The organism is Streptosporangium canum (assembly GCF_900113865.1).
GTDB lineage: Bacteria > Actinomycetota > Actinomycetes > Streptosporangiales > Streptosporangiaceae > Streptosporangium > Streptosporangium canum.
Genome location: NZ_FOQY01000010.1, coordinates 23,555 through 138,897, shown reverse-complemented (window position 1 = coordinate 138,897; position 115,343 = coordinate 23,555). Strand labels below are relative to the sequence as shown.

Annotated in this window: 98 protein-coding genes and 2 tRNA genes (1 of these 100 cut by a window edge); 52 read left to right on the top strand and 48 right to left on the bottom strand. The window is 71.3% G+C overall.

What is annotated here, in order from left to right; genetic code table 11:
• The 3 genes from BM085_RS17165 to BM085_RS46815 all read right to left on the bottom strand — a co-directional run.
• Positions 1–21 carry the start of an Lrp/AsnC family transcriptional regulator gene (locus BM085_RS17165; protein ID WP_093887970.1) on the bottom strand. Its footprint begins 453 nt before the window's first position, so the window shows 21 of its 474 coding nt (coding positions 1–21); its start codon is at positions 19–21; its stop codon lies off the left edge, out of view.
• 355 nt (positions 22–376) lie between these two features.
• Positions 377–1,084, bottom strand: coding sequence for a DUF5941 domain-containing protein (locus BM085_RS46820; RefSeq protein WP_093887969.1), 708 nt, complete (start codon positions 1,082–1,084; stop codon positions 377–379).
• The gene (locus tag BM085_RS46815; protein WP_093887968.1) at positions 1,081–2,658 is read right to left on the bottom strand and encodes a CDP-alcohol phosphatidyltransferase family protein; all 1,578 of its coding nucleotides are present in this window, start codon (positions 2,656–2,658) and stop codon (positions 1,081–1,083) included. Before BM085_RS46815 ends, BM085_RS46820 begins: the two co-directional genes overlap by 4 nt.
• Positions 2,659–2,820: 162 nt before the next feature.
• Here BM085_RS46815 and recO point away from each other — a divergent pair, with 162 nt between their 5' ends.
• Together recO and BM085_RS17145 are read left to right on the top strand one after the other, a co-directional pair.
• Positions 2,821–3,558, top strand: a complete 738-nt coding sequence (recO, locus tag BM085_RS17150) for a DNA repair protein RecO (RefSeq protein ID WP_093887967.1) — start codon at positions 2,821–2,823, stop codon at positions 3,556–3,558.
• Entirely contained in the window at positions 3,555–4,334 is a 780-nt protein-coding gene (locus BM085_RS17145; protein ID WP_093887966.1) for an isoprenyl transferase, read from the top strand. Before recO ends, BM085_RS17145 begins: the two co-directional genes overlap by 4 nt.
• A gap of 49 nt (positions 4,335–4,383) precedes the next feature.
• On the opposite strand, the gene BM085_RS17140 is transcribed toward BM085_RS17145, so the two are convergent.
• Complete coding sequence (locus BM085_RS17140) at positions 4,384–4,932, bottom strand: CGNR zinc finger domain-containing protein (RefSeq protein WP_093887965.1); 549 nt, start codon at positions 4,930–4,932, stop codon at positions 4,384–4,386.
• A 98-nt stretch (positions 4,933–5,030) separates the two neighbouring features.
• On the opposite strand from BM085_RS17140, the gene BM085_RS17135 reads away from it, so the two are divergent.
• The gene (locus tag BM085_RS17135) at positions 5,031–6,047 is read left to right on the top strand and encodes a DMT family transporter (protein ID WP_093887964.1); all 1,017 of its coding nucleotides are present in this window, start codon (positions 5,031–5,033) and stop codon (positions 6,045–6,047) included.
• Here the strand turns inward: BM085_RS17135 and BM085_RS17130 are convergent.
• The 5 genes from BM085_RS17130 to BM085_RS17110 all read right to left on the bottom strand — a co-directional run bounded on the left by BM085_RS17130 (position 5,966) and on the right by BM085_RS17110 (position 9,391).
• Complete coding sequence (locus BM085_RS17130) at positions 5,966–6,376, bottom strand: Fur family transcriptional regulator (RefSeq protein ID WP_031163892.1); 411 nt, start codon at positions 6,374–6,376, stop codon at positions 5,966–5,968. The genes BM085_RS17135 and BM085_RS17130 overlap by 82 nt on opposite strands.
• Complete coding sequence (locus tag BM085_RS17125) at positions 6,373–7,206, bottom strand: metal ABC transporter permease (RefSeq protein ID WP_093887963.1); 834 nt, start codon at positions 7,204–7,206, stop codon at positions 6,373–6,375. The genes BM085_RS17130 and BM085_RS17125 overlap by 4 nt, the downstream gene beginning before the upstream one ends.
• Complete coding sequence (locus BM085_RS17120; RefSeq protein ID WP_386434921.1) at positions 7,203–7,982, bottom strand: metal ABC transporter ATP-binding protein; 780 nt, start codon at positions 7,980–7,982, stop codon at positions 7,203–7,205. Before BM085_RS17120 ends, BM085_RS17125 begins: the two co-directional genes overlap by 4 nt.
• A 9-nt stretch (positions 7,983–7,991) precedes the next feature.
• Entirely contained in the window at positions 7,992–8,924 is a 933-nt protein-coding gene (locus BM085_RS17115) for a metal ABC transporter substrate-binding protein (RefSeq protein WP_245789367.1), read from the bottom strand.
• A gap of 74 nt (positions 8,925–8,998) precedes the next feature.
• Entirely contained in the window at positions 8,999–9,391 is a 393-nt protein-coding gene (locus tag BM085_RS17110) for a DUF6703 family protein (protein ID WP_031163885.1), read from the bottom strand.
• 64 nt (positions 9,392–9,455) lie between these two features.
• Here BM085_RS17110 and BM085_RS17105 point away from each other — a divergent pair, with 64 nt between their 5' ends.
• The 4 genes from BM085_RS17105 (at position 9,456) to BM085_RS17090 (ending at position 15,621) form a co-directional block, all read left to right on the top strand.
• Positions 9,456–9,734, top strand: coding sequence for an antibiotic biosynthesis monooxygenase family protein (locus BM085_RS17105; RefSeq protein WP_031163883.1), 279 nt, complete (start codon positions 9,456–9,458; stop codon positions 9,732–9,734).
• A 150-nt stretch (positions 9,735–9,884) separates the two neighbouring features.
• Positions 9,885–11,270: a glycine--tRNA ligase gene (locus BM085_RS17100; RefSeq protein WP_093887960.1), complete on the top strand. Its 1,386-nt coding sequence runs from the start codon at positions 9,885–9,887 to the stop codon at positions 11,268–11,270.
• Between the two features lie 354 nt (positions 11,271–11,624).
• Positions 11,625–14,267 carry a pyruvate, phosphate dikinase gene (ppdK, locus tag BM085_RS17095; protein ID WP_093887959.1) on the top strand — a complete coding sequence of 881 codons (2,643 nt, stop codon included), beginning with the start codon at positions 11,625–11,627 and terminating at the stop codon, positions 14,265–14,267.
• A 121-nt stretch (positions 14,268–14,388) separates the two neighbouring features.
• Positions 14,389–15,621 carry a deoxyguanosinetriphosphate triphosphohydrolase gene (locus BM085_RS17090; protein WP_093887958.1) on the top strand — a complete coding sequence of 411 codons (1,233 nt, stop codon included), beginning with the start codon at positions 14,389–14,391 and terminating at the stop codon, positions 15,619–15,621.
• Positions 15,622–15,669: 48 nt separating this feature from the next.
• Here BM085_RS17090 and BM085_RS17085 read toward each other — a convergent pair whose 3' ends face one another.
• Positions 15,670–16,530 carry a M23 family metallopeptidase gene (locus BM085_RS17085; protein WP_245789366.1) on the bottom strand — a complete coding sequence of 287 codons (861 nt, stop codon included), beginning with the start codon at positions 16,528–16,530 and terminating at the stop codon, positions 15,670–15,672.
• A 151-nt stretch (positions 16,531–16,681) separates the two neighbouring features.
• Between BM085_RS17085 and dnaG the strand changes: the two genes are divergently transcribed.
• The 6 genes from dnaG (at position 16,682) to BM085_RS17055 (ending at position 24,254) form a co-directional block, all read left to right on the top strand.
• On the top strand, positions 16,682–18,541 hold the full coding sequence (gene dnaG, locus BM085_RS17080) for a DNA primase (protein ID WP_093887957.1): 1,860 nt from the start codon (positions 16,682–16,684) through the stop codon (positions 18,539–18,541).
• Between the two features lie 185 nt (positions 18,542–18,726).
• The gene (rpoD, locus tag BM085_RS17075) at positions 18,727–19,830 is read left to right on the top strand and encodes an RNA polymerase sigma factor RpoD (RefSeq protein ID WP_386434902.1); all 1,104 of its coding nucleotides are present in this window, start codon (positions 18,727–18,729) and stop codon (positions 19,828–19,830) included.
• A gap of 177 nt (positions 19,831–20,007) precedes the next feature.
• Positions 20,008–21,198: an iron uptake system protein EfeO gene (efeO, locus tag BM085_RS17070; protein ID WP_093887956.1), complete on the top strand. Its 1,191-nt coding sequence runs from the start codon at positions 20,008–20,010 to the stop codon at positions 21,196–21,198.
• Between the two features lie 20 nt (positions 21,199–21,218).
• On the top strand, positions 21,219–22,427 hold the full coding sequence (gene efeB, locus BM085_RS17065; RefSeq protein ID WP_093887955.1) for an iron uptake transporter deferrochelatase/peroxidase subunit: 1,209 nt from the start codon (positions 21,219–21,221) through the stop codon (positions 22,425–22,427).
• A 70-nt stretch (positions 22,428–22,497) separates the two neighbouring features.
• Complete coding sequence (locus BM085_RS17060) at positions 22,498–23,796, top strand: MGH1-like glycoside hydrolase domain-containing protein (protein ID WP_093887954.1); 1,299 nt, start codon at positions 22,498–22,500, stop codon at positions 23,794–23,796.
• Positions 23,793–24,254: a hypothetical protein gene (locus tag BM085_RS17055; protein ID WP_093887953.1), complete on the top strand. Its 462-nt coding sequence runs from the start codon at positions 23,793–23,795 to the stop codon at positions 24,252–24,254. The genes BM085_RS17060 and BM085_RS17055 overlap by 4 nt, the downstream gene beginning before the upstream one ends.
• 144 nt (positions 24,255–24,398) lie before the next feature.
• Here BM085_RS17055 and BM085_RS17050 read toward each other — a convergent pair whose 3' ends face one another.
• Positions 24,399–24,713, bottom strand: a complete 315-nt coding sequence (locus tag BM085_RS17050; protein WP_093888079.1) for a YtxH domain-containing protein — start codon at positions 24,711–24,713, stop codon at positions 24,399–24,401.
• A gap of 168 nt (positions 24,714–24,881) precedes the next feature.
• Here BM085_RS17050 and BM085_RS17045 point away from each other — a divergent pair.
• The 5 genes from BM085_RS17045 to BM085_RS17025 all read left to right on the top strand — a co-directional run bounded on the left by BM085_RS17045 (position 24,882) and on the right by BM085_RS17025 (position 29,552).
• Positions 24,882–24,957, top strand: a tRNA-Asn gene (locus tag BM085_RS17045).
• 356 nt (positions 24,958–25,313) lie between these two features.
• Positions 25,314–26,429, top strand: a complete 1,116-nt coding sequence (locus BM085_RS17040) for a nitric oxide synthase oxygenase (RefSeq protein ID WP_093887952.1) — start codon at positions 25,314–25,316, stop codon at positions 26,427–26,429.
• A 58-nt stretch (positions 26,430–26,487) separates the two neighbouring features.
• Entirely contained in the window at positions 26,488–27,387 is a 900-nt protein-coding gene (locus tag BM085_RS17035; RefSeq protein WP_093887951.1) for a Gfo/Idh/MocA family protein, read from the top strand.
• 76 nt (positions 27,388–27,463) lie between these two features.
• Positions 27,464–28,480, top strand: coding sequence for an NAD-dependent epimerase/dehydratase family protein (locus BM085_RS17030; RefSeq protein ID WP_093887950.1), 1,017 nt, complete (start codon positions 27,464–27,466; stop codon positions 28,478–28,480).
• Between the two features lie 49 nt (positions 28,481–28,529).
• Positions 28,530–29,552: a dihydrodipicolinate synthase family protein gene (locus BM085_RS17025; protein WP_245789365.1), complete on the top strand. Its 1,023-nt coding sequence runs from the start codon at positions 28,530–28,532 to the stop codon at positions 29,550–29,552.
• Here BM085_RS17025 and BM085_RS17020 read toward each other — a convergent pair.
• Positions 29,549–30,754 carry a response regulator gene (locus BM085_RS17020; protein ID WP_245789364.1) on the bottom strand — a complete coding sequence of 402 codons (1,206 nt, stop codon included), beginning with the start codon at positions 30,752–30,754 and terminating at the stop codon, positions 29,549–29,551. The genes BM085_RS17025 and BM085_RS17020 overlap by 4 nt on opposite strands.
• A 92-nt stretch (positions 30,755–30,846) precedes the next feature.
• On the opposite strand from BM085_RS17020, the gene BM085_RS17015 reads away from it, so the two are divergent.
• From BM085_RS17015 to BM085_RS16995, 5 genes are all read left to right on the top strand, one after another.
• Positions 30,847–31,965 (top strand): DegT/DnrJ/EryC1/StrS family aminotransferase, encoded by a 1,119-nt coding sequence (locus BM085_RS17015; protein ID WP_093887948.1) that lies wholly within the window; start codon positions 30,847–30,849, stop codon positions 31,963–31,965.
• A 124-nt stretch (positions 31,966–32,089) separates the two neighbouring features.
• Positions 32,090–33,337 (top strand): extracellular solute-binding protein, encoded by a 1,248-nt coding sequence (locus tag BM085_RS17010; RefSeq protein ID WP_093887947.1) that lies wholly within the window; start codon positions 32,090–32,092, stop codon positions 33,335–33,337.
• Positions 33,338–33,427: 90 nt separating this feature from the next.
• Positions 33,428–34,270 carry a carbohydrate ABC transporter permease gene (locus BM085_RS17005; protein ID WP_245789363.1) on the top strand — a complete coding sequence of 281 codons (843 nt, stop codon included), beginning with the start codon at positions 33,428–33,430 and terminating at the stop codon, positions 34,268–34,270.
• Positions 34,267–35,136 (top strand): carbohydrate ABC transporter permease, encoded by an 870-nt coding sequence (locus BM085_RS17000; protein WP_093887945.1) that lies wholly within the window; start codon positions 34,267–34,269, stop codon positions 35,134–35,136. Before BM085_RS17005 ends, BM085_RS17000 begins: the two co-directional genes overlap by 4 nt.
• A gap of 9 nt (positions 35,137–35,145) precedes the next feature.
• Positions 35,146–36,183: a dihydrodipicolinate synthase family protein gene (locus BM085_RS16995; protein ID WP_093887944.1), complete on the top strand. Its 1,038-nt coding sequence runs from the start codon at positions 35,146–35,148 to the stop codon at positions 36,181–36,183.
• 89 nt (positions 36,184–36,272) lie between these two features.
• Here the strand turns inward: BM085_RS16995 and tgmC are convergent, their stop codons facing one another.
• Both tgmC and BM085_RS16985 read right to left on the bottom strand, forming a co-directional pair.
• On the bottom strand, positions 36,273–37,403 hold the full coding sequence (gene tgmC, locus BM085_RS16990) for an ATP-grasp peptide maturase system methyltransferase (RefSeq protein WP_245789362.1): 1,131 nt from the start codon (positions 37,401–37,403) through the stop codon (positions 36,273–36,275).
• A complete protein-coding gene (locus BM085_RS16985) occupies positions 37,400–38,116 on the bottom strand; it encodes an MvdC/MvdD family ATP grasp protein (RefSeq protein ID WP_093887942.1) in 717 nt (238 codons plus the stop codon). The genes tgmC and BM085_RS16985 overlap by 4 nt, the downstream gene beginning before the upstream one ends.
• 20 nt (positions 38,117–38,136) lie before the next feature.
• On the opposite strand from BM085_RS16985, the gene BM085_RS16980 reads away from it, so the two are divergent.
• Positions 38,137–39,015, top strand: coding sequence for an NsdA family TPR-like regulatory protein (locus BM085_RS16980; RefSeq protein WP_093887941.1), 879 nt, complete (start codon positions 38,137–38,139; stop codon positions 39,013–39,015).
• A gap of 91 nt (positions 39,016–39,106) precedes the next feature.
• Here BM085_RS16980 and BM085_RS16975 read toward each other — a convergent pair whose 3' ends face one another.
• Together BM085_RS16975 and BM085_RS16970 are read right to left on the bottom strand one after the other, a co-directional pair.
• Positions 39,107–39,868: an amidohydrolase family protein gene (locus BM085_RS16975; protein ID WP_093887940.1), complete on the bottom strand. Its 762-nt coding sequence runs from the start codon at positions 39,866–39,868 to the stop codon at positions 39,107–39,109.
• Positions 39,865–40,620: an amidohydrolase family protein gene (locus BM085_RS16970; protein ID WP_245789361.1), complete on the bottom strand. Its 756-nt coding sequence runs from the start codon at positions 40,618–40,620 to the stop codon at positions 39,865–39,867. The genes BM085_RS16975 and BM085_RS16970 overlap by 4 nt, the downstream gene beginning before the upstream one ends.
• Before the next feature lie 279 nt (positions 40,621–40,899).
• On the opposite strand from BM085_RS16970, the gene BM085_RS16965 reads away from it, so the two are divergent.
• On the top strand, positions 40,900–42,927 hold the full coding sequence (locus BM085_RS16965; protein WP_093887938.1) for an NHL repeat-containing protein: 2,028 nt from the start codon (positions 40,900–40,902) through the stop codon (positions 42,925–42,927).
• Positions 42,928–43,070: 143 nt separating this feature from the next.
• Here BM085_RS16965 and BM085_RS16960 read toward each other — a convergent pair whose 3' ends face one another.
• Entirely contained in the window at positions 43,071–45,026 is a 1,956-nt protein-coding gene (locus tag BM085_RS16960) for a ligand-binding sensor domain-containing protein (protein ID WP_093887937.1), read from the bottom strand.
• Positions 45,027–45,178: 152 nt separating this feature from the next.
• On the opposite strand from BM085_RS16960, the gene BM085_RS16955 reads away from it, so the two are divergent.
• The 4 genes from BM085_RS16955 to BM085_RS16940 all read left to right on the top strand — a co-directional run bounded on the left by BM085_RS16955 (position 45,179) and on the right by BM085_RS16940 (position 50,211).
• The gene (locus tag BM085_RS16955; RefSeq protein ID WP_143120968.1) at positions 45,179–45,874 is read left to right on the top strand and encodes an amidohydrolase family protein; all 696 of its coding nucleotides are present in this window, start codon (positions 45,179–45,181) and stop codon (positions 45,872–45,874) included.
• Positions 45,871–46,593 carry an amidohydrolase family protein gene (locus tag BM085_RS16950; protein WP_093887935.1) on the top strand — a complete coding sequence of 241 codons (723 nt, stop codon included), beginning with the start codon at positions 45,871–45,873 and terminating at the stop codon, positions 46,591–46,593. Before BM085_RS16955 ends, BM085_RS16950 begins: the two co-directional genes overlap by 4 nt.
• 65 nt (positions 46,594–46,658) lie before the next feature.
• Positions 46,659–47,900 (top strand): DegT/DnrJ/EryC1/StrS family aminotransferase, encoded by a 1,242-nt coding sequence (locus BM085_RS16945; protein WP_093887934.1) that lies wholly within the window; start codon positions 46,659–46,661, stop codon positions 47,898–47,900.
• Positions 47,901–48,153: 253 nt separating this feature from the next.
• Positions 48,154–50,211 (top strand): PQQ-binding-like beta-propeller repeat protein, encoded by a 2,058-nt coding sequence (locus BM085_RS16940; RefSeq protein WP_143120967.1) that lies wholly within the window; start codon positions 48,154–48,156, stop codon positions 50,209–50,211.
• Here BM085_RS16940 and BM085_RS16935 read toward each other — a convergent pair.
• Entirely contained in the window at positions 50,190–52,175 is a 1,986-nt protein-coding gene (locus BM085_RS16935; RefSeq protein WP_093887933.1) for a ligand-binding sensor domain-containing protein, read from the bottom strand. The two genes, BM085_RS16940 and BM085_RS16935, sit on opposite strands and share 22 nt — an antisense overlap.
• 125 nt (positions 52,176–52,300) lie before the next feature.
• Between BM085_RS16935 and BM085_RS16930 the strand changes: the two genes are divergently transcribed.
• Positions 52,301–53,074, top strand: a complete 774-nt coding sequence (locus BM085_RS16930; protein ID WP_093887932.1) for an enoyl-CoA hydratase-related protein — start codon at positions 52,301–52,303, stop codon at positions 53,072–53,074.
• Positions 53,075–53,214: 140 nt separating this feature from the next.
• On the opposite strand, the gene BM085_RS16925 is transcribed toward BM085_RS16930, so the two are convergent.
• Positions 53,215–53,715: a ribonuclease FAU-1 family protein gene (locus BM085_RS16925; RefSeq protein WP_093887931.1), complete on the bottom strand. Its 501-nt coding sequence runs from the start codon at positions 53,713–53,715 to the stop codon at positions 53,215–53,217.
• Between the two features lie 150 nt (positions 53,716–53,865).
• Between BM085_RS16925 and BM085_RS16920 the strand changes: the two genes are divergently transcribed.
• Positions 53,866–55,620, top strand: a complete 1,755-nt coding sequence (locus BM085_RS16920; RefSeq protein WP_093887930.1) for an FAD/NAD(P)-binding protein — start codon at positions 53,866–53,868, stop codon at positions 55,618–55,620.
• Between the two features lie 194 nt (positions 55,621–55,814).
• Here BM085_RS16920 and galK read toward each other — a convergent pair whose 3' ends face one another.
• Positions 55,815–56,933 carry a galactokinase gene (gene galK / locus BM085_RS16915; protein WP_093887929.1) on the bottom strand — a complete coding sequence of 373 codons (1,119 nt, stop codon included), beginning with the start codon at positions 56,931–56,933 and terminating at the stop codon, positions 55,815–55,817.
• 155 nt (positions 56,934–57,088) lie between these two features.
• Between galK and BM085_RS16910 the strand changes: the two genes are divergently transcribed.
• Positions 57,089–57,162 (top strand) — tRNA-Ile (locus BM085_RS16910).
• A 142-nt stretch (positions 57,163–57,304) separates the two neighbouring features.
• On the opposite strand, the gene BM085_RS16905 is transcribed toward BM085_RS16910, so the two are convergent.
• Positions 57,305–57,907, bottom strand: a complete 603-nt coding sequence (locus tag BM085_RS16905; RefSeq protein ID WP_143120966.1) for a DUF6461 domain-containing protein — start codon at positions 57,905–57,907, stop codon at positions 57,305–57,307.
• A gap of 435 nt (positions 57,908–58,342) precedes the next feature.
• Between BM085_RS16905 and BM085_RS16900 the strand changes: the two genes are divergently transcribed.
• A complete protein-coding gene (locus tag BM085_RS16900) occupies positions 58,343–59,215 on the top strand; it encodes a permease-like cell division protein FtsX (protein ID WP_093887927.1) in 873 nt (290 codons plus the stop codon).
• 99 nt (positions 59,216–59,314) lie between these two features.
• Here BM085_RS16900 and BM085_RS16895 read toward each other — a convergent pair whose 3' ends face one another.
• Entirely contained in the window at positions 59,315–59,899 is a 585-nt protein-coding gene (locus tag BM085_RS16895; protein ID WP_093887926.1) for a TetR/AcrR family transcriptional regulator, read from the bottom strand.
• Between the two features lie 181 nt (positions 59,900–60,080).
• On the opposite strand from BM085_RS16895, the gene BM085_RS16890 reads away from it, so the two are divergent.
• Positions 60,081–60,881 carry an SDR family NAD(P)-dependent oxidoreductase gene (locus BM085_RS16890; protein ID WP_093887925.1) on the top strand — a complete coding sequence of 267 codons (801 nt, stop codon included), beginning with the start codon at positions 60,081–60,083 and terminating at the stop codon, positions 60,879–60,881.
• 141 nt (positions 60,882–61,022) lie between these two features.
• Here the strand turns inward: BM085_RS16890 and BM085_RS16885 are convergent, their stop codons facing one another.
• Complete coding sequence (locus BM085_RS16885; RefSeq protein WP_218158735.1) at positions 61,023–63,899, bottom strand: DUF7824 domain-containing protein; 2,877 nt, start codon at positions 63,897–63,899, stop codon at positions 61,023–61,025.
• A 342-nt stretch (positions 63,900–64,241) separates the two neighbouring features.
• Between BM085_RS16885 and BM085_RS16880 the strand changes: the two genes are divergently transcribed.
• The 3 genes from BM085_RS16880 to BM085_RS16870 all read left to right on the top strand — a co-directional run bounded on the left by BM085_RS16880 (position 64,242) and on the right by BM085_RS16870 (position 65,594).
• Complete coding sequence (locus BM085_RS16880; RefSeq protein WP_012889118.1) at positions 64,242–64,613, top strand: type II toxin-antitoxin system RelE/ParE family toxin; 372 nt, start codon at positions 64,242–64,244, stop codon at positions 64,611–64,613.
• Positions 64,610–64,942: a helix-turn-helix domain-containing protein gene (locus BM085_RS16875; RefSeq protein ID WP_093887923.1), complete on the top strand. Its 333-nt coding sequence runs from the start codon at positions 64,610–64,612 to the stop codon at positions 64,940–64,942. The genes BM085_RS16880 and BM085_RS16875 overlap by 4 nt, the downstream gene beginning before the upstream one ends.
• Before the next feature lie 280 nt (positions 64,943–65,222).
• Positions 65,223–65,594, top strand: a complete 372-nt coding sequence (locus tag BM085_RS16870) for a hypothetical protein (protein WP_093888076.1) — start codon at positions 65,223–65,225, stop codon at positions 65,592–65,594.
• Positions 65,595–65,734: 140 nt separating this feature from the next.
• On the opposite strand, the gene BM085_RS16865 is transcribed toward BM085_RS16870, so the two are convergent.
• Both BM085_RS16865 and BM085_RS16860 read right to left on the bottom strand, forming a co-directional pair.
• Positions 65,735–66,523, bottom strand: a complete 789-nt coding sequence (locus BM085_RS16865) for a hypothetical protein (protein ID WP_093887922.1) — start codon at positions 66,521–66,523, stop codon at positions 65,735–65,737.
• Complete coding sequence (locus BM085_RS16860; RefSeq protein WP_425443265.1) at positions 66,520–67,092, bottom strand: riboflavin biosynthesis intermediates N-glycosidase; 573 nt, start codon at positions 67,090–67,092, stop codon at positions 66,520–66,522. The genes BM085_RS16865 and BM085_RS16860 overlap by 4 nt, the downstream gene beginning before the upstream one ends.
• 75 nt (positions 67,093–67,167) lie before the next feature.
• Here BM085_RS16860 and BM085_RS16855 point away from each other — a divergent pair, with 75 nt between their 5' ends.
• Positions 67,168–67,479, top strand: a complete 312-nt coding sequence (locus tag BM085_RS16855; protein WP_218158734.1) for a hypothetical protein — start codon at positions 67,168–67,170, stop codon at positions 67,477–67,479.
• Positions 67,480–67,850: 371 nt separating this feature from the next.
• Positions 67,851–69,224, top strand: coding sequence for a plasmid pRiA4b ORF-3 family protein (locus BM085_RS16850; protein WP_143120965.1), 1,374 nt, complete (start codon positions 67,851–67,853; stop codon positions 69,222–69,224).
• A gap of 103 nt (positions 69,225–69,327) precedes the next feature.
• Here the strand turns inward: BM085_RS16850 and BM085_RS43110 are convergent, their stop codons facing one another.
• Together BM085_RS43110 and BM085_RS16845 are read right to left on the bottom strand one after the other, a co-directional pair.
• Entirely contained in the window at positions 69,328–69,645 is a 318-nt protein-coding gene (locus BM085_RS43110; RefSeq protein ID WP_143120964.1) for a hypothetical protein, read from the bottom strand.
• 195 nt (positions 69,646–69,840) lie between these two features.
• Positions 69,841–70,341 (bottom strand): ATP-binding protein, encoded by a 501-nt coding sequence (locus BM085_RS16845; protein WP_093887919.1) that lies wholly within the window; start codon positions 70,339–70,341, stop codon positions 69,841–69,843.
• Positions 70,342–70,675: 334 nt separating this feature from the next.
• On the opposite strand from BM085_RS16845, the gene BM085_RS16840 reads away from it, so the two are divergent.
• Together BM085_RS16840 and BM085_RS16835 are read left to right on the top strand one after the other, a co-directional pair.
• Positions 70,676–71,533 (top strand): helix-turn-helix domain-containing protein, encoded by an 858-nt coding sequence (locus tag BM085_RS16840; protein WP_093887918.1) that lies wholly within the window; start codon positions 70,676–70,678, stop codon positions 71,531–71,533.
• The gene (locus BM085_RS16835) at positions 71,530–71,766 is read left to right on the top strand and encodes a DUF397 domain-containing protein (protein WP_093887917.1); all 237 of its coding nucleotides are present in this window, start codon (positions 71,530–71,532) and stop codon (positions 71,764–71,766) included. Before BM085_RS16840 ends, BM085_RS16835 begins: the two co-directional genes overlap by 4 nt.
• Before the next feature lie 378 nt (positions 71,767–72,144).
• Here the strand turns inward: BM085_RS16835 and BM085_RS16830 are convergent, their stop codons facing one another.
• Positions 72,145–73,110, bottom strand: a complete 966-nt coding sequence (locus tag BM085_RS16830) for an HNH endonuclease family protein (RefSeq protein WP_218158733.1) — start codon at positions 73,108–73,110, stop codon at positions 72,145–72,147.
• 194 nt (positions 73,111–73,304) lie between these two features.
• Between BM085_RS16830 and BM085_RS16825 the strand changes: the two genes are divergently transcribed.
• The 4 genes from BM085_RS16825 (at position 73,305) to BM085_RS16815 (ending at position 75,392) form a co-directional block, all read left to right on the top strand.
• Positions 73,305–73,607 (top strand): nucleoside triphosphate pyrophosphohydrolase, encoded by a 303-nt coding sequence (locus tag BM085_RS16825; RefSeq protein ID WP_093887915.1) that lies wholly within the window; start codon positions 73,305–73,307, stop codon positions 73,605–73,607.
• A 221-nt stretch (positions 73,608–73,828) separates the two neighbouring features.
• Complete coding sequence (locus BM085_RS45925) at positions 73,829–74,257, top strand: hypothetical protein (protein ID WP_245789360.1); 429 nt, start codon at positions 73,829–73,831, stop codon at positions 74,255–74,257.
• A complete protein-coding gene (locus BM085_RS45920) occupies positions 74,170–74,601 on the top strand; it encodes an SDR family NAD(P)-dependent oxidoreductase (RefSeq protein ID WP_245789359.1) in 432 nt (143 codons plus the stop codon). Before BM085_RS45925 ends, BM085_RS45920 begins: the two co-directional genes overlap by 88 nt.
• Before the next feature lie 332 nt (positions 74,602–74,933).
• A complete protein-coding gene (locus BM085_RS16815) occupies positions 74,934–75,392 on the top strand; it encodes a GNAT family N-acetyltransferase (protein ID WP_245789358.1) in 459 nt (152 codons plus the stop codon).
• A 47-nt stretch (positions 75,393–75,439) separates the two neighbouring features.
• Here the strand turns inward: BM085_RS16815 and BM085_RS16810 are convergent, their stop codons facing one another.
• Together BM085_RS16810 and BM085_RS16805 are read right to left on the bottom strand one after the other, a co-directional pair.
• A complete protein-coding gene (locus BM085_RS16810; RefSeq protein WP_093887914.1) occupies positions 75,440–75,961 on the bottom strand; it encodes a PIN domain-containing protein in 522 nt (173 codons plus the stop codon).
• Positions 75,954–76,838: a hypothetical protein gene (locus BM085_RS16805; RefSeq protein WP_143120963.1), complete on the bottom strand. Its 885-nt coding sequence runs from the start codon at positions 76,836–76,838 to the stop codon at positions 75,954–75,956. Before BM085_RS16805 ends, BM085_RS16810 begins: the two co-directional genes overlap by 8 nt.
• 284 nt (positions 76,839–77,122) lie before the next feature.
• On the opposite strand from BM085_RS16805, the gene BM085_RS16800 reads away from it, so the two are divergent.
• Positions 77,123–77,737 (top strand): restriction endonuclease, encoded by a 615-nt coding sequence (locus BM085_RS16800; RefSeq protein ID WP_177245139.1) that lies wholly within the window; start codon positions 77,123–77,125, stop codon positions 77,735–77,737.
• Between the two features lie 40 nt (positions 77,738–77,777).
• On the opposite strand, the gene BM085_RS16795 is transcribed toward BM085_RS16800, so the two are convergent.
• Positions 77,778–77,981, bottom strand: coding sequence for a hypothetical protein (locus BM085_RS16795; RefSeq protein WP_093887911.1), 204 nt, complete (start codon positions 77,979–77,981; stop codon positions 77,778–77,780).
• Between the two features lie 241 nt (positions 77,982–78,222).
• Here BM085_RS16795 and BM085_RS16790 point away from each other — a divergent pair, with 241 nt between their 5' ends.
• Positions 78,223–78,582 carry a hypothetical protein gene (locus BM085_RS16790; protein WP_218158732.1) on the top strand — a complete coding sequence of 120 codons (360 nt, stop codon included), beginning with the start codon at positions 78,223–78,225 and terminating at the stop codon, positions 78,580–78,582.
• Between the two features lie 249 nt (positions 78,583–78,831).
• Here the strand turns inward: BM085_RS16790 and BM085_RS16785 are convergent, their stop codons facing one another.
• Both BM085_RS16785 and BM085_RS16780 read right to left on the bottom strand, forming a co-directional pair.
• The gene (locus tag BM085_RS16785) at positions 78,832–80,154 is read right to left on the bottom strand and encodes a hypothetical protein (RefSeq protein ID WP_093887910.1); all 1,323 of its coding nucleotides are present in this window, start codon (positions 80,152–80,154) and stop codon (positions 78,832–78,834) included.
• 268 nt (positions 80,155–80,422) lie between these two features.
• Positions 80,423–82,468, bottom strand: coding sequence for a hypothetical protein (locus BM085_RS16780; protein ID WP_093887909.1), 2,046 nt, complete (start codon positions 82,466–82,468; stop codon positions 80,423–80,425).
• A gap of 169 nt (positions 82,469–82,637) precedes the next feature.
• Between BM085_RS16780 and BM085_RS16775 the strand changes: the two genes are divergently transcribed.
• From BM085_RS16775 to BM085_RS44465, 3 genes are all read left to right on the top strand, one after another.
• Positions 82,638–82,949, top strand: coding sequence for a calcium-binding protein (locus BM085_RS16775; protein WP_093887908.1), 312 nt, complete (start codon positions 82,638–82,640; stop codon positions 82,947–82,949).
• Positions 82,950–82,951: 2 nt separating this feature from the next.
• Positions 82,952–84,130 (top strand): hypothetical protein, encoded by a 1,179-nt coding sequence (locus tag BM085_RS16770; protein ID WP_093887907.1) that lies wholly within the window; start codon positions 82,952–82,954, stop codon positions 84,128–84,130.
• Positions 84,131–84,246: 116 nt separating this feature from the next.
• Positions 84,247–84,411 carry a hypothetical protein gene (locus BM085_RS44465; RefSeq protein WP_177245138.1) on the top strand — a complete coding sequence of 55 codons (165 nt, stop codon included), beginning with the start codon at positions 84,247–84,249 and terminating at the stop codon, positions 84,409–84,411.
• A gap of 71 nt (positions 84,412–84,482) precedes the next feature.
• Here the strand turns inward: BM085_RS44465 and BM085_RS16760 are convergent, their stop codons facing one another.
• Complete coding sequence (locus tag BM085_RS16760) at positions 84,483–85,547, bottom strand: serine hydrolase domain-containing protein (protein WP_177245137.1); 1,065 nt, start codon at positions 85,545–85,547, stop codon at positions 84,483–84,485.
• Positions 85,548–85,937: 390 nt separating this feature from the next.
• On the opposite strand from BM085_RS16760, the gene BM085_RS16755 reads away from it, so the two are divergent.
• Positions 85,938–86,393, top strand: a complete 456-nt coding sequence (locus BM085_RS16755; RefSeq protein ID WP_093887905.1) for a pyridoxamine 5'-phosphate oxidase family protein — start codon at positions 85,938–85,940, stop codon at positions 86,391–86,393.
• A gap of 37 nt (positions 86,394–86,430) precedes the next feature.
• Here the strand turns inward: BM085_RS16755 and BM085_RS16750 are convergent, their stop codons facing one another.
• The 7 genes from BM085_RS16750 to BM085_RS16720 form a co-directional block, all read right to left on the bottom strand.
• Complete coding sequence (locus tag BM085_RS16750; RefSeq protein WP_093887904.1) at positions 86,431–87,966, bottom strand: FGGY-family carbohydrate kinase; 1,536 nt, start codon at positions 87,964–87,966, stop codon at positions 86,431–86,433.
• The gene (locus BM085_RS16745) at positions 87,963–89,621 is read right to left on the bottom strand and encodes a glycerol-3-phosphate dehydrogenase/oxidase (protein WP_093887903.1); all 1,659 of its coding nucleotides are present in this window, start codon (positions 89,619–89,621) and stop codon (positions 87,963–87,965) included. Before BM085_RS16745 ends, BM085_RS16750 begins: the two co-directional genes overlap by 4 nt.
• Before the next feature lie 69 nt (positions 89,622–89,690).
• A complete protein-coding gene (lsrF, locus tag BM085_RS16740) occupies positions 89,691–90,578 on the bottom strand; it encodes a 3-hydroxy-5-phosphonooxypentane-2,4-dione thiolase (RefSeq protein WP_093887902.1) in 888 nt (295 codons plus the stop codon).
• Complete coding sequence (locus BM085_RS16735; protein ID WP_093887901.1) at positions 90,571–91,584, bottom strand: ABC transporter permease; 1,014 nt, start codon at positions 91,582–91,584, stop codon at positions 90,571–90,573. The genes lsrF and BM085_RS16735 overlap by 8 nt, the downstream gene beginning before the upstream one ends.
• A complete protein-coding gene (locus BM085_RS16730; RefSeq protein ID WP_093887900.1) occupies positions 91,581–92,549 on the bottom strand; it encodes an ABC transporter permease in 969 nt (322 codons plus the stop codon). Before BM085_RS16730 ends, BM085_RS16735 begins: the two co-directional genes overlap by 4 nt.
• On the bottom strand, positions 92,542–94,086 hold the full coding sequence (locus BM085_RS16725) for a sugar ABC transporter ATP-binding protein (protein WP_218158731.1): 1,545 nt from the start codon (positions 94,084–94,086) through the stop codon (positions 92,542–92,544). Before BM085_RS16725 ends, BM085_RS16730 begins: the two co-directional genes overlap by 8 nt.
• Positions 94,087–94,115: 29 nt before the next feature.
• Positions 94,116–95,213: an ABC transporter substrate-binding protein gene (locus tag BM085_RS16720; RefSeq protein WP_093887899.1), complete on the bottom strand. Its 1,098-nt coding sequence runs from the start codon at positions 95,211–95,213 to the stop codon at positions 94,116–94,118.
• A gap of 270 nt (positions 95,214–95,483) precedes the next feature.
• Here BM085_RS16720 and BM085_RS16715 point away from each other — a divergent pair, with 270 nt between their 5' ends.
• On the top strand, positions 95,484–96,221 hold the full coding sequence (locus BM085_RS16715) for a GntR family transcriptional regulator (protein WP_093888071.1): 738 nt from the start codon (positions 95,484–95,486) through the stop codon (positions 96,219–96,221).
• Between the two features lie 158 nt (positions 96,222–96,379).
• On the opposite strand, the gene BM085_RS16710 is transcribed toward BM085_RS16715, so the two are convergent.
• From BM085_RS16710 to BM085_RS44460, 7 genes are all read right to left on the bottom strand, one after another.
• Positions 96,380–97,354: a TauD/TfdA family dioxygenase gene (locus BM085_RS16710; RefSeq protein WP_093887898.1), complete on the bottom strand. Its 975-nt coding sequence runs from the start codon at positions 97,352–97,354 to the stop codon at positions 96,380–96,382.
• Positions 97,351–102,870: a non-ribosomal peptide synthetase/MFS transporter gene (locus tag BM085_RS16705; RefSeq protein ID WP_093887897.1), complete on the bottom strand. Its 5,520-nt coding sequence runs from the start codon at positions 102,868–102,870 to the stop codon at positions 97,351–97,353. The genes BM085_RS16710 and BM085_RS16705 overlap by 4 nt, the downstream gene beginning before the upstream one ends.
• Positions 102,867–106,001 carry a non-ribosomal peptide synthetase gene (locus tag BM085_RS16700; protein WP_093887896.1) on the bottom strand — a complete coding sequence of 1,045 codons (3,135 nt, stop codon included), beginning with the start codon at positions 105,999–106,001 and terminating at the stop codon, positions 102,867–102,869. The genes BM085_RS16705 and BM085_RS16700 overlap by 4 nt, the downstream gene beginning before the upstream one ends.
• Before the next feature lie 4 nt (positions 106,002–106,005).
• Positions 106,006–106,209: an MbtH family protein gene (locus tag BM085_RS16695; protein ID WP_231509936.1), complete on the bottom strand. Its 204-nt coding sequence runs from the start codon at positions 106,207–106,209 to the stop codon at positions 106,006–106,008.
• Positions 106,206–111,593, bottom strand: a complete 5,388-nt coding sequence (locus tag BM085_RS16690; protein WP_093887895.1) for a type I polyketide synthase — start codon at positions 111,591–111,593, stop codon at positions 106,206–106,208. The genes BM085_RS16695 and BM085_RS16690 overlap by 4 nt, the downstream gene beginning before the upstream one ends.
• Positions 111,583–115,119, bottom strand: coding sequence for a non-ribosomal peptide synthetase (locus tag BM085_RS16685; RefSeq protein ID WP_093887894.1), 3,537 nt, complete (start codon positions 115,117–115,119; stop codon positions 111,583–111,585). The genes BM085_RS16690 and BM085_RS16685 overlap by 11 nt, the downstream gene beginning before the upstream one ends.
• On the bottom strand, positions 115,116–115,343 hold a 228-nt coding region (locus BM085_RS44460), incomplete at its 5' end, for a hypothetical protein (protein ID WP_177245136.1). The genes BM085_RS44460 and BM085_RS16685, both read right to left, overlap by 4 nt.

Sequence of the window (115,343 nt, the reverse complement as noted above, 5' to 3'; positions counted from 1 at the left end):
ATCCAGCCGGTCCAGTTCCACGCTGTTTTGTAACACAACAGCGCGCGCCGTTCCGCCACGCGTCGGTCCGCGCCGCCGTGCGAGGAGCCGGGGATCGAGGGGAGCGGGCGCGCCGCAATCCCGGGAACGCGCGGGTCAGAGTGCGGTGAGGGGCTCGGGGAACGGGTGGGGCGGGGCCCCGTGAGGAAATCCGGGAACGGGTGGGCCCAGGCCCCGTGGAACGGGACGCGCCGGGCCTCCGGGAACGGGCGGGGCGGTGCGGGGCTCCGTGGAACGGGACACGCCGGGTCCCCGGGAACGGCGGAGGGCCGCGACGGACTGTCGCGGCCCTCCGTGTGTCTGCGCAGGTACGGCGCCCCGGGGTGGGGGCGGCCCCTCAGGCGGGCTCGGCCTCGCCCGTGGCCTGCTCCATGGCCTCCTCGGGAGAGGCCTCCAGGTCGTCGCCGGCCTGGGCCAGCGCCGACTCCTTGTCCAGGCGGACCCAGCTCGTCACGCTCTCGACGGCGAACAGCACGCCCAGGTAGAGCGTGAGCGCGGCCAGCACCCAGGTCAGCACGCCGAGCGCGGCGCCGGCGCCGAGCAGCAGGAGCCGGAGCTCCCAGCCCAGCCCCGCCTTGAACACCCAGTCGGGCGGCCAGATGCTCTGCCGGGTCCGGTACACCGTGTCGTAGGTGTGGTAGCCGACCACGTAGAGCAGCACGAACAGCAGCCACTTGGGCGCCTCGGCCGCCAGGCCGACCAGGATGATCGTGAGGAACTCGGCGGCCCGGATCAGCGGCGGGGCCAGCCAGTCGAGCTTGCCCAGGTGGTCGCGGGCCGCGGTCGGCAGCACCAGGAGCACCATGACCACGGCCGGGACCAGCAGGACCGGGCCGTCGTCCAGCATCCCGGTCACCGCCATCGCGATGATCGCGAGTAGCGCGACGAGCGTGGCCGGCACCGGGGGCAGCCCCGGTCCCATCTTGTCGCGTAGCGCCGTCACCAGCGGACCGTCGTCGCGGTAGGCGAGCAGACGCGCGGTCTGCACGCGCAGCCGTTCCTCGTAGGGGTCCGGAGCGGGGGTGGTCTGCGGCTGGGTGATCATGCGAGCGACCTCATCAGACGTCCGGTGAGCGAGTAGGCGGTGGCGATGCCGCCCCAGATGATCAGCGTGATGAAGGTGACCCGGGCGTCGAAGAAGGCGCTGACGATGGCGATGGCGGCGAAGCGCTCACCGATCGGGAAAACGATCATCTTGCGGGCCCAGTGCACGGCCCGGTTCCTGCCTGCCTTGCTCCACATCTTCAGCAGCCCGCGGATCCCGCCGCTGCGCGCGACCTTGCGCTGCTCCAGCGCCGCCCGGAGGTCGGTGTCGGCGCTGATCGCCAGCGACACCGAGGGCAGCGGCGACGGGGGCTTGCGCCGGTTGGCCGCGCCGAAGGAGAAGTCCAGCAGGTGCTTGATGGACTGCATGCCGAGCGCGGCCAGCGCCAGCGTCCACACGTCGCCCACGCCGGAGACGGCCGCGCCGACCGCCAGGCCGGCGAAGACCACGTATTCCTTGAACCGGTCGAAGGTGGCGTCCAGCCACGCGCCGAGCACGCCGAACTTGCGGGCGTAGCGCGCGACCTGCCCGTCCACGCAGTCGAAGACGAAGGCGAAGTAGATCAGGATGCCGCCGGCGACCATCCCGGGCCGCGCGCCGGTGGCGAAGCACGCCGCCGCCGCCACGCCCAGGGCGATGGAGATCAACGTGACCTGGTTGGGCGTGAGCCCGCGCCGGGCCGCCCAGCGGGCGATGAAGCGCGAGTAGGTGCTGACGAAGTAGGTGGTGAAGAAACCGTCGGCACCCTTGACCGCGTTGTTCAGCCGGGCCTTGTCCTCGTTGAACGTGGACATCTCGGCCACTGCCTCGTCGGCCTGCTCCCGGGTGTTCAGCCGGCGGAAGAACAGGTCGCGGCGGCCCCGGGTGCCGACCGAGACGCCCCGCCGTACCAGGCCGAGGACCAGGAGCTGGAGCAGGTCGTCCTCGGGGCCGAGCAGGTGGGCCATGTCGGCCAGCTCGCGGGCGGCCTCGGCCAGCGTGACCGCGTGCTTGTGGTGCAGGTGCAGCGGGCCGAGCAGGACGGAGTTGGGCCGGGTCACCGCGTGGTAGGCCGAGCCGACCGAGATCACCCGGGACTTGCTGGCGCGGACCCGGACCGGGAGACCCTCCAGCGTGCGGTCGCCGATCTCCGGTTGCGCCTCGTCGATCGGGACGTCGGGGACGATCGTGTCGCCGTTCTCGTCCTCCTCGCGCGGCTCCTTGGTGATCAGCGCGAGCGCTCCGCGCTTCGACTTGGTGATCTGGTAGATCAGCTCGTCGTGGATCAGCGAGTTGGCGGGCAGGATGAGCAGGTTCTCGGTGGCGTGCTCGACCGCGTCCGCGACGGCGCGCAGGTCGCCGGCCAGGTCGGAGGTCTCGACGAGCCGGCCGGGGAAACCCCGGTAGGCCGACGCGTCGCCGGAGCGGGCGATCGTCACCGGTGCGGGGTCGAGCGAGGCGAGCTGACCGTGCAGCTTGCCGATCACAGTGGGGCAGCCGGGGAGCGCGGGCAGAGTCAGCGCGGCGGACGGCGTCGACTGGCCGGAAGCGGCATCGGGGCCGGGCGATGAGCCCAGCAGGACCACGCGGGGCATGGCACCCTTTCGTGCGGGGGCGGGGTGAAACGTGGCGCGGGGAGTTCGCCAGAGGCCAAAGTTTAGTGAGTTTTGGATGAACAACATGCACCCGTGATCCATCTGTGCCACTTGATCATGGTTGAAGCCGTGCCACACGGGGCATCCCACTAGACTGACCAGGTGAGTCTGTACCGTGACGACGGCATCGTGCTGCGCACCCACAAGCTGGGCGAGGCCGATCGCATCGTCACAGTCCTGACCAGGCGCACCGGAAAGATCAGGGGGGTCGCCAAGGGGGTCAGGCGGACCATGTCGCGTTTCGGCGCCCGGCTGGAGCCGTTCACCCACGTGGATCTCCAGCTCCACACCGGCCGCACGCTCGATATGATCACCCAGGCCGAGACGATCCGCCCGTACGGCGAGGCGCTCGTCACCGACTATCCGCGCTACACCGCGGGCAGCGCGATGCTCGAGACCGCCGACCGGCTGACCCTGGGGGAGAAGGAGCCCGCGCTCCGCCAGTTCCTGCTGCTCGTCGGCGGCCTGCGCACGCTCGGCTCGGGGGAGCACGAGCCCCGGCTGGTCCTCGACGCCTACTTCCTGCGCTCGCTGGCCGTCGCCGGCTACGCCCCCGCCCTGGAGTCCTGCGCCCGTTGCAAGGCTCCCGCGGTGCGGGCGTTCGCCATCGTGGCGGGGGGCGTGGTGTGCGGGGGCTGCCGTCCGGCGGGCGCCGCCGTGCCCGCCGGGGAGACCCTCGCGCTGATGGTCGCGCTGCTGAAAGGCGACTGGCTCACCGCCGACGCCTCCGAGGGCCGGCACCGCGCCGAGTGCAGCGGGCTGGTCGCCGCATATCTCCAATGGCACCTGGAGCACGGCATACGCTCTCTCCGACACGTAGAAAGGGAGCCCGCCACGTGAACGTCCGTCCCCCAGCCCCTCACCCCACCGGGGTCACCCCGCCCCCCATCCCGCGCGCTCGCGTGCCCCGGCATGTGGCGATCGTGATGGACGGCAACGGCCGGTGGGCCAAACAGCGCGGCCTGCCGCGCACCGAGGGCCACAAGGCGGGCGAGGCGTCGCTCTTCGACGTCATCGAGGGCGCGATCGAGCTCGGCATCCCCTACCTGTCGGCCTACGCCTTCTCCACCGAGAACTGGAAGCGCTCCCCCGACGAGGTCCGCTTCCTGATGGGGTTCAACCGCGACGTCATCCGCCGCCGCCGGGACGATCTCCACGCCATGGGCGTGCGGGTCCGCTGGGCCGGCCGTCCCGGCCGGTTGTGGAAGAGCGTCATCCAGGAGCTGCAGGACGCGGAGAGGATGACCGAGCGCAACTCCACGCTGACCCTGCAGTTCTGCGTCAACTACGGCGGCCGTGCCGAGATCGTGGACGCGGCGCTGCGCCTGGCGCAGGACATCGCCGCCGGGCGGGTCAGGCCGGGCCGGGTGAAGGAGGAGACCTTCGCCCGCTACCTGGACGAGCCGGAGATCCCGGACGTCGACCTGTTCCTGCGCTCCTCGGGTGAGCAGCGCACCTCCAACTTCCTGATCTGGCAGACGGCCTACGCCGAGATGGTCTTCCTCAACCGCCTGTGGCCCGACTTCGACCGCCGGGACCTGTGGGAGGCCTGCGAGACCTACGCCAAGCGCGACAGGCGGTACGGCGGAGCCCTGCCGAACGCGGTTACCGAATAACGTCACGTTCCGTGTGAAGCCGACCCGCGGTGGTCGGCGGAGGGTGACCTCAGGCGCGGCGGCGGGCCCGGTAGGCCGCGACGTGCATGCGGTTCCCGCAAGTACGGCTGTCGCAGTAGACCCGGGAGCGGTTGCGCGACTCGTCCACGAAGACGTGGCCGCAGTCGGGCGCCGAGCAGGTGCGCAGGCGCTCCCACTCGCCCTCGACGAGCAGGTGGGCCAGCGCGACGCCCAGGTCGGCCGACAGGTGCTCGCCGAGGGAGGCGCCGGGGGCGAAGTAGTGGACGTGCAGGGCGTGGCCGTCGTGCTCGGTCAGGCGCGGGGTGATGCGGGTGCCGCTCAGCAGCGTGTTCAGCCGGATGACCGCGGTGGCCTGGTCGGGGGCGGTGAAGACCTTGTGGAAGGCCTCGCGCAGGGCGCGCACCTGGCCCAGGTCCGCCTCGCCGAGCTCGCCGACGCCGCTGACCTGCCGGTTCTCCACGAATTCAGTCAGTTGCTCCAGGTCGGTCAGCTTGTCTTCGCCGCCGGTGGAGGGCGAGGTGTTGACGAGATCGACCACAGTGGCGAGCGAGTACACCATGTCATGTCCAAATGGCATGTTGCCTCCTGTTGAATGCGGTTCTAACGTGGGGGGGCGCGTACGGCGGCTCGCCGTCTCGGAAGCGTATCTCTCCGGCGCGTGTTCGGGGGCCCGTCGTGACCGCACGCCGCCGCACCGTCCTGGCCGCCGTGACCGGAGCGGCGGTCATCGCGACGTCGGCCACGCTCGTCCGCCTGTCGGGTGAGCCCGCCACGGTCTCGGCGCTGTTCCGGTGCGCCTACGCGCTGCCGTTCCTGGCGGTTCTCGCCTGCTGGGAGGGCCGCCGGCTCGGTCCGATGGCGGTACGGCGGCGCGCGCTCGCCTGGCTCGCGGGCCTGATCTTCGGTCTGGACCTGCTGCTGTGGCACCACAGCATCGACTATGTCGGCGCGGGCCTGGCCACCGTGCTGGGCAACCTGCAGGTGTTCGTGGTCGCGTTCGCGGCCTGGGCCCTGCTGCGCGAGCGGCCCTCCACCCGGCTCCTGGTCGCCGCCCCCGTCGTGTTCGCGGGCGTGGTGCTGATCTCCGGCCTGTTCGACGCCGCGGCCTACGGCTCCGACCCCCGTCTCGGCGTGATCCTCGGCGTGGCCACCGCACCGGCCTACGCGGCCTTCATGCTGATCCTGCGCGGCTGCTCGGAGGAGGGCCGCCGGAGCGCCGGGCCGCTGGCCCACGCGGTCGCGTCCGCCACGGTGCTGATCGCTCTGGCCGGCCCCTGGCAGGGCGCCGCAGGCCTCACCCCGCACTGGCCCTCGCACGGCTGGCTGCTGCTGCTCGCGCTCGGGCCCCAGGTGCTCGGCTGGGTGCTGATCACCTACGCGCTGCCCCGCCAGCCCGCCGCCCTCACCGCGCTGCTCCTGCTCATCCAGCCCGCGGGGACGCTCGCGCTGTCCGCGCTGGTGCTGGGGGAGCGCCCGTCGGCGGTCCAGCTCGCCGGGTGCGCGGTGATCGCCCTCGGCGTCCTGTACGGCTCCCGCCCGGAGCGGCGCCCGCCGGCTCCTCCGCCCCGAGCCCTCGACGGCGGGGCGGGCCACGCCGGCCGCCCGCGCTCTCAGGCCCGGCTCGGCACCCCCGCGGGCTTGACGGCGGCCGAGGAGCAGGAGGCGCAGGTGCCGAAGACCTCGACCGTGTGAGTGATCTCGGTGAAGCCGTGCTCGGAGCCGACCGCCTCGGCCCAGCGCTCCACCGCGGGCCCGGCCACCTCCACGGTCCGCCCGCAGCGGCGGCAGACCAGGTGGTGGTGGTGATCGCCGCTGGCGCACGCGCGGTAGACCGACTCCCCGTCGTCGGTCCGGAGCGTGTCGACATGGCCGCTGTCGGCGAGTGCCTGGAGCGCCCGGTAGACCGTGGTCAGTCCGATCTTGGCGCCTTCCGCCCGCATCTCGGCGTAGACGTCCTGCGCGCTGCGGAAGCCCTCGCTCTGGCGGAGGATTTCATGGACGGCATCACGTCTGTTGCTCATGGGCTGGACTCCTGTGGTCGGCTTCGGCGTACGAATCTACCGAGCCCGAGGGCCAGGACGAACCCTGCGAGGGCCACGATCACAATGATGGCGCCCGGCGGGACCTCGATGTAGAACGAGGAGGTCAGCCCGCCCACCGTGGAGATCATCCCGAAAAGCATGGAGAGCGCCATCGTGCTCCGGAAACCCCGGGTGAGCTGCTGGCTGGTCGCGACCGGGACCACCATCAGCGCGCTGACCAGCAGCAGCCCCACCACGCGCATGGCGATGACCACGGTCAGCGCGGCGGTGACGGCGATCAGCAGGCTCAGGAAGCGGACCGGCAGGCCACTGGCCCTGGCGACCTCCTCGTCCTGGCAGAGCACGTAGAGCTCGCGTCCGAAGAAGGCCACCATGCCGAGCACGGCGGCCGCCAGCAGGCCGATCACCCACACGTCCTGGGTGCTGACGCTGCTGATCGAGCCGAACAGGTAGGACATCAGGGTGGCGTTGCTGCCGCCCGGGGCCAGCGAGATGAGCAGCACGCCTCCGGCGATGCCGCCGTAGAACAGCAGCGCGAGCGCCACGTCGCCGCTGGTCCTGCCGCGCGCGTGGACCAGCTCGATCGCCACGGCGCCGAGCACCGAGACGGCCACCGCGGTCAGCACGGGGGCGGTGCCGGTCAGGAAGCCGAGCGCCACGCCGGTCAGCGCGACGTGCCCGATGCCGTCGCCCAGCAGCGCCAGACGGCGCTGCACGATGAACGTGCCGATCGCCGGGGCGGCCAGACCGACCAGGAGGGCGGCGATCAGCGCCCGCTGCATGAAGTCGAACTGCAGAAGGTCGATCACGATGTGGGTCTCCAGTCGAGCGGGCTCGCGGGCTTCTCCTCGGCGTGCGGATGCACGTGGTCGTGGCCGGGCAGCGCGTGCGCGCCGACGGCATGGGGCGGCGGGCCGTCGTGGCAGACGAATCCGTCCCTGAGCACCACCGCGCGGGTGATGAGCGGCTCCAGGGGGCCGAGCTCGTGGGCCACCAGCAGGACCGTCTTGCCCTGGTCGACGAGCGTGGACAGGGTGTCGGCCAGGAGTTGCTGGCTCTGGGCGTCCACGCCCGCCGTGGGCTCGTCCATGACGAAGGTGTCGGGCTCCCCGGCGAGGGCGCGGGCGATCAGCACCCGCTGCTGCTGCCCGCCGGACAGGGCCTGGACCGGGTCCGCGGCGCGGCGGGCCATGCCGACGGTCTCCAGCGCCCTGTCGGTCGCCTCGCGGTCGGCCGGGCTGGTCGGGCGGAGCCGTCGCTGCCTGGCGATCCTGCCCGAGGCGACGACCTCGCGGATCGTCGTCGGCACGCCGCCGCCCACCGACAGCCGCTGGGGCACGTAGCCGATCCGCCACCACTCGCGGAAGCGGGCGGGCGGCGCGCCGTACAGGAGGGTCGAGCCGCCGGACAGCGGCGTCAGGCCGAGCAGGGCGCGGATGAGGGTGGATTTGCCCGACCCGTTTGCGCCGAGCACGGCCACGACCTCACCGGGTTTGACGGTCAGGTCGATGCCGCGGAGCACCGGACGGCGGTCCAGGCTGACCTGGCCGCCGCTCATGGTGAAAACTGCCTGGTTGGATGTCACGTGTTGCCTTTACGAGCAGCTGAGTGCCGCCTGAAGTGCGGTGAGGTTCTGGCGCATGGCGGACAGGTAGTCGCCGCTCGCCGGCTGGCTCTCGACCGGGTCCAGGACCGCGGTCTTGGCGCCGACCTCCTGAGCGAGGACCTCGGCGACCTTGGGGCTGACGAGGGTCTCGGTGAAAATCGTAGTCACTTTCTCCTGCTTGGACACTTTCGCCACTTCGGCCAGCCGGGCGGGGGAGGGTTCGGCGTCCGGGTCGAGGCCGCTGATCCCGATCTGGCGGAGCTTGTAGCGGTCGGCGAGGTAGCCGAACGCGCCGTGGCTGGTGACGATGGCGGTGGAGGCGCACTTGCTCAGCCCCCGCGCCAGCTCGCCGTCCAAGGCGCCGAGGTCGGCGGCGGTCTTGGCGGCGCGGTCCCGGTAGCCCTGCGCGTGCGCCGGGTCGGCGGCGGCGAGCTTCTCGCCGAGCAGGGTCGCGACGGTCGCGAAGCGGGACGGGTCGAGCCAGAGGTGCGGGTCGTAGGCGACCTCGTGGCCGTGCTCCTCCTCGCCCGCGTGCTCCTCCTCGCCGGCGGCCGCCGGGAGGGTCTTGACCGCCGCCGCCGCGTCGAATCCCCGGTCGGCGGCGTGCTGCTCGACCGCCTCGTCCACGGCGGGCTGCACGCCCTTGATGTAGGCGACCAGGCCGGTCTTCTCCAGCCCGGCCACCTGGATCGGCGTCAGCTCCAGGTCGTGCGGCTCGACGCCGGGCTTGGTCAGGCCCGTGACGGAGACGTCGGGGCCGCCCACCCGCTCGGCCAGCCACTGCAGCGGATACATGGCGGCGGTGACATCGGTCCTGCCTCCCTGCGCGCCGCCCGGCCGGGCGGAGTCGGCTGAGCCGGAACCGCAGGCGACGGTGGTGGCGAGAACGGTCGTGATAGCAAGCAGACCCGCGCCACGCATACGCATACGTCGGGAAAAGTCGGACACCATGTCCACTAGTATGCGTGCAAATGAAAACGGTTGTCAAAACCGTCTCAGAAGGCTCCGAACCGGTCGGCCGCCAGGAGCAGCAGGAAGGTGAGGAGGGCGACGCGCAGGATGCGGCCCCGGACGCCGAGCGAGGGCCACGACATGTAGGCGAGCCAGCCGACGAACCCGATCACCGGCAGCACCGCGAGGCCGCCCCAGAAGGACGGTACGGCGAAGCCGACCAGGAGCAGGACCACGAGCGCCACCGGGGCGATCCAGCGGGGAAGCTGGAACAGGAAGACGAGCGGGGCCGCGCTGCGTCTCTCCACCTCCTTGCGCAGACCGGTCGCCCCCGGGGTGAAGAACTGCTCACCGGGCGGGAGCGGACGCTGTCTGCGCTGCTGAGGACGCTGCCGGGCCAGAGGGTGTGCGGGGCGCTCGCTGCGTTTGTCGGCCACGGCCCGAGCCTAACGCCGGGACACCGGGAGCGGGGGGAACGGCGGGCTCTGACATGCTGTGCGGATGCTTGCTCTCATCCGTTACTCGGTGCCCTCCGGCCAGACCGAGGAGTTCCTGGCCCAGGCGCATGACATCGTCGACACCCTGGCCGGGCAGCCCGGCTACGTGCGCGGCCGCGTGACCCGGTCGGTGGACGAGCCGGAGCTGTGGGCGCTGGTCAGCGAGTGGGAGGGGGCGGGGTTCTACCGGCGCGCGCTGGGGGCCGCGCGGATGGCGATGTATCCGCTGATGACGCTGATGATCAATGAGCCGAGCGCCTTCGAGGACGTGGACCGCATCTGACCGGCTCTCCCCGGAGTGGACCGCTCCCGCGCGGCCTCCGCGGGGAGGGGCGGCGCGATGGTTCATGCGCGCGTCCCGCCCGTCCGGCTCCCCTAAGCTGGGAACTCAATCATTCCTCGCCGACCTCCAGCCGGATGGAGATTTTCCCTTATGGCACGCCGTACGGACATCATGGACACCATCGTCAGCCTCGCCAAGCGACGTGGCCTTGTCTATCCCTCCAGCGAGATCTACGGCGGCCTGCGCGCCTCGTGGGACTACGGTCCGCTGGGTGTGGAGCTCAAGAGCAACGTGAAGCGGCAGTGGTGGAAGAGCGTGGTGCAGGGCCGTGACGACGTGGTCGGCCTTGACTCCTCGGTGATCCTGGCCCGCGAGGTGTGGCAGGCCAGCGGCCACGTGGAGACCTTCACCGACCCGCTGACCGAGTGCCAGGCGTGCCACAAGCGCTACCGCGCCGACCACCTCGAAGAGGCCTACGAGGAGAAGCACGGCAAGCCGGCGGTCAACGGCCTGGCCGACATCACCTGCCCCAACTGCGGCAACAAGGGCTCCTTCACCGCGCCCAAGCAGTTCAGCGGCCTGCTGAAGACCTACCTCGGCGCGGTCGAGGACGAGTCCGGCCTGGCCTACCTGCGGCCGGAGACCGCCCAGGGCATCTTCATCAACTACCTCAACGTGCAGCAGTCCGCGCGTAAGAAGATCCCGTTCGGCATCGGCCAGATCGGCAAGTCGTTCCGCAACGAGATCACCCCGGGCAACTTCATCTTCCGCACCCGTGAGTTCGAGCAGATGGAGATGGAGTTCTTCGTCAAGCCGGGCACCGACGAGGAGTGGCACCAGTACTGGATCGACGAGCGCTTCCGCTGGTACACCGACCTGGGCATCAGCCAGGACAACCTCCGCATCTACGAGCACCCGCAGGAGAAGCTGTCCCACTACTCCAAGCGGACCGTCGACATCGAGTACCGCTTCAACTTCACCGGCAGCGAGTGGGGCGAGCTGGAGGGCGTCGCCAACCGCACCGACTTCGACCTGACCGCGCACGGCAAGGCCTCCGGCACCGACCTCAGCTTCTTCGAGCAGGACACCGGTGAGCGCTACGTCCCGTACGTGATCGAGCCGGCCGCCGGTGTCGATCGCGCCACGCTCACCTTCCTGCTCGACGCCTACACCGAGGACGAGGCGCCCAACGCCAAGGGCGTCATGGAGAAGCGGACGGTCATGCGTCTGGACCACCGTCTCGCGCCGGTCAAGGCCGCGGTTCTCCCGCTGTCGCGCAACGCCGACCTGTCGCCGAAGGCCAAGGACCTCGCCGCCCAGCTCCGCCGCCGGTGGAACGTCGAGTTCGACGACGCGGGCGCGATCGGCCGCCGCTACCGCCGCCAGGACGAGATCGGCACGCCGTTCTGCATCACCGTCGACTTCGACACCCTCGACGACCAGGCGGTGACCATCCGCGAGCGCGACTCGATGGCCCAGGAGCGCGTGGCCCTCGACCAGGTGGAGTCCTACCTCCGCGGGCACCTCAACGACTGACGAGCGCTCCTTCCGACCGACGACGGCCGGCGGCCCCACAGGGGGCCGCCGGCCGTCGCTTTTCCGCTGCGGCCGGTGGCCCGGGAGCGCCTTGTACACCACGGCGTGAACCTCCGGTGAACGCGCCTGAATGCTGAGACAATTGGTTTATACCAATTGGTTTATACCAATTCTTGGGGCGGCCGATATCGCGGTTGTTTTGACTCCGATTTGAATTGGATTAGACCGCTGTGTGGGCGCTGACGTGCGTCAATGCAGTGACTCCGGTTGTGTGACGTTTCATCGTCTTATTCGTCGGTAGAGTCCGAAGGGAGGCGGAACCACGCGTCGTTTGAAGTCGCAGAAGGAGCAACCGTGCCCAAGTACGTTTACGACTTCACCGAGGGCAACAAAGATCTCAAGGATCTGCTCGGCGGTAAGGGGGCCAACCTGGCCGAGATGACCAATCTCGGGTTGCCGGTGCCCCCCGGCTTCACCATCACCACCGACGCGTGCCGCCGGTTCCTCGACGACGGCACGCTCCCCGCCGGGCTGGAGGAGGAGGTCTCCCTGCACCTGGCCGCGCTGGAGGAGCAGATGGGCCGCCGCCTGGGCCAGGCCGACGACCCGCTGCTGGTGAGCGTGCGCTCCGGGGCGAAGTTCTCCATGCCCGGCATGATGGACACCGTCCTCAACATCGGGCTCAACGACGAGTCGGTGCACGGCCTGGCCAAGCAGGCCGGCGGTAACGAGCGCTTCGCCTGGGACTCCTACCGGCGTCTCATCCAGATGTTCGGCAAGACCGTCCAGGGCATCGAGGCCGCGCTGTTCGACGACGCCCTCGAGGAGATCAAGAACGGCCGCGACGACCTGGAGCTGGAGGCGGCCGACTTCCAGCGGCTCGTCGAGACCTACAAGGGCGTCGTCCGGGCTCAGACCGGACAGGACTTCCCCGCCGACCCGCACCAGCAGATGCGCATGGCCGTCAAGGCGGTCTTCGACTCCTGGAACGCCCCGCGCGCCATCCTCTACCGCCGCCAGGAGCGCATCCCCGCCGACCTCGGCACGGCGGTCAACATCTGCTCGATGGTCTTCGGCAACTGCGGCATGGACTCCGGCACCGGCGTGGCCTTCACCCGTGACCCCGGCAGCGGCCACCAGGGCGTCTACGGCGACTACCTGCAGAACGCCCAGGGCGAGGACGTGGTGGCGGGCATCCGCAACACCATGTCGCTGCAGGAGCTGGAGGGCATCGACAAGCCCGTCTACGACGAGCTCATGCAGATCATGGAGAAGCTGGAGAACCACTACCGCGACCTGTGCGACATCGAGTTCACGGTCGAGCGCGGCAAGCTCTGGATGCTCCAGACCCGCGTGGGCAAGCGGACGGCGGGAGCCGCGTTCCGCATCGCCGTACAGCTCGCCGACCAGGGCCTGATCGACCTCGACGAGGCCGTGATGCGCGTCACCGGCGCCCAGCTCGCCCAGCTCATGTTCCCGCGTTTCGGCAAGGACGCGGACAGCACGAAGATCACCACGGGGATGAACGCCTCCCCGGGCGCGGCCGTCGGCAAGGCCGTCTTCTCCTCCGAGCGGGCCGTCGAGCTCGCCGCCCGGGGCGAGGCCGTCATCCTGGTCCGCCACGAGACCAACCCCGACGACCTGGCGGGCATGATCGCCGCCCAGGGCGTCCTGACGAGCCGCGGCGGCAAGACCTCGCACGCGGCCGTGGTCGCCCGCGGCATGGGCAAGACCTGCGTCTGCGGCGCCGAGGAGCTGGAGGTCTCCGCCAAGGAGCGCAGGTTCACCGCCCCCGGCGGCGTCGTCGTCTCCGAGGGGGACGTCATCTCCATCGACGGCTCCAGCGGAGCCGTCTACCTCGGCGAGGTGCCCGTGGTCGCCTCCCCGGTCGTGGAGTACTTCGAAGGCGCGCTCGACCAGGACGACGAGCTCGTCCAGGCCGTGCACCGCCTCATGAGCCACGCCGACGCCTCCCGGCGGCTGGACGTGCGGGCCAACGCCGACAACGCCGAGGACGCCGCCCGCGCCCGCCGGTTCGGCGCCCAGGGGATCGGGCTGTGCCGTACCGAGCACATGTTCCTCGGCGACCGCCGCCAGCTCGTCGAGGACCTGGTCCTGGCCACCTCCCCGCAGGAGCGGGAGCGGGCGCTGGCCGCGCTGGAGCCGCTGCAGAAGGCGGACTTCACCGGGATCTTCCAGGCGATGGAGGGCCTGCCCGTCACCATCCGCCTGATCGACCCGCCGCTGCACGAGTTCCTGCCCGACTACACCGAGCTGTCGGTGAAGGTCGCCCTCGCCGGCGAGCGGGCCGGCGACAAGGACCGCCGGCTGCTCGCCGCGGTCAAGCGCCTGCACGAGCAGAACCCGATGCTGGGCCTGCGCGGCGTACGGCTCGGCCTGGTCATCCCCGGCCTGTTCGCCATGCAGGTCCGGGCGATCGCCGAGGCGGCCAAGGCCGTCCCCGGTGCCCGCGCGGAGATCATGATCCCGCTCGTCGCCGCCGTCCAGGAGCTGGAGACCGTCAAGGACGAGGCGCGGGCGATCCTCGCCGAGGTCGGTGTCGAGGCCCTGGTCGGCACGATGATCGAGGTGCCGCGCGCGGCGCTGACCGCCGGGCAGATCGCCGAGGCCGCGGAGTTCTTCTCCTTCGGCACCAACGACCTGACCCAGATGACCTGGGGGTTCTCCCGGGACGACGTCGAGGCCGCGTTCTTCTCGAAGTATCTGGAGCTGGGCGTCTTCGGTGTCTCGCCGTTCGAGTCCCTGGACCGCGACGGCGTGGGCCGGCTCGTGCGGATCGCCGCCGAGGAGGGCCGCAGGACCCGTCCCGACCTCAAGCTCGGCATCTGCGGTGAGCACGGCGGCGACCCCGACTCGATCCACTTCTGCCACCAGGCGGGCCTGGACTACGTGTCCTGCTCGCCGTTCCGCATCCCGGTCGCCCGGCTGGAGGCGGGCCGCGCGGCGCTGGTCTGCGCGGACTCCGACACCCGATAGGACGGCACCCGGTCAGGACGGTCCCTGGCCGGGACCCCGTGGTCGCAGGCCCCGGAGTCATCAGGTGTTTCCCTCCCGTTCGGCATGGACCGCTCCTTTAGTGGATAAAATCACTGCACTTATGCACGGTTACGACGAGTACGACCAGGCCAGATGGGTGCCGGAACCCCCCGGCAACCCGGAGAGAGGCCCGTTCGAGCGGGACCGGGCGCGGGTGCTGCACAGCGCGGGGCTGCGGCGGCTCGCGGCCAAGACCCAGGTGGTCGGGCCGGGGGAGACCCTCGGCAGCGGGCAGCACATCCCACGCACCCGGCTGACCCACTCGCTGGAGTGCGCGCAGGTCGGCCGGGAGATGGGACAGTCGCTCGGCCGGGATCCCGACCTGATGGAGACCGCCTGCCTGGCCCACGACCTCGGGCACCCGCCGTTCGGGCACAATGGGGAGACCGCGCTCAACGAGCTCGCCGCCGGGTGCGGCGGGTTCGAGGGGAACGCGCAGAGCCTGCGCCTGCTGACCCGGCTGGAGGCCAAGGTCCTCACCGAGGACGGCCGCAGCGCCGGGCTCAACCTCACCCGCGCCTCCCTGGACGCCGCGGTCAAATATCCCTGGACCCGCGAGACGAGCCCCAAATACTGCGCCTACGGCGACGACATGGCCGTCTTCGAGTGGATCAGGGAGGGCGCGCCCAGGGGGCGGGTCAGCTTCGAGGCCCAGATCATGGACTGGGCCGACGACGTCGCCTACTCGGTGCACGACCTGGAAGACGCCCTCCACTCCGGCGCCGTCGCGCCGGAGGCCCTGCGCGACCCCGCCGAACGCCGTGAGGTCTGCGCCACCACCCGCGCCTGGTACGCCCCGGAGGCCGAACCGGGCGAGCTGGAGGACCTCTTCGGCCGCCTGGTCGCCCAGCCGCTCTGGCCCCGCCACTTCGACGGCTCACTCGCCGCCCTCGCCGCGATCAAGGGCCTCACCAGCTCGCTCATCGGCCATCTCTGCCGGTCCGCGCAGATCGCCACCCGGGAGTCCTACGGCCCGGCCTCGGGGCGCTACAGCGCCGACCTGATCGTGCCCAGGGCCACCCGCCTGGAGTGCGCCCTGCTGAAGGGGCTCACCGCCCACTACGTGATGACCAGGGACGCCCACAACGCCAACCAGGCCAGGCAGCGGGAGCTCATCCACGACCTGGCCCACCTGATCATGCTGGGTGCCCCGGGCACGCTGGAGCCCGCCCTCCGGCCCTCCTTCGTCAAGGCCGCGAGCGACGCCGGGCGGCTCCGCGTGGTCGTCGACCAGATCGCCTCGCTCACCGACACCTCCGCCGTCACCTGGCAGCGGCGCCTGTCCGGACGCTGACCCCGGGGCCGCCGCCTCCGCGGCTCCCGGGACCTCCGCCCGGCGGGGCTAACCGCCCACCGTGATGTGCTCGTCGTCCGGCTTCGGGGGCTTCTCGGTGCGCTTGGGCTTGGCCCCTGGCTTGGACGTGCACAGGGTCACGCATCTGGGCGCCGCCCCGGTCCGGGCCAGCACGGCCTGCATCTCGTCCTTGGGCGACAGCGTGCGGTTGCCGTTCAGCCAGGCGTCCAGGTAGTTCCACGGCCTGACCATGCCCCGCCGTACCCACCAGAGCGAGGGCTCGGTCTTCCAGGAGATCGCGAAGTAGAGGTTGCTGGCGGTGTAGCGGGCGTTGCCCGAGTTGCCGACCTGGCCGAGGACCTGGCCCGCGCTGACCCGTGTCCCCGGCACGATCCCCGGCGTCACCCTGTCCAGATGGCCGCCGAGGTAGCGCACGCCGTCGTCGCCGATGACGCTGACGAACCGGCCCTCGCGGTCGGCTCCCCGGTCGGTGGAGCGCTTCCAGCGGTTCTTGGTGTTGACCTCGTGGACCACGCCGTTCACCGGCGAGACGAACGAGCATCCCTTGGCCGCCCAGACGGTGGTCTTGGGCAGGACCAGCAGTCTGCTCTCGTAGGTCACCCTGCAGTCCTTGACGGGGAAGGCGTAGGTGTGACCGGACACCTTCGGCGGCGGCACCTGCACCGGGTCGCCGGCCTTGGGCCGCTCCACCGTCACCCGTACCGGCGGCACCTTGGGGACAGCCGTCTGTGTCGGCGACGGAATGGTCGCGGTCACCGCGCCCGGCGCCGCGGCGACCGCCTCGGCGGAGGGGGCCGGAGGCAGCGTGCTGATGCCCGCCACTCCACCCGGTGACGCGCAGGCCCCTGTGACGAGCAGCACGCCGGTTACGCCGACCAATCGTGCCATATGCCCCGATCGCATGATCTCCACCCGCGTAACTTATCGAGAATCGGCCGTTACCTTTGTAACCGACCTTCCGATTGGTCATGGCCCGTTCCGGAAAGTCGCCTCCGCCGTCAGGCTCCGAGCTGTCGCGGGCCGCCACTAGACTCGCGGCGTGGCAGGCCGGATCAGTGACGAGGACATCGCGCTCGTGCGGGAGCGCTCACCGATCGCGGACATCGTGGGTGAGCACATCCAGCTCCGCAACGCGGGCGGCGGAAACCTGAAGGGGCTGTGCCCCTTCCACGACGAGAAGAGCCCCTCCTTCAACGTCACCCCCACCCGGGGCTACTGGTACTGCTTCGGCTGCGCCGAGGGCGGAGACGTCATCACCTTCGTCCGGCGGCTGGAGCACCTGTCGTTCGGCGAGGCCGTGGAGCGGCTGGCGAACCGGGCCGGCATCCAGCTCCGCTACGAGCAGGGCGGCTACGTCCCCGGCCGGGAGCAGGGCGAGCGGAGCCGGCTGATCGAGGCGCACCGGGCGGCGGCGGAGTTCTACGCCGCCAAGCTGTCGGCGCCGGACGCCGCGATCGGACGCAAGTTCCTGTCGGAGCGCGGGTTCGAGCGGGTCGACGCCGAGCACTTCGGGGTGGGATACGCCCCCGCCGAGTGGGAGGCGCTCGCGCGCCACCTGATGGCCCGGGGGTTCACCAGCGCCGAGCTGATCAAGGGCGGTCTGGCCAAGGAGGGGCGGCGGGGCCCGATAGACCGGTTCCGGGGGCGGCTGGTCTGGCCCATCCGCGACATCACCGGTGACGTGATCGGTTTCGGCGCGCGGAAGCTGAACGACGCCGAAGACGGTCCGAAATACCTCAACACGCCCGAGAGTCCGCTCTACAAGAAGAGCGAGGTCCTCTACGGTGTCGACCTGGCCAAGAGGGAGATCTCCAAGCGGTCCCAGGCGGTGATCGTCGAGGGCTACACCGACGTGATGGCCTGCCACCTGTCGGGCGTGCCGACGGCGGTGGCCACCTGCGGCACCGCCTTCGGCGAGGAGCACATCAAGGTGCTGCGGCGGCTGCTGCTGGACCAGTCCGGGTCCCAGGGCGAGGTGATCTTCACCTTCGACGGCGACGCGGCGGGGCAGAAGGCGGCGCTGCGGGCCTTCGCCGATGAGCAGAAGTTCGTCACCCAGACCTTCGTGGCCGTGCAGCCCGACGGGCTCGACCCCTGTGACCTGCGCGTACGGCAGGGCGAAGCCGCCGTGCGGGACCTGATCGCCAGCAGGGAGCCGCTGTTCGCGTTCGCGATCCGCAGCATGATCTCCCGCTACGACGTGAGCACCAACGAGGGCCGGCTCTCCGCGCTGGACGCCGCCGCGCCGATCGTGGCCGGGATCAAGGACCGGGCCCTGCGCCAGCTCTACGGCGTGGACCTCGACCGGTGGCTGGGTTTCAACAACGAGCGTTTCGTCATGGACCGGATCGCCGAGATCTCCGCCACGGCCCAGCCGCGCCAGCAGAGCCGGCAGCGGCCCGCCGGGCCGCGGAAGGTCGCCGACCTCACCGATCCCGGCGTGCGGACCGAGGCCGAGGTGCTGAAGCTGGCCGTGCAGCGTCCCGCGCTGCTCGGGCCCGGCTTCGACGCGATCGGCCCGGCGGCGTTCACGCTGCCCGAACACGTCGCGCTCTACAAGCTGGTCATGGACACCGGGGGCACCGCGGCGGCCGGGCACGGCGGCCGTGAGTGGGTGGACCGGCTGCTGGGCGGGGTGACCGACGCGCTGCGCGGGGTGGTCACCCGGTTCGCGGTGGAGGAGCTGCGCGCGGACGTGGCGAGCGAGGAGCGCTACGCCTCGGCCATGCTGGCCGCGCTGGAGCTCGTCTCGGTGGTCCGGGCGATCGAGCAGCTGAAGTCGCGCATGCAGCGGACCAACCCGGTCGAGGAGCAGCAGGAGTACAACCGGCTGTTCGGCGAGCTGGTCGCGCTGGAGCAGCAGCGGCGCGTGCTGAGGGAACGCGCCGCCGGAAGTTGATCGCGTAATTGGCTTTAATTTCCATACGCTGATTCGACCAAACCCTAATGAGGTCTCGGTTCGATAATGATCCGGGCCTTACCTTCGGTGACAAAAATAGGTCTGCCATTTTGGGGACCCAATACAGCAGACTGTGTCCCGTGGGTGCATCGGTGCTGCCAAGTGGGCCGCCATCGGTAGACCAGGTGGCCGACCTCGTTGCGAAAGGGAGAGAGCGCGGAAGCGTCACGGTCGATGACGTGGCCGCCGCTCTCGACAAATCCGAGCTGCCGTCCGACGCGCTTGAACGCGTCGTCCGCATGCTCGCCGAACACGGAGTGGAGGTCCTCGAACCCCAGGGCGATGAGGAGACCACCCGCTCCGATGAGGAGGATGTCGGTAAACGTGCTCCGACCAGCGATCTTGTCCGCATATACCTGCGGGAGATCGGACGGGTGCCCCTGCTCACGGCCGAGGAGGAGGTGGAGCTCGCCAAGTCCATCGAGGCCGGGCTGTTCGCCGAGGACAAGCTGACGAGCGTCGTCTCGCGGCTGGCCTTCCCGGAGTTCAAGGAGCTGGTCTGGCAGGGCACGCGGGCCAAGCAGCGGCTGATCGAGGCCAATCTGCGGCTCGTCGTCTCGATCGCCAAAAGATATGTGGGCCGCGGGATGCTGTTCCTGGATCTGATCCAGGAGGGCAACCTCGGGCTCATCCGGGCGGTCGAGAAATTCGACTACACCAAGGGATACAAGTTCTCCACGTATGCCACATGGTGGATTCGCCAGGCGATCACGAGGGCCATCGCCGACCAGGCGCGCACCATTCGCATTCCGGTGCACATGGTCGAGACGATCAACAAGCTGGTCCGGGTGCAGCGCCAGCTCCACCAGGATCTGGGCCGTGAGCCGGCGCCCGAGGAGATCGCACTGGAGATGGACCTCCCGATCGACCGGGTGATCGAGATCCAGCGCATCGCCCAGGAGCCCGTCTCGCTGCAGTCGCCGATCGGCGAGGAGGACTCCGACCTCGGCGACTTCATCGAGGACGCGGACGCGGTCGTGCCGATGGAGGCCGCGGCCTTCATCATGCTGCAGGACCAGCTCGACGACATCCTCGCGACGCTGTCCGACCGTGAGCAGCGCATCATCCAGCTGCGCTTCGGCCTGGCCGACGGCCACCCCCGGACACTGGAGGAGGTCGGCCGGGAGTTCGGCGTGACGCGGGAGCGCATCCGGCAGATCGAGTCCAAGACCCTGGCCAAACTCCGTCATCCGACCAGAGCTCAGATGCTCCGCGACTATCTCGACTGAGAGTCCTTACGGCGAAGGCCCCCTGGTTCCACGTCCCGGGGGCCTTCGCCGTTCCCGGCCGGCGGCGCCTCGCGGGCCAGTGGCGCTTATCACACCGAGCTGAGGGCCACCTGGATTGGTGAAGTGGGGTAAGGGGAAGCTAAGTTAGGGACGCCTAACTGACTTTCAGGAGCCTTCATGCCCCCCGTCCTCCGTTCTGTCGCCGCCTGCGGCTTTCTCGCCATCGCGCTCACAGCCTGCGGCTCGGCCGACGACGGTGCCGCCGACGGCGGCCTGACGACCGGCAGCGGCAGCGCCGCCGGCCCGGCCACCCACGCCACCCCGACGGGCAAGGTCACCGAGACCGTCGACGTCGCGGCCACCGACACCACGTGCGTGGCGGCGAAGACCGCGCTGCCCGCCGGCGTCGTCAGCTTCCGGGCCAAGAACGACGGCAAGCAGCCCACCTGGCTGTATCTCTTCCGGGCGGACAAGACCGTGGTCGGCGAGCGGGCCAACATCGCCCCCGGCGCCACCGGCGACCTGGTCGTCGAGCTCGCCGCGGGCACCTACCAGCTCGCCTGCAAGCCCGGCCACGAGGGCGACGGCATCCGCCAGGAGGTCACGGTCACGGGCGAGCTCGCCGTCCAGGCCGATCCGCGCGTCACCCGCGCCGTCGAGGACTACCGGGCCTACGTCGCCACCCAGGTGGACGACACCATCGCCACGACCGAGAAGTTCGTCGCCGCGGTCAGGAAGGGCGATGTGAAGAAGGCCAAGGCCCTCTACGCCCCGAGCCGGTTCGGCTGGGAGAGCATCGAGCCGGTGGCCGAGGCGTTCGGCGACATCGACCCCAAGGTGGACCTGCGCGAGGCCGACCTGGAGCAGGGCCAGAAGTGGACCGGCTGGCACCGCCTGGAGAAGGCGCTGTGGAAGGCCCCGGACACGGTCAAGAAGGAGGCCGAGTACGGTGACACCCTCCTGACCGACCTCAAGGAGCTCAAGGCCAGGCTGCCCAAGGCCGAGATCACCGCGAGCTCCATGGCCAACGGGGCCAAGGAGCTTCTCGACGAGGTCGCGACCGGCAAGGTGACCGGCGAGGAGGAGGCCTTCTCGCACACCGACCTGTGGGACTTCAAGGCCAACGTGGACGGCGCGCTCAAGGTCTACCAGCTCCTCACCCCGATCGTGATGGAGAAGAACCCCGGCCTCGTCACCACGCTGGACGCCGAGTTCGCCGACCTGGACAAGCTCCTGGCCAAGTACGCCGAGGGTGACGGCTACGTCTCCTACACCGACCTGTCCAAGGACCAGGTCAAGGAGCTCGCCGACGCCGTCAACGCCCTCGCCGAACCGCTGTCCGGTCTCGCCGCGGTCGCCGCGAGCTGATCCTTACCGAAGGGGGAGAAATGCCCGATCTCAGCCGCCGCCGGCTCCTGACCGGCGCAGGCATCGCCGTGGGCGCCGGAGCCGCCGCGGTCGCCGGCGCCGGCCTGGTACGGCAGGCGCAGCCGGCGCCGGTCCAGGCCGACGCCCCCGGAGGGGCGATCCCCTTCCACGGCGCTCACCAGGCCGGGATCGCCACGCCGGTCCAGGACCGGCTGCACTTCGCGGCCTTCGACCTGAGCACCGACTCCCGCGAGAAGGTGGTGGCGATGCTGAAGGCCTGGACCGCGGCGGCCGTCCGGCTGACCGCGGCGCAGGAGGTCGGCGGCGGGGCGACGGGCGCGGAGCTGGCCCCGCCGGACGACACCGGCGAGGCCATCGGCCTGCCCGCCTCGCGGCTCACGCTGACGGTGGGCTTCGGCCCCTCGTTCTTCGACAAGCTGAAGCTGCCCAGGCCAGACCGGCTCAAGGAGCTGCCGCACTTCCCCGCCGACAAGCTCGACCCGGCCCGCAGCGGTGGTGACCTCTGCGTGCAGGCCTGCGCCGACGACCCGCAGGTGGCGGTGCACGCCGTACGGAACCTGGTGCGCATCGGCTTCGGCACGGCGTCGGTCCGATGGTCCCAGCTCGGCTTCGGCAAGACGTCCTCGACCACGCCGGACGCGCAGACCCCGCGCAACCTGATGGGCTTCAAGGACGGCACGAACAACATCGCCGGCACCGACCACAAGGAGCTGGACGAGCACGTCTGGGTCGGCGACGAGGGGCCCGAGTGGATGCGCGGAGGCTCCTACCTGGTGGCCCGGCGGATCCGGATGCACATCGAGACCTGGGACCGCACCTCCCTGAAGGAGCAGGAGGACATCTTCGGCCGGACCAAGCGCGAGGGCGCCCCCTACGGCGGCACGCGCGAGCACGACCCCGTGGTCCTGGACAGGATGCCGATCGACTCCCACGTACGGCTGGCCAACCCGGCAGCCCTGGGCGGGGCGACGATCCTGCGCCGGGGCTACTCCTTCACCGACGGCAGCGACGGCCTGGGGCGGCTGGACGCGGGCCTGTTCTTCCTGGCCTACCAGCGCGACCCGGAGAAGGGGTTCATCCCGATCCAGCGCGCCCTGGCGGCCAAGGACACGCTCAACGAATACATCCAGCACGTCGGGTCCGGAGTCTTCGCCTGTCCGGGCGGGGTGCGGCCGGGCGCGTTCTGGGGCCAGGGACTCCTGGCCTGACCGCACCTCCCCCTGCGGCCGGGGGGGGGAGGCCCTGTTCTCCCGGCGCATACAGGGGCAGACTGGGCAAATGGAGGCGCGGCCCGCGGTAGACGACGCCGCGCTCGGGCGCGGGGCATGGTCCGTGCTCGACGCGAACCGGGCGGGGGCCGCCACCGTGCCCGCCCCCGGCCTCTACCCCCACCAGTGGAACTGGGACTCCACCTTCGTGGCGATCGGCCTGGCCCGCTGGAACACCCGCAGGGCGGGGGCGGAGCTGCTGGGCCTGCTGGCCGGGCAGTGGCGCACCGGGATGGTGCCGCACATCGTCTTCCGCCCGGCCCGCACCGAGGCATACTTCCCCGGCCCCTCCGTCTGGCGCTCGCGGGAGAATCCGGCATCCCCCAACGGGACGCCCACCTCAGGTCTGACCCAGCCGCCGCTGCACGCCCTGGCCGCCTGGTGGGTGTGGCGGCACGCGGCGGACCGCGAGGAGGCCGCGGCCCTCGTCCGCCGGCTGTATCCGATGCTGGTGGCCCAGCACGCCTACCTCGCCACGACCAGGGACCTGGGCGGGGGAGGGCTGGCCGCGATCGTGCACCCGTGGGAGTCGGGGATGGACGACAGTCCCGTGTGGGACGCCCCGGTGGGGGCCCTGCCCGCCGTCCGCTACGCGTACCGGCGCGAGGAGCCCCCCGGCTGCCACTCCGACAGCCACCAGGACCGCTACGTCTGGCTGGCCCTGCGTTACCGCGACTCCGGCTACGACGCCGCCTACCTGCGTGAGGACCATCCGTTCGCGGTCGAGGACCCGATGTTCAACGGGATCTGGCTGGCCTCCTGCCAGGTGCTCGCCGAGCTGGCCCCGCTGGCGGGCGCCGACCCCGGGCCGCACCTGGAGGCGGCCGAGCGGATCCGCGCGGGGCTGCTGGAGCGGCTCTGGTCCGACGGTGTCTTCCGCGCCCGCGACCTGCGCAGCGGGCGACTCAGCCCGGTCAGCACGGTCGGGTGCTTCGGGCCGATGCTCGATCCGGGCCTGCCCGCCGACAGGGTGGAGAAACTGGTGGGCGTGCTGGAGTCGCCCCGGTTCATGGGCGCCGCCGGGTATCCGGTGCCGAGCTGCGAGATCCGCGCGCCGCAGTTCGACCGGTCCCGGTACTGGCGGGGGCCGTCCTGGGTGAACACCAACTGGCTGCTCCGGCTGGCGCTGGCCGTACACGGCCGGACGGACCTGGTGCGGCTGCTCGGCGCGGGAACGCTGCGTCTGGTACGGCAGGCGGGTTTCCGCGAGTGCTTCGACCCCTTCGACGGCAGCGGCCGGGGCAGCGGGGACTTCTCCTGCTCGGCCGCGCTCACCCTCGATCTGCTCGCGGATAACGTGGGGATATGAAGCTCTTCAACCGCATGCCCGCCGAGGTCCGCGCGGCCGTCGTCCCTCCCGACCGGGTGCTGACCTACGCCGAGGGGCCCGACGGCTATGTGATCGCCACGGACCGGGCGCTCTATCTGGGCGGTGCCCGGCTGCCGTGGTTCCAGGTGGACCGCGGCGTCTGGGACGAGGAGGGGCTGACGGTCGTCACCACGGCCGGGCAGTCGCACCGGGCGCTGCTGCCCGAGCCGGGGCGGATCCCCGAGGCCGTGCGGGAGCGGGTGACCGCCTCGATCGTGGTCAGCCAGTACGCCCCGCTGGACGCGCGCGGCGGAGTCCGGCTGGTGGCCAGGAAGGCCGACGACGACCGCATGATCTGGGAGTTCGTCTTCGACCCCGGCATGGACCCCGCCGACCCCGGCCTGCGGGCCCTGGCCGAGCAGGCGCTGGAGGAGACACGCCGTAGTTTCGGCGTCTGACCGTAGGGGGTCCGGCCACGCGGAAGGGGGGCGGCCACGCAGAAGGGGCCGGCCACGCGGAAGGGGTGCGGCCTCCGGGCACGGACGCGCGGAAGGCCCCCGCAGGGGGCCTTCCGCCGCCGGTCTTCAGGGCCGCCGGTCCGCTTAGGGGTGCGGGGAGACGGCTCTGTCGTCGTCCGGCCAGCCGGTGCCCGTCTCGTCGTGTTTGGCGGTCTGCACGCCGTTCTCCGACTGCAGGAAGGGCAGCCGGTTCTTCGCCACATGGCTCACCTTCGTCTTCGCGACGTCGGTGACCTTCGAGACCCGCGCGCCGACCAGGCCGGCGGCCTCCTGCACCGAGGGGCTGTCGGACACCCGCTGGGCCATCCGCTTGATCTGCTCGTATCGCTCGCGCCCGGCGCGGCTCCCCAGGATGTAGCCCACCGCAAGACCCACCCCGAACATCACTCGGTAACGCATCTCCACCTCCACAGCCGTGCTCCGCCGGACCCCTACCCGCGGATCGCGAGTTCTCTCCGACCTACCCCGGTGTAGCGATGCGACACACACGCTCAGAGTGCGCTAATCTATTCCTGCGCCGCAAGGAGCGGGGAAAACTTCCCCGGGCCGGAGCAGCGCAAAGCACGATCCCGTGTAGCTCAATCGGCAGAGCAGCCGGCTGTTAACCGGCAGGTTATAGGTTCGAGTCCTATCGCGGGAGCCACATCCGAAGGCCCCCGGAGCCCAGCTCCGGGGGCCTTCGGCGTTCCATGTCCCCATTCGGCAGACAAATCATCTTCAGTCATAGAAGATGACAGACACTGCGTCATGTATCGCTATGCTCACCTGTCAAGCGAGGATGGCGCGGTTGCCGCGGAACACCAGCGATCGCAGCGGGGCAAGGGCCGCTGCACACAGGGCACCGCGCCGCCCGGAACGGCTGTCTGTGCCCGTGAGCCACGCATGGGTGGTTGTTCTGTGCTGATATGGCAGAGGTCCCGGCGCCGCGCACCGGATCTGATCCAGGGTGTCCGACGCGCCGTGTCCACATTCTTGAAGGCGAGGGGGCCTGTTCCGGTCGTGCAGGAGATCGATGTCGCAGCGGCCGCGGACTTCCTGAGGTTGTTCCACGCCGAGAACCCGGCCGCGGGGCCGGTGGAACCCCGCCTGCGCGAAGTGCGGGCCGAGATCTACATGACGGGGACCTACACGCACACCCCCGAAGAACTCACCTTCGGCGCGCGGGTGGCCTGGCGCAACAACTCCCGGTGCATCGGGCGGCTCTACTGGCACTCGCTGCAGGTGCGTGACCGGCGGGAGGTGAACACGGCCGAGGGCGTGGCCGTGGAGTGCGTGAACCATCTGAGGGAGGCCGCGCCCAACAACAAGGTCCGGCCGACGATCACGGTGTTCGCCCCGGACCGGCCCGGCAGGCCGGGGCCGAGGATCTGGAACGAGCAGCTGATCCGGTACGCCGGGTACGCGATGGACGACGGGTCCGTCATCGGCGACCCCCGGTACGTGGACTTCACCACGATGGTGCGCAAGCTCGGCTGGCCCGGTGGGCCCGGCTCCCACTTCGACGTGCTGCCGCTGCTCGTCTCGGCGGGGAACGGCCCGCCGCTGATGTGCACGGTGCCCGGCGACGCCGTCCTGGAGGTGCCGCTCACCCATCCGTCCTACCGGTGGTTCGAGAGCCTCGGGCTGCGCTGGCACGCCGTACCGGCGATCTCCAACATGTGCCTGGAGATCGGCGGGATCCACTACCGGGCGGCGCCGTTCAACGGCTGGTACATGGGCAGCGAGATCGGCGCGCGCAACCTCGCCGACATCGACCGCTACGACCTGATGCCGATCATGGCCCATCTTCTCGGACTGGACGCCACCGACGACCGCTCACTCTGGCGCGACCACGCCCTGGTGGAGCTGAACGTGGCGGTCCTGCACTCCTTCGAGCAGGCGGGGGTGACGATGACCGACCACCACACCGAGTCCCGGCGTTTCCTGACCCACGTGGCGCGCGAGGAGAAGGCGGGACGGATCTGCCCGGCCGACTGGAGCTGGATCGTTCCTCCCATCTCGGGCTCGGCCACGCCGGTCTTCCACCGCTACTACGACGAGGCGGAGCTGTCGCCGAGCTTCGTCCACCACCCCGACTCCGTGGACCGGGGACTCGGTCACTGGCCCGTCAGCTGATCCGGACCGCGGCGGTTCCTGTCGTAAGGTCGGTAGCCCGACTGCTCAGGAGGATGCCGTGCGCATCGCATTCGCCGGCCTGGCCACCAGCCATCCCTTCACCGACGCCCGTACCGTCGCCCGCCGCGCCGAACTGGTGGTGTGGGAGGAGGACGCCGACCGGCTGGCGCGCTTCGCCGAGGAACACCCGGCGGCCACCGTCGCCCCCACCCTGAAGGAGCTCCTGGCGGCCGAGCCCGACGGCGTCGTCCTCACCGTGCCCACGCCGCGGACGGCGGAGGCGCTGGGGCCGGTCCTGGAGACGGGTGCGCCCTGTTTCGTCAACAAGCCGGCCGCCGCCACCCGCGCGGGGCTGCGGGAGCTGGACGCGTTGATCGCGCCGGTCGCCGGACGGGTGATGTCCGGCTCGGTGCTCCGTTTCGCTCCCGGGTTCGCGGGCCGGAGGGTCGACCCCGCGGAGGTCCTGGCGGTCCGGGCGACGGTCCGGCACGACGTGGGCCTCTGGGCCACCGGCTACAACCCCTGGCAGGACGATCCGGCCGAGGGGGGCGGCACGATGGTGACGATGGGCATCCACGGCGTGGAGCTGCTCGTCGCCCTGCTCGGCCCCGACGTGCGGCTCGTCGGCGCGGCGGGGGCGACCCGTCACTACGGTTCGCTCCGCTCGGAGGACACCGGCGTCATGGCGCTGCAGTGGGGGAACGGCGTCCCCGGCACCGTCGAGATCCTCGGGGTCACCGAGGAGGAGTCCTACACGGTGACCGTCCACACCCGCGACGCCGCCGAGACGATCGTGATCCAGGGCGGGGACGACGTGCTGCGGGGCCTCGGCTACGAGGGCACGATCGAGGCGTTCCTCGCCATGGTCGGGGGAGCGCCCAGTCCTGTCCCGTGGGAGCAGACCCGCGCCATCCTCGACGTGCTGATCTCGGCGCGCGAGGCCGTCCCGCCGAGCTGACGCCGCGCCGCGCCCATTGACATCCGGAGCCTGTCGAAGTTACGGTCTGGACCGTAAATGAGAACAAGGAGGCCGGATGCGCACGCTGGCGGAACTGGACGAGCGGCTGTCACGACCGCGTGACGGGCTCGCCGACGATCTGGGCAAGCTCGACGGGGACATCATGATCCTCGGAGCCGGCGGCAAGCTGGGGCCGAGCCTGGTGCGCCTGGCGCTGCGCGGTGTGCGGGCGTCGGGGGTGTCCCGGCGGGTGATCGCGGTGTCGCGGTTCTCCGAGCCCGGACTGGCGCAGTCGCTCCAGGAGAGCGGCGCCACGGTGGTGGCGGCCGACGTCGCCGACGAGGAGGCGCTGCGCGGCCTGCCCGACGCCGCGAACGTGGTCTTCCTGGTCGGCGCCAAGTTCGGCACCGCCGGGCGCGAGCACGCGACCTGGTTCACCAACACCTACCTGCCGGGACGGGTGGCCGACCGGTTCCGCGGCAGCAGGATCGCGGCGCTGTCCACGGGCAACGTCTACCCCCTGGTGCCGGTCGCGAGCGGCGGCAGCACCGAGGACGGCCCCACCGGCCCGGTGGGCGACTACGCGATGAGCTGTCTGGGCAGGGAGCGGGTGCTCACGCACTTCGCGGCGGAGTACGGCACGCCGCTGTCGCTGATCCGGCTCAACTACGCGGTCGAGATGCGCTACGGCGTGCTCGTCGACCTCGCGCAGCGGATCCTGGCGGATCAGCCGATCGACCTGACCACCGGGCAGGTCAACGTGGTCTGGCAGGGCTACGCCAACGAGGTCACGCTCCGCTCGCTGCCGCTGGCCGGCGCCGAGCCGTGCGTCCTCAACGTCACCGGCCCCGAGCTGGTCTCGGTACGGCAGGCGGCGGAGGCCCTCGGCGAGGCTCTCGGCAGGCGGCCGGTGTTCACCGGCGAGGAGGCCCCGACGGCGCTGCTGTCCAACGCCGCGCGCTGCCACGGGCTGTTCGGCTACCCGGATCTCACGCTCACCGAGCTGATCGGGCATACGGCGCGATGGGTGGCCGACGGCGGGCCGCTCCTCGGAAAGCCCACCAAGTTCGAGCGTCGTGACGGCAAGTTCTAATCGAGGGGGATGGCACGTGCTGAGCACGGCACCTGGGACGCACGCGTCCGTGCATGATCTGTTCCGGCGGGGATGTGTGATCCCGGCCCACCCGCTGGCGCTGACCGGCGAGCGCCGGCTGGACGAGCGGCGCCAGCGGGCGCTGACCCGCTACTACATCGAGGCGGGGGCGGGGGGACTGGCCGTCGGGGTACACACGACGCAGTTCGCCATCCACGGCACCCCGCTGCTGCCCCCGGTGCTCGAACTGGCGGCCGAGACCGCCCGTGAGTACGACCGGGAGGTGCTCCTCGTGGCCGGGGCCACCGGCCCCACCGCCCAGGCCGTGGCCGAGGCCGAGCTGGCCGCGTCGCTCGGCTACCACATGGCCCTGCTCAGCCCCGCCCAGGGGCTCGACGAGGACGAGCTGATCGAACGGGCGCGCGCGGTGGGGGAGGTCCTCCCCGTCATCGGCTTCTACCTCCAGCCCGCGGTGGGCGGCAGGCGGCTGTCCCGGAACTTCTGGACAGAGCTGGCCGCGATCGACTCGGTGGTCGGGATCAAGGTGGCGCCCTTCGACCGCTACCGGACGCTGGACGTCCTGCACGGCGTCTGCCGCGCGGGCAGGGAGGGCGAGGTCGCGCTCTACACGGGCAACGACGACCACATCCTCGCCGACCTCATCACCCCGCACCGGGTCGTCGTCGACGGCCGCGAGGTCGAGCTGGAGTTCGTCGGCGGGCTGCTCGGCCAGTGGGCGGTCTGGGTGCGGCGCGCGGTCGAGCTGCTGGAGGAGGCGAAGCGCGCCCGCGCCGGCGACGACGTGGCCGTGCGGCGCCTGCTGACCCTCGACGGCCACCTCACCGACGCGAACGCGGCCATCTTCGACGTGGCCGGCGGCTTCCACGGCTGCATCCCCGGCATCCACGAGGTGCTCCGGCGCCAGGGCCTGCTCGCCGGGCGCTGGTGCCTGGACCCGGCCGAGGACCTGTCCCCGGGCCAGCTCGCCGAGATCGACCGGATCTGGGCCGCCTACCCCTGGCTGCGGGACGACGACTTCGTCGCCGAGGGTCTCGACCGGTGGCTGGGCTAGAGGGTCAGCCGGTACATCGTCAGCGGACGGCCGCTCGAACCGCTGGAAAGGTTGCCGGTGCGCTCGGCGAGCCCCGACAGCTCCAGGCGGTGCAGCATCCGGCGGGCCGTCCGCTGCTGCACCCCCAGGCGCTCGGCGATCTCGCGGGTGGTGAGCGGCTCGTCGCCCACGGCGGCCCGAGCCTCGATCAACCGCTCCAGCGTCGGGACCGACAGCCCCACCCGGCGCGCGATCACGTTGAGGCTCTTGCCGCCCGCCGGCGTGGGGGCGACCGATTCGAGCACGATGTCGGTGTCGGCGCGGAGCGACAGCACCGCGGCCACCTCGCCGATGCGGCGGGCGCGGGCGAGGGCGCGGCGTGCCAGGCTCTCGGCCTCCGCCGCGCTGCGCCCCAGCCCGAATCCCACCCGCACGACCTGGTTGTGGCTCGCCAGGCGCGACAGCATGGGCAGCGAGGAGAAGCCCCCCGTCGCGTCGGAGAGCGGGCCGCGCGTGGTGACGAGCAGATGCGTGCCGCCGCGGAAGGCGGCCAGCGTGCCGCCCAGCGCGGTGGCCTCGCGCAGCAGGCCCTCCTCGCTCTCCACCTCGATCAGCCCGAGCGCGATCTGCGCGTCCTCCTGGGCCTGCCCCTCGGCCGACTGCAGGAGCTGGCGCAGGGCGACGCGGACCGAGTGGACCGACGGGACCAGGCGCAGCACGTGCATCTCCTCGCGCAGCGCCTCGTGGACCGAGCTGAGGCAGGTGACCACGGCGTGCCCCCTGCCCCGGCGGTGGAACGCGACGGCCTTCTTCGAGCTCATCCCCTGGCGGTAGGGGAGGGTCCGGATGTCCTCGGTGGGCAGGCCCGCCTCGGCGAAGGTCGTCACGATGTCGGCGGAGGCCAGGGTGTCGACGGACAGCCGGGTCACGTCCTGTCCCTCGTGCTGGAGACGGACGAGCGCGCTGAGCAGGGTGGCGCCGGAATAGTCCACGAAGGAGGCCGGCCGCGACAGCACGTCGGCGTCGCGTGCCAGCATGTAGGGCACGATGCCGGTGAAGAGCCATCCCTCGACCGACGCGGCGTGGGCCTCCACGATCGCGGGCGCCTGCGACTCGTGGTCGTAGTCCAGCCGCAAGGCGCTCACCCCCAACTGCTCCTCGCAGGTGGCGGCCACCTCGTCGACCAGATCATGGGGACCGACGACTCCGATGACGATGCCCACCCAGACCTCTCCATTCCCTATTACGGTCAAGACCGGTTTATGGTCTGACCCTACCTTTTGCGAGGTGCTCGTTGGCTCTGACATTTCCCAGCATGGCCGGATCGGACGGACGGACGCTCGGCGACGAGGAGGTGGCGGCCGCGGAGCGGGTGATCCGTTCCGGGATGCTCAGCTCCGTGTGGGGGACCGAGGCGCGAGCGCTGGAGCGTGAGATGGCGGAGCTGTACGGCTCCCGCCACGCCATCGCCTGCAGCTCTGGCACCGCGGCCCTCCATCTGGCCGTCGTGGCCGCCGCGCCCGACCCCGGAGACGAGATCATCACGACCCCGCTGACCGACTTCGGCACAGTGGCCCCTATCTTGGCGCAGAACGCCGTCCCTGTCTTCGCAGACGTCGATCCGGCCACCGGGAATCTTGATCCGGACGCGGTGGCGGCGCTCATCGGCCCGCGCACCCGCGCGATCATGGCCGTCCACCTGTTCGGGGCCCCGGCCCGGACGGCCGAGCTGCGGGCCCTGGCCGACGAGCACGGCCTGGCCCTGATCGAGGACTGCGCCCAGGCGTGGCTGGCGACGTCGCCCGACGGGCGCCCGGTCGGCAGGGTGGGGGAGGTCGGCTGCTTCAGCCTCCAGCAGTGGAAGCACATCACCTGCGGCGACGGTGGTCTGGTGATCACCGACGACGACCGGCTGGCTCACACGATGCGTCTGTTCGCCGACAAGGGCTGGGACAGGGCCGTCGGCCGCCATCATGTGAGCTTCGGGCTCAACTACCGCATGACCGAGCTGCAGGCGGCGGTCGCCCGTGCCCAGCTCGTGAAGCTGCCCTGGGTGGTCGAGGCCCGCAGGCGCACCGCCGCGCGGCTGCTGAAGGCCCTGGACGGGCTGGCCGGGGTCCGCCTGCCGGAACCCGAGGGGCATGCCTGGTGGCTGTTCCCGCTGGTGCTGCCCGGCGGGGGAGCCCCGGAGCTGGCCGAGCGGCTGGCCGGCGCCGGGATCCCCGCCAGGGCCGGTTACCTGGCCGAGCCGCTCAACCTGGCCCCGGTGTGGGACGGGCCCGTCTACGGCACCTCGCGCTTCCCGCTGGACGGCCCGCCCGCGCCCTGTCCCGAGGCCGAACGCCTGGTCGCGGAGAATCTCCTGGTCATCGACTGGAACGAGCACTACACCGACGAGCACGTCGACGCGGTGGCCGCCGGGTTCGGTCGATGATCACTTACCGGGTACCGGCCTTGGCGGTTAGTTACGTTCGTATTTCAGGCATTGACCCGCCTTTAACCAGGTGGCTAGGTTTCGGTCTAGACCGGTATTAGCAAAAAAGGAAAGGAAGGCGCCGATGAGGAAGGTCGCCGCTGCCGGCCTCGCGGCCGCCCTGGGAGTCGTGCTCGCCGGATGTGGATCCGGCTCCGATTCCGGGTCGGGCAAGAGCACGGTCACCATGTGGATGTACCCCGTCATCTCCGACCAGGCCAAGAGCCAGGCGTTCTGGGCCAAGGTCGAGAAGGGCTTCGAGACGGCGAACCCCGCCGTCGACCTCAAGATCGACCTGCAGCCCTGGGAAGGCCGCCAGGAGAAGGTCACGACGGCGCTGGCCGCCAAGAAGGGCTTCGACCTGGTCGTCCTCGGCCCCGACCAGATCCCGCAGTACGCCCAGCAGGGCTCGCTCGTCGCGCTCGACGATCTCGTGGCCCCCGCCAAGTCGGCCTACCTGCCAGCGGCGCTGAACGCCCTGACGGTGGACGGCAAGCTGTACGGCGTGCCGATCTACCAGACGATCACGGCGCCGATCTACAACAAGAAGGCCTTCGCCGACGCCGGGGTCACCGAGGTGCCCGGCACCTGGGCCGCGCTCAAGGAGGCCGCGCCCAAGCTGGCGGCCAAGAAGGTCGCCGTCCTGGACTACCCGGGGGCTCCCGAGGTCAGCCTCAACCAGAGCTTCTACCCGCTGCTGTGGTCCAACGGCGGCAGCGTGTTCGCCCAGGACGGCAAGTCCGTCGCCTTCAACGGCCCGGAGGGCGTGGCGGCCCTGCAGCTCCTGCTCGACCTCAAGGCCGCCGGCGGGATCCCCGAGAACGCCGCGACCAAGAGCAACGAGATCGAGGGCGGCCCGCTGGCGTCCGGCAAGACCGCCATGTACCACGCGGCGACCGCGCTCCAGGCGGTCCAGCTCGGCGCCGCGATCGGCGCCGAGAACGTGGGGATCGGGCTGCCGCTGGAGGGCAGCAAGCGCGTGGCGTTCGGCATCCCCGGCGGGCTGGTGCTGGCCAAGCACTCCCCCCAGCAGGCCGAGGCCAGGAAGTTCGCCGAGTATCTCTCCTCGCCCGAGGTGGCGGCCGACCTCGCCAAGGAGTCCGGCTTCTTCCCCGCGCGCACCGACGCGACCGTGCCCGGGCAGTCGCCGGAGGCCACGGAGTTCGCCAAGTCGCTGGAGTTCGCCTTCCCCGGCGACACCCACCCCAAGGCCCGGCAGGTGATGTCGCTGATCGCGCCGCACATCCAGGCGGCGCTGCTCGGCAAGGAGGACGCGAAGAAGGCCCTTGACGCGGCCGCCCAGGAGGCCAACACGCTGCTGGCCAGCGGCTGAGCCAACCATGCACCTCCCCGCCGTGCCGTACGCGGCGGGGAGGTCCGATTGAGAGGGGGTGACCCTGTGCGACAGCGGTTGCGAGATCCCATGACGGGGCTGCTGTTCGTCCTGCCGATGCTGGTGCTCTTTGTGATCTTCCGGTTCGTCCCCACGCTGGGGGCGGCGGGCATGAGCCTGACGGACTACAAGGTCAGCGGAGAGTGGAGCTTCGTCGGGGTCGACAACTACGCCAGGCTCCTGGACGATCCGCTCTTCCTGGCCAGCCTGCGCACCACGCTGCTCTACGTGGCGGTCTACGTCCCGCTGACCATGCTGGTCTCCCTCGGCACCGCCCTGATGCTCAACGCGGCGATCTACGCCAAGGGGCTGTTCCGCGGGATGCTGTTCCTGCCCTATGTGACGAGCTTCGTGCTCGCCGGGGTGATCTGGCGCTGGATCTACGAGTTCGACGGCCTGCTGAACGGGCTGCTGGCCAAGGTGGATCTGGGCCCGGTCGGATTCCTGGAGCAGTCCTCGCTGGTGCTGCCCGCCCTGGCGGTGGTCTCGGTCTGGAAGGGGTTCGGCTACTCCATGCTGATCCTGCTCGCCGGCCTGAAGTCCATCCCCGGGTCCTACCTGGAGGCGGCCCGCGTCGACGGGGCGAACGCCTGGCAGCGCTTCCGGCGGATCACGCTGCCGCTGCTGCGGCCCGCCCTGTTCTTCGTCCTGATCATCGAGACCATCGGGGCCTTCCAGACCTTCGACACCATCTACGTGATGACCGGAGGGGGGCCGGCACGGGCCAGCTACACCCTCATCTACGGCCTCTACGAACAGGGCTTCAAATTCTTCGACTTCGGCTACGCGGCGACCCTGGGCATGGTGCTGTTCGCGGTGGTCCTGGTCGTCTCGCTGATCCAGCGCCGCCTGCTCGACCGGGGGACCTCATGACGATCACGGCCTCCCGCCCCACCGCCACGGAGAAGAGGAAGACGGCGGCCCCCGCGCCGCGCCGTACGTTCGGGAAGTGGCCGCTGACGCTCCTGCTCGGCCTGGTCTCGCTTCTCACGGTCAGCCCGTTCCTGGTGATGCTCGTGGTGGCGCTCTCGCCCGCGGGCAGCCCGACGGTGCCCGCGCAGTGGCCCTCCGAGCTGACCTTCGACAACCTCGTGCGGACGCTGTCGGCCTCCGGGTTCCTCGGGTGGACGATGAACTCGCTGATCTACGCGCTCGTCTCCGTGGTGATCATCCTGATCACGGCGTCGATGGCGGGCTACGCCTTCGCCAAGAAGCGCTTCCCCGGCCGGGACGCCCTGCTGTGGGCCTTCCTCGCGACGATGATGGTGCCCTTCCAGGCCACGCTGATCCCGACGTTCGTGCTGGTCTCCGACCTGGGCGGGATCGACACCTACTGGGGCCTGATCGTCCCCACCCTCGCCAGCTCCCAGGCTGTCTTCCTGATGCGCCAGTTCATCAAGGACCTGCCGGACGAACTGTTCGACGCGGCCCGGGTGGACGGCGCCTCCGAGTGGCTGGTCTACTGGCGGATCGTCGTGCCGCTCACCAAGCCGATCCTCGCCACACTGGGGGTCTTCGTCTTCCTGTGGCACTGGAACGACTTCCTGTGGCCGCTCGTCGCCGCGCAGGGCGACGCGATGCGCACGCTGACGGTCGGCCTGACCACGCTGCGGGGCGAGGAGGTCCCGCTGGCCGTGCTGATGGCCTCCGCGACGATCTCGGTGCTGCCCTGCCTGCTCGTCTTCGCCCTGCTCCAGCGCTACCTGGTCAACAGCATCGCGATGACCGGCCTGAAATAGGCTCGCCGGATGGACATCGACTCACGGGCGGCGAAGCTGCGCGACCGGCTGCGCGGCACCCTGGTAGCGGCGGCGGCCACCCCCATGACCGCGGCCGGCGAGGTGGACCTCGACCTGGCCGGCGACTACCTGGCGGGCCTGGTCGCCGACGGGGCCGACGGCCTGGCCGTGCTCGCGCACACCGGACGCGGCCCCTTCCTCGCGCCGGAGGTCCGCGCGGGCGTGATCACCAGAGCCGTCGCGACGGGCGTGCCGGTGATCGTCGGCGTCGGCGGCTCACCCGGAACGGCGGACCCATCCGGTACGGCAAGCTTGTCCGGTACGGCAGGCCCGTCCGGTTCCGGTACGGCGGGCCCCTCGGATGCGGCGGGCCGATCCGGTGCGGGCGGCCCGTCCGGTGCGGCGGAGCACGCCGGTGGGGCCGTCGACCGGATGGTGGCCGAGGCCCGGATCGCGGCCGACCTCGGCGCGGACGCCGTCATGGTCTTCCCCACCGACGATCCCTGGGCCGCCCACGACGCGATCTGGCGCTCGACCGGCCTGCCGATGATCGCCTTCGACCTCTACGTCAGGCCCTACCCTCCCGGCGTCCTGCGCCGGCTGGTGCGCCACCCCGGAGTGGCGGGGCTGAAGACGGCGCTGCTGTCGGACGCGATGGGCTGCCAGGAGGCGATCGCCATCACCCGCGAGGCGGGCAGGCTCCCCATCACCGGCGAGGACCGGATGTTCGGCCCGTCGCTGCTGTGGGGGGCCGAGGCCGCCCTGGTGGGCATCGCGGCGGCGGCGGTGGAGGTCACGGCGGAGGTGATGACCGCCTTCGCCGGCTCCGACCTGCGCGGGTTCGAACGGGCGTCCGCGCGGCTCGACCGGCTGGCCGCCGCGACCTTCACCGAGCCGATGGAGGGCTACGTCCAGCGGATGCTCTGGCTGGCCGCCGCCGAGGGACGGATCCCGGACAGCCACGCCCACGACCCGTACGGCCCCGGCCTGGCGGAGGACCGGGCACTCCTGGCGGCCTTCGCGACCGGGACCGCCCGGATCCCCTGAGACCGGCCGGGAACGCCCCGCTCCTCCACCGGGAGGCACCGTGGGCGAACCGATCACTTCGTCAATCCGCTGAGCTGTGGGAACGTCGCTCAGGCGGGCAGATCCCAGGATGGGCCGTCCGGTTCGCCCAGCCAGACGTACTGGCGGTCCCCGGTGACGGTGAGCCCGAACGCGGACTGGTGCGGCGATCCGGCTGCCTGCCAGGTCAGGATGGCGTCCTCGACGGCGTCCCACAGCCGCAGCGGGCCGTGCTGGTGGACCGTCCACCCTCCGGCCGGGGCCGGCCGGGTGTCGGCCCGTGATCCGGTGCCGACATCCAGCAGGATCGTCGTGCCGTCACCCGATGCCCGCTGGGCGGCCGGCGCGGCGAGCTGGGCGACGAACAGAGCGGCCTCCTCGTCGAGGATCGCCGGGTCGATGCGGGTCTCCCTGGCATCTCCGATCCCTGTCATGACGGGTGGTCGCGGCGGCGGCAGGTGCAGCCGAGCGGTCATGAAATAGAGGTCGTCTTTCAGGAGCCGCCCGCTTGCTGTGCCGTCGCCGGCGTGGGTGAGGTGGGCGAAGGCGACTCCGCCCATCCAGCCCCACATCGGTGCCGTGATGGTCCCTCCGGCGCGCACCTGCCCCATCCATGCCGGGGGGATGGTCCGCACTGAGCAGGTGCCGATCAGCCGGTCGTATGGGGCGCCGTCGTGGTGGCCGTGCAGGCCGTCACCCACGACCAGAGTGGGCGCGTATCCGGCTGCGGCGATGGCCATGCGGGCGCGCTCGGCCACGGCGGGGTCGTACTCGATCGAGGTCACCGCGTTGCCGCCGAGGCGCCGGCACATCAGTGCGGTGGAGTAGCCGGTGCCGGTGCCGATCTCCAGCACCCTGTCACCCTCGCCGATGCCGGCGGCTTCCAGCATCCGCACGACCAGACTCGGAGTGGTGGATGACGAGCTGGGCGAGCCCGTCACCGCCCCGGAAGCGTTTTCGGCCAGGATCCCGTCGACCTGGGTCACCCACGTCTCATCGGTGTAGACCAGGCCCAGCCAGTCGCTTTCGTCCATCTCGGCGCGGCGGACGGCTGTCCACAGGTCGCCGCGGACCGCGTCGCGCAGGAAGACGGCGTCGCCGACGAACAGCTCGCGCGGCACCTTTTCCAACGCCTCGCGCCAGCCGGCGGATCCCACGATGTCTGCCAGCGTGTGGCGGAGCTTTGCGGCGGTGTCGCTCACGACCACCATCCCTCCAAGATCACATCGGCGAAGGCATGCGCCATTGCGCCGGCATCAGGTAACCAAGCCCACTGGCCGTTCGGGTTGCATTCGATGAAGGTCCACGTTTCGGGTTGCTCGTCGGCGGCGCTGAGAGCGAAGTCGAAACAGCCGAACACCAGCCCAAAAGCATCGAGGTAGGCGCATAGGGCGGCCCTGATCGGTCCGGGCGTCTCGACGGGCTCGTGAACCAGCTTCTCCCAGTCGCCGCTGCGCCAGTCGAGAGCACCACCGGGGGAGGTGATCCGCTGGGCGAACACCCGCCGCCCGATGACCGTCACTCGGGCGTCCGCGGTCTTGGGCACCTCCTGCTGGAACAGGTGGGCGGTCACCGCCACCGACTCGTCCAGTTCCTCCGGGTCGATGCGCCGGGTCCAGATCGCTGCCACGCGGCCATCCGGACCCGGCGGAACACCCCGGAAGGACTTGTAGATGATCGGGCCGTGCTCGGCAGCGAACTTCCGCACCTGCTCCACGTCGTTGGTGACCAGGGTTCGCGGGATGGCCAGCCCGAGTTGGGCGGCCATTTGGAGCTGGGCGGGTTTGTAGTCGGCACGGTTGATCGCGGCAGGGTGGTTGACGTACACCGCGCCGGACAGGTTGTTCAGGATGCCGCCGAGCCCATGCTGGGCTTCGGCGACGGCGAACTGCTGCTCTACCACGGGCGGCGACACGCAAGGGCGGTACCGGAGATGTGGACCGCATCCGCGCCACCACCCGTCATTTCGGTGACCTGGACGACCTGTACGGCGGCGGTCACGCCCGCCGAGCCGTCGCCGCCTACCTGGTGCATGACGTCGCGCCACTTCTACGCGGAACCGGTGGCGGGTCCCGGCCGGACCTGTTTCGCGCGGCTGGTGAGCTCGCCTACCTGGCGGCCTACATGGCGATGGACGCTGGAGCCCATGGGCTCGCGCTGCGCTACTACGTCCAGGCGGTCCGGCTGGCCGACGAGGCCGGCGACCGGGCGCTACGAGCTACTGCGCTGCGGTCCATGGCGGTCCAAGCCCGCGAGGTCGGCCATAACCGGGAGGCACTTGCCCTGGCCGACGCCGCCGCATCCGCCCTTGGTGACTGCGGTCCGCAGCGTATCCTGGCGTGGATCACCGGGATGCAGGCTGAGGCGCATGCCGGTGTCGCTGATCGCTGGGATGCACTGCTGCTGCTGCGCCGTACCGAGGCTCAGCTTGAGCGCGCCGACTCTCTGCCCGAGAAGGAGTGGGTCGGCAACTACAGGCGGGAGTCGCTGCAGCACCAGACGGGGCTGGCGCTCACCGCGCTGGGCGACCATGCCGGTGCTGCACAGCACTTCGCCGCGTCCATGGGCACGCGACGGCCGGTGGAGCGGCGTACCCGCGCCATGATCGGCCTGCGGTGCGCCCATGCTCACCTACGCGGCGGCGACGCTGAGCGGGCCGCTGCGACCGTGCTCGGTCTCCGCGAGGACCTCGCGGGGATCGCCTCTGCCCGCGTCCACCGTGAACTGCGGCAGCTTCGCCAGGAGTGGCAGCCGTACCGGGCTGCCCCGCATGTCGCCACGGCGGATTCTCTCGCTGCCGGACTGCTTCACTGACTGCCGTGTCGTGTGGCCCTTACGCGGAACTGCTGGAGTGGCCGATCGTGCACGAGGAGCCCGGGACGGCCGTCGTCGCTCCGCCGCACCTCTACCGCTCCGGGGGAGCCGGCGGGGAGCCGTGGCCGGGGGGGATCTTGAGGCCGAACAGGTCGGCGGCGTTGCGCCAGGCGACCCGTTCGGCGGTCTCGCCGGTCAGCCTGGCCGCCGCGACCGCGCCGAAGGCGGAGGCGGGGTCGATCAGTGTGGCGTCGGTGCCGAAGAGCAGTTGCCGGGCGTCGACGGCGGCGGCGACCTCGGCGAACCGCCCGGCGGGCGCGTGGGACCAGCAGGGTTCGAGGTAGAGGCGGTCGCACGCGCGGGCCGCCTCGATCGCGTGCCGCCACCCGGTCGCCCCCATGTGGCCCGCGATCGCCCGCAGGCCGGGCAGGTCGAGACACGCCTGCGCGAGGTCCAGCACGGAGGCGTCCCAGGTGTGCACGAGCGCGGGGCAGTCCAGCTCGGCCAGCATGGCCAGCGCCTCGCGCATCTGCGGGGAGGTCACGGGTGACCTGGTGTAGTCGGTGTGGATCTTGGCGCCGACGAACCGGCCGGTCGGCAGATACTCGCGCAGGTCCCGCTCGGCGTCGGCGAGCCGCCGGGGGTTGACCGTCACGTAGCCGTAGAGCCGGTCGGTGCCTTCCAGGACGGAGGCGAGCGCCCGGTTGCCGGAGGGGGCGTCGTAGATGACCGCCTCGGTGGCGGACACCACGGCCAGGTCGATGCCGTAGCGGTCCATGACCGCGTGGTTCACCTCCGCCACGTCCATGGTGAAGAACCACGGTCCCCAGTGGGCGTGCACATCGATGATCATGACTGTGCCTCCAGGCCGAGCAGGCGGCGGGCGTTGCCGCCCGCGACGCCGGCCACCTCGTCGGGCGTGAGCCCGCTGGTGGCCAGGCGCAGCAGGGGCACGACCGGCTCGTAGTGCGGGGTGCGTGAGCCGTACAGCAGGCGCTCGGCGCCGACGTGCGCGGCGGTGGTCTCCAGGGCGTCGGGGGAGTTGAGCAGCCGGGTGGAGGTGTGGAAGCCCGGCTCGTCGGCGGCCGTCACGAGGAAGTCGCCGAGGTGGTAGAAGTGCGTGTCCAGGAACACCACCCGGGCGCCGAGCCCGGCGAAAGGACGCCAGAAGCGCCGCACGTCCCCGCCGGTGAGGATGGCCAGCCCGAGGTCGGTGGCCCGCCGCGCGACGTGCCGTACCGAGGGGAAGTCCGCCTCGACGCCCTGCTCGTCGGGGAAGAGCCGGACCGCGCGCGCTCCGGAGCCCGCGAGCCGTTCCAGCTCCCCGCCCGCGCCGACCGGGTCGCGGAGGTCGACGGCGCCGACCGGGAGCAGTTCGGGACGGTCCAGTGCGAGGATCTCGTCGTTGCCGGAGCGCACGTCGAACAGCGCGGCGCGCAGGCCGGCCACCGCGCCGGCCGTGATCCGGTGCCGGGCGAGCGTCTCGCACACCTCGGCCGGGGCGCCGGGCGGGCCGTCGCGGTCGGGGTAGGCGCCGACGAGTACGTCGACGTCGAGGGTCACCGTGAGGTCCCCGATCAGGCCCTCCGCGTCGAAAGCTGTCATGCCGGCAACGATCCGTTCTCCGAGTTCTCTATACCGGTCTTGACCATAATTGCCTTTCTTGCGATCCACAAGCGTCAAGCCAGTGAAAGACTGTTGACAGCGGATGCTCAAAAAATTACGGTCAGGGCCCAAATCGAACAACAATGGACTCGCGACACGGCGGCGGCACGCTCCGGAGCATGCCGCCCCGCGGACCCGAGCCGCTCCGGGCCGCGCGAGCCCGCCTCGCCGCGACCCCCACCGAGCGCGACCCCCCACTCATTTCGAGGAGGTACGGCCATGCCGCGTCCCCATCCGGCGCGCTGGATCGTCCTGACAGTCCTGACCGCCCTCGCACTCGTCCTGCCGCTCACCTCACCGGTCCAGGCGGCCGCCCGGGCGCCCCTCGGCGCGCCGCCGGCGCGCTGCGGCGCCCCCGGCTTCCAGACCTTCGGCCCGGCCACGACCACCGGCGCCATCGTCGGCGCCGTCCTGCACGGAGGCCGCGGCTACGTGGTCACCCGCGGCCTGAAGCCGCCGATCGTCGCCGAGTTCGACCTCGCCACCCGCAAGGTGGTCCGGGCCGTCCCGCTGCCCGACGGCCCCGCCGACGGCGCGCCCGAGGGCGCCTGGGCCACGACCGTGTCCGGCGGCAAGATCTACATCGGCACCTACCCGGTACCCGACCTGTACCGGTTCGACCCGGCGACCGGTGAGGTCGAGCACCTGCACTCGTTCGGCCGCAACGGCGGGTTCGTGTGGAGCCTGGCCACGGCGCCCGACGGCACGATCTACGCCGGCACCTACAGCGACGGCCGGGTGTGGGAGTACTCGCCGGCCACCGGCGCGGTGCGCAACTTCGGCGTCCTCGCGGCCGGCGAGCGCTACGTCCGCTCGATCGCCGCGGACGCCGACAACGTCTACGCCGGCCTGCTCGACAAGGGCAGGCTGATGGCGATCGGCCGGACCGACGGGACCGTCCGCGACATCACCCCGGCCGCGCTCGGCGCCAAGCCCGCGGGGTTCGGCGTGCTGGCCGACTACGGCGACCGGCTGCTGGCCGGCAGCGGCACCTTCCTCGTCGACGTGCGCAAGGACGGCAGCGACGCCCGGGTCCTCGACCTCGGCGCGACCAGCCTGGACGCGATCACCGTCGCGGCCGACGGCACCGCCTACCTCTCCTCCCGGCCCTACGGCTCGATCTACCGCTACCGCACGGGCGACACCGCCCTCACCGAGGTCGGCACCCCGCCCTCGCCGGGTGACGAGCACCGCGCGCTCGCGCTGACCGACGAGCACACGCTCGTCGGCTTCGCCGGCAGCGGCGGCGTGTGGTCGATGGACCTGCGCACCGGGAAGTCGGAGTTCACCGAGCTGCTCGACGCCGGGATCCCCGCGGGGCCGGAGCGGCCGCAGTCCATCCTGCTCGACCCGCGCAAGGCGATCTACGTCGCCGGCCACTGGGCCGTCGAGGTCCGCGACCTGCGGACCGGGGCCCACCGCAGGATCCGGGTGCCGGGCGAGCCCAAGGCCATGCTGCTCCGCAATCACAAGATCTACGCCGCGCTCTACCCGAGCGGGCAGATCATCGAGCTCGATCCCCGCGACGACCGGATCCGGAGCCTCGGCTACCTCGGGAACGGGCAGAAACGGCCCTGGGACATGGAGTACGACCGGCGTAGCGGGCTGCTGCTCATCGCCTCGGCGCCTCTCGGCGCGGACCTGTCGGGCGCGCTCACGCTGCTCGACCCGGACACCGGGAAGATGGACGTCTACCACGACGTCGTCCCGGACCAGAGCCTGATGAGCCTCACCGTCGACGGCGGGATCGCCTACCTCGGAGCCGACGTGCTGGGCGGGGGCGGCACGCCGCCCACCCGGAGCGCGGCGGCCGTGGCGGCCTTCGACCTGCGCACCCGGAAGGTGCTCTGGCAGGTCACGCCCGTCCCCGGCAACCGTACGATCCAGGACGTCATCGTCCACCGGGGCCTGCTGTACGGCGTGTTCAAGCGCAACGCGGGCTGGTTCGTCATGGACCTCGCCACCCGCACGGTGATCCGGCAGGGTCCGCTGACCGGGTACGGCGAGCTGTACGTCCACCGGGGGAAGGTGTTCGCCTCCACCTACTTCGGCGGCGGCAACGTCCACCAGCTCGGCCCGGACCTCGCCGAGCCCAAGCTCGTCGCCACCGGGCTGGGGGACGAGTGGTACACCAACCCGCAGCTGGCCTTCGAGCCGAACTCGTGGAACGCCTGGACACTCGTCGGCCGTGACCTGGCGCTGGTCCGCATGGACCCGGGCTGCCCGACTCTGGACGTCACCCCGTGAGCCCGCGCGCGACGACGGCCGCCGTGTCACCGCGGTAGCGCCGGCGGAGCGCGCCTCCACGCCGCCGTCCCATGACGGCCGGCTCCCCACGCCGTCGTGGCCACGCCCCTGTGGCCACGACGGCTCTGCGGTCTGCGGTCCGGTCAGCGCCGGCCGGAGATCGCGATGCGGACGAGGTTGCGGCCACGCAGGCCGTACAGCGCGCGGCCCGACGGGTCGAGGGAGAGCTTCGGCTCCCCGCCGAACCACTCGCCCGCCAGGCCGTCGGCGATCGTCGTCGTGGTGAGCCGGGGCAGGTCGACCTTGTAGACGCGGTTACCGTCGGTGCCGTAGGCCACCAGCCCGGTGACGACGAGCTCGCCCCCGCGGTCGGCGACCTTGGCGGTCCGGGTGATCCGGCGGCGCAGGAAGTCGTACTCGAACAGCACACCGGTGTTGGTCAGGCCGTACAGGGCGAGGGGGGTCTGCCCGAGGGCGGCGACGTAGCGCGCGCCGGGCACCGGTTCGAGCTCCCACAGGAGCTTGCGTCCTCGCAGGTCGAAGGCCGCCAGGCGGGCCGTGGTGGTCACCGGGGGCAGCCCGAGGCCCTCCTGGACGTTCGTGCCGAGGTAGGCCGTGCCGCGCCGGGTGGCCACCGAGTACACGCTCTGGCGCTCGACGACCGGCCGGTAGGTGTCGAACTTCCCGGTGCGCGGGGAGTAGAGCGACAGCGCCCCGTTGATGTGGCCGGGCTCGGGCTGGGTGGGCATCACGATCAGCCCCGTCAGGGCGTCGTAGGCCAGGTCGCGCGGGCGGTCCTGCTGGTTGCCGGTGCGGGCCAGCAGCCGTGCCGAGTCCTCGCCGGCCCGGTGGGCGTAGAGCAGGCCCTGGGTGTAGACGCCGAGATAGGTGGTGTCCTTGAGCGTCAGCGCCGTCTTCGGCTCGCCCGGGATGCCCAGCCGGGTACGGGTCCCCGCGGCCACGTCGTGGATGTCCGCGCCGCCCTTTCCGCCCACGTAGACGCGGCGGCCGTCGGAGTGCACGGACATCGGCTGCTCGGGGGCGGCCCGGAAGCCGCGCTGGACGAGACTGCGGTACTCCAGCGAGCCGGTCGCCGGATCGTAGACGAAGACCGCGCCGTCCTGGACGCCGTAGACGCGGCCGTCGTGGACCAGGAGCCGGTGGGTGGCGGCCTCGGGGTAGGCCACGCCGAGCGACTCGACCTCGCCGCCGGACAGCGGGCACCGGTACAGGGCGCCCGACGGCCGGCCGGCGAAGTAGACGTATCCGTCGTGGATGACCACCGAGGTCACGTACTTCTCCCCGGGGGCGGTCGCCTTGAGGATCCGGTGGTCGGCGGGGTCGGAGGTGGACAGCACGAGCACCTCGCCGGACGACGAGATGCCCGCCGCGAGGTGGGTGTCGGAGATGGCCATGCTCGCCACGAAGTCCCGGCTCGCCAGCTCCGCCGGGAGGATCTCCCGCTTCGCGCCGGTGGCGCGGTCGATCGCCACCAGGTGGGCGTGCGCGCCGACGCCCGCGTAGACGGTGGTGGCGTCGGCGGCGACGCTGCGCACGTACTGCTCGCCCGGCGTCGCGACGCCCAGGTCGCGGCTCGTGCCGGTGGCCGGGTCGTACTCGATCACCCTGCCGGTCGGGGACAGGCCCATGTAGACCTTGCCGTCGGGCGAGGACGCCATGGCCCAGATGTAGTCGTCGGAGTAGCCGGCGGCCTTGGTGACGGCGCCGGCGCGGGTGTCGAGCCGGTAGAGGTCGGAGGAGCCGCCGTGGGTGCCGACGTACACGTCGGCGCCGACGGCGCACATCGCCCACACGCCGATGCCGGTGGGGATGTCGAAATGGGCGGTGACCGCGTCCGCGGCCAGGTCGTAGGAGCCCACCACGTTGGGGGACAGTCCCCGGGTGGCGGCGTAGAGGACGTCGCCGGCGAACTCGGCGTTCCCCAGGGCGTTGGTGACGCTCGCGGGGCCGAGGTCGGTGAGCGTCCCCTCGGGCTGCCCGGTCGCTCCGTGGGCGGATGCGGCCGGAACGGCCGCGGAGACGGCGCCTGTGGCGACCGTGCCGGCGGCGAGCTGGATGAATCGACGGCGGGGGATCATGCGTGCCTCCCGGGAAGTTGTGTCGCGCGCAAGCTATAACGGACCCGGCCGTAATGTCTATGAGGTGTCTTCCGGTCCGTTCGCTAGGCTATTGACGGTCATTCCGTCGTCTGGAAAGATTTCGGTCTGTGCCGAAATTGGTCGATCTGCCGGTGGTAGACGCTCATCGCCTGGTCGGGCCCGTGCCGTTCGACGATCTGCCCGCGGATCCGCGGCCGGACATGGACCGGCTGGGCATCGAGGCGGCCTGCGTCACCCACACCCTGAGCCTGTACGCCGACCCGGCGGCCGGGAACGAGGCGCTGTCCGCCCTCGACGACCCCCGCCTGATCCCGGTGCCCGTGGTGGTGCCGGGAGTGCCCGGAGCCTCGGTCCCGGCGACCCTGGACGAGGTCCTCGACTGGGACGTCCGGCTCGTACGGCTCTGCCCGGAGCGGCACAGGTTCGAGCTGACCGGGCCCGTCGCGCTGCGCTGGCTGGCGGCGATGGCCGCCCGCGACCTGCCGGTGGCCGTCGACCTGGAGGAGACCTCGCCCGCCGCGCTGCGCACCCTGGCGGCCGAGATCCCGGACCTGCGCGTGCTCCTGCTCAACCCGGGCTACCGGCGGCTGCGCGCCGTCGCGGAGCTGATGGCGACGGTCCCGAACCTCTGGCTGGAGATCGGCACGGTCAACACCCAGCGCGGAGTCGAGTGGCTGGCCGAGCGGTACGGCGCGGACCGGCTGGTGTTCGGCACGGGCGCGCCCGTGCTCGACGACTGCGGGCCCCGCTTCCTCCTCGACCACCTGGAACTCGGGGCCGCCGAGGTGGAGCTGATCGCCTCGGGCGCCCTGCGGAGGCTGATGTGATCCTCGACGCCCACGGCCACATCGGCGCCTGGCCCGACTTCCTCATCCCCGACCCCTCGGCCGGGGGGCTGGTGGCGATGATGGACCGGCTCGGCATCGCCGCGATGGGGATCAGCGACCTGCTCGGCGTCGGGCCGGACGCGGTGGAGGGCAACCGGCGCGCCTTCGAGGCGGCGGCCGAGCACCCCGGCAGGTTCGGCGTCTGGCAGGTCTACAACCCCCACCACCGCACGCCGCTGACCGACCGGCCCGGCGTCTGGGGCGTCAAGCTCCACCCCGACGTGCATCAGTGCCGCCTGGACGACCCGCTCTACGAGCCGGTGTTCGCCCTCGGGCTGCCGGTTCTCGCACACGGCCAGACCGACTCGCCCTGGAGCGATCCCGCGCAGTTCGCCGCCGTGGCGGCGCGCCATCCGGAGGTGCCGCTGCTGATGGGGCACACCGGGCTCTGGCCGTACGGCTTCGCGCGCGCGGCCCGGCTGGTGGCCGACCACCCCGGTGTGCTGCTGGAGGTCTGCGGGTCGAAGATCACCGGCCGCTGGATCTCCCGCCTGGCCGCGCTCGCCGGGGCCGAGCGGGTGGTGTACGGCTCCGACGCCTGCTTCCTGGACCTCCGCGCCGGCCTCGGCCGGGTCGCCCTGGCGCCGCTCGCCGAGACCGACCGCGACCTCATCCTGGGCGGCAACCTCGCCCGCGTCCTGGGCGGCCGCCTCGCCTGACGTCCCGCCCGCTCCCTGAGGACCGTTCACCGGGCATCGCGCCCACGCATAGGAGGACCGTTCGCGTGAAACTCGCCATCGACGGAGGCACCCCCGTCCGCTCGGCGTCCTGGCCGTCCTGGCCGCCACCGCTCTCCGCCGGGCAGCGCGAGCTGGTCACCGAGGTGCTGGAGAGCGGGCTGTGGGGGGCCACGCAGGGATCGCTCTGCACCGACCTGGCCGCCGCGTTCGCGGCCCGGTCCGCCGTGCCGCACGGCGTGACGGTCGGCAACGCCACCCTGGGGCTGTTCGCCGCGCTGCGCGGCCTCGGGGTGGGGCCGGGGGACGAGGTGATCATCCCGGCCTACACCTTCGTGGCCTCGGCGACCTCGGTCATCCTCGCCGGGGCGATCCCGGTGATCGTCGATGTGGACCCGGTGGACCTGCACCTGTCCGCGGCCGCCGTGGAGGCGGCGGTCACGCCGAGGACGGCCGCGATCATGCCGGTCCACCTGGCGGGCAGCCCGGCCGACATGGACGCTCTCACCGCGGTGGCCGTACGGCACGGCCTGGCGGTCGTGGAGGACTGCGCCCAGTCGCACGGGGCCCTCTACCGGGGCCGTCCGGTCGGCGGCCTGGGCGACGCCGGGGTGTTCAGCTTCCAGGCGAGCAAGGCCATGACCGCGGGGGAGGGCGGCGTCATCGTCTGCCGGGACGAGGGCGTCCACGCCCGCACCTGGTCGGCGTGCAACCTCGGGCGGCGGCTCGGCGGCGCGTGGTACGGCCATCCCGAGGTCGGCTGGAACCTGCGGCTGACCGAGATCCAGGCGGCGCTGCTGCTGCCCTGGCTGGACCGGCTGGAGGAGGAGATCGCGCGGCGCAACGCCTTCTGCGAGGCGGTGGAGCGCGAGCTCGGGCGGCTGTCCGTGCCGTGGGGGCCGGCGTCCGCGGGATCGGGTGCCGGAGGGGCGGGGGTGTCCTCGTCCGTGGAGCCCGATGGCTCCCTGCCGGTGACCGTGGTGCCGCAGCCCCCGGGGACCACCCTGGACTCCCGGCACCTGCTCATGCTCCGGGTGAACGCGCCGGTCGACCGGGAGTTCCTGCTCGCCGCGATGGCGGCCGAGGGGGTGCCGCTGGACGGCGGCTACCCGCCGCTGGGGACGATGTCCGCCCTGACGGAGGCGGGCGCGCGGGTCGAGCCCTGCCCGGCGGTGGAGGCCGCCTCGCGGACGGTGGTCTGGGTGCGCCAGTCGATGCTGATGGAGGAGGCGGACGGGGCCTCGGACGTCGTCGAGGCCCTGGCCAAGGTGCTCGGCGCGGATCGGTGATCAGGCCGGCGGGCGGCGTGCCGGAGAGTCGGGGCGCCGGCCGAGGTGCTCGGCGCGGCTCGGTGAGGTGATCGGGCCGGCCGGGCGGTCCGCCGGAGAGAGGCACGGATCGCCGCTCGCCGGCGGGCGGAACGCGCCCCGGTGAGCGGCCCGGCCGTCGCCGGAGGGCGGGAGAGCACGGGATCATCTAAATTCGGCCCATACCGAAAACTATCTCTTGACGCGACAGCTCGCTCTTCTTAGGTTTTCGGTCATGACCCTTATTGGAGGAATCCGACGATTCCTGGCTGTCGCGCTGGCCGCGTCAGCCGTGCTCGCCGCCGCTCCACCCGCCTCGGCCGCTCCACCCGCCTCGGCCGCTCCACCCGCCTCCGCCGCGCCCGGCCCGATCGAGGCGCTCGGCGTGCCGCTCCAGGACGTCCTGCTCATCGGCGGCGTGGTCGCGCCGGGACCGGGCGGCGCGACCGTGCTCTGGGGCGTCTCCTCGGGCACCCCGGCGCACCTCAACGCCGTCGATCCCGCCACCGGCGCGGAGGTCGCCAGGTACGACCTGCCCGGCGCGGGCGGAGCCTGGGCGGTCGACGCGGCCCCGGACGGCTCCGTCTACGTCGGCAGCTACGGCGACGGCCGCCTGTACCGCTGGACGGAGCAGGGCGGGATCCGCGACCTCGGCCGCCCGCTGGCGTCGGAGAACTTCATCTGGACGGTGGCCGCCGACCCGGCGTCCAGGATCTACGGCGGCACCTCGCCCGGCGGGAGGCTGTTCGGCTACGACCCGGTGAACGGCGTCCGCGACTACGGAAAGCTCTCCCCGGCGCACGCCTACGTCCGCAGCGTCGCCGTGGCGGGCGGCAAGATCTACGCCGGCACCGAGGCCCCGGCGGCGGTCTTCGAGGTGGACGCCGAGACCGGCGCGTCCACGCGACTCCCCACGCCCCCGGGACTCGACCCGGCGGGCAAGTGGGCCTACGACGTCAACGTCGCGGGCGGATACCTCTACGTGCGCTACAGCGACGCCTTCCCGGGCCCGGCGCACGTGTGGGACATCGCGGCCGGGGCCTGGGTCGACGAGCTGGAGGCGGCCCACGGCCTGGATGTCTCCCCTCCGGACGAGGAGGGCCGCGTCTACCTGGTCAAGGCGGGCGAACTGGTCCGCTACGACCCGCGCAGCCGTACCGTCACCCCCACCGGGATGCCCTTCACCGGCCGGGTGGCCAACACCCGCGGGATCGGCTGGGCCGAGCTGGACCTGCCCGACTACCCGGGCAAAAGCGTGGTGGGCCTGCTCTGGCGGGGCATGATGTTCCGCTACAACCCGCAGACCGGCGCGCGCTCCTTCGTCCAGACGGCGGTGCGCGGCGAGCCGATCGACGTCACCGCCCTGTCGGAGGGGCCCGACGGGCGGATGTACGCCGGCGGCTTCCTCAACGGCGGCTTCGCCGCCCTGAACGCGAAGACGGGTGAGCGGGAGGAGTTCCACACCTTCTCCCAGAGCGAGGACATGACCACGCACGACGGCAAACTCTACGTCGGGGCCTATCCCCAGGCGCGGGTCTACTCCTACGACCCGAAGCTGCCCTGGAACAGCGCCGAGTACTCCCCGAGCCCCGAGCCGGGGCCCGCGGACAACCCGGCCCGCCTGTTCGACTTCGCGGCCGACAAGCAGATCCGTCCCAGGGCGATGGTGTCGGCCGGCCGCTACCTGGCCGTCGGCACCATGCCCGACCTCGGCCACCTCGGCGGCGTGCTGGCCCTGTGGGACCCCCGGGAGGGGTCGCTCCGCACGGCGCAGCGGCACGTCGTCAAGGACCAGAGCATCGTCTCGCTGGCCTACCGCGACGGGGTGGTCTACGGCGGCACCTCGATCTACAGCGGCCAGTCGGCCACGCCGCCCACCCAGACCGAGGCCCGGCTGTTCGCGTGGTCGGTCAAGGAGAACCGCCTGCTGTGGGAGATCACCCCGGTCGCCGGCAAGCCCGCCGTCCCCGCGCTGACCTTCGACGACCGCGGCCGGCTCTGGGGCATCGCGGGCGGCGAGGTCTTCGCGGTCGACGTGCACGCGCGCAAGGTCGTCTCACGGGTCACCCTGTCGCCGAGCGCGAGCGCGAGCGGCCGGCTCGTGTTCGACAAGCGGGACCGCACGCTGTACGGCGCGCACGCGGGGTCCTCGCTGTTCTCGCTGGACCCGCGGACGAGGCGGCACGCCGTACTGCGCGAAGGACCGGTGCACCACCTCGCGGTGCACCGGTCAGGGGACGTCTACTTCGCCGAGGGGCCGCAGCTGTACCGCTACGACCCGCAGAGCCGGTAGGTGGAGAAGTTCTCCGTGCGTGACAGGTAGAGGTGCCCGTCGGCGCCCTTGACGAGGTTGGAGATCGGGCGGGTGATGAGTGTGAACTTCATCGCCGCCCGATCGATCCGGTAGACCTTGCCCTGGACCTTGCCCCACAGGGCGCCGGCGTGGAACTCGATGTTGGTGTCCAGCCAGACCTGGGTCTGGCTCTGCCAGGGGTAGGTCTGGTGCTTGGCGGTCCGCAGGGTCTGCCCGGTGGCCGGGTCCACCTCGAACAGGGCGTCGGGGGTCAGCCCCCACAACCTGCCCGCGTCGTCGAAGGTGATCGAGCCGAGCGCCAGGTCGCCGGGGACCGGCGCGGTCTGCCACTTGACCGAGTCGGTGGCGATGTCGTAGGCGAACATCTGGGCGGCGTCGCCCTGGGGCACGCCGACGCCGCCGAACGCCGAGGTCGTGCCGTAGAGGACGCCGTCGCGGTAGGCCAGCCCGACGATGCTGTGGCCCGGCACGATGTTCCGCTTGATCACCTTGCGGCCCGTCGCCGGGTCGTACAGCCCGAGCACCCCGCCGACCGTGCCGACCTTGGGCACGGTGCCGAACGCCAGCCACTCACCCGCCGAGACCATGGCGAACGGCCGGTCCTGTTCCTGGTCGCGCAGGTCGAGCAGCTGCTTGAAGGCGGTCCCGTCGAACTCGTAGATCCGCGCGCCCGGATACACCCCGAGGTACAGCTTGCCCTTGTGGGTGACGAGGCCCTCGCTCTGGCCGATGTCCGGCCACGACTGCGTCTGGCCGGTCGCGGGGTCGTAGGCGGCCAGGCCGCCGGTGAAGAAGCCGCCCGCGTAGATCCGCCCGTCGGGACCGGTGGTCATGGACCGGATGCTGACCGGCTGGCCGGTGAGCGTGCCGGGCAGCAGGCGCCCCTCGCCGGTCTTGCGGTCGTAGTTCCAGATGCGGCCGGTGGAGCCGGTGCCGACGAGGGTGTGGCCGACCCAGCCGAGCGTCCGCGCGGCGCCTCCGCCGAACTCGGTGAAGCCGAGCTTGACGAGCTTTCCCGACGTGAGGTCGTAGCGGGCGAGCTCGTCGTCCTGCCACAGGTAGAGCTGCTGCCCGTGCCGTCCGCCGCCCACGGTGAGGTTGTCGACGTCGTCCACGACGTCCTTCCAGACGCCCCGCGCGGTGTCGTAGACGCCCATGGGATTGGTCGAGGTGGTGGTGACGTAGCGGACCAGGAGGTAGCGGCCGGCCAGGTCGAGGTCGTAGGCGTAGCCCTTGCCCTCGATCGGCGGGTCGATGATCTTCCGTGTCGTGCCGTCGGGGGCCAGCACCACCACCTTCATGCTCGCCGCGCCGACGCCCGCGTAGACCGTGCCGTCGTCGGCGATCGCCAGGTCGCGGATGTACTGCTCGCCGGGCACCGGGGAGCCCAGGTCGGTGACGGCGCCGCTGGCGGTGTCGTAGCGGAACACCTTGCCCGAGGGGGAGGTGCCGCCGTAGACGGCGGAGCCGTCGGGGGTCGCGGCCACCGTCCAGACGAAGGTCTCGCCCGCGATCGGGACGCCGAGGTCGGTCACCTGGTCGGTGTCCGGCCGGTAGCGGTAGAACCGGGCCTGGGCGGGGCTCAGGGGGTAGGTCCCGACGTACACCGAATGGTCGGGGGCCACGGTCACGGCCCAGGATCCCAGGGCGCCGGGGAGCGGGCGCTCGGCGATGAGCCGGCCGTCGCGGGCGTCCCGGATGCCGAGCTGCGCGGGGCCGGAGGCGCTGGAGGTCACCGAGTAGACGCGCGGCCCGTCGGGGTGATCGGCGTCGAGCGCGGTGCCGGCGGTCGTGGCCCCGGTGAGGGGCAGGGTGCCCAGGGCCTGCAGACCGCAGCCGGACGGGGGTGCCTGCCGTACGGCCTGCGCCGGGCCGGCGGCGAGAGGGAGGATGAGGGGGATGAGGAGAAAGGCGGTGACGAGCGCCGCCAGTCGAGATCGCACGGGCTACCTCCGGATGGTGCCAAATTACGGTCTTGACCGTAATTTCGCGCCTCCCTCTTGGCAAGGGGCGTTGCGGAGAAGATGCAGAACATGGTTCGGTAGGGTGCGGGCAAGGAGGGGCGCGGATGATGGATCTGGTGCTGTCGTCGGTCGAGCGGGGCGTGCTGACGCTGACGTTCAACCGGCCGGAACGGCTCAACGCCTGGACCGACGCGATGGGGCGGCGATACTTCGACCAGCTCGCGGAGGCGGAGAAGGACCCGGAGGTCCGGGTGATCGTCGTGACCGGGGCGGGGAGGGGCTTCTGCGCCGGCGCGGACTTCCAGACCCTCAACGCCATCCAGGACGGCTCCTACGAGGGGGAGCCGGACAGGCGTCCCACCACCTTCCCGGCCACGATCGGCAAGCCGGTCATCGCGGCCGTCAACGGCGCCTGCGCCGGCCTCGGCATGGTCCACGCCCTGGTCTGCGACCTGGTCTTCACCGCGGACGAGGCCAAGTGGACGACCGCCTTCGCCCGCCGCGGCCTGATCGCCGAATACGGCCTGTCGTGGATCCTGCCCCGGCTCATCGGCCAGGCCAGGGCCATGGACCTGCTGCTGTCCGGCCGCACGTTCACCGGCGCCGAGGCCTGCGAGCTGGGCCTGGTCAACCGGTCGGTGCCCCGCGAGAGCCTGCTGGCGGAGGTCCAGGCATACGCCGGCGAGCTGGCGACGCACAGCTCGCCGGCGTCGATGGCCGTGATCAAGCGCCAGGTCTGGGGTGACTGGAACCAGACGCTGGAGGGGGCGGAGTCCGCCGCCGTGCGCCTGATGGCCGAGTCCTTCCGCCGCCCCGACTTCGCCGAGGGAGTGGCCAGCTTCGTCGAGCGCCGCGCCCCCGGGTTCCCGCCCCTGTAAGCCCCGTCTGGCCGCGGGGGACCGGCGGGCGGTCGGTTCGGGTCGTGGGGGCCGGTGGGGTCAGGTCGCGTGGGGCGGCCGGGTCGGGTCGCGTGGGACCGGCCGGGGTCGGGACGCGTAGGCCCGGTGGGGCGGTCGGGTCAGGTCACGTGGGACAGCCAGTGGGGGGCGGTCGCGAAGGGGGTCGCGCCGGCGGTGACGGCCTTCATGAGCCGGGCGGCCGCGGCACGGGCGTTGTCGATGACGTCGCAAGGATAGGCGTAGCGGATCCGGTGCTCCTCGAACTCGTCCTCGTCGTCCAGGAAGATCCGGCCGTCGCGCATGCGGATCACGTCGAGGTCGAGGTCGACCATGGTCACCTCCCCGTCGCGCCACTCGGGCACGGTCGAGACGTCGCAGTAGATCTCCGTCTTGTTCGGCGCGGCGTTGAAGGTGGCCGTCCACCAGGCGTCGCGGGGGAAGAGCATCACGAACGCGTCGGACCAGGTGACCATCGGCCCGGCACCCTTCCTGCCGCTGGTGCCGGCCACGCACCCGGTCCAGACGCCGTGCTCGTCCTCGCCGAGGAGCAGGCTCCGGTGGTGCCAGTGCAGGGAGCCGTCGTACTTGCGGTAGACCACATTCACGATCTCGTGTGACATCCCTCGACCATAAGGGTTGACATGGATCTATGTATTTCCTACCTTTAAACTAGGTTAAGAGTGTCAGTGCAAAGCCCCGGGGAGCCGCCGTATGAGACAGCCAGTCGACCGGCGCGGGAGCACCCCCGCGCCGCCGGGGGAGGGGATCGCATGAGCGCCTCCATCGCCGTCGTCGGCGCCGGGCCGACCGGCACCTGCCTGGTGGAGCGGATCTGCGCCAACGCGGCCGACCTGCTCGCCTGGCCGTCGCTGGACATCCACGTGATCGACCCCTACCCGCCGGGCGGCGGGCGGGTATGGCGCAGGGAGCAGCCCGGACTGCTCTGGATGAACTCCGCCGCCGCCGGCGTGACGCTGTTCACCGACGAGTCGGTCCAGTGCCAGGGCCCCATCCGCCCCGGCCCCTCGCTGGCCGAGTGGCTCGGCTGCGAGCCCGGCCGGTTCGCCTCCCGGCCGGTTCAGAGCGCCTACCTGTCCGACGTCTTCTGGCGCGCGGTGAACACCGCGCCGCGCGGCGTCCGGGTGCACGTCCACGCCACCCGCGCGCTGGACCTGACCGACGTCCCCGGCGGGCAGGCGGTGACGCTGGAGGACGGCCGGACGATCGAGGCCGACGCGGTGATCATGGCGCAGGGACACGGCGACGTGACCCCGACCGGGCAGGAGCTGGCCCTGGCGGACGTGGCCGCCCGCAGCGGGCTGCGCTACCTGCCCACCGGCTATACCGCCGACCTCGACCTGGACCAGGTGCCCGGCGGCGAGCCGGTGATCGTGCGGGGCATGGGGCTGGCCTTCGTCGACCTGATGGTGCTGCTCACCTCGGGCCGGGGCGGCCGGTTCGTCCGCGAGTACGACGGGGAGCTCGTCTACCTGCCCAGCGGCCGGGAGCCGCTGCTCCAGGTGGGATCGCGCCGCGGCGTGCCGTACCACTCCAAGACCGGATACCCGTTCCGGGGCGCCCGCCCGCCGGTGCCGCGTTTCCTCACCGCGCAGGCGCTGGGCGAGGGACCGTGGAACTTCCGCAGGGACGTGTGGCCGCTGGTCGCCAAGGAGCTGGGCTTCGCCTACTACCACGAGCTGATCACCGCCCACCCGAAGCGCGCCCGGATGAGCTGGGAGGAGTTCGAGGAGGCGTACGCGGCCGAGGAGTGGCGCGACGCCGGGATGCGGGCGCTGATCCGCAGGGCCGTGCCCCGGCATCTGGACCGGCTGGACTTCGACCGGCTGGACCGGCCGCTGGAGCGGATGCGGTTCGGCGACTCGGCGGGGCTGCGCAAGTGGATGCTCGGCTACCTGGGCGCGGACCTGGAGCGCCGCTCCGACCCCGCGCACAGCGCCGACCACGCCATGATCCTCGGGCTGCTGTCCGTCTACGGCGTCCTCGCCGAGCTGGGCCTGTCCGATCCGTGGTTCCACGGCTTCCTCAGCTACATCGCCAGCGGCCCGCCCGGCCCCCGGCTGGAGGAGCTGCGGGCACTCGCCAAGGCGGGGGTGGTCACCTTCCTCGGCGCGGACCTGAAGGTGGAGCACCGCGACCGGCGGTGGCAGGCGCAGAGCCCCACCGTCCCCGGCGGGGTGGCGGCCAGGACCCTGATCGAGGCCCGGCTGCCCGCGCCCAGCGTGAGCCGGGCCACCGACCCGCTGATCTCCGCGCTCCGCGACCGGGGCGAGATCGACGAGGAGTCCGGCCTGCTGAAGGTACGGCCGGCCGACCGTCGCCTGCTGGACCGGTCGGACACCCCCCACTCCCGCAGATTCGCCTTCGGTCCCTGGGTCGTCGGCGGCTGGGCCGCCGGCGGATTCGCCCGGCCCGGGCTCAACGCCCCGCTTTTCCGGCACGCCGACGCGCTGGCCCGGATCGTGCTGTCCGAGGCCACCGCCACCCAGATCAGACATGTCGCCTGATGGCGCTCACGTCGTTCACGTCGTTCGGATCGCTCAGGCCGCTCACGTCGTCCAGATCGTTCAGGTCGTTCAGGTCGTTCAGGTCGTTCAGGTCGCCAGGGCCCTCGCCCCCCGGCCCGACGTGCTCGTCTGCGACGAGCCGGTCTCCGCGCCGGACGTGTCGATCCAGGCCCAGGTGCTCGACCTGGCCGGGATCAGCGGAGCCGGCGGGCCCCGGCCGCCGGAGTGGCGGGGTAGATCTCCGGCGCCGCCCAGCCGCGCTCGCCGTACGCCCGGGTCACCGACTCCCGTACGGCCTCCACCCGGTCGTCGGCCACCAGCGCGATCGCCGACCCGCCGAACCCGCCGCCGGTCATCCGCGCCCCCCTGGCCCCGCCCCGGACCGCCGACTCCACGGCCACGTCCAGCTCGGGGCAGGACACCTCGTACTGGTCGCGCAGCGACAGGTGGGAGGCGTTCAGCAGGGCCCCGATCTCCCGAACGGCTCCGGCCCGCAGCAGTCCGATCAGCGCCTCGACCCGGTGGTTCTCGGTCACCACGTGCTGGGTGCGCCTGCGCTCGTCGCCGCTGAGCCTGCCGAGGGCGCCCGCCAGGTCGGTGACGTCGCGCAGCGCGTCCACGCCCAGGTGCTTGGCGGCGTTCTCGCAGTCCTGACGGCGCCGGGCGTACTGCCCGTCGGCGAGCTCGTGGTGGACCCCGGTGTTGATGATCAGCAGTTGGAGGCCGTGCTGGGCCAGGTCGAACGGGATGGCCCTGGTGCCGAGGCTCCGGCAGTCCATGAACAGGGCCTTCCCCTCCTCCCCGAGGGCCGAGGCGGCCTGGTCCATGATCCCGCACGGCATGCCCACGAAGTCGTTCTCGGCCCGCTGCGCGGCGAGGGCGATCTCCATCTTGGTGAGGCCCAGGCCGTACAGCTCGTTGAGCGCGGTCCCGACCACCACCTCCAGCGCCGCGCTCGACGACAGCCCCGCCCCCTGCGGCACGTCTCCGTCGATCACCAGATCCGCGCCCCTGACCGGGTGGCCCGCCTCGCGGAGCACCCAGAACACGCCGACGGCGTAGCGCGCCCAGCCCTCGGCACGGCCGAGGGTCTCGACGGTCTGCGGCTCGCCCGCCTGGAGCGACCGCAGCCGGACGACGTCGTCCTCGCGCGGCGCGACCGCCGCGGTGACCCCCCACGGCACCGCGAACGGCAGCACGAACCCGTCGTTGTAGTCGGTGTGCTCGCCGATGAGGTTGACCCGCCCCGGAGCGTGCCACACCCCCTCGGGCTCCACGCCGAACGACTCACGAAAAGCTTCAATAACGCGCATGATCCAACACTCCTCAACAACGTCCCCTCGTAGGTTAGCGAGTCGGCGGAACGCCGGTTCCACCGTCGAAGGTCACATCTTGAACGCGTACCGCCCGGTGGATGTGCGAACGGGGCCGACCTTTGGTTGAATGCGGCAGTACGGCGTGCGCACGAGGGGCGGTAGCTCAGCCGGTTAGAGCAGGGGACTCATAATCCCTGGGTCGCGGGTTCGAGTCCCGCCCGCCCTACCCTTCGTGATCACCCGAAAAGCGCCCTCGACCTGCGTGTTCACGGCCGGGGGCGCTTTCGCCACTGTCAGCGGAAAGAGAATTCATGGGCTCCGGGTCCGGTGGCCCGGTGTCTTTGGCGACAACGATCGCCTCATGAGTCCTAAGCCGGTGAACGGACGACACCGCCCAGTAACGGTCCGTACACGACATCCCGCGTCAGGACAACGCGAGTCAGCCGTACCGCCAACAGCAGAGCCCCGTCCACCGTCGGATGATCGACGTTCTCGTCTTCGTCCTCGTCGCCTGGTGCGTGTCCGGGATCGAAGCCCGCGGCCCTCATCGCGTCCACCAGACGATCCGGATCGCTCCCGTACCGCCAGGCGGGAATCATGGGGTTGAAGGAGGTCACTGTCTTCCCGTCACGGGCGTACACGAAGTTGTGGGTCGCGTGGTCGTGACGCAGGACCGATACAACCTCTGTTGCGGTCGACAGAGCTCGTAAGGCCTCGCGTCCTATCGCCTGCCACCCGCCTATCTCGATGAGCACGGTCCATCCGCCCAGCCGCCCAGCCAAAACCGTGTCGGGGAACAGCCCCGCATCATTCGACTCCTCGTACGTGAGCAGCCGGATGCCCCCCTCGGCGGCACCTATGCGGCGAAGCGCCTCAGGCTCGTCGAGCCCCCACACGAAGGTCAGGCACCACACGTCACCCAACTCATAGTCTTCGGCCAGCCAGGCGACGTCGGCGTATGTGATCTCCATCCAAACCACTTCCAGCCGTCGCTTCCTTGGTTATGCCGCCAAAGTAACGACCATCTCCGACATGCGTGCGTTTCTGGTCCACGGCTCTTGAACACCGGGTTCCTCGGGCTCCGGGACCGTGACGGACGATCCCGGTAAGTGAAACACCCTTCACTCCGTGGGATCGCGGGTTCGAGTCCCGCCCGTCCCACTCTCCGTGACCACCCGAAAAGTGTCCCTGACCTGTCTGTCCGCCGTCAGGGGCGCTTTCGTCGTATCCGGCCGTCCTCATTTCACGGTGCCACACCGTCTAACCGGGGAAACTCATACACCACGCCCGTGGACGAAGGCAAAACCCGCCGCCGACGTCCGTGCCGTAAAGAGAGCGCAGCGTGACCGTGGTATTCCTTCGTCGCATCTTGACCGAAACTCGGAAAGATCGACATAGTCGGGTGAATGACGTATGAGGAACTGGCCTTCGGGGATGGCGACCCGGACCGGGAGCCGTGGTTGCGCTCCTGGATGGCGGCGCATGTCAGGCTGCTGATCGCGTCACTGGCAGTGGCCGGCCTGGCCGGGGCCGGTGGCTGGTATCTGTACGAGCGATCCTGGCTGCCCCAGCCTCCGCCGGATATCGCGCTCTCACCGTCATTTGAGTTCGAGGTGGCCATGTGCGGGTGCGACGGCCTGCCCGCGACGACCGTCGAGCAACGGCAGGAGGCCGAGGCCATGCTCCGGGCGATGCCCCAGGTGACATCGGTCGAGGTGCGGAGCGGCGAGGAACGGGCGGACCAGTGGCGCAGAAGCCACAGAGGGATCGGGGACACCGAACGGGCGCAGCTTGCGTCGTCCCGCTCCGGCGACGTCCTGCATGGTGTGCTCCGGCGCGCTGAGGACTTCCCCGCCATAGTCGAGAAGATGAGGTCGGCGCCGAGGGTCTCCAACGTGTACCGATCGGGGGTGAACTTCTGGGCGGGCAGGGCCGAGGCCCGGATCTCCCTGTGCGGGCAGGATTTCATCTCCCAGAACGCACCCGAGTGCCGGCGGAGTAAGCGCGCGGGAGCGACGGGGACGGTCACCGAGGAGGAGAAGGCGGCTGTCGTCGCCCGGCTGCGGGACCTGCCCGGAGTGGAGACGATTTACTTCCAGGACTCCGGCCACGCCCTGAAACTCGTGAAGCTCTCCTATCCGGACTACAAGCCGGATGGGCCCTTGCCGGGTTCTCTCTATGTCAAGTTCTCCGATCCGGCCCTCGCCCGTGCGATCACCCCCGCCATCGAGCCGTTGCCCGGCGTCCGGGCGGTGGAGCCGGTCCTACCGGAGGAATGACGGACTTCGGGTGACGGTGAGAGGTTTTCAGAGCTGACGGGTCGTCGGCGCGCGAACGGCCTGCGGGCGGCGTCGGCGGGACGCCGTGCGGCCGGACGGTCAGGTGTCGATCAGCCGCTGGATCGCGTCTCCGTACCGGACGACGATCGCGCTCCGGTCGGCCGCGAGCAGAACAGGGTCCTGCACCACATGCATGCTGGTGAGCAGCCCGCCGAGCTGCGCGGCGATCAGATGGGCGCGCAGCTCGGCATCGCCGCCCTCCAGGCGCCGGACGAGGGGCTCGGCGAAGACGTTCTCGATCGTTTCCCGCAGGGTTCGCTGCACCTCCCCCCGGTCCGAGGCCCGGAACAGGGCGGCGAGAGCGGTCACCGCCAAGGCGCCCGGCCTGGACGACGGCAGGCACACCACGTGCTCCACGATCGCTCGGCCCATGCCTTCCAGCGGGCCCTCCATGACTTTGATCGCGGGCAGGTCGACCGTCATCGCCTCCAGGAACAGCTGTTCCTTGGACCCGAAGTGACGGATGACGAGGGCCGCGTCGACCCCCGCGCGGGCGGCGACGGCCCGTATGCCGACGGCGTCGAAGCCCTCGTTGCGGAAGAGCTCGTGCGCGGCGTCGTGGATGGCCTTGCGGGTCACCGCCGCCGGCTGCCGGGGCCTGACGGCGCGCAGGCGTGTGGTCATCGAATCTCCTTGAGCGCGGAGACCCCGGGCTTCAGCCGTGGGGGGGAAGACATGGTGGACGTGCTCCTCGGTGGGGCGGGTCGGTGGGGTCGGGGCGATAAGTCATCATAGATGACTTACCCTGGTCATCAATGTTGACAAAGCCCGCGGTCAGCCGCGGGGAGGAGTGGGGGAGCAGTCCATGGACCGCCTGAAGGACAAGGTCGCGATCATCACCGGCGCGGGCAGCGGGATCGGCCTGGCCGCGGCGGAGCTGATGAGCCGCGAGGGCGCCCGCGTCCTCGTGGCGGACTACGACGCCGCATCGGCCGAGAGCGCCGCCGGCGCCATCGTCGAGGCGGGTGGCCGGGCGGTGCCGTGCACGGTGGACGTCACGGACGACACGTCCGTGGGCGACATGGTGGAAGCGGCCGTGCGCGAGTTCGGACGGCTGGACGTGCTCTGCAACCACGTAGGCGGGACGGACCCGCGCAAGGACCTGGACCTGCTCCGCCTCGACATGGAGGAGTTCGGCCGGGCCGTCGACCTCAACGTCCGCTCCACCCTGATGGGCTCCCGGCACGCCGTCCCGCACATGATCCGGGCGGGCGGCGGCTCGATCGTCAACACCGCCTCGGTGGCCGGCCTGGTCGGCGACGTACTCCAGATCTCCTACGGAGCGGTGAAGGCGGCGGTCATCAACATCACCAAGTCCATCGCCGTCCAGTACGGCCCGCAGGGCATCCGCTGCAACGCGGTGGCCCCGGGAGCGATCATGACCCCGGCGCTTCTGGACAACCTGCCCGCCGAGGTGATCGAGGCGCTGAAGGGATACAACGCGCTTCCCTATCTCGGCGCTCCCGAGGACATCGGCTACACCATGGTCTTTCTCGCCTCCGACGAATCCCGCTATCTGACCGGACAGCTTCTGGTGGTGGACGGAGGAATGACCAGCCAGTCTCCCGCCGTTCCCGGACGCCGCGCGATGCTCCCGACGGCATGACACCTCTCGGCCGGATCATTCCCGGTCCGCGGATCAGGAATGATCCGCGAGAAAGGCCGTGGCCGAGCAAGTCCCAGGTCGTTTTCGGGTAGTGGCAGCTCAGGCGTGGATGATCCCGTCCGTGACCGGGGCGCGGGTGGATCACCGGGGGCCGTCCCCGGACGCCAGCAGGTCGTGGAGGGACCTGGCGTGCCGGAGGATGCGGCTGGAGCCCTTGCGTGCCGCGAAGGCGGCCAGGGCGGGGATCCGCCCCCGGGCCTCCGACCAGCGGGCGAGGCGGGCCGCCAGGGCGACCAGGTCGGTGTGGGCGGCGGTGGGGCGGCTGCCCTGGGCGGGGAGCAGGAAGGGCAACGCCGCGGTGAGAGCTCGCCACATGTGGTGGTGGGTGCCGTTCGCGGCCTCGGCTTCCACCGTGTCCACCAGGAGCCGCAGCGTGATCTCACCCCGGAGCACCCGCTGGGCGAGTTCCGTGCCGACGTCCTCGGCCGGGAGATCACCGGCGGCGGCCAGGCTCCGGAGCGCGCGGAAAGCGGGAGTGGTGCTGTCGTGGGTGAACGGTGAGGGGAAGATCCGGTGCGCGAGCAGGATGGCGACGGCCCGTCCGGCGGGTCCCTCGGCGGCGGCGAGATCGTCCAGGCACCGCGAGTGCATCGCCGCGCTCCAGGTGGGGACCGGCTGGTGCGGCAGGAGATGGGCGGCGACCACCTCCCGGTGGGAGGGCAGGACGGCGGCCCACCACTCCATGAGGTCCCCGAGGTGCCCGTCGCACACGGGGTTGACGTGCCGGGGCTGGTCGGCGAGCAGTTCGTCGATCAGGGGCAGGCCGGTGGGCGCGGCCCGCACGGTGGAGGTCATCCAGATCCGCGACCCGAGGCCGTCGTCCTCCCCCGACCAGGCCACCCGTACGGCGGGGTCGGGCAGCCCGCCGTCGGCCATCCAGCGGGCCGCCCGGCGGCCCGCCTCCGACTCCAGCGCCGCGGCCCGTACGGCCACCGCCGGGTCGATCCGCCGGGGCAGCCTGAGCAGCGCCTGCTGGAAGTCGGCGGGCAGCGGCACGGCGTCCGCCGCCTCCAGGGTCTCCAGCCTGACCACCAGCTCGGCCGGGTCGAGCCGGCCGTTGGACAGGCTCGGCGTGGCGAGCAGCAGCGGCGGCAGGGTCCCGGCCCTCAGCGCGGCGAGGATCTCCGCGTGGCGGCGCAGGACGAAGCGGTGCAGCGGCGAGACCCGGTTGGACCTCGGCAGGTGGTCGATCTCCTCGACCGCCACAGGCGGGAGCCCGCGCTCGCGCAGGACGCGGTTGACGAACGCGCTGTGATGGCTCTCGTGCACCCGTCCGGGGTCGACCAGCTCGGCCGCGAAGGCGACCATCCAATCGGCGGGCTCTCGCCACTCCTCCGAGATCAACCGCTTCTCATGGTGCTTGACGAGCGGGGCCAGCTCCGCGCGCAGCGACTCCCGGTCCTGCGCGGCGAGCCGGACGAAGGCGGCCAGGCAGCGTTCGGCCGCTCGCCAGCCCTCGCGCAGATACATGCGGGCCAGCTGCCTGGCAGTGCCGGGCGGGGCGATGGCCGGGACCGGCAGGGGCGGGGTGGGCAGCGGCCGCGGGACGAACACCTCCTCGGGCTCGGGCTCGGGTTCCGGCTCCTCGACGGTCTCGCCCCCGACGACCGCGGCCAGCCGGTTGTGCAGGTCGGGCGCCAGCCTGCCCGTGCCGCCGCGGAGGACCTCGGCGCCGAGCGGGGTGAAACGCCCGGCGTGCCGGACCGCCAGGCGCACAGCCCGTTCCTGTACGGCTCGCGCCTCGTGGCCGAACGCCATGGCCAGGGCGGGAGCCAGCTCGTCGGCCCGATCGGGCGCCTGCCGTACGGACTCCTCCAGCCAGCTCAGACCGGCGCGGACCAGGCCGCCCTCGGCGCGGAACAGCAGCCCCTCCAGCGCCTCCACCACGTCCGCCGGATCGAGGCCGGTCAACCGCCGCAGGTGCTTCAGCGACAGCTCGGCCACCGGCCCCGGCGCGGTGGGCAGCAGCCGCAGGTAGTCGATCGCGTGGGGCTCGATCTCAGCGGGAGCGGGTTCGAGCAGCTCGTGGAGGCGGGCGAAGAACCGCAGGTCGGGACCTTCGCCGCCGAGCAGGAAGCGCCGCCGGCAGCCGTCGAGCATCAGCGTGCGCGGCACCCGTCCCTCGGCCGCGAGGGTGCGGAGAGCGCCGAGCCAGGAGGTCGCGCCGGCCGGGTCGGGCCGCTCGTCCCGCAGCGCCCGGCCGACGCCGTCGGCCTCGAAGATCCGCGGCAGCAGGTGGTCGAGCAGCGGATCGGTCCGCAGCTCGCTGAGCCTGGCCTCCCGGGACACCCACCCGACCACGAGCGGGTCGTGCGCGGGCGGGGTCACGCCGGTACGGCGGAGCAGGGCGAGCGCCGGCGCCAGGTTCTGATCACCCAGGTTCCGACGGCGCCGGGGACGGATCCGGAGCGCGAGCCGTACGGCCAGATCGGCCTGCCATTCGGCGGGCCGCGCGGCGATCACCGCAAGCAGCGGCTCGATCCCGCCGGCGACGTCCCAGCGATCGAAGTCCCAGCGATCGAAGTCCCGGCGGTTGATCCAGGTCACCACGGCCGCCGCGCCGCCGATCGTGCCCGCGCCCGCGATCCGCATCGGCTCGATCCAGCCGTCGGTTCTGGGCCGGGTCTCCCAGTCGTCGTCGTGCCAGGCCATCGACCACAGCTGGGTGAAATGGTGCTCGGAGATCTCCCCGGCGTCGCGCAGCCGCTGCGCCTCCGTCCGCTGGGCCTGCCGGACCCGGTCGCGTTCGGCCTCGTGGTCCGCCAGCGGCTGCCACGCCTTCTCCCGCGCCACCGCCACGTATCCGGGCAGCTCGCGTGCCACCTCCCGCCGTCCGGCGTCGTCGAGCGCCGTCACCGTCTCCACGATCTTGGCCACGTCGCCGGTGTCGACGAGCTGGCGCACCTGCTCCCAGGCGGTCAACCGCACGTGCTTCGGTCCCATGTCACGGATCTCCAAGATCAGATGTTCGGCCGGGATTGGAGATCTTTACAGAACCCGCCGACATTTCCGCTGACGGAGGTGCCCGGGTACCAGCCTGTCTGAGGTGTCCGGGGACAAGCCGTCCAAGGCGTGGGTCCCGGTTTCTCCGGCCCGGGGCCCGTATGCGGCTGTCCGGGTGACCGTCGCCTTGCGTTAATCAGTCGCCTGGCGTTGATCATGGGGCGTGGCCGAACTCCTCTTCGACTCGGAGGCTCCGGCAGAGCCGAAAATAGATCATGCAACTGATCGTCATCCTGTGGCGTGCCCAGAAGGCTGTTTACCCCGTCCCCGATATGACTGATCGGTTATAATAGGGCGATGAGCTGGGAGATCAGTCTGCATCCCGAGGTGGAAGCGTGGTATCTGGAGATCTGCGTGAGTGATTCCGAGACGGCAGATCTGATCAAGGACGCCATCGACCAACTCGCGGAGGAGGGGCCGACGGCTCGGCGGCCGTTGGTCGACCGGCTGCAGGGGAGCCGCTTTCACAACATGAAGGAGCTGCGGCCTCCCTCATCGGGGAGTAGTGAAATTCGGATCATCTTCGCGTTCGACCCGGCTCGGGAAGCCATCTTCCTGGTGGCCGGCGACAAAGCCGGCAACTGGGAAGGCTGGTACCGCCAGGCGATCCCATTGGCCGATGAACGGTTCGAAGAGCACTTGATCGCGTTGAAGGAGGAGGGGCGATGAGCGGCGGATACTCCAAGTGGACCGACGTCAAGGCGAAGGCGCGGGCGCTCGACCCGCGTTCGGATGCCGAGCAGGTGGTCGGGCAAGAGGCTGCCCGTCAGCGCCGGGAGGCGTACGTACGCGGCTATCAGCTCGCCGAGATGCGTAAGGCGGCCGGCATCACCCAGGTGGAACTCGCCGAGGCTCTTGGGGTGACGCAGGCGCGAATCTCTAAGATCGAGAACGGCGAGGTGTCCGGCATCGATGTCGTACGTGCCTATGTCACGGCGCTCGGAGGAACGGTTGATCTCGTCGCGACCCTGGGCGATCGAACCTGGAAAGTCGCCTGACAGGGATTGGCCCACCGAACCGATTCCCACGAGTGCTGTGTGAGCGGGGAAGAATCTCAGGTCACTTGCCTGTCCGGGATCTTCGAGGCATCCCACCCCACCGGTTTCGAGTGTTTCCGGATCCCGCTGGAGGCCGCTGGCGTCCGCCGGCCGGGGCAAGGCGCCCTCCTGGGCATGCTCTCCACGTCGCTTTCGCCACGGCAGCCGCCGGACGACCGTACCGGACCTCGTGTCGAGGACGTCTGCTCGCGGGCGGATCGGCCCGGTTATCTTGGGAGAGGTGGATGAGAACCGGGCCCGGCGGGTCGTCGACGCGTTGCGCGAGCGTGGCATAGACGCCCATCTGGCGAGGGTCGGCGTTTACCAGTTCGGGGTGCGCGTGCTGTTGCCCGGCGGGCGTGAGGCGGACTGGGACACCGACGGTACGGCGGGCCTCGAAGCCCTGGTGATGCGCAACGGGATGATGGTCGGTTTCGTGCCCGTGATCGAAGGGTCCGAGGACTTCGACGAGCGGCAGGTCGTCGACGCCATCGCGCGGACCGACTACGACCAGCCCATCGCCCGGCAGCGCGCGGTGGCGCCGCCGGCCGAGCCCCTGCCCCGTGTGGGCGGGGTCTTCCGTCGCTTTCTCGACGGCTTCCGCTACCGGTGACGGCGCCCTGCGCGCCGCGAGTGTGACACCGAAGCAGACCGGATCCGGATCCCGGCGGACGGTGACCGGGAGGACTGCCTCCACGGCCGTGCCGCCGCCCGGCGCCGGGTCGATCGCGCGGGTGCCGAAGCTCACGGAGGTCACCGCGTGACGACGCGGAGCAGCCGCGGGTCCAAGCCTCTCATCGGGTAGCCCGTGGCGCCGGGGTAGAACCAGGGGCTCGGCTCGCCCGCCTGGAGCCGGTCGATGGCGACGACGGCGTCGGCGGCGGACTTGCAGCGATGCGCCGCGGCGAAGGACGCGATGCGGCCACGCTGGGCGGGCAGCCAATCGGCCAGAACCTGCGGGTCCCCGTCGTACCACCAGGTGAACAGCTCTTCCTCCCACAGCAGGGCGGTCGACCAGTGGCAGGCCAGCCGTACCAGCCCGGCGTCGGCCTCGTGACCAGGCAGGCCCGCGAGGCGGTCCAGCCAGGGCCGCAGATCCTCGGTCGCATGGGCGAGGCCCTCCACGAGCTCGGCGACGCGTTCGGCGGGCCGTCCGTCGGTGAGTGCCGCGGCGAGCAGGGCGGCGAAGGCCCGCTCGGCGGCGGCCCGCTCGTGTGCGGGCCAGCCGGCGAAGCCCGCGCCGTAGGAGGCCAGGCCGCGAAGCTCTCCGGCCGGGTCGCCACCCGGAGCGTCCGACGCCAGGTAACGCAGGACGCGAGGCATCAGGCGGCGCCACAGCAGCGGATACTGGTCCTCGTCCCAGTGGTCGACGGTCTTTCGCATGAAGCTCGCGACGAGTTCGTCGGGTACGGCCGCGGGGTCGCCGCCGAGCAGGCGCAGATCCTCTTCGGTGTGGCAGCGGGTGCAGCCGCCGACCTCGCGGTCCAGCGGCGGCACCGCCGCGAACACCCGGTCCACCTCGTCCAGCCAGCCCTGTTTCACGGTGCGGTGTCCAGGGCGTCGCGGGCGTCCATGAGGGCGAAGCCGAGCAGGTTCGGGCCCCGCCAGGTGGCGGGGGAGGCGGCGCGCTCGTCGTCGGCGGTGAGTCCGATGCCCCAGATCCGATCGACGGGGCTGGCCTCGACCAGGACGCGGCCACGGGTGCCGAGCAGGAAGTCTCTCAGCTCCGGGTGCCGGCCGAACTTGGCGATGTTGCCACGCACCACGATCTCGTAGCGGTGCTCGTCCCACACGGCCTCCTCGAAGCCGCGGACCTCGCGGCCGAGCTTCTTGGCCTCGCCGGGATGCCCGGCGGCGAGGATCCGCGCCGCGGTCTCGCCGTCGCCGAACAGCCACGCCTTGTGCGCCATCATGTAGTGCTCGGCCGACCGGAAGAGGTGCCCGTCCGCAGTGAAGGCGACCTCCCACCACTGGCTGAGGCACCCGGCGCCGACACCCCCGCCACGGGATGGCTGATGGCCCCAGAAGAACAGGTAGCGGAGCCGTCGGCCTGCCTGCTCGGCGGTGATCGCCTCCTCGACGGAGCGGGGCAGCCTCATGGTCTCGGACATCGTCATACCGTGCCATCCCCGGATACGAATGGACTATCCGATATCGCGAGCTTTCCGGGGGGCTACGCTGAGGCGGTGGACATCGGCTCGGGACAGTTGGTGCGGGAGGCGTTCCCCCGACTCGCGGCGGAACTGGCCGTTCTCCTCCGGCAAGAAGGGGAAGACGTCCTGGCCGCGTCGGTGGACGGCCTGCGCGTGCACTCCGCCTGCGGGTGCGGGGACGACTTCTGCATGAGCTTCCACACCGCCGCGCCGCCGGACGGCGCCTACGGGGACGGGCACTGGAACATCATGCTGAAGCCCGTCGAAGGGATGCTCATCCTCGACGTAGTGGACGAGGAGATCGTGTTCGTCGAGGTCCTCTACCGGGAGCGGCGCACCCTCTAAACCAAGACGCCCGGGCGAGCCTCGGCATCCGCCGGGCGGCAATACCGGTCAAGGAACGGGCGGTCCGCGCAAGGGATTTCGGTTGGTATCCCCGAAGCCTCCTTGCGGCCGCCGCAGTCGTTCGCCTGATGTGCCCGGGTCTGGCCTTTAAGCTGACGCGTGTGGCGCCTCAGCTCTCTCTTGATGCCGGTCATTGTGACGCGCTCGCTGCCGCCCGCGCGCTTTCCGTCTGGGTGGGGGCCGGGCGGGCGGTCACCCCTGGCGGTGCGCTCAAACCCGTACTGGTCCCGCAGGCCGCCGAGGCTCTGGGTGTGCCGTGCCCGGCCAAGGTCCGGCGAGCCGGCGACATCGCCGCAGTCCATCGTCCGTGGGTGACCGCACTGGCCGCCGGATTCATCACGATCTCCGGAAGCCGCGCCGTACGAGTGGAGGCACCGGCGGAGACGACCCCGCAGGCCTGGTTCGTGGCGCTGGAACAGGTGCTCCAGGCGCAGGTGATCGATCCGTGTGACGCCGACTCGCGCATTGTCTGCCAGGTGACGCTCACCGTGATGGTCACCGAGCCGCCGCCGTTCGGGCAGGCGTTGCGTCAGGTGGTCGCCGAGATGATGGTGCAGCGCGGTGACTGGGACTGGGACGCCCCCTACCTGACCGAAGAGGTCATGGTGCATCCCGTTGATCGGGTCGTCGAGATCCTGCGCGACTTCGGCGCGCTCGACCGACGCATGGCGCTCACGCCTCTGGGGGAGTACGCGCGGGCCGAACTCGGCCGTCGGGTCCCGCCGCCGATCACCAGGGACCTGCCCGCCGCTGAGGTGCTGCGCTTGCTGGCGGTCTTGCCCGAGGAGGAGATCTGGGAACCGGTGTGGCGCTGGCTCGACATCGACCCGTTCCGGGTCGATTCCACGCGTGACGCCCTTCGAGAACTGCTGCTGGCCGCCGCGGATGCCACCCCTGCCGGACGGATCAGCGCTGTCGAGGTGATCGGCGAACGCGGCGAGTACGCCCTGCCACTCTGGCGTGAAGTGCGCGAGCATCCCGTGCTCGGCGCGCATGCCAGGTCGGCTCTCGCCGACCTGGACGATGGGCCCGCTCTCGCTCAGAGGGACCTGTGGTGGATCGCGACCGACCATGCCCTGGCCGCACTGGAGCGCCACGGCGTGACCGACGCCTGGTACATCCTGCGTGACGTGGTCGACGGAGGCGCCCGTGACGCCGTACGCGACAGCGGCCATCCCGATGCCGCTGTTCTGCTGGCCGCGCTACCGTCCACCCCGCCGCCGATTCCCGCCTACCAGCTCAAGATCTCCCTGTACGGCGGGCTGTGGCGGCGTGTTCTGGTCCCCGAGAACCTCACCCTGGGAGGCCTGCACGGAGTGATCCGTGTCCTGTTCGGCTGGGGCGACGATCACCTACACGTGTTCGAGACCGCCAAACGCAGGTATGCCGATCCCTTCCACGGGCTGGAGGAGTGCGGCGACGAGTACGCCTACCGGATCAACCGGGCGCTTCCGTCACCTCGCTCGAAGATCACTTATATTTACGATCTCGGTGACTGCTGGAAGCACGAGATCGTCCTGGAGAAGGTCCATGATGAAGTCACCCACCCGGTCTGCGTGGGCGGCAAGGGGGACAACCCGATCGAGCACTATGACCCCGAATACCCCGAAGACTCCGTTCCTTTCGATCAGGACGCCGTCAACAAGCGACTGGCGGCGCGTTTGAGGTCGGCCGAAGTCGCGTAGCGGTGCCATGTCGCCGGACATGTCCACCCTGATGATCGACGAGGCGCTGCCCCGGTTCCTGGACGAGCCCGCGGGGTTCGCGTCCAGGGAGATGGTGTGTGGGTTAGCCGTTGGTAGCCGGCGGTGAGTGCTGGAGTTCGATGTCGCTCATCTGGGCCAGTAGATCCTGGACGTGTCCGGCTTCGATGGGTTCGGGGGCGTTGGCGATCCAGAGCGGGAAGGCCCAGTAGCGGCGGGCCCAGCGGCGCCAGAGGATGACCCATCCTGGATGACCGGACTCCAGGTCGCGGGCCAGTTCGGTGGCGCTGTCCGGGCTCGCTGCGGGTTCCGCGCCAGGGGGGTCGGTGCGTGCCGGCTCTGCCCCGCGACGGCGGTGGCCTCTTCGCCGGACGTGACCGGGATCTTTCGCTGGCGTGGCCATGAGAACCACCGGCTTTCTCTGTGGCTGAGATGGGAGGCCGGCGTCCAGGACAAGGGTGGGATCAGGTCCATGGACGCCGGCCTTTGGGAAGGTCCACGCTCGGCACGGGGGAGCCGTCAGACGTGGACCAGCTCCGGGTTCAGGGGGATGGGGAGAAGTGGGGAATGATCCCGCCTGCCCGGAGGTCGGGGGAGGTTAGGGCTGGCGGGGTGGGGACGGCAGGTCGAACCAGACGGCGGTGCCGAGTTGGCCGGTGCCGCACAGCCGGGTCCACTGGGCGCCGCAGCGCCCGTGGGTGAGTTCGGTGACGATGCGCAGGCCCCGGCCGCCGAGTTCAAGGTCGTCGAGGCGCTCGGGGAGGGGGAGCGGGCGCTGCAGGAGGTACGCGATCAGGGCGGCCCCGGCTCCGGCGTCGACGACCTCGGCGCGGACGGGCAGGCCGTGGTCGTGCAGGAGGCGGAGTTCGTAGGGGCCGGGGGCGTAGCGGGTGGCGTTGGTGACCAGTTCGGAGGTGACGATCTCCAGCTCGTCGAGCACGTCTGTGGCCAGCGGCAGCTTGGCCAGCTGGTCACGGAACACCTCCCGGGCCCGTCGGGCCGCGCTGGTGGGAGGCAGACACCAGGCGGTCACCCGGAAGCGGTTGTGGGGCCTGCCGTACTCGCCGGGGTCTGGGACGGGAACGTGCCCGATGAGCATCGTTGCTCCTAACGGGTGGGTCTGGGGGCGGTTCCGCGATCAGGTCAACAGATGCGCGGCAGGCTCGCTTGGGTCTCCCCTGTCGGAAAGCCTGAGGTCAGCGGTGCTTCCAAGACCGGCGGCGCACATGGAACGTCTTCACGGGGGCGTACGGACAGAGCCAGCGGTCATGTCTTTCTGTGACCGAACGAACACTCGTCGCTGTCACGCCTTGATGATGCAGCGTAAGCCGCCCCTCAGGCAAGTCATTCCTAGAAGAAAGATTTTCCTCTGAGAGACAGCGTTCCCTCGGCCTGTTCCGAGCACTACGCTCCCCACGAGGAAGGAGGTAGTCATGCCCGTCGAACCCACACCGCGACGTCGACGCCTGGGTGCGGAGCTCAGGCGCATCCGCGAAGCCCTCGGCTGGACCCAAGAGGAAGCGGCCGGCCACCTCGGATACCAGTCGCTCTCGACGGTCAGCAAGATCGAGAACGGGCTGCAGGGGCTCAGGATCCAGCAGCTTCCCCACTTCTTCGAGGTCTTCGGCATCACTGACATCGGACTGCGAGAAGAACTCCGCGACCTCGTGCGCCGGGCCGGTGAAGTCGACTGGTGGCAGCGCTACGAGGGGGTGGTCGATGACCCGCTCGGCGACTACCTCTCCCAGGTGGAGAGTGCCAGCGGCCTTTTCGTCTTCAACCCTCTCGCCGTCCACGGCCTGCTCCAGACCCCCGAGTACGCCCGGGCGGTGACCGAAGGCAGCAGGGTCTGGAAGACACCCGAAGACATCGATCACTTCGTGGCGTTACGGCTGGAGCATCAGCGCACCATGCTGGAGCGCCGGCCCCCACTGAAGATCTGGACGGTGCTTCCCGAGGGCCTGCTGCGCCAGGAAGTCGGCGGGCGGGCCTGCATGCGCGCTCAGATCGAGCACCTGATGCACCTCGCCCGTACCAACCCCGCCGTCACGATCCAGGTCCTGCCGTTCTCCGCCGGAGCCCATGCGGGAATGGACGGCCCATTCATGATCATGACTTTTCCCGCAGGTCGCGATCTCGTGTGCGTCGAGTCCCTGCGCGCCTCCCTGCACCTGAACGAACCCGAGACCGTCGGGCTCTACCGCACCACGAGTGACCTGCTGAAGTCCGATGCGTTGTCGCCGAAGGCGTCGCTGCCGCTCCTTACCACGATCGCCAAGGACCTCTCATGAACAAGAACACCCTCGACCCCGCTTGGATCGAGACCCAGCTCCGTGACGCCCGTTGGCAGACCAGCAGCCTCAGCAGCGGCGGCACCAACTGCGTTCAGATCGCCTTCCTGGACGGAGGCATTGTGGCCCTGCGCGACTCCAAGAACCCGGAGAAGGCCCCGCACCTGTTCACCGACGCCGAGTACGACGCCTTCACCGGCGGCATCGAACGCGGCGAACTCCGACGTCCTTGAGCTTGCGAGCCCATCTGGACGAGGCGGAGTGACGGTACATATGAGCTCATCGTGCCGTCGTCGCCGCGTCGCGGCCCGGGTGTCCGCCGCAGCCTCCGGGGAGTTGAGCGAGAAGAGCTTGGTGACCTCGGAGGAGGGTCTGCTGCTTCATCGACGGTCGCCTCCGCGCAACCCAGAGATTTCTACGAGCGGCAGCAGGTGATGGCAGCTCAGTAGGGCTCCCAATCACCTCGGTAGAAGCGTGGCCTTGGTGCTCTCAGGGGTGAAGGGGGGCCGGGACGATCAGCAGGCGACACGGCCATTCGGCTCTCGGTCATGAACTGAACGCTGTCCTTGCCCCGGGAGCCGACTCCAGCACTCGCGTGTTGGCGGCGCGACTCAAAGTAGATCATGTACGTGCTGGATGAACCTGTGCCACTCGCCTGGCCGGGTGCTGCTGTGCTTGTTGTGCTTCAGGGTCAGTTCCAGGGTCTTCTTGAGGGGGACCGGTGACTGCATGATGGCTTCGTTTCGCTGTGCGAGCCTGGTCATTTCCTCTCGCGTGGGTGGCCGGTTGCTCTTTTGGCCGTTGCAGCGCGCGTGAGTCGGGGCCAGGTTCCAGACCGCGTCCAAGTCCAGAGGCGTGTCCTGGTCTCCGGAACGGAGAAGCCTCATGAACGAGTAGGGGAACACGTGGTCAACGGCGATGTCGTCGTTCGGCGTGATGGATTCCGCGCAGATCAGGCAGAGGCCGCGTTGGAAGCCGATGACCGCGTCCGTGACGCCGGCGACCGATCGGCGGCGCTGTCGGTCGGTGATCTGCAGGGTGGTCAGGTCCACGACGACACCCTCACGGATCAGGCTCTGGCCGATCCCGATGGCGAAGGACGTCTCCACGATGCTCCAGCGGGCTGACAGTTCGCCCCGCAGAGTCGCGGCCTGTTCCGACCCGGCGATGTCGCGGAGTTCCTTGCTCAGCCGGACGACCCGTTCGTGGGAGCGGCCGGTCACCTCGTAGAAGCGATGCGGCACCTCCGCTCCTTCGCCACGCAGGTTGTGGAACTTCTGCATCACCATCCTGGGCATCGAGTCGATAGCCGCCGCCAGCAGCTCTTCGGTGGGGCTCCCGAGCCTGAGCGACTCAGCGGCCTCTCGCTCGGCTACCGAGAGGAAGTCCTTCTCTCCCAGTTCGCCTTTCTGGGATACTTGAGGTGCCTGGCCGAGATGGCGTACCAACTCCATCGCGTACGGCACCGCCAGGTCTCGGAGCAGGATCTCCGACCGGCCTTCGGCGGCGGCGTCCAGAAGCGCGGAGCCGAGGGCGAACTTGTAGGTACGGCTGTTCGCCCCTATCAGTACGGCCATGCGCCACGAGGACCGTGCGCTCTGTTCCCAATGAGAGAGATCCAGCCCCATATGACGACCGCCACCCTTGGTGTGTATTTGTCGAAATACAGGCCATTTTCACCGCTCGTGCAGGGAAACGCGCACGACGGAGGAGCCTGGTAGTCTCCGGGTTTTCCGAAAGAGGCCATCCGTGCGTGAAGGAGTGCTCTGAGGTGGGGAAACTCGTGCGGGACAGGATTCCGGAGATCATTCGGGAGCGCGGCGGGGAACCGGTGGTGACCGTGCTCGGGGAGGCCGAGTATCGCGGGGCGCTGCTGGAGAAGCTGTTCGAGGAGTCGGCTGAGCTGCGGGAGGCCGCGGCGACCGAGGTGGCCGAGGAGATCGCCGACGTGCTCGAAGTGCTGCGGGCCATCGCCACGCTGCACGGGCACGAGTGGGCGGACATCGAGAAGGTCGCCGAGGTCAAGCGAGCCGAGCGAGGGGCGTTCCTCGAACGCGTCTACCTCGAAGGATGAGGTAATCAGGGGCAATCTGTGGTCCTTCCTCCCCGCCCCTAACGCCACCCTCCGGAGTCCGGCGAATGATCGAAAATGGGTTGATCTTCTCGGTAGGGTGAACGCGCATGCCGGTTCGAAACCGAGCCGTTCCGTGTGGGGGGCTGTAGCGCAGTCGGCCGTCGCGCTTTCTCCGGCAGGGGAAGAGAAATCCAGCCGGCCCCCACCCCATGGAGGATGACGTGGACTCCGAGACTGTCTGGACGGTCCTGCGAGCGCTTGGCGAGGCCAGGAGGCTCCCGCTGGACGATCCGGATCGCAGGTGGATCGCGCACGCGGCGCTCGCACTGGTCCGTGATGGGCAGCAGCGCCACAAGCAGGACCGTGATCACGTCGCGAAAGAGGCCGACGCCGCGGTGCTGGCGGCCACCGCGATGGGCAGTCCAGACCGGGTAATCGACGTTCCCATCTCGGAGAGACCGGTGGGGGAGCCGGCCGGAGAGCTGCGCAGGGCGCGGCGTTGCTACGTCTGCAAGGAGCACTTCACCCGGGTGGGCAGCCTGTATCACCTGCTCTGCCCCTTGTGCGCGGCGTCCACGCCGCGCGCCGTACGGCCCGTGCCGACCTGTCGGGGCGGCGGGCGCTGGTCACCGGGGGGCGGACGAAGATAGGGCACCAGCTCGCGCTGAAGATGCTCCGCGACGGTGCCCATGTCACGGTCACTACCCGCTTTCCGGCCGACGCCGTCAGGAGGTTCGCCAAAACCGGCGACTGGGCCGGGCGTCTGGAGGTCGTCGGGATTGATCTGCGCGACCCCCGGCAGGTCATCGCGCTCTGCGACCGGTTTCTGGCGTCCGGGGACCCGTTGGACATCCTGGCCAACAACGCCGCCCAGACCTTGCGCAGACCGCCGTCGGCCTATGCCGCCCTGGCCAAGGGCGAGCGATCCGAGCTCCCGCCGGGGGCGTCGACGGTTCCGGGATTTGTGCTGATCGCCGGACTCCGCTGGACGTGATCGACGGTGCCGCGCGGGTCTACGACCCGATTGTGCGCGGCGAGGCGGGCCATCCAGTGCACGGGGTCTTCCTCGGAACCAGCGAGGCTGATCTTGGCGGATGGGGTGGAGGAACTCTACGTTTCGGCCGCGGGCCTGGGAGATCAGGGGGTCAAGACGCTGGCGAGAGCCGTACGGCCCGGGCGGCTGTCGGTGGCCAGCAGCGCCATCGGGGCCGTCGCCGCATCCGGAGGTCGCCGCCGTGCGGAGCGTGCACCGGGCCGCTCGACAGGCGTAGAGCTCGCCGAAAACTCGGATGCGCGGAGGTCGTTCACCTGCGACAGTGCCTGACTGTGAACATCAACGAGGTCGTCATCCGGCGCGCGGAGGGTTCTGACGCCTCCGCAGTGGCTGAGGTGCGGCTGCGCTCCTACATGGCGGCGCTGCCGACGGTCCGCCGGGCGCACACCGACGAGAAGGTGCGCGAGTGGTTCCTGCAGGTGGTCGTGCCGTCCCGTGAAACCTGGGTGGCGACCGCGGAGGGTTCCGTGGTCAGGATGATGGTGCTCGACGGCGACCATCTGGACCAGCTCTACCTGGATCCGTTCTGGCGTGGCCGTACCATCGGCGACCAGCTCGTCACGCTGGCCAAGAAGCGCCGACCGGACGGGCTGGAGTTGTGGACGTTCCAGGTCAACGGGCCGGCCCGGCGGTTCTACGAACGGCACGGCTTCGTCGCGGTCGAGCGGACCGACGGGCGGGACAACGAGGAACGCGAGCCGGATATCCGATACGTGTGGCGACCCGCCTGATCGCGCCGGAGGGGAGGGGATGGTCTTTCCGCAGAGCCGTTGGGCCGCTACTCCATCTCCAGTCGTAGTTTTTCCTGCCACACGATATCGGGACGGATGATCTTCATTCCTTCAATGGTCTGCCCAAGGGGGAAGCCATCGTCGCATGTCATGAAGTAGCCGCACTTCGCGCGGAGCGCGGCTGCCAGATGCAGTGCGTCGGTTGCGCCGAAGGGCTTCGAGCCTTTTTCGTGTTGTGATCCGTAAGCATCGCGAAGGCAAACGGCTTCGCGGACGAGATATCGGTCTATGTCGACCCATATGGTGCCAGGCGAAATGAACCACGTTCGGAGTCGCTCGCGTACTTTCTCAGAGCGTTCCTGGCGTAGGCGCGCGTTGCCGTTGCAAAGGACCTCGGCCTCGATCAGAGGAGAGGCGGCCATCTCGGCCTCTCGGGCGAAGATTCCATCGAATAGGGCGACTGCGCTGCGCCACCGTTCCTCGCCCGTGCTCTTGTTGATGTCCTCATTACGTGTGATCAAGTCGAGATATACGTTGGCGTCGGGATATATGCGAGGGAGGCTAGGCACGCCTGACCTCCCGGATGTAGTCGTCGACGCTCTGACCGCCCAGCCAGTCCGGTGCGATCCCTAGCAGTTCTGAAACCGGTGCGAGCGCTTCTGGTTCTTCGGGGAGGAGTTCTAGGTGTTCGATTTCGATCTTCACCACCTGTCCCCGATCGTTGCGCCATATCGTTCCACGAGCCAGTACCCGCTTACGCCACATGCTCTCGACAACGGTCTGCATCTCGGCAGGAAGTCGTCCGAGGACGGCTCGTCGCGTTGAGGGGTCGAACAGGCTCACCGAGGACACGCCCTTGTTCAGGCGACGCACGCTCATCTGGTCGATCCAGCCGGCTACCGACCCGAGGGAGGTCTGTGTTCCGGTCACGGCGAGCCGGGCATGTTCGCGAACAGGTTCAGATACGGGGAAATGCGGACCTACCGCGTCGTTGACCGTGGCGAAAGAGACTTCCTGGATGCCTTTGCCGGGGTTTCCGATCTTCAGTAGCCGCTCGACAGTTGTTGCGGTGTAGTACTGGGGAACTTCGGGAGTCTCCTGAAGCTGTTCTACTCCGGAGACCAGCGCGTGGATAGAGGCAAGCAGAGAGGCATAGTCGCGGCGCGGAGTTTCCCTGGCGGTCAGGCGTACAACGAGCTCTTGGTCATCATGGCCAAGGTCCTGCACGATCCACTCTGGTCTGGCCGTTTTCTGTCGAGCGAAGACATGATCGATCTCATTCAGCGCATGCTGGACTTGAGCGAGAGTATCGGTGTACCGCGTGAGATCAACCCGATCTCTCCCCTCGCGGAGGCGGATTTCCAACGCATTGGCACTCATGACTTCACCGTAACGGGGCTGGCGTGGCAGGACCATCAGCCTGGGCCGTCGTTCGCGCTGCGCCATCATCGGCTCCTCGGCAGTAGGGGATCTGCGGCCCGGTCGAGCGCCACGTCAGCATCATCAACTGTCAGCCGAGTCCGAGTGATCGCTTCTGCCAAAAAAGGTCGAACCTCGGGACATCCTCGAAATTTGTCAGTCCTCGTCGTCAAAATCGACGGTAACTCTCCAACCTCGCCCCCGGAGGTCTGCCGATGGCAAGACGCCGTACACCGGCCAGACGGAGACCACGCCGTCGCAAGGGCAACGCGGACTGGTTCCCTTGGCTGGTCGCCGCCATCGTCCTTGTAGTGGTCGCCAAATGGTTCATTGACCTGGTCCTCGCCAACTGGCCACTGGTTCTCGGCCTCGCGGTCGTGCTGGTGGCGGGTCTGGTCGGCATGCTCGTGGTCCGGCGTCGAATGATCGACGCCCGGCAGCGGGAATGGCTGAGAGAAAATGCTCACCTTGAACGTGTCGACCGTATGACCGGCGTTCAGTTCGAATCCCTCGTCGAGGCCCTGCTCCAGCGTGACGGGTTCCACAAGGTCCACAGGATCGGCGGCAGCGGTGATGGCGGTGTCGACGTCATCGGAACCGCGCCCACTGGAGACCGCTTTGTCGTCCAGTGCAAGCGCTGGACCAAATCCGTCGGTTCTCCTGAGGTACGTAACCTCCTCGGTGCCCTCCACGCCTATCCAGATCACCGTGGGGTTCTCGTCGCCACGGCGCACTTCACCGCTCCGGCCAAACAGTGTGCGGTGGGAACGGACCTGATCCTGATCGATCGTGAGCAACTCGCCGCTTGGCTGACCGGATCTTTTGCCCTTGCTCTGTCAGCGCGCGCAACCGGTGGTTCATGGCCTTTGCGCCGGCCCGTATCGCCCCCTCCTGAGAGTGACCTGGGCCTTGAGGACGCAGGATGAGGGGCTGACCGGGTCAGCTTATGGGCCGCTCGTCCAGGTATCAGCGGCGGAGCCGGTTGAGGATCGCCTGCACCGTGCCGTCCTTGAGGCTCTCGGCGGTCGCCCCGTCGACCTCGCTGCCTCCCAGGAGTGAGGAGTTGGCGGCGTTGACGACGGCGTTGACGTTCTGCGTGGTGATGTCCCCCTGGACCAGCGTGATCCTCGTAAAAGCCGAGTCTGCCAGCAGAGCCTGGAACGAGAGCATGCATCACTTTGTCGATCGGCTCCCTTCGTGGGCGGACATCGAGAAGGTCGCCGAGGCCAAGAGGGCTGAGCGAGGGGCGTTCCTCGAACGCGTCTACCTCGAAGGATGACGTAATCGGGGCAATCTGTGGTCCTTCCTCCCGCCCCTAACACCGCCCTCCGGAGTCCGGCAAATGATCAAAAATGGGTTTATCTTCTCGGTAGGGTGGACACAGTGCCGGTTTGAAACTGAGCCGTTCTGCGTGGGGGCTGTAGCGCAGTTGGCCGTCGCGCTTTCTCTCACAGCCGCCGCGGCGCTGGTGGCCACCGCGATGGGCGGTCCAGACCGGGTGATCGACGCTCCCATCTCGGAGAGATCGATGGGGGAGCCGGCCGAGCTGCCGGAGGTCCAGGTGGTCAACGCGGTCGCGCCGTTCCTGCTGATCGACCGGCTGCTGCCGTTGCTGCTCACCGCGCCTTTCCCATGCCGGTACATCGTGAACATGTCGGCGGTGGAGGGACAGTTCGTGGTGCCGCGGGTCTACGACCCGATCGTGCGCGGCGAGGCGGGCGACCCGGTGCAGGGCGTCTTCCTCAAGGACTACGCGGAGGCACCGTGGTAGGCGGGCCGCACGGCGGGGATCGTACGGGCAGCATGGTGGCCGGGCGGCGCGACCAGAACGACGCTGCCCACAAGGATCACACGGGCATCGTGACAGCCGAGCCTTACGGCCGGGATCGTGTGGAGATGTTGTGGTAACCGAGTATTCCGGCAAGGACCATGCCGAGCCGCGCGCCCTCGATGGGTGGCCACGGTTCTCGGTCGCTCCGGACGGCTGCGGCGGCCCATGAAGCGGAGAGACAGGTACGTTTCAGCCAGGTGGAGCCTCGCGCGCCCACCGGGGCGGCTCGCGTCTGACGGCTTCGATCGCCGCGCGGGTGGGTCGTCCGACCGAATCGGGGACCCGGTCGAGGGGGACGCCGAGCGCCTCAGCCCAGAGGGCGCGCCAGGAGAGCCGCCGGGCGGCTTTCCGCTCGGCGCGGTGACGGCGACGGTCGGCCTCCGCCCGGGCCGCGGACTCGTCCCGCAGCCACGGCGGGGTTTTCCGGAGCAGTCCCGCGACGTGGTCGGCCGCCCAACGGCCGCTTGCCGGGCGGAGCCGCCGGATCACGTCGGCGGGTATGCCGAACATCTCGGCCACAGACTCGTCGGACAGCCGGGAGGCCGCTCGGGTGGCCTGGTCGACGGCGGCTCGCTCGGCTCGGCGCCGCTGGGAGGCTTCTTCGGCGGCACGCCGCTCCTCCGCGTGGACGGCTCGTTGCAACTCCACCTCCGCACGCGCCCGCAGTAGCCATGCAGGAGGTGAGGAGGCCGCCTCGCGGAGGAGGGGGGCCAGTAGGTGGCCGCCGAACTGGGGCAGCTCGGCTGGGATCATCTCAATGGGCACACCCAGCTCCTGTTCCGCGTCCCGGGGCGAGACCAGGAGACGGATGAGCTCCACTGATCTCGGGGTGAGTTCGGCAAGCATCGCCTCCAGCTCGGTACGAGAGAGGCGGGCATCGCGCAGCATCTCGGTGAGCGGTGGGACGCGGGGGTCCGCCATGCGCTGAAGGGGTCTGAGAGGCCCCGGCCAGACGCCGGCGGCGGCCATCAGCGCAGCGGCCCACAGCAGGACACGTACGCAGTCCGCGTCGAGGGTGGGCTTGGTCGTCTCTATCTCCGCGCGGGCCACGACGGCGCGTGCGAGGTTCAGCTTGCGGGTCTGGACGGCCTTTCTGGCGGCCTCAGAGCGAGAGACCGCCCGCGCGGCGGCGCGTAGCTCAGCGTCCGCATGGACGTGGTCGGCCAGAGCGTCCACATCAGCGGCACGGTAGTAGCGGACGGTGAGGGTCTGGCCGTACTTCCGGATCTGCTCGGTGGCCACGGGTGCCAGACCGGCGGCGGCAGTGATCCGTTTGAAGCGGTCGGCCGAGACGCCGAGCCTGGCCGACGCCTCGGTAATGGTGCAGCGGCGCTCCGCGGCGAGGAGTCGCCGGAAGTGCTCGATGTCGGCTTCGGCCGCCCTGACGGAGACGGGATCGAAGGTCCGGTCGGGAAGGCGCCGGAGCAGGCCGGTCGTGGTCGCGAGCTCGATCTCCCAGACGCTGAGCCCGAGCAGTTGCCGGACCGCGTTCCTGCCCAGGCCCCGTGCCATGGCCCCACCTCCCGTGTCGGACGTCAGTGTGCCGGGCCGCTACGACATTTCAGCGAGTCGTCATCCGGCTACGGAGAGCAACCGAGACGCCGTCGTGGGTGTGGCAGACGTCATCCCCCGTAGCTCGCCGTTACCGGAGACGGCGGCTTCGCACTGTGTGCTGCGCACCCGGGGGCGGATCACCGCCACCGGGTTCACCGACGAACATCACCGGGCGACTGCTCGGTGCCAACCGGGACTACGAAACCGGGACTACGAGGGGAAGCCGTCAGTGCCTGCGCTTCCTGCCGTGGCCGCTGGGGCGGCCCCGCGAGCCGGGCGCCGGGCTCCGCACGAGGCGCAGCCGGCTGTTCCGGGCCAGCATCGGCTCGTACACCAGCGTGCGCAGCTCCTCCAGGGCCGCTCGCGCGGGATGCCCCGAATCCAGCACCTCCGCGACGAGTTCGGGCGCGTTCCTGCCCGCCGACTCGCCGAGCTGCTCCATGACGGCCTCGGGGCCGCCCAGCTCCAGCAGGAGGATCAACCCCTCGGCCATCAGCAGGGAGTGCTCGTCGGCGGTGAAGTTCTCGGGGCGCAGCTCTCCCGCCTCCAGGAGGGCGGTCAGGACGAGAGGCCCCAGCACCGGATCACGCCGGAGCCCCGTCTGCGTCGACCGGCCGCCGGGAAGTACCTTCACCAGGGTGGCGAGCATGGCGGAGGCGCGGGTGCGGAAGGGGCAGGCGCGTATGGCGTCCAGCAGCGGCTCGACGTCACCTCCGTGCGCCGCCAGCCAGCCTTCGAGCTCGACCGCAGCCGTCTCCTGGGGGTAGTGCTGGGCGAGCACGCCCAGCAGTTCGCCTGCCGTGGCGTCTGTCAGCTCCCCGACCAGCGGGGCATCCCGCCCGTCGGCGAGCATCCGCTCCCGTACGGCTCGCGTGCCCAGGGGTGTCAGCCGTACCAGCGGGCCCGGCTCCGCCAGGCGCGCCAGGAGCCGGGTGCGTGCCTCGGGCGGCAGCGGCAGGTCCTCCTCGGTGAGCTCGAACTCGTCGAAGACGCCGGGACGCAGATCACTGGAGTACAGCTCGTCGGGCACGCCGTGGCTCAGCTCGACGGCACCGAGGCCGGAAAGGGCGTCGAACACCGCCAGCAGCTCCCGCTCGACCTGACGGCGCCAGAGGTCCTGACGGAAACCGTCCTCCTCGGGGTCGATCAGGAAGTACTCCTGACAGGCCAGCCACACCGTCTCCTGCAGCCGGGCCACGGGGATCGGGGTCGGCAGGCTGTACATCGTGTTCAGCACATCGGGCAGCAGCACGTCGAACGCCGTGGCGAGCATCGAGGAGCGGTACCACCCGGAAGCGGGTACGCAGATCGCGGCGCCCAGCTCGAAGACCGCCTCGAACGCGCGCCGCCACAGCGCCTCCGGGTCACGCAGGACGGGGGCGGCCTTGGCCACCGGGACCAGGCGGCCCGTGCGCACCCGCACCAGGCCCGTCTTCTTCGCCCACGCCAGCAGGAGGCCCACTTGGGGCATCTCGGCGGAACTGCGCACCCGCAGATCCTGCTCCCCGGTGCCCAGCAGCGCCGCCAGCTCGCGGGCGTCGGCCAGCCGCAGGTTTCCGGTCTTGGTGAGGGGCTGCCCGCCCGTCCCCACCCAGCCGGTCAGGGCGGTCAGCTGCCGTACGACCTCGCTCCGGGCGGCCTCGGCGGCGAGTTCGGCGGCGGGAGGGATGGTGACGGGAGGCTGGGGGAAGGCCCGTTCGTCGTCGGGGACGGCGCCGGCGAACTCGGCTGCGAGGAGCTTGTCGAGCACGTCGGCGTCGAACCGTATCCGGCCCGCGTCGACGTCGCGCTGGAACCTGGCTACTGCCCTTTCGTCGTCGAGGACGATGCCGTTGTCGAGGGCGGTCTGCGCCCAGAACTTCCCGATGCCCTGCCGGACCGGGTCGGCCAGCGCCGCCGGATACTCCGCCTCGGCCTCGGCCACGGCCGCCTCCAGCTCCGCCGAGGAGGCACCCCGAGGGTCGCGCAGGCCGGACGCGGCGAGGTAGCGCAGGAGTGTCAGCAGGCTTTCCGGCGCGGTGGCGAGGACATCCCGCTCGGCCACGAGGTGCCGGGGAATCCATTCCAGCAGGAAACGCCGTACCTGCCGCGCGTCCCAGTAGGCCAGCCGCCCGTCGCGGCTGCGGTGCCGCGCGTCCAGGGCCGCCGCCAGCATCGCCTCGTCGGCCCACATGCCGTGCTCACCCGCCCAGGCGAGGCAGCGGCGGACCAGCAGGTCTTTCGCCGACTCGAACTCCTCGGCCTCCTCGGGATCGAAATGTGTCCGCACCATGAACCCCCGTACTCATGTTGCCGCGACCAGGTCGACTGGACCGGCATGATCCTCACGAAGGCCGAGTCTGCCAGCAGGGTCGCGGTATACGTTTCGTTTCTTCCCGCTCCGACGCTAATCACGTCCACGGACCGCCGGATACCTTCCACTCTGGCTAGGCTTGACGGCCATGACGCAACTGAGCAAGGCGGAGCTGGACGCGCTGGTCGAGGAGGCCGTCGTCGATGCCTACGATGAAGACGAGCAGCTCTCCGGGTTCCACGTCATGATCGACGAACATCTGGCGCTGCCGTTCCAGACGACCGTCCTGGGGGTCGAGGTCACGGTCAAGAAGATCGATCTGCTCCCGGGGCGCGGGATCGTCGCGATCTGCGTCCGCGGGTCACACCGGCAGGCGATCGGCATCCTCGACCTTCCGCTGCCGGCTCCGCCGCCCGGAGGCTCGGAGTGGATCGAGGCCTACCGGCACTGGGGGTCCTGACGATGAGCGAATATCAGTACTACGAGTTCCTGGCGGTGGACCGTCCCCTGGACGCCCGTCAGCAGGCCGAGGTCCGTGCGCTGTCCACCCGGGCCCGGATCACCGCCACCAGCTTCACCAACGAATACCACTGGGGCGACTTCCGCGGCGATCCGCGCCGGATGATGGAGCGCTACTACGACGCCCATCTGTATCTGGCCAACTGGGGCACGCACCGGGTGATGCTCCGGCTGCCGCGCCTCCTCCTCGACCTGGACGTCGCCGAGCGGTACTGCGTCGGGGAGCAGGTATCGGCGTGGGTCTCGGGCGAGCATCTCATCCTCGATCTGACCAGCGAAGACGAGTCGGGCGAGTGGGATGAGTACGCGGAGGACTCTCTGTCGGCCATCGTCGGGGTCCGGGCCGAACTCGGCGCCGGTGATCTGCGGCCTCTCTACCTCGCCTGGCTGGCGGCCTTCGGCGGGTGGGAGCGCGACGAGGACGCCTTCGACGACGCCGACGAGGACGGGCTTGAGCCCCCGGTGCCGGCGGGGCTGGGGTCGCTGAGCGCGTCCCAGCGGGCACTGGCCGACTTCCTCCGTCTCGACGCCGATCTGCTCGCCGTCGCGGCCGAGGCGAGCCCGGCGCCGGCCGTCGTGCGGGACGATCCGCGCAGGCTGGCCAAGGGCATCGCCGAGCTGACCGAGACCGAGAAGGACGGACTGCTGCTGAGGGTCGTCCAGGACCAGGGGGCACAGGTCCGGATGGAGCTGCTGCGCCGGTTCCGCGGCGGACCCGGGAGTGACGACGGTGATCTTCCCCGGCGTAGTGTGGCCGAGCTGCTGGACGCCGCGGCGGAGCGTCGTCAGGGACGCGAGCGCCGTGACGCGGCCAGGCGCGCCGCGGAAGAGGCCCGCCGCGAGCAGGAGCGGGCGCTGGCCCGGGAGAAGCGGCTGGAAGCGCTGGCCAGGGACGAGGACGGAGCCTGGCTGCGCGTCGACGCGATGATCGGCGCCAGGAAGGCGAGCGAGTACGACGCGGCCGTCGAGCTCCTGAAGGATCTGCGGGCCGTGGCCGAGCGCGCCGGCCGTCTCGGCGACTTCACACAGCGCTTCACGCTCCTGCGCCACCAGCATCTGCGCAAGCCCAGCCTCATCGAGCGGTTCGACCGCGCCCGGCTCGACCATCCGCCTACCGGCTGACGGGACGCCCGGCGTCTTCGGCCGCGACGAAAGGGAGCCGGCCGCCCTCCACCCGTACGGCTCGCCGTACCATCGCGGCCGCTCGCGGGTCGGCGCGGTCGACCTCGGTGCGGGCGGTGCCGAGCCGGGTCTGGGAGGCGGGTGTGATGCCGGAGGGCCGGACCGGCGCGCGGCAGGGACATCCCCGAATGCCCACCGAGGAGTTGGAGGAGTTCGACGACCACGTCGTTGGTCTGGGCAAGGTCGTGCACGAGTCCGGGCGGCCCGAGGCGGGATCATGATGGATGCGGCTCCCCGTTCCGGGCCGGAACCGCGCCCCCCGTACGGCATGTGCCTGGTCGTGGCGGGGTGCTCAGCCCGCGGCCCCGCAGAACACCTTGACAGCGATGCCCATGACCTCCTGCGTGGACGGGTTGCGGGTCGAGGGGTTGATCGACATGGTGAGGGCCTTGCCCGAGTCGGCGCGGAACGCGAAGGTCTGGTAACCGATCAGTTCGCCGCTGTGGCCCCACACCGTGCCGCACGGCAGGGTGTACGCCTGCAGGCCCAGCCCGTAGCCGAATCCGGCCCCCGTCTTGACGGTCGTGCGCATGGCCCGCAGCGACGCGGCGCTGGTCAGTTTGCCGCTCAGCAGGGCGGACATGAACCGCTCCAGATCCGCCGTGGTCGAGATCATCTCTCCCGCCGCCCAGTCGAGCGAGGGGTTCATCCGCGTGGCGTCCACGAGGTCGGGCACCGGCTCGTACCCCTTGGCGTGCGGCGACGGCACCCCCGCCCGGTCGCCCGGCACCACCGTGTGGCGCAATCCCAGCGGGCGCAGGACGCGGCGCGCGACCTCCGCACCGTAGGCCCGGCCCGTCAGCTTCTCCACCAGCAACCCGAGCACCACGTAGTTGGTGTTGGAGTAGTGCCACAGGCCGTCGTCGGGCAGCTTCTTGGCGAAGGCCACTTCCAGCAGCTCCCGCGGCTGGAAGGAACGGAACCGCGCGTCGCCGCGCCACCGGTTGGTCGAATACCCCGGCTCGCTCATGTAGTCGTGCAGATGGCTGGTGTGGTTGAGCAGCTGGCGGACCGTGATGTGTTCCCCGTCCGGCACCAAACCCGGCAAGTACTGATCGATGGGGTCGTCGAGCCGCACCTTGCCCTCGTCCACGAGCTGGAGCACCACGGTCGCGACGAACGTCTTGGTGACGCTGCCGATCCGGAAGTACCCGCTGGGCGAGGGCTGCCCGCCGCGCCTGATGTCGCGCACCCCCACGGCGTCGGACCAGGTCCGGTCGCCGTCGGAGACCCGCGCCAGAGCGGCTGTCGCCCCGTTGCCCGCCACGATCCTCTCCAACTCGGGGCCTACCCCGGCGCCCTGGCCACCTGCCGCGACGGTTACCGCTACCAGCACGTTCATCATCGTCTGCATCATGGGCTCAACGCTATGGAAGGCCGGCCCGCGGCTGAATGGGGTGCGCCGCCCGTTCCTCCTGCGGAAAACCACAGCACTGCGGAAAACCGCAGCACGAGGCCGGCAAGCGGCGATCATGGCCTTGGAGACCGGCAGGCGCCGATAATCGAGTGATCGGGATAGCGCCTCGCCGGCCATGGGGGGCGGGTACTGCCGCCGCCGAACGGATGCGTACGCTTCCTGTCCACCGGGCCCACGAGACGGGCGGTGTGCGCGAGGCCGTCAGGGCGCTGGAGGCCGTGGCGTCCGCGCGGCAGCCAGCCCCGGTGAACCGGCCGATGACCGACAGAGCCCCTCCCCGAGGGGAAGGGCTCTCCACAATGTGACTGCACGATGACACTGGAGGAGACAATGACGGACGCGCCGCCGCGTGAGCTTGAGGAGAGGCTGCGGGACACCCGCGCGAAACTGGAGAGCGACGTCGATCTCTGGGTCGCGACGCCGGGCTCCTCGGGCGACGTCCACCTCATCCCGCTCTCGTACCTCTGGGACGGGACCGCGTTCCTCATCTCGACGCCGCGTGCCTCGGTCACCGGCCGCAACCTGCTGGCGGACGGCCGGGTGCGGCTCGGCCTCGGGCCGACGCGCGACGTCGTCGTCGTGGACGGCGCCGCCGAGCCGGTGGATCTCGCCGACCTCGCTCCGGAGACGGGCGACGCGTTCGCGGCCAAGACCGGTTTCGACCCGCGCGAGCTCGACGAGCCCTACCAGTACTTCCTGGTCCGGCCGCGACGCGTCCAGGCCTGGCGGGAGGCGAACGAGCTGCGGGGACGCGATCTCATGCGCGACGGCCGCTGGCTCGGCTGAGCGCCGCACGGGAGCACAACCGCCCCGTCCCTCCGTGTCACCCGGTCCCGTCGGGGCCGGTGGTGCGGTACCGCTCGACCTCCGACCACGCGGCCGACATGCCGGCCAGGCACCGGTCGAAGACCTCGGAGTGCCGGAGATAGGCGGCACGGCCGGGGCCGGGGCGCACGCACAGGTCGTCTCCGTCGTTCACCGACCAGGGCTGGACGTCGTGGCCGAGGGCGCCGGGCAGCAGCGAGGCGACTCCGCGGGCTCCCAGCTCGCTGGTGAGCTGACGGCGGACCGGCCGCCCCAGCGCGTCGGCGAAGATCTGCGCCCAGACCTCGGACCGGGCGCCTCCGCCGGCCAGGCGCCAGGGGCGGTCTCCGATGTCGGCTCCGCTGGCCAGGACCCGGTCGAGCTGGACCCGGTGGTACTGGGCGACCCCCTCGATGACCGCGCGGGTGAGATGCCCGCGGCGATGCACGCCGGAGATGCCGAGGAAGGTTCCCGAGGCCGCGGGGTGTTCGGGGGCGCCGTTGACGAAGGGCAGGAACAGCAGGCCGTCCGCTCCCGGCGGCACCGTGGCCGCCTCCTTCAGGAGATCCACCGCGGGGACGCCGCCGACCTGACCGTGCGGCACCGACGCGGACGCCAGCCATTCGAGGTTGGCGGCCGAGGTCGGCGCGACCTCCATGGCCAGCATCGTGGTGGGGTCGGGCATCAACGCGCTCATCGTGACCTCCGGCGCCGGGGTGCGGGCGGGCACCACGACACCGTTGATGGCCCACGTCCCGACGATGATCGTCACATCTCCCAGGTCGCGTCCCCCGGCGCCCAGCGTCGCCGCCACGCAGTCCATGCAGCCCGCGATCACCGGGAGCCCTTCGGGGAGTCCGGTGCGCGCCGCGGCCTGGGCGCTCAGCCCGGCGACCACGTCGCTGGACTGCCGCAGCGGGGGGAACCGGTCGAGGTCGGTGGCCGGCAGCCCCACCAGCTCCAGTGCCGTCGCGCTGTACGCGCGGGTGTCGAGAGCCACCATGCCGAAGGCGCTGGCGTCGCTGTAGTCGGCGCTCGCGACACCGGTGAGCTGCGAGGTGACCCAGTCCTTGCAGGACAGGGCCCACCGGGTGGCCTGGTAGGCCTCCGGCTCGAAGTCGTGCAGCCAGCGCAGGAGCACGCTGGGCTGGGCCGCCCAGGGGATGGAGCCGGTCTCCCGGGCCAGCCGCCGAGCCGCCTCCGGCGGGATCGCGTCCACGATCTGCTGGGCCCGGCTGTCCGACGACGCGATGGCGGGCCCGACCGGCCGCAGGGAGGCGTCGACCGGATAGAGGCCGTTGCCGTGGGCCGCCACGCCGATGCCGGCCGGCGCGTATCCGTCGGCGGCCAGCTTGCCCGCGAGCTCGCCGAGCAGCGACATGACCGTGTCGGCCAGCCCGAGCATGTCGACGTCGTGACGGTGCGCGGTCGCGCAGGTGCGGGGCGTACGGGCGTGGACGACGCCGAGTTCCCGCCCCTCGACGTCGAAGGCCGCGGCCTTCGAGGCCGTGAGGCCGATGTCGACACCGATGTAGCACGTGGCCGGGGATGTCACGGGATCCTCCTGTCGCTGCTCCGTTGTGCCGCCGAAGTGGTCAGCGCCCGTGGCCGGTAGCGCCGCAGCTCGGCTCCGTAGTCGGCCAGTTCGGTGCGGGCCCGCTCGTCGTCCCAGCCGAGGTGACGCACGGCGATGGCGGCGCAGGCGGCCGCCGCCCCCAGGCCCATGTCAGGGCCGAGTCCGATAAGCGTACGTCGCAGAAGTATGTCGCCCAACGTCACGGCACCCTCGTCGCGCACCGCCATGATCACCTCGGCGGCGAGCGCGCCCGACTCCTCGTGGACGACCTCGGCGAGCGCGGCGTCCGTGGCGGCGATCTCGAGAACTCTGCGTGCCCGCACGCCGTAGATGTCGAGCAGCCGGCGCGACTGCGCTTTGGTGAGCGGCGACGAGCGCATGAAGTCCTCGGCGAAGGCCCGCCAGTCGGTGGTGTCGGCGCCCGGCAGCGGCCGCTCGCGGGTGAGGCATCGCCGGGGCGCGCGTCCGAGCACCCTCAGCACCTCGTCGGTGACGTCCTCGGCGAGGGCGCGGTGGGTCGTCAGCTTGCCGCCGATGACCGTGAGCAGCCCCGGGTGGGCCGGAGCGTGGCTGTGGACCGTGTGGCCGCGGCTGATCTTGGCGTTGTCCGAGACTCCGGCGGTGTAGGGGAGGGGCCGGATGCCGGCCACGCTGTACAGCACGTCGGCGGGTGTGAGACCGGCGCTCGGGAAGATCCGGTTGGTCTCGGCGAGCAGGTAGTCGATCTCGGCGTCGCTGGCGACGACCTCGTCGAGATCGCCCTCGTAGGTCAGGTCGGTGCTTCCCAGCACATAGCGGCCCTCCCAGGGGAAGACGAAGATCGGCCGCTGGTCGGCGGCGGCCTCGAAGAAGATGCAGGTGCCGGGCGCGCCCGGGAACGGGTCGACGATGACGTGGCTGCCCTTCGTGCCGCCGTTGAGGCGCCGGCTGGCCACCTGCCCGTCGAGGATGTCGTCGATCCACGGGCCGGCCGCGTTCACGGTGACGGCGGCACGGATCTCCGTCCGCTCGCCGGACCGGTTGTCCAGGGCCCGCACGCCGGCGACGCGGCCGCCCTCGGTGATCAGATCCGTGACCGTCGTGTGGGTCAGCACCCGTGCGCCGAACCGCTGGGCGTCGAGGAGGAGTTCGACGCAGAGCCGCTCGGCCCACGGCACCTGCGCGTCGTGGAACAGCGCCGCCCCGCGGAGCCCGCTCGTCGACAGGGCGGGCCACCGCCGGGCCAGCGCGCGGGCGGAGACGCTGCGGCTCCGCCCGTTCCCCCGGCCCACCGCCATGACGTCGAACGCGGCCAGCCCCAGGCGGATCAGCAGGCCGGGCCTGCTGTTGCCCGCGTAGAAGGGGATGAGCATCGGATAGTCGTGAACGAGGTGCGGGGCGTTGCGGAAGAGCAGGTGCCGCTCGCGGATGGACTCCCTGACGAGCTTGAAGTCGTAGCGTTCGAGGTATTTGAGGCCGCCGTGGATCAGCCGGCTCGACGTACTCGACGTGCCCGAGCCCACGTCGGCGCGGTCGACGACGACGACGCGCAGGCCACGGGCGGCGGCGTCCCGGGCTACGGCGAGCCCGTTGATACCGGCTCCGATGACGGCGAGGTCGACGTCGTCGTCAGGTCCGGTTCGGTGGTGCGACATGGGTTGCTCCCGGGGATGACGGGGGCGGGTCCCGGCGGTCTCGCGCCGGGACCCGCCCCCTCGGAGGGGTCAGGATGCTGCGTTGCCGGCCGACCGCTCCCTGAAGAGCTCGTAGGCGTCCTCGGGCTTCGCGTCGTCGTGCACGACCGCGCGGACCGCCGCGAGCATGGCGGCGGGGTGCTCGCTCTGGAAGATGTTGCGGCCCATGTCGACGCCGGCGGCGCCTTCCTGGATCGAGCGGTAGGCCATCGTCAGGGCGTCGAGCTCGGGCAGCTTCTTGCCGCCCGCGACGATGATCGGCACCGGGCAGCTCGAGGTGACGGTCTCGAAGCCCTGGTCGACGTAGTACGTCTTGACGATGTGCGCGCCCATCTCCGCGGTGATCCGGGTGGCCAGCCGGAAGTACCGGGCGTCGCGCACCATGTCCTTGCCGACGGCCGTGACGCCGAGTACGGCGACGCCGTGCCGCTGGCCGGCGTCCACGAGCGTGGCCAGGTTGGCGACCGACCGCGACTCGTGCTCCCCGCCGACGAACACCTGGATGGCCACGGCCGCGGCGTTGAGCCGTACCGCGTCCTCGATGTCCAGGGCGATGTGCTCGTCCGACAGGTCGCGCAGGATGCTCGGGCCGCCGCTGGCGCGCAGGACGATCCCGGCGTCGCTGTGCGCGGGGATGCTCGTGCGCAGCGCGCCCCGGGTCATCATGATGGCGTCGGCGTCGGGCACCAGCGGGGCGATGTTGGTGTCGATGCGCTCCAGCCCCGCCATGGGCCCGAGGAAGTATCCGTGGTCGAACGCCAGCATGACCGTCCGGCCGGTGTCCCTCCTGAAGATGCGCGAGAGGCGGTTCTGCAGGCCCCAGTCCTGGGCGTGGGCGCCCTTGACGTGGAAGCCGCCGGCCGTGGGGGCGGTCGCCTCGAAGTTACGGGCCTCGAGCAGACCGTCGGTGTCAGCCATGGCTGTTGTCTCCTGTGGTTGTGGTGGTTGCGGCCGCTGGTCGCGGCCGTCTTCTGAAGCGGGAGGGCGTGCCGGCTACGCGGTCGCCCCCACCGGCGAGAAAGAGGACCAGGAGCACGAGACCGCCCTTGAGGAGGTTCTGTGCCGCTGTGCTCCAGCCCACGAGATTGACCAGGCCGTCGAGCAGGATGAAGAAGAGCGCGGCTCCCCAGACGCCGACGGGCACGGCCCGTCCGCCTGAGATGAGCGTCCCGCCGATGACGACGACGGCCACGGAGTCGAGCAGGTAGCGGGTCCCGAGGTCCGCGGAGGGCGCGATGTAGGCGGCCAGCAGGGAGCCGGTCAGACCGGCCAGCGCGCCGCTCGCCAGGTAGGTCGTCGCGATGATCCGCGCGACGGGGATGCCGGCGCGCTCGGCGGCCCGGCGGTTCTGCCCGACCGCGATCAGCGACCGCCCGTAGATCGTACGGCGCAGCAGCACGATGACCAGCGCGGTCACGCCCGCGACGGCCACGGCGAGGAGCGGTATCCCGGCCGGCCGTACGTTGAGCAGTTGCCGCAGTCCCGCGTCCGGCACGGCGGTGAAGCCGTTGGCCAGTGACAGGGTGACCGATGAGGCGATGAGCCCCGCGGCCAGAGTGGCGATGATCGGCGGAACGGACAGGCCGAGGATCGCCACGGTGCTGATCAGCGCGACGACGACGCCCACGCCGACACCCGCGAGGATCCCCACGACCGCCGAGCCGGTGGACGCGGTCACCGCGACCGAGACGAACCCGGCGAGGGAGATGATCGGCGCCACGGAGACGTCGATGTTGCCGGGGCCGGCGGTGATGACGAGCATCTGCCCGAGCCCCACGACGACCAGGTAGGGCGCCAGGGACAGGGCGAGGGAGACCGTCTGGCCGCCGCCCTGACCAGAGATGATCACGATGATCAGCCAGACGAGCACCGCGGCGGCGAAGCCCCAGATCCACGGGCGCGCAACGAGCGCACGGATGTTCATCGCAGCACCTTTCCGACCACGACGCGGCCGGCGAGCACGGCCAGGACGATCACGCCTTGCACGGCCGACTGCATGTTGGTCGGCACGTCGAGCAGGCTCAGAACCACGCTGACCAGGCCGAGGGTCACGCCGCCGACGGCCACGCCCCAGGGCACGGCGCTGCCGCCCTGGAAGGAACCGCCGCCGAGGATCACCGCCGCCACCGTCATGAGGGAGTAGCTGGAGGCCGACGACACGTCCCCGCCACCGGTCTGGGAGGCCAGGACGAGACCGGACAGCACGCCCAGCGCGCCCGCGGCGGCGTAGGCCATGACGCGGGACGCCAGCGGGCGCAGACCGGCCCGCTCCAGCGCCACCGGGTTGCTGCCCAGGCCGCGCATCCGCACTCCGAGGGTGCTGCGTGCGGTGAGGAGGTAGACCACCGCGGCGACGGCGAGGATCGGCAGCAACGGCGCGGGGAAGCCGGCCGGCTGCCACATGCCGAAGGACGCCAGCCACTCCGGGGTCGTTCCGCCGGGCGTCGGCAGGGCGAACAGGCCCAGGCCCAGCCAGACGAACGACGCGCCGAGGGTGGCGATGAGCGACGGCACCCGGCGGAGGTGGATGAGGGCGCCGAGGACGGCGTAGGCCGCGACGAGCGCGAGCAGGATCAGGGCGCCGGTGGCCGGAGACGACACCAGCGTGGTCGCCGAGACCACGGTGACCAGGCCGACGAAGTTGCCGATGCCGAGGTCGATGTCGCCGACCGACATCAGCGTCATCTGGGCCTGGGCCGCGATGACCAGGGGTACGGTCGCGGAGAGGACCAGCGAGAGGCCGGCTACGGTCAGGACGTCCGGCTGCAGCGACGCGCAGACGGCGATCATGATGATCATGGCGACCGCGCTGACCACGGCCGGGGCCGTCCGGCGCATCCGCGCCCGGGTCGGCAGGGCCGGCAGGGCCGGCGCGAGGAGCTCACTCATGGCTCTGCTCTCCGTCGGACTCGGCGAACGAGACGGCGATGATCTGCTCCTCGGAGATCTCCTCGCCGGCGAGTTCGGCGACCACCCGCCCGGCGCGGAAGACGTAGACCCGGTCGCAGTGAGCCATCTCGGCGTTCTCGCTCGAGTACCAGACGACGCTCCGGCCCTGCGCCGCCTCGTGGCGGATGAGCTGGTAGAGGTCGGTCTTGGTGTGCACGTCGACCCCCCGGAAGGGGTCGTCGAGCAGCACGAGGTCGGCCGTCGAGGCGAACGCGCGGGCGACGATGACCTTCTGCTGGTTGCCGCCGCTGAGTTCGGTCATCGCCGCGTCCGGGCCGCCCCGGATCGACAGACGCTCGACCCAGCTCCCCACGGCCGCGCGCTCCTCGGCGGGGCGGCGCAGACCGTGGCGGGCGATGCCCCGCATCGCGGTCACGATGAGGTTCTCCGCCACCGTCCACAGCGGCAGGACCCCGGAGCGCTGCCGGTCGCCCGGCACGTACGCCCGGCTGCCGTGCACCCTGGTGTCGCGCCGGGCGGGCCGCCACAGGCGTTCGAGCACCTCCTGCTGGCCCTGGCCCGCCAGGCCGGCCAGGCCCACGACCTCTCCCGCGCCGACCCGTACGGAGACGTCGTGCAGTCCGGAGCCGGTGGCCCCGCGCAGCTCCGCCATCACCGGGCGGTCCGCGGGCTCTCCCGCGGCGGCCGCGGCCGGCTCGCTCCCGGCCCGGTCGGCGACCTGAGCCCCCATCAGGGTCAGCACGTCGTGCTCGCCGAGCCCGGCCGCGGGCCGGTCGGCGATGACGGCGCCGTCGCGCAGCACGGCGACGCGGTCGGCCACCGAGAGGATCTCGCGGATGCGGTGCGAGATGAGCAGGACCGCGACGCCGCCGGCGGTGAGGCCGCGGACGTAGTCGTACAGCGAGCGCGCCGCGTCCGGGCCGAGGGACTCGGTGGGCTCGTCGAGGATCAGCAGATCGAGCCGGTCGACCAGGCTGGCCCGGGCGATCTCGACCATCTGGCGCTGGGCCAGCGACAGATCCTCGATCCTGTCGCCGGACGTCACCCCGTGGCCGGGAAACATCTCGCCGAGCCGGCGCCGTGCCGCGTCGCCGGCCGCCCGCCGCCACCTCAGCCGCGGCAGGCAGTGGCGCGAGGACACCCAGATGTTCTCCGCGACCGTGAGGTCGGGGCAGAGCGACGTCTCCTGGTAGGCCATCCGCACCCCGCGGAACGCCGCGGCCCGCGGTCCGGCCTCACCCGAGGTCTCCCGCCCGCCCACCGTGACCGTGCCCTCGTCACAGGCTTCGAGTCCGGCGAGGACGCGCATGAGGGTGCTCTTGCCGGCGCCGTTGTGGCCGACGAGGCCGAGCACCTCCCCGGCGCGGACCTCGAGGTCCACCCCGGTGAGGGCCCGGGTGCGCCCGTACGTCTTGGTCACGTGTCTGGCGACGACGACGGGCTGTCGATCGGACGATCCCCGGTCCGCCCCCCGCGGAGCCGCGAACGGCTCCGCGGGAAGGTTGTGGACGTGCATGACGCGACCTCCTCCGTGCCTTCCCTGACTCAGCCGGCGGCGGTCGGGATCGGCGGCTGCACCGGCTTGCCGCCGGTCTGGACGGCCTTCACCTGCTCGCGGAACAGCTCACGCGTCCAGGGCCAGGCGGCGTACTCGTCGGGCTTGAGCGCGGCGGCCCACGCGTCGCGGTCCTTCTGCTCGACGAGGACGATCGGGAAGGTCAGGTGCTTGGGCACCTCGCGCTTCTCCAGCAGGTCGAGCGCCGCCCACAGCGCGGCGACCGACTGGCCGGGGTCGGACATGACGGCCACCGAGCCGTTGTCGATCTTGTTGTCCTTCCAGTAGTTCAGCGCGCGGCCGTTGGTCTCGAAGGTCACCGCGGGAACGGGCTTCCCCGCCGTGGCGAAGGCCTGGGCGACGCCGTAGCCGTCGCCGCAGCCGATGACCCCGTCGACCTTCGACACGCTCGAAAGCACGCCGAGCACGGCCTTCTGCGCGGTGGCGCCGTCGCACATCCCGTTCACCGTCGCGGCGGTCTTCACGCCGGGGTAGTCGCCGAGGATCTTCTTGGTGGTGTCGAACATCTCGGACTCGGGCTGCGAGCCGACGACGCCCCGGCTGACGATGACGTTGCCCTTGCCGCCGATGCCGTCCAGCAGCGGCTTGGCGGCGTAGGTGGCCCAGTCGACGAAGCTGTTCTGCAGCACGTACGCGCACTCGGAGTCGATCGCGGAGTCGAAGACCACGACGGTGACGCCGGCGGCACAGGCCTGCTGGATGACCGGCTTGAGCGCGGTGGGCGAGGACGGGTCGATGAGCAGGGCGTCCGGCTTCTGGAGCAGGAGGCTCTTGATCTGGGCGACCTGCTCCGTCGCCGAGTTGTCGCCCGGCGCGTTGACGACCTTGTACTTGCTGATCAGGCCGTCGGTCTGGGCCTGCGTGGCCGCGGCCTCGAACTTGGCGATCATCGTCTGGCGCCAGCCGTTGCCGATGAAGCCGTTGCTCAGGGCGATGAACGGCTTGTCGCCGTCCGGCTTGGCGTCGGGGGTGGCGGCGGAGCTACAGCCCGCGGCCAGGACCGCGAGGGCGGCCAGCGATGCCACGGAGGCCGTGCGCCAAGGCCGGGGTGTGGGACGGGTACGCATCGTGGTCTCCAGAGAGAGCAGGTCCGCCGGAGCGGTGGAATCGAGGCCGCGAACGCATCGCTCACGGGGAGCATGGTCGGGCAGTCATTACAGACCTGTAATGACAAGCAAACTAAATCGATGTTACGGGCATGTCAAGAGTCACTTTTCTGGCTGATCTTTCCGGCGGATGGTGGATAATCATCACGGTGGGCTCGCTAGCCTGTCATTACAGGTCTGCGGACGTGGCATGCTTTTCTGGACGCTGCCGCCAAGGAGGTTTCCGTGACGATGACGTATCCGCGCCTCAACCGGGATGGGGCCGAACCGCTGTGGATGCAGCTGATGCGGGCGTTGCGAACCAAGATCGATTCCGGTGAGCTCGGCCCGGATCAGCCGCTGCCGTCCGAGGCGGAGCTCAGCGACATGTTCAGCGTCTCCCGCACCGTCGTCAGGGAGGCCCTGCGCGAGCTCGTGCAGCAGCGTCTGATCTACAAGGTCAAGGGGCGCGGCGCCTTCGTCTCGCCGCGCAAGACCGAGCTGCGGTTCATCGGCTCGATGTCCGGCTCCGCCGACGACCTGCGGGAATCAGGCCGTCGCGTGACGACCCACACCATCCGCCAGACCCTCGGCGAGGCGGACGAGCGGGAGGCCGCCCTGCTGCAGATCCCCCTGGGGGAGCAGGTCGTCAGGATACGGAGACTCCGGCGCGTCGACGGGCAGCCGTGGCTGCTCGTCGACACCGCCCTGCCCGCCCGCCTGGTGCCCGGCCTGGAGCGCGCCGTACTGGAGAACCAGTCGCTGTACGACGTCCTGCGACGGCGGTACGGGCTCGAACCCGCCGCCGCCGACCGGTGGATCGAGGCGGTCTTCCCCGACCGGGAGGACGCGGCGGTGCTCGAAGTCTCCACCTCGACACCGCTGCTCGGCATCGAATCGGTCGCGTGGCTGGACGACAACACGCGCTTCGAGGCCTACTACGCCCTCCACCGCAGCGACCAGACCCGGTTCTACGTCGGCATCCGCTGACCGCCTCCCGGCGACGCGCCCACCCGGAGAACCGCCAAGTCCAGCGTTCCGCGCGTTTGACAGCAGAAGTGTTTGACGCCACAAGCGTTTGACACCGGAACGGGAGAACCCGGCCGCCGTAGTCGGCGACCGGGCCCTCTGCCTGGGACTTTCGGTGATCAGGCCGTCATGGCGACCAGGATCCGGCGGGCGCCGGTGAACGGCTCCCGGCCGTGGGCGCACAGCATGTTGTTGATGATCATCAGGTCGCCCCGGCGCCAGGGGAACCCGTAGGAGACCTCGTCGTAGGCGGCCTTGACCGCGGCGAGGTCGGCCGGGTCGATCGGGGTGCCGTCGGCCAGGTACGCGTTCCGGGGCAGGTCGGCCTCGTCGTACAGCGACAGCAGGGCCTCGCGGACCTCCTCGTCCAGGCTGGTGACGTGGAACAGGTTCGCCTGGTTGAACCAGACCTGCTCCCCGGTGAGCGGCTCGGTCTGGTGGGAGGGCCGGTGGTGCCTGGTGCGCAGGCCGTCCTCGGTCCACTCGAACGTCTGCCCGTGCCGCGCGCAGTACTCCTCGACCGCCGCGGGGTCGTCGGTCTGGAACGACTCCTGCCAGGACAGGCCGAGCCCCTCCCGGAACGCCCTGGCGTACACGACGCCGTCGGCGAACCTGTCCCGCACCTCCTGGGGGATCATGCGGAACACCGCGCGGCTGTCGGCGATCGGGGTGGCCCCGCCGGTGGCCGCGGCGGTGTCGCAGTAGAAGAACAGGTGGCCCGGCCAGCTGTCCGAGTAGGAGTTCTCGTTGTGCATCGGCAGCGGCTGGTCGGCCGGGTACTCGGTGGAGGTGTAGATCGACTCGGTGACGGACGTGCGCGGGGTGGAGCGTTCGGTGTAGCGCAGCGGGTCACCGCCGACGGCCCGGACGATCCGGTCGAACAGCTCGAGGTCGGCCGGCAGGTCGCGGAGCAGCACCGCGCCGTGCTGGGCCAGCGCGGCCCGCAGGCTGTCGCGGTGGGCCGCCACCCAGTCGAGATGGTCGGTCATGTCCGGCCCGAGACCGTACACCACGATCGTGGTGTGGTCGTTGCCGTCGAGCTGTCCGGTCACCGGCCCGAGCTGGGCCAGTTCCTCGGGAATGACACCCGTCATGATGCGGTGGTTCCTTTCAGGCGGCGTTGCCGTTCCTGCATGCCGATGAGGTCGTCGGGGAGCGAGTCGGGCACCTCGGTGTCGAAGCGCCGGAGCAACCGGATGGTGGACGCGCCGATGGTGATCGCGGCCATCATCAGCGCGAAGACGACGTAGGTGAAGCCCACGCCGCGCCCGTCCCCGGTGCCGATGACCGCGCCGACCGAACCGGCGAGCGCGCCGTCCGGCTGCAGCAGGGGGTTGAACAGGGAGGTGGCCAGGGGCGCCAGCACGGCGAAGCCGAGCGGCAGGGTGGACCACGAGATGGCCTGGTTGAGCGCGAGCACCCGGCCGTGGAAGCGCTGCGGCACCTTGACCTGGATCAGCGTCACGTAGATGCCCTGGGAGACCGTCATCGCCATCGCCATGCAGAAGACGCCGGTCGTGACCACGACCAGGGACGGCTGCAGGCCCATCACCAGGCATCCGGCGGCCATCCCCAGGTTGCCCAGGAACACGCCGATCATCCGGCGCTTCCTGGGGCCGCCCCAGAGCGCCATGATCACTCCACCGGCCACCGCGCCCAGGGCCTCGGCCACCGCGACCTGGGCGACCTGGTCGACCGTGCCGAAGGAGAGCGTCAGCGGGACGGTCAGCACCAGGGCCGGGCCCAGGAAGATGTTGGCGACGGCGAAGTAGATGACCATGGCCCGGAACCCGCGCAGGTTCCAGGAGAACCGCAGCCCCTCCGCGATCGCGGTGACCAGCGGCTCCTTGCGGCGGAAGCCGAGCGTGTCGGGGAAGCGGACCATCAGCAGCACCGCGAGGGCGAACAGGTAGCTCACCATGTCGATGGCGATGATGCCGGGCAGGCCGATCGCGACGTACAGCCCGGCGCCCAGCAGGGGGGCGAACAGCATCGCGAACCCGTTGGTGAGCTGGGTGAGGCCCACCGCGTGTCCCAGATAGCGCTTGGGCACCAGCTGCGGCACCGCGGTCTGGAAGGCCAGCCGCTGGTAGGTGCCGGCCATCGAGTTGAGTGGCAGCAGCAGGTAGATGACCCACAGGTCCAGCCGTCCGGTCCACAGCAGCAGCGCGATGCAGAGCTGGACCGCGCCCGAGATGCCGCTCGCGGTGATCATGACGCGCCGCCGGTCGAACCGGTCGATGAGCGGTCCGGCGATGGGCAGCATCGCCACCCCGGCGACCAGCGTCAGCGCCCACAGCAGACCGAGGTCGGTCACCGAGCCCGTCCGGTCGAACAGCCACACCGGGATGGCGAAGCCGGTCAGCGCCGACCCGGTCGCCGAGACGAGCTGCCCGATCGCGACGCTGAGGAACCTGGTGTTGCTCGGCTCCACCACGGGCGGCCCCTCGGCCTGTCCGGGCTCGGCCGGGTAGTGCGTGTCCTGAAGCACCCACGCGGCGTCGGGGCCCCGCCCGGCGGGGCCGTACTCGGCGGTCTCGCGCCGGGCCATCGCCGGGTGGATGCCCGTGACGATCTCGGCCAGCTCCTCCGCCCGGTGCTTGAGGAAGAAGTGCCCGGCCTGGTCGAGCACCACCAGCCCGGTGGTCTCGGTGAGGAACTCCCACTCCCGGTACCGCTCGGTGTGGTAGTCGGTGACCGGGTCCTCCGAGCCGACCACCGAGATGATCGGAGCCGACATCGGCTCCGGCCGCCGGTCGAGCAGCTCGGTGAAGTACTCCTCGGCCGCCCGGGAGTCGGCCCGCATGTTGCCGATGATCCGGTCGGCCTGCTCCGGGTCGAGCGCGTCGGTGTCGACGCCCATCCCCTTCAGCCAGTTGGCGGACTCGCGGTTGCTGCGCAGCTTCTCCAGCCGGGTGCGGACCGCGCCGATGACGCCCTTGAGCCGGGCGAACGGGAACATGGCGCCGATGTAGATCGCGTCCACGTCCCGGCCGGCCTCGGTCAGCTTCCGGGCCACGCCGACCGCGATGGCGCTGCCGACGCCGCAGTGCCCGTAGAGGACCAGCGGGCCGTCCACCCGTTCCCGGACCTCCGCCACGATCCGGTCGACCAGCTCGTGGAAGGGGAGCCCCTCCTCGGTCAGGCCCACGTCGTGGCCGGGGATGGCCACCGAGTACAGCGCGTGCCCGGCGGGGAGGGCGTCGGCGAGCGGCTGGTAGACGATCGCGCTGCCGCCGCCGTACGGGACGCAGACGTAGGACAGGGTGCGCTTGCCGGCCGTCTTCGGGGTCAGCTCGTACAGCAGCGGCTGCGGCCCGGTCGCCGCGTCGGCGCCGGCGTCGATGAAGACGGCCAGCTCGCGGATGGTGCGGTTCTGGAACAGGTCCATGACACCGACCGGACGTCCCGAGCCGTCGGACGCCTTGCGGATCCGGGCCACCACCTGGGTGGCGAGCAGGGAGTGGCCGCCGGAGTCGAAGAAGTCGTCGTGGACGCCGATCTGCTCCAGGCCGAGGACCTCGGTCCAGATCTCGGCCAGCATCCGTTCCGTGGGGGTCTCCGGCTCGACCAGCTCGGCGGTGGCGTCCCGGGTCGCCTGCGGGGCCGGCAGCGCCTTGCGGTCCAGCTTGCCGTTGGGGGACAGCGGCAGCGTGTCCAGGGTGACGAACGCCGTCGGCACCATGTAGTCGGGCAGGCTCTGCTTCAGCGCGAGCCGCAGCTCGGTGACGTCGACGTCCGTCTCGGCGGGGGTCGTCAGGTAGGCGACCAGCCGCTTGTCACCCGGGGTGTCCTCGCGGACCACCACCACCGCCTCGGTGACGTCCTCGCGGTCCCGCAGCGCCGTCTCGATCTCGCCGAGCTCGATGCGCAGGCCGCGCAGCTTCACCTGGTGGTCGATGCGGCCGAGGAACTCCAGGTTCCCGTCGCGGCGCCAGCGCGCCAGGTCGCCGGTGCGGTACAGCCGGGCGCCCAGGTCGCCGCCGAACGGGTCGGGGACGAACCGTTCGGCGGTGAGCGCCGGGCGGCGGTGGTAGCCCCTGGCCACCCCGACCCCGCCGATGTGCAGCTCGCCGGGCACGCCGACCGGGGTGGGGCTGCCGTGGACGTCGAGCACGTACAGCCGCATGTTCGCGATCGGGGCGCCGATCGGCAGGGTGACCGCCCCGGCGATGGCCTCGGGGGTGCAGTGCCAGGAGGTGACGTCGATGGCGGCCTCGGTGGGACCGTACAGGTTGTGCAGCTCGCAGTCCGGGAGCACCGCCGTGAACGTGGCCGCCGTGGCCACGGGGAGCTCCTCGCCGCTGCAGATCACCCGGCGCAGTCCCGTGCAGTCCCCCGCGGCCCTCTCGTCGTCGGCGAGGAACACCGCCAGCATCGAGGGGACGAAGTGGGCGGTGGTCACGTTCTCACTGATCAGCAGGTCACGCAGGTACGCCGCGTCCTTGTGCCCGCCCGGCTTGGCGAGCACCAGCCGCGCTCCGGTGAGCAGGGGCCAGAAGAACTCCCACACCGACACGTCGAAGCCGGCGGGGGTCTTCTGCAGCACGACGTCGTCGTCGCCCAGCCGGTAGGTCCGCTGCATCCACTGCAGCCGGTTGACGATGCCGCGGTGGGTGTTGGGCACGCCCTTGGGCCGGCCGGTGGACCCCGAGGTGTAGATGACGTAGGCGGCGTTGCCGGAGGTGACCGGCGGCCGGGGATCGGCGGTGGACCGGCCCGCCCACTCGCCGGACTCGTCCAGGTCCAGGATGGTCGCGTCGGTGGCCGGGACGCTCGCCCGCAGGTGCCCCTGGGTCAGCACCACGGGCGCGCCGGCGTCGTTGATCATGAAAGCCAGCCGGTCGGCCGGATACTCCGGATCGAGCGGCAGGTAGGCCGCTCCCGACTTGAGCACGCCCAGCAGCGCCACCACGAGCTCGGCCGAGCGTTCGGCGTAGACGCCGACCAGGGTCTCCGGCCCCACTCCCAGCTCGCTCAGCCGGTGCGCCACCCGGTTGGCCCGCTCGTTCAGCTCGGCGTAGGTGAGGTGACTGCCCTCGAATGTCACCGCGACCGCGCCGGGGGTACGGGCGGCCTGATCCTCGATCAGGCCGTGCAGCGTCGCCCCCTCGTCCAGCGTGGCGGCGGTGTCGTTCCACACGTCCACCAGCAGCGTCTGCTCGGCGGCGTCCAGCATCGGGAGCTCGGACACGCGGGTGGCGGGGGCGGCGACGATCGCCCGCAGCAGGGTGACGAAGCGGGTCGCCATGCTCGCCACGGTCGCCTCGTCGAACAGCGCCGTGTTGTAGACGAACTTGACGATCAGCCCGTCCGGTATCTCGATGACGTGCAGCTCGATGTCGAAGCGGGTGGCCCGCAGGTCCATCGGCAGCCACGCGATGCGCAGGTCCGAGCTTCCCGCGTCCGCGATCCTGCCCATCTGGTAGTTCTGCAGCGCGAACATCGCCTGGAACACCGGTGACCGGCTGACGTCGCGGGGCACGCCGAGCGCGTTGACCAGCTGCTCGAAGGGGACCTCCGCGTGGTCGAAGGCGTCGAGCACGCCGACCCGGGTGCGTTCGAGCAGCTCGTCGAAGGTGGGGTCGTCGCCGAGCCGCGCGCGCATCGGCAGCATGTTGACGAACATGCCGACCACGTTCTCCAGCTCCGCCAGCGACCGGCCGGCCGAGGAGGAGCCGACCGCGAAGTCGTCCTGGCCGGAGTGCCGCGCCAGCAGCACCTGGTAGGCGGCGAGCAGCGTCATGAACAGCGTCGCGTTGCGTTCCCTGCAGAGCCGGTTGACCGCGTCGGTGAGCTCGGCGTCGACGTCGACGATGTGCCAGTCGCCCTCGAAGACCTGGGTGGCGGGCCGGGGCCGGTCGGCGGGCAGCTCCAGGGCCGGCACGCCGGCGAGCCGCTCGCTCCAGAACGTCAGCTGGCGCTCCAGCTCGTGACCGGTCTGGGTCTGCCGCTGCCAGTGCGCGAAGTCGCCGTAGGAGATCGGCAGGCCGGGGAGCGTGGTCTCCGCGCCGGCCCGCAGGGCGTGGTAGGCCGCGGCGAGGTCGCGCAGCAGCAGGTCCACCGACCACCCGTCGCCGACGATGTGGTGGGTGCTGACCAGCAGCCGGTGATCGTCGTCGGCCAGCCTGATCAGCAGGGCGCGGAGCAGCGGCCCCTCGGCGAGGTCGAACGGCTCGGTGGCCACCTCGTCGATCAGCACCTGGGCCGCGGCCTCGTCGTCGGCCGTCACGAAGCGCAGCGGCACCGTGACGGAAGGCTCGATCTGGACGGTCGGCCGGCCGTCGGAGTCGGCGGGAAAGCGCATCCGCAGCGCTTCGTGCCGGACCGGGAGCGTCTGCAGGGCCTGGTCCAGCAGTTCGAGGTCGACCTCGCCGGTCAGGCGCATCGGGATCGGGATGTTGTACTGGCTGGTGCCCGGAGCGAACTGCTCCATGAACCAGACCCGCTCCTGCTGGTAGGACAGGGGCGGGGCGGCGCCCTCGGGGCGGGGCTTCACGGTGGCGGTGGCCCGCCGGCGCAGCCGCTGCTCCAGCAGTGCCCGGCGGGCCGCGGAGGGGGCGGGGGTCGATAAAGGGGGCTGTGGGGTGGTCTCTGGGGTGGTCGTCATGGCCGGCCGTCACCTTCCGCTGTGAGTAGCCGCTCGACATCCTCATCGCTGAGCTGGTCGAGGTCTTCGTTGAGCCGCCGTTCGATTTCGGCCGCGAGGTCGGCGACGGTGGCGTAGGAGAAAAGTCCGCGGACCGGGATGTCCACCTCGATCTGACCGCGGATCCTGGCGATGGCCCGGATCGCCAGCAGGGAGTTGCCGCCGAGTTCGAAGAAGTCGTCCTCGGCGCCGACCTTCTCCACCCCCAGCAGCTCGGCGAACACCTCCGCCACCAGCTCCTCCGCGGCGGTGCGGGGCGCGACGTACCTGCGCTCGGGGGCCGCCGACGGCGCGGGGAGGGCGGCGTGGTCGAGCTTGCCGTTGGCGGTCAGGGGCAGGGCGTCGAGGGTGACGTAGCCGGACGGGATCATGTGGGCCGGCAGGGTGGCGGCGAGCGCGTCGCCGATCGCCGTGAGGTCCGCCTCGCCGACCAGGTAGGCGACGAGCCGCCTGCCGTCGGAGGTGTCCTCGCGGACGCTGACGGCGGCGTCGCGGACGCCGGGCCGCGCCCGCAGGGCCGTCTCGATCTCGCCGGGTTCGATGCGGTAGCCGTGGAGCTTGATCTGGTCGTCCGCGCGGCCGGCGAACTCCAGGCTCCCGTCGGCGCGCCGGCGCGCCAGGTCGCCGGTACGGTACATCCGCCCGCCGGGGGGCCCGTAGGGGCACGGCACGTAGGCGGCGGCGGTGGCTCCCGGCCGGTTCAGGTAACCGCGGGTCACCTGGGGGCCGGCGACGTAGAGCTCGCCGACGACGCCGGCGGGCGCCGGCCGCAGCCCGCCGTCCAGCACGTAGGCGGTGTTGCCGGGGGCCGGACGGCCGATCCCGACCGCGCCCGCCTGGTCGACGGGCAGCGCCTCGCCGGGCGCCACGTGGGCCGCGACGCAGCCGACGGTGGCCTCGGTGGGGCCGTACTCGTTGACGACCGTGACGCCCGGATGCCGCTCCCGCCAGGCGGTGACCCAGTCGGCGGGCAGCGCCTCACCGCCCAGCACCAGGTCGGCGCTGGGGGCCGCGCGGTCGGGCAGCGCCGCCAGCAGCGCCAGGTGGCTGGGGGTGGCCTTGAGGAACGTCGGCCGGTCACCGGCCGCGACGCCGTCGTCGAGGGCGGCGAACCGCACCGCGCCGCCGACGGTCAGCGGCCCGAACAGGCCGGTCACGGTCAGGTCGAAGGAGATCGGCGAGTGCAGCAGCGCCTGCCCGGCCAGGCCGGGGTAGGCGGTGCCGGCCCACGCCAGGTAGGCGGCCACCGAGCCGTGCTCGACCACGACGCCCTTGGGGGTGCCGGTCGAGCCCGAGGTGTAGATGACGTAGGCGACGTTCTCCGGCGCGGCCTCCGGGGAGGAGCCGGCGGCCGGCTGCCCGGTCCACTCGCCGGGGTCGTCGACGGCGAGCACGGTCGCGCCGGCGGCCGGCAGGGCGCCCGTCAGGTGCCGCTGGGTGAGCACCACCGCGGCGGCGGAGTCGGCGAGCATGTACGCCACCCGCTCCGCCGGGTAGCCGGGATCCACCGGCACGTAACCCGCTCCGGCCTTCCACACGCCCAGCAGGGCGGGCAGCAGCTCCAGGCACGGTTCGGCGTACACCGCGACCAGGGACTCGGGGCCGACGCCCGAGCGCCGCAGCCGGTCCGCCACCCGTCCGGCGGCCTCCTCCAGCTCCGCGTAGGTCAGCCGCCGGTCACCGACGATCACGGCGGTCGCGTCCGGGGTGCGTGCGGCCTGCGCCTGCACCATGCGGCACACCGTGGCGTGCTCGCGCGGCGGCTCCTGCGCGCCCGCCTCCAGCAGCGACGCGCGCTCGGCCTCATCCATCAGCGGCAGGTCGCCGATCCGGGTGTCCGGGTCGGCCGCGCCCGCGGCCAGGACGCGCAGGTAGCGGGCGACGAACGTCTCCGCGGTGCCCCGGTCGAACAGGTCGGTGCGGTACAGCAGCCGGCTGGTGCCGGTGGTCAGGTCGAACGCCAGGTCGTCCTTCGAGGTGCTGTAGGGGATCGGCTCGATGCCGGAGTCGGGGATGTAGTTGAAGCCGATCTGGTAGAGCGGCTGCACCCCCGGATCCCGCTGCGGCGCGATCGCCTCCACGACCGCCTGGAACGGGATCTGGCCGTTCTCCATGGCGTCGAGCAGGGTGGCGCGGACCCGGCCGAGCAGCTCGGCGAAGGCCGGGTCGCCCGAGGTGTCGGTCCGCACCACCATCTGGTTGATGAACATGCCGACCAGCCCGGCGACCTCCGGCAGATCCCGGCCGCTCATGGTCACCCCGACGACGGTGTCGTCGTCGCGGGACAGCCGGGACAGCAGCGCGACGTAGGCCGTCAGGAACACCATGAACGGCGTCGCGGCCGAGCGGCGTCCCACCGCGGCGGCCTGCTCCTGCAGCTCCTCCGGGATCGTGAAGCGGACCTCGTCGCCGGCGTAGCCGAGCTGGGCGGGCCGCGGCCGGTCGGTGGGGAGGGTGTGCACGGCGGGCAGCCCCGCCAGCCGCGACCGCCAGTAGTCCGTCTGGTCGGCCAGGGCCTGGCCGGTGAGCTGGCCGCGCTGCCAGGCCGCGTAGTCGGCGTACTGGATGGGCAGCTCCGGCAGGCCGGCGGGCCGCCCGGCCGCCGCGGCGGCGCACAGCTCGGTCAACTCCGTCGTGAGGATGACGGCCGAGGTGGCGTCGAACACGGCGTGGTGGACCACGAAGCCGACCACCCAGCGCGCGTCGCCGGTCCGGGTCACCGTGGCCCGCCACAGCGGGGCGCGGTCGGTGGGGACCGCGGCCCTGGCGGCGGCCAGGGCGTGGTCGTACATCCGGGCCTTGCGCTCCTCGGCGGGGAGCGCCCGCAGGTCGTGCACCCGCACGTCGAGGTCGACCTCGGCGTGCACCACCTGGCGGAGGGCGCCGTCGACGATCCTGAAGGAGGTGCGGAGCACCTCGTGCCGGTCGACGACGGTCTTCAGCGCCGCGACGACCTCGTCGGCCTCGATCGGGTGCAGGATCTCCAGCGAGCACGGCAGGTTGAACACCGGCGAGCCGGGATCCAGCTGGTCGGCCAGCCAGATGCGTTCCTGGCCGAAGGAGGCCGGAGCCTCCCATTCCCTGGCGGTCATCCCGTCACCCGCCCTGACGCAGGCTGAGGGGCCGCATGTCGGTCCACACCGTCTCGATGTGGTCCAGGCACTCCTGCTTGGCTCCGCTGAAGCCGGCCTCGTGCCACCCGGCGGGGAGGATCCGCCCCGCGGGCCAGATCGAGTACTGCTCCTCGTCGTTGCGCACGACCAGATAGGGGTGGTCGGTCATGGTTCCTGCCTTGTTCATTTACGGTCCAGCTTGGGGATGGTGGTGGCCGGGCGGGACTGCTCGGCCTCGCCGTCGGCGGCCCGCAGCCGTTCGACGACGAGCGCCAGCTCGGCCACGGTCGGGGACTCGAACAGGCTGCGCATCGGCAGCTTCACGCCGACGGCCTTGCGCAGCGAGGCGATGAGCTGCACCGCGATCAGCGAGTTGCCGCCGAGTTCGAAGAAGTCGTCGTCGATGCCGACCCGCGACACGCCGAGACCGTCGCTCCACACCCGCGCGATGGTCGCCTCCAGCTCGTTGCGCGGCGTGGCGTGGTCGTCTCCGGCCTCCGCGGACCCGGACCGCTCGTCGGCTCCGGTGTCCCCGGCGATGGTGTCGGTGGTCCGGGACCTGGCCCGTTCGGCGAGCTCGGCCACCGGCAGCGGGTTGATCACGACCTGCGGGCCCAGGCGTGCGGCCAGCACCCGGCGGAACGCCTCGGCGCCGTCCACGGGGGAGATCCCGTCGCCGGCCGGCGCGGTCGCCGCGGCGGCCCCTCCGGCCGTGCCGCCGGGGACGGCGCCGAGGTCGCCGGTGACGGCGTCGCGGTTCACCCGGCGCAGGACGAAGTCGCCGATCTCCACCAGCACCCGGCCGTCCTCGTCGAACAGCGTCAGGTCCGCCGAGACCACGTCGTCACCGCCGTCGGCGTAGCGCAGGTGGCTCCAGAACCGGGCGGGCAACGGCCCGCGCACCAGCACCCGGCCGTAGGAGAGCGGCAGGTAGCTGCCCTCCCCGCGGCCCTCGCCGAACGCGGTGGCCACATCCAGCAGCGCCGGGTGCAGCACCCAGCGCTCCAGGTCGGCCATGGCGGCCTCGGGCGCGACGATCCTGGCGAGTTCCTCGTCCGGGCCCACGTGGTGCTCGCCCAGCGCGTCCCAGCGGGGACCGAAGGTGAGCATGCTGGTGCGGCCGGTCTCGCGTACGGCCGAGCTCGGCCGGCACCGCGCCACGATCGACGGGGCGTCCACCCCGGCGGCCGGCTCGGAGCGGACCCACGCGGCCGAACCGCGCACGTGCGTGGCCGAGTGGCCCGCCGTACGGCTCACCACGCGGAACTCCACGCCGTCCGCCGAGGTGGTCAGCTCCACCCGGTACTGCGCGGTGGCCCCGTCGGGGACGGAGAACGGCTCCAGGAACGCCACGTCCCGCAGCTCCACGGCGTGGTCGGCGTCCGGAGCGGGCAGGCACGCGGCCACGGCGGCCCGCGCCGTCTCCAGGTGACCGGTGCCGGGCACCACCGGCACCTGGCCGATGCGGTGCTCGTCGAGCAGCCAGTGCGTGGTGGCCGACACCAGCCCGTGGCACTCGGCCTCCCCGTCCTGGCCGGTCACCCGGCTGGACAGGACCGGGTGGTCCACCGCTCCGGCCACCCCGCCGCGGGCGGCGCGGAACCCGTCGGGCGCCGCCACCTCCACGGCCATGCCGACCTCGGTCCAGCCGCCCCAGTTCTGCGAGACGACCGGCGCGCGCCAGCCGTGCGCGCTGCGGGCGTAGGCGTCCAGGAAGTTGTTGGCCGCGCAGTAGTCGACCTGGCCGAAACCGCCGACCACCGAGGTCACCGAGGAGCAGAGCGCCACCCAGTCCAGCGGGAGGTCGCCGAAGACCTGCGCCAGGGCGAGGGTTCCGGCGATCTTGGGGGCCAGGACGGCGGTGGCCGTCGCACGGTCCTTCACCTCGGCCATGCCGCCGCCGGGCAGACCGGCGGCGTGCACGATGCCGTCCAGGCCGCCGAACTCGGCGTCGACGCGCTCGCGCACCGCGCGCAGCTCGGCCGGGTCGGTGACGTCGGCGGCCAGCACCAGCACCTGGGCGCCGGCCTGCTCCATCCGCCGGATCGCGAGGATGGCCCGGCCCGTCCGGTCCGCGCCGCCGTGCACCGCCAGGTGGGTGTCCCACTCCTCGCGGGGCGGCAGGCCACTGCGGCTGAGCAGCGCCAGCCGGGCGCGGGCCCGCCGCGCGAAGTCCTCGGCGAGGGTGATGCCGATCCCGCCGATCCCACCGGTGATCAGGTACCGGCCCCCGTCGCGGACCACCGTGGACCCGGAGGTCTCCGCGCCCACGGGGACCTGGGCGTAGTCGGTGACCCAGCGGCGGCCGGCGCGCAGCGCCACCTCCGTCTCGTCGGCGGGCCGCAGCAGCTCGGAGACGAGGTCGGCCGTCTGCGCGGCGCCCGCCTCCGGGTCGGCGTCGATGTGGCGGACGGTCAGGCCGGGCAGTTCCAACGGGACCACCCGGGCGATGCCGGCGAGGGTGGCGTGCTCGGGGCGGAGCAGGGCGCCCTGCGCGTCTGAGGCGCCCGACGACACCACGTCGAGGTGGACTCCGTCGGTCACCCCCGCGCCGGCCAGGGCCTGGACCAGCTCCAGCAGGCTGAAGAAGCCGCGCTCCTGCGCGTCCCAGGTGGCGGCGATCGCGCCGCCGGCGGGCACGCCGTCCAGCGCCAGGGCGTGCACGATCCTGGCGGGGGCGCCGGCGGCGAGCAGCGTCTCGTGGTCGCCGGGGCCGGCCACCCGCACGGTGACGCCCCGGGCGCGCAGCTCGGCGACGAGCTCCTCCCCGCGAGGCCCGTCGGCCAGCACCAGGCAGTCGCCGAGGTCGGTCCGGCGGAGGTCCGGGGCGGCCTGGCGCCAGGTGGGCACCGCGAACCAGTCGTCCAGCGGCAGCGGGCCACGGCGCCGGACCGGCGCGGCGGCTGCGGCCTGGTCGACCGGGTCGGCGTCGATCCAGTAGCGCCGGCGCTCGAACGGGTAGGCCGGCAGCGGCACCCGGCGGGCCGCCGCGCCGAAACCGTCCGCCAGCGGCACGCCGGCGGACCACAGCGTGCCCGCCGCGTCGTAGACGGTGACGGCGTCCCCGGCCCGCTCCCCGGGGCCGGGCAGGCTGGGCAGCGGCGCGGGCGCTCCCTTGGGGAGCTGCATCCTGGCCAGTCCGGCCAGCTGCCGTCCGGGCCCGCACTCCACCAGCAGCGGCGGCGTGTCGCCGTGCGCGGCGAACAGCCCGGCGACGCAGGCGCCGAACCGGACCGGCTGCCGCAGGTGACCGGCCCAGTACGCCGGGTCCGTCGCCTGCTCGGCGGTGATGGGCTCACCGGTGACGTTGGACCAGAACGGCAGGCTCGGCGCCTGCCGCGGCACGGAGGCGACCAGCGCGGTGAACTCGTCGAGGATCGGCTCCATCATCGCCGAGTGGAACGCGTGCGACGTGCGCAGGGCCTTGCAGCCCACCTTCCGGGCCTTCAGCGTCTCGGCGAACGCCTCGATCGCGTCCGCGGGACCGGCCACCACGCAGGTGCCGGGGCCGTTGACGGTCGCCACCGACACCCCCTCCGGCAGCTGTCCGGCCAGCGCCGACTCGTCCTGCTGGACGGCGAGCATCGCGCCCGGCGGCATCGACTGCATGAGCGCGCCGCGGGCGGCGACCAGCCGTACCGCGTCGGGCAGGGTGAAGACCCCGGCGACGGTCGCGGCGACGTACTCGCCGATGGAGTGGCCGATCATCGCGGCCGGCCGTACCCCCCAGCTCTGCCAGAGCCTGGCCAGCGCGTATTCCACGGTGAACAGCGCCGGCTGGGTGTAGCGCGTCTGCCGGAGCGTCTCGTCGGCGTCGGGCGCGGTGCCGAACACCAGGTCGCGCAGGTCGAGGCCGAGGTGCTCGGTGAGCAGGCCCGCGCACTCGTCGACGGCGGCGGCGAACACCGGCTCCGTCCGGTACAGCTCCGCGCCCATGCCGGCGTGCTGCGCCCCCTGCCCGGAGAACAGGAAGGCGACCGCCGGCGGGGTGGCGCGGGACTCTCCCTTGCGGCGGCGCTTGCGGTCGCGCAGCGCGGCGACCGCGTCGGCGCGGTCGGTGGCCACCACCGCGGCCCGGTGCGGGTACTCCATCCGGCCCACCCGCAGCGTGTGGGCCACGTCGGCGAGGTCGAGGTCCTCGTTGGCCGCCAGGTGCCCGGCGAGCCGGTCCACCGCGGCGTCAAGCGCGGTGGCGGTCTTGGCGGACACCTGCAGCAGGTGGGCGGGCCGCGGCGGCAGGGGGGCCGCCCCGGCGCGCGGCGCCTCCTCCAGGACCACGTGCGCGTTGGTGCCTCCGATGCCGAAGGAGCTCACTCCGGCGCGCCGCGGCCCGCCGTCGGTCTCCCACTTGCTGAGCGTGGACGCCACGTAGAACGGGGTGTCGTCGAAGTCGATCGCCGGGTTGGGGCGTTCGTAGTTGATCGTGGGCGGGATCAGCCCGTGCTTCAGCGCGAGCACCGCCTTGATCACGCTGATGATGCCCGCGGCCTGGCTGAGGTGGCCGATGTTGGACTTCACCGAGCCGATACCGCACCAGCCGCGGTCCTGCGTGGCCCGCGTGTACACCGCGGACAGGGCGGCGACCTCGATCGGGTCGCCCATCGCGGTGCCGGTGCCGTGCGCCTCGACGTAGCCGATCGTGCGCGGGTCGATCCCGGCGAGCCCGACCGCCTGCGCGACCGCGGCGGCCTGCCCGTCGACGCTGGGCGCGGAGAAGCCGACCTTGCCGGCGCCGTCGTTGTTGATCGCGTTGCCCCGCACCACGGCGTGGATGTGGTCGCCGTCGGCGATGGCGTCCTCCAGCCGCTTGAGCACGGCGACGCCGACGCCGCTGCCCCAGACGGTGCCGTTCGCGTCGGCGTCGAAGGGCCGGCAGTGACCGTCGGGGGAGGTGAACCCCTCCACCCCGATGTATCCGGTCGCCGGCGGGTGCTCCACGTTGACGCCGCCCGCCAGGGCCATGTCGCACTCGCCGCCGCGCAGCGCCTCGCAGGCCAGGTGGAGTGCGACCAGCGACGTGGAGCAGGCGGTGTGGATGGTGAAGCTGGGCCCGCGCAGGTCCAGCCGGTAGGACACGGTGGTGGCCACGTAGTTCGGCGAATTGGCGGTGGCGAGCCCGATGCCGTGGCGGGTCTCCCACACCTTCTTGTTGCGGACCAGGTTCTCCCACAGGTACTGGTTGCCCCCGGTGCCCGCGTAGACGCCGATGGAGCCGTCGTAGCGCGCGGGGTCGGTGCCGGCGTCGTTCAGCGCGGTGTAGCAGGTCTCCAGGAACAGCCGGTGCTGCGGGTTGAGGATCTCCGCCTCCCGCGCGCTCAGGCCGAACAGCCCGGCGTCGAACTGGTCGTATCCCTCCACGTACGGCGCCTTCGACACCCAGCTCGGGTCGTCCACGTCCTCCTCGGACACGCCCCTGGCCACCTGCTCCTCGCGGGTGAAGGTGGTGATCGACTCGACGCCGTCGACCAGGTTGCGCCAGAACTCGCCGATGTCGGCCGCGCCCGGTACCCGGGCGGCCATCCCCACGATGGCGATCGGCTCGACGCCCTCGTCGGTGACGTCACTGGTCATGGTCGTTCTCCTGTCCGGTGGTGCTGTGGACGCGTCGTGTGCGCCGGTTACGGTTGCGCCGCGCTTCGGCCCGGGAGGCCGCGCGGGCGAGTTCGGAGTTGTCGTCCTGGGGTCGGTCGGCGGAGCCGCCCGCCTGGGTGTCGATGAAGGCGGCCAGGGCACGGATGTTCGGGTAGTGGAAGAGGTTCACCATGCGCAGCTCGCGGCCGAGCCGGACGCACAGGCGGGCGTGCACGGCGGCCAGCGCCAGCGAGTGGCCGCCGATGTCGAAGAAGTTGTCGTCGAACCCGACGGCGTCCCGCTCCAGGACCTCACGCCAGACCGCGGCGATCAGCTCCTCGGTGCCGGTCGACCCGGCCCCCGGGATCGCGGACGGCGCCGCCACGGGGTCGGCGACCCGCATGGCGCCCGGTGCGGCGGCAGGCGAGAGCGGCTCGGGCAGGGCGACCGCGCCCACCGGGACGGCCGGGTCGGCGGCCAGCGCGCCGACCACGTTCACGTAGTCGGCGAGCATCGCGTCGACCCTGAAGGCGTCGAACAGGTCGGGGTTGTAGACGACCTCGACGGAGAACGCGCCGGCCCGCTCCGCCACGTACACGGTCAGGTCGAACGGCGATCCCGGCTTGTCGACCTCGATCGTCTCGCTGCGCAGCCCGGGGAGGTCCAGCCGGGGCTCGGTGAGGTTCAGCACGTTGAACATCACCTGCACCAGCGGGGCGCGGGAGGTGTCCCTGCGGACGCCGAGCTCCTCGACCACCCGCTCCAGCGGTGCGGCCGGGTGCGCGGCGACGTCCAGCAGCTCGCGGGTGCACCGCCGTACGTGGTCGGCGAAGCCGGCCTGCTCGTCCGAGCGCAGCCGCAGCGGGACCATGTCGATGAAGAACCCGACCAGGTCGTCGAAGGCGGCCACCCGCCGGTCGGCGACGACCGCGCCGACCACGTGGTCGGCGGTGCCGGTGAGCCTGTGCAGCAGCCGGCCGAGCCCGGCCAGCAGCACCCCCGCCGGGGTCGCCCCGAGGTCGGCGGCGAGTGCGCGGACCGCGGCGTCGGTGCCGGGCGGCAGAGTCACGCGGGCCTCGGCGCCGCGGTAGGTCTGCACCGCCGGGCGGGGCCGGTCGCGGGGCAGGTCCAGCACGGTGGGCGCGCCGCGCAGATGCCCGGCCCACCAGGCCAGGTCCGCCTCGCCGTCGCGGCGGTCCCGCTCGGCCCGCCAGACCGCGTAGTCGGCGTACGACGCCCGCAGCGGCGGGAGGTCCGCCTCCCGGCCGGTGACGGCGGCCGTGTAGGCGGCGGACAGGTCGGTGTAGAGCGTGTCCCGCGACCAGCCGTCGAACACCGCGTGGTGCAGGGTCAGCGCCAGCACGTGCTCGTCGGGGCCCAGCACGTACAGCCACGCCCGCCAGGGGGAGCCGCCCGCCAGGTCGAACGGCGCGGACGCGCCGGCCGCCAGCCGGGTGCGCAGCTGGGCGTCCCGCTGGGCCTGGCCGTACCCGCTCAGGTCCACCACGGTCAGCGCCACGTCGGCCGGGGGCTCGCAGACGGCGTACGGCACGCCGTCCGTCTGCCGGATCCGCCAGCGCAGTACGGCGTGCCGCTCGGCGACCGCGCGCAGCGCCGCCCGCAGCGCCGGCACCTCCAGGGGGCCGCGCAGCGTCTCGGCCAGCGCGATGTTGTAGGGCGCGGCCTCGGGGGCCAGCTGGTCCAGGAACCACAGGCGGCGCTGCGGCGGGGCCAGGGTCGGCGGGTGGCCGACGGTGAGTTCCGGCCCCGGCAGCCGGCCGGCCTTGTCGAACCGCTCGGCGATCGCCGGGAGGGTACGGCCGGCGAACACGTCGTCCACCGTCACGTCCAGGCCCAGTTCGCCGCGGGCGGCGGCGACCAGCCGCATCGCCGTGATCGAGTCGCCGCCGCTCGCGAAGAAGTCGGTGCCGACGCCCAGGCGACGCCACACCGCCGCGAGCGCCCGTTCGGTGGCCGTCTCCCCTTCCGGCGAGTCGTCGGCGGGGCGTGCCGCGACGGCCAGCTCGCGCAGCTTCGCCCTGTCCACCTTGCCGGAGGCGTTGATCGGCAGTTCGGGCAGGCGCAGCACGCGTCCGGGCAGCATCGCCGAGGTCAGCCGGGAGGCGGCGTATCCCGGGTCGGCCGGGGCGTCCCGCGGGGTGAGGAAGGCGACCAGCTCCAGGCCGCCGCCGGGCCCGGGGACCGCCTCCACGGCCGCCTGCGTCACCGCCGGGTGCTCCTCCAGGACGGCCGCGATCTCGCCGAGCTCGATCCGCTGGCCGCGGACCTTGACCTGCCCGTCCCGGCGGCCCAGGTAGACGAGCTGCCCGTCGTCGGCGTACCGCACCATGTCCCCGGTCCGGTAGAGCCGCGCGCCCGGCTCGCCGGAGAACGGGTCGGGCACGAACGCCTCGGCGGTCAGCGCGGGCCTGCCCTGGTAGCCGCGGGACACGCCGGGGCCGCCGATCAGCAGCTCGCCTTCGGCGCCGGGCTCGACCTGGCGGAACCGGTCGTCGACGACGTAGCAGCGGTGGCCGGGTGTCGCGTGGCCGATCTGCACCGGTGTGGCCTGCGGCGCGACCAGCTCGCCGGTGACGGCCGACACCGTGGTCTCGGTGGGCCCGTAGATGTTGACGATCCGGCGGCCCGGCGCCGCCCACCGGTTGACCAGCTGGGCCGGCACCGCGTCGCCGCCGGACATCACCACCCGCCAGCCGGGCAGCGTGGCCGGGTCGAGCAGAGACAGCACGGCCGGGGTCGCGAACCCCCAGGTGACCCCGTGCTCGGCGATGAAACGCTGCAGCCTGGCCGGGTCGGTGCGGTCGGCGTCACCGGCCAGCTGCACCGCCCCGCCCACGGCCAGCGGTACGAACAGGTCGAGGACGGAGGCGTCGAAGCCGAGGGACGAGACCGCCAGCGCGCGGGTGGTCTCGTCGGCCCCGATGCTCGCGACGGATCCGAGGACGAAGTCGACCAGGTTGCGGTGGGTGACGAGCACGCCCTTGGGGCGGCCGGTGGAGCCGGAGGTGTACAGCACGTAGGCGAGGTTGTCCGGCGCCGCCGGACAGGCCGGCACGTCGGCCGGGTCGGCCGATCCGTCCGGGCCGGGCACGGCGACGCACCGCAGCCCCGCCTCGCCCGCCGCCTCGGCTCCCGCCCCGTCGCACACCACGACGTCCAGACCGGCGTCGGCGGCCATGTCCCGCAGCCGCAGCCGCGGGCCGGCCGGGTCCAGCGGCACGTAGCAGCCGCCGGACAGCAGCACGCCCAGGAGCGCGACCAGCAGCGCGGGCCGCCGCTCCATGCAGATCCCGACCTTGGTCTCCGGGCCGACGCCGAGCGCGCGGAGCCGGGCGGAGAGCGCCGTGGCGCGGCCGGTCAGCTCGCGATAGGTGATCTTCTCGTCCCACTGGGCGACCGCCACCGCGTCCGGCACGGCGCGGGCCCGCGCCACGATGAGATCGGCGACGGTCCCCTCCGGGAAGGACGGCTGGTCCGTCTCCGGGCGGTGGGTGAGGCCGCTCATCGCCCACCGCCCGCGGGCACGGAGTCGGTGATCTGCAGGCGCAGCTCGCTGAAGTAGCGGTTGCCGTCGTGGTCGGGGACCCAGGCCTGCTCGGGGGTGGGCAGGGCCTCGCCGATCACGACGGACACGTCGTCCCCGGCGGTGCGCAGCATGGTGCACAGGACGCCGACGTAGTGGGGGCTGGTGAGATCGAAGTAGCAGGGTTTCACTTCGGTGCCGATCTT

Coding starts and splice junctions, on each gene's coding strand:
- BM085_RS16725 (WP_218158731.1), bottom strand. CDS start 94,086: ATGCACGTCCACAACCTTCCCGCGGAGCCGTTCGCGGCTCCGCGGGGG.
- BM085_RS16745 (WP_093887903.1), bottom strand. CDS start 89,621: ATGTCGCACCACCGAACCGGACCTGACGACGACGTCGACCTCGCCGTC.
- BM085_RS43110 (WP_143120964.1), bottom strand. CDS start 69,645: ATGGCCACGCCAGCGAAAGATCCCGGTCACGTCCGGCGAAGAGGCCAC.
- BM085_RS16695 (WP_231509936.1), bottom strand. CDS start 106,209: ATGAACAAGGCAGGAACCATGACCGACCACCCCTATCTGGTCGTGCGC.
- BM085_RS17015 (WP_093887948.1), top strand. CDS start 30,847: ATGGCCGGATCGGACGGACGGACGCTCGGCGACGAGGAGGTGGCGGCC.
- BM085_RS16755 (WP_093887905.1), top strand. CDS start 85,938: ATGACGGACGCGCCGCCGCGTGAGCTTGAGGAGAGGCTGCGGGACACC.
- BM085_RS16965 (WP_093887938.1), top strand. CDS start 40,900: ATGCCGCGTCCCCATCCGGCGCGCTGGATCGTCCTGACAGTCCTGACC.
- BM085_RS17050 (WP_093888079.1), bottom strand. CDS start 24,713: ATGCGTTACCGAGTGATGTTCGGGGTGGGTCTTGCGGTGGGCTACATC.
- BM085_RS16920 (WP_093887930.1), top strand. CDS start 53,866: ATGAGCGCCTCCATCGCCGTCGTCGGCGCCGGGCCGACCGGCACCTGC.
- BM085_RS16960 (WP_093887937.1), bottom strand. CDS start 45,026: ATGATCCCCCGCCGTCGATTCATCCAGCTCGCCGCCGGCACGGTCGCC.
- BM085_RS16875 (WP_093887923.1), top strand. CDS start 64,610: ATGAGCGGCGGATACTCCAAGTGGACCGACGTCAAGGCGAAGGCGCGG.
- BM085_RS16780 (WP_093887909.1), bottom strand. CDS start 82,468: ATGGTGCGGACACATTTCGATCCCGAGGAGGCCGAGGAGTTCGAGTCG.
- BM085_RS16940 (WP_143120967.1), top strand. CDS start 48,154: ATGACCCTTATTGGAGGAATCCGACGATTCCTGGCTGTCGCGCTGGCC.
- BM085_RS17085 (WP_245789366.1), bottom strand. CDS start 16,530: ATGGCACGATTGGTCGGCGTAACCGGCGTGCTGCTCGTCACAGGGGCC.
- BM085_RS16685 (WP_093887894.1), bottom strand. CDS start 115,119: ATGAGCGGCCTCACCCACCGCCCGGAGACGGACCAGCCGTCCTTCCCG.
- BM085_RS16970 (WP_245789361.1), bottom strand. CDS start 40,620: ATGACAGCTTTCGACGCGGAGGGCCTGATCGGGGACCTCACGGTGACC.
- BM085_RS16760 (WP_177245137.1), bottom strand. CDS start 85,547: ATGATGCAGACGATGATGAACGTGCTGGTAGCGGTAACCGTCGCGGCA.
- BM085_RS17060 (WP_093887954.1), top strand. CDS start 22,498: ATGGAGGCGCGGCCCGCGGTAGACGACGCCGCGCTCGGGCGCGGGGCA.
- BM085_RS16900 (WP_093887927.1), top strand. CDS start 58,343: ATGACGTATGAGGAACTGGCCTTCGGGGATGGCGACCCGGACCGGGAG.
- BM085_RS16880 (WP_012889118.1), top strand. CDS start 64,242: ATGAGCTGGGAGATCAGTCTGCATCCCGAGGTGGAAGCGTGGTATCTG.
- BM085_RS16720 (WP_093887899.1), bottom strand. CDS start 95,213: ATGCGTACCCGTCCCACACCCCGGCCTTGGCGCACGGCCTCCGTGGCA.
- efeB (WP_093887955.1), top strand. CDS start 21,219: ATGCCCGATCTCAGCCGCCGCCGGCTCCTGACCGGCGCAGGCATCGCC.
- BM085_RS16730 (WP_093887900.1), bottom strand. CDS start 92,549: ATGAGTGAGCTCCTCGCGCCGGCCCTGCCGGCCCTGCCGACCCGGGCG.
- efeO (WP_093887956.1), top strand. CDS start 20,008: ATGCCCCCCGTCCTCCGTTCTGTCGCCGCCTGCGGCTTTCTCGCCATC.
- BM085_RS16905 (WP_143120966.1), bottom strand. CDS start 57,907: ATGGAGATCACATACGCCGACGTCGCCTGGCTGGCCGAAGACTATGAG.
- BM085_RS17115 (WP_245789367.1), bottom strand. CDS start 8,924: ATGCGTGGCGCGGGTCTGCTTGCTATCACGACCGTTCTCGCCACCACC.
- BM085_RS16805 (WP_143120963.1), bottom strand. CDS start 76,838: ATGGCGCAGCGCGAACGACGGCCCAGGCTGATGGTCCTGCCACGCCAG.
- BM085_RS17005 (WP_245789363.1), top strand. CDS start 33,428: ATGACGGGGCTGCTGTTCGTCCTGCCGATGCTGGTGCTCTTTGTGATC.
- BM085_RS16785 (WP_093887910.1), bottom strand. CDS start 80,154: ATGGCACGGGGCCTGGGCAGGAACGCGGTCCGGCAACTGCTCGGGCTC.
- BM085_RS16830 (WP_218158733.1), bottom strand. CDS start 73,110: ATGGCCGTACTGATAGGGGCGAACAGCCGTACCTACAAGTTCGCCCTC.
- BM085_RS16860 (WP_425443265.1), bottom strand. CDS start 67,092: ATGTCCGAGACCATGAGGCTGCCCCGCTCCGTCGAGGAGGCGATCACC.
- BM085_RS17130 (WP_031163892.1), bottom strand. CDS start 6,376: ATGAGCAACAGACGTGATGCCGTCCATGAAATCCTCCGCCAGAGCGAG.
- BM085_RS16775 (WP_093887908.1), top strand. CDS start 82,638: ATGACGCAACTGAGCAAGGCGGAGCTGGACGCGCTGGTCGAGGAGGCC.
- BM085_RS46820 (WP_093887969.1), bottom strand. CDS start 1,084: ATGATCACCCAGCCGCAGACCACCCCCGCTCCGGACCCCTACGAGGAA.
- BM085_RS17000 (WP_093887945.1), top strand. CDS start 34,267: ATGACGATCACGGCCTCCCGCCCCACCGCCACGGAGAAGAGGAAGACG.
- BM085_RS17055 (WP_093887953.1), top strand. CDS start 23,793: ATGAAGCTCTTCAACCGCATGCCCGCCGAGGTCCGCGCGGCCGTCGTC.
- BM085_RS16840 (WP_093887918.1), top strand. CDS start 70,676: ATGCCCGTCGAACCCACACCGCGACGTCGACGCCTGGGTGCGGAGCTC.
- galK (WP_093887929.1), bottom strand. CDS start 56,933: ATGCGCGTTATTGAAGCTTTTCGTGAGTCGTTCGGCGTGGAGCCCGAG.
- BM085_RS16770 (WP_093887907.1), top strand. CDS start 82,952: ATGAGCGAATATCAGTACTACGAGTTCCTGGCGGTGGACCGTCCCCTG.
- BM085_RS16975 (WP_093887940.1), bottom strand. CDS start 39,868: ATGATCATCGATGTGCACGCCCACTGGGGACCGTGGTTCTTCACCATG.
- BM085_RS16930 (WP_093887932.1), top strand. CDS start 52,301: ATGATGGATCTGGTGCTGTCGTCGGTCGAGCGGGGCGTGCTGACGCTG.
- lsrF (WP_093887902.1), bottom strand. CDS start 90,578: ATGGCTGACACCGACGGTCTGCTCGAGGCCCGTAACTTCGAGGCGACC.
- BM085_RS16890 (WP_093887925.1), top strand. CDS start 60,081: ATGGACCGCCTGAAGGACAAGGTCGCGATCATCACCGGCGCGGGCAGC.
- BM085_RS16845 (WP_093887919.1), bottom strand. CDS start 70,341: ATGCTCATCGGGCACGTTCCCGTCCCAGACCCCGGCGAGTACGGCAGG.
- BM085_RS16795 (WP_093887911.1), bottom strand. CDS start 77,981: ATGCTCTCGTTCCAGGCTCTGCTGGCAGACTCGGCTTTTACGAGGATC.
- BM085_RS16895 (WP_093887926.1), bottom strand. CDS start 59,899: ATGACCACACGCCTGCGCGCCGTCAGGCCCCGGCAGCCGGCGGCGGTG.
- BM085_RS17105 (WP_031163883.1), top strand. CDS start 9,456: ATGCTTGCTCTCATCCGTTACTCGGTGCCCTCCGGCCAGACCGAGGAG.
- BM085_RS16835 (WP_093887917.1), top strand. CDS start 71,530: ATGAACAAGAACACCCTCGACCCCGCTTGGATCGAGACCCAGCTCCGT.
- BM085_RS17140 (WP_093887965.1), bottom strand. CDS start 4,932: ATGCCATTTGGACATGACATGGTGTACTCGCTCGCCACTGTGGTCGAT.
- BM085_RS16700 (WP_093887896.1), bottom strand. CDS start 106,001: ATGACCGCCAGGGAATGGGAGGCTCCGGCCTCCTTCGGCCAGGAACGC.
- BM085_RS17030 (WP_093887950.1), top strand. CDS start 27,464: ATGCGCACGCTGGCGGAACTGGACGAGCGGCTGTCACGACCGCGTGAC.
- BM085_RS16925 (WP_093887931.1), bottom strand. CDS start 53,715: ATGTCACACGAGATCGTGAATGTGGTCTACCGCAAGTACGACGGCTCC.
- BM085_RS17010 (WP_093887947.1), top strand. CDS start 32,090: ATGAGGAAGGTCGCCGCTGCCGGCCTCGCGGCCGCCCTGGGAGTCGTG.
- BM085_RS16690 (WP_093887895.1), bottom strand. CDS start 111,593: ATGACCAGTGACGTCACCGACGAGGGCGTCGAGCCGATCGCCATCGTG.
- BM085_RS16735 (WP_093887901.1), bottom strand. CDS start 91,584: ATGAACATCCGTGCGCTCGTTGCGCGCCCGTGGATCTGGGGCTTCGCC.
- BM085_RS17090 (WP_093887958.1), top strand. CDS start 14,389: ATGCACGGTTACGACGAGTACGACCAGGCCAGATGGGTGCCGGAACCC.
- BM085_RS16995 (WP_093887944.1), top strand. CDS start 35,146: ATGGACATCGACTCACGGGCGGCGAAGCTGCGCGACCGGCTGCGCGGC.
- BM085_RS17100 (WP_093887960.1), top strand. CDS start 9,885: ATGGCACGCCGTACGGACATCATGGACACCATCGTCAGCCTCGCCAAG.
- BM085_RS16710 (WP_093887898.1), bottom strand. CDS start 97,354: ATGACGGGTGTCATTCCCGAGGAACTGGCCCAGCTCGGGCCGGTGACC.
- BM085_RS16705 (WP_093887897.1), bottom strand. CDS start 102,870: ATGACGACCACCCCAGAGACCACCCCACAGCCCCCTTTATCGACCCCC.
- BM085_RS46815 (WP_093887968.1), bottom strand. CDS start 2,658: ATGCCCCGCGTGGTCCTGCTGGGCTCATCGCCCGGCCCCGATGCCGCT.
- BM085_RS16715 (WP_093888071.1), top strand. CDS start 95,484: ATGACGTATCCGCGCCTCAACCGGGATGGGGCCGAACCGCTGTGGATG.